Source organism: Paenibacillus sp. OK076 (assembly GCF_900110055.1).
In the GTDB taxonomy this organism is placed as follows: Bacteria; Bacillota; Bacilli; order Paenibacillales; family Paenibacillaceae; genus Paenibacillus.
This window is the reverse complement of record NZ_FOCH01000001.1, coordinates 749,729-865,071: the sequence shown is the minus strand read 5'-3', so window position 1 is coordinate 865,071 and position 115,343 is coordinate 749,729. Positions and strand designations below refer to the sequence as shown.

Below are 115,343 nucleotides of genomic sequence, written 5' to 3'. Positions count from 1 at the left end.
ACGGGATAATACTCTGCGAATAAGGGATGTATACTGACCAAATCTTTTTGAAGCTCCTGCAATTCGTTGATTTGCTCTAAAAAAGTATCCATGTCATTTACCCTCTCTTTAGTTGAATGATAAGTTAATCATATCAATAGAACAACAATAAAACACTGAGAGAAAAATGATAATTCTATTGTTGAGTGATATTTCTAAAGCTTAGAACCGTTCTCCTCGTTTCTCATATAGATAAATGTCCAACGCCTGAATCCCGCGTTTAGCAAGTTTGATAAATAAAATAAAGGCATATACACCCAAACCGAATAACACCAAGTTAAATAAAACTGCGAATGTTGAAATGAATGAAAAGCTCATCACACTTCCTCCTTTTAATCACCGTAATTCATTCATAATTCATATGATCATCATGATTTATAAATAGTCCAAATTATTAATTCACCAACCTATTTTAGCATATTTTACCTTAAGTTACTTTCTTCAAACCATTTTCACATTCTTGATAGGCTGAATTCTAATCATTGCAGTCAAAAAATCTTCCCCCGAACATCCGGCAGGAAGACTTTACTTAAGACTTATTTTATTGGATACGTTCACCGCTTACCACATGCCAGTGTTGATGCTTCGAATCCTGGTAAGTGCCCAGGTTAGTTACGATTTTGGAAGAACCCGTCTGGACAACCATGTCCGCAGCAACCTTTTTGATAACGCGCATAATTTCCAATAATAGTTCATCATTATTTTCTTCTTCCTGTGAAATGAACGATTGGATATGGATCTTTGGAATAACAACAATATGATGCTTGTAGTATGGTCGGGTATGATGATAAGCCAGCACCTTGTCACTTTCCATGACAATATTTACTTGGGTATTACCACTAAGCACTTCATCACAATAAAAATCCTGTGTCATATACGATCCCCTTTTACTACTTAGTTAATATATCCCGCTTTTTTCAGCACATATTCCGTGAACGGATTAATCTCTGGGATTGGCATACTCAGATCAAAATATCGCAGTTCCAGTCCTTCATCATCCATGACGGTTGGTTCGCCCTGAATTTCAGTAGCTTCATAGACTGCCATGACATTATACACTTCATCTCCATGCGGATACTTGTAATACATGTCCTGACCTGAGAAAACGGTAATGAGTTTATATGCACCCGCTCTCAGTCCAGCTTCCTCATATAATTCACGGGCAGCAGCTTCCTCCAAAGATTCTCCCGGTTCCAATGATCCGCCAAGGGTTCCCCAATCCAGACTATCTGTACGTCTTTGCAACAGCAGATGGCCCTGCTCATTGAAGACCAACACACATGAACCAGCCATGATTAGAGGGCGCGAACCCACCAGCTTTCTCAACTCCATGATATATCCCATAAAGATTCTCCCCTGTCTGTGATCAGATAAGTTCAACGTGTCTCTAAGACTTGGATTTAGTTAAGATTCCCTGGTCTACGGAATTTTGGATAATTTGCTGTGCGTACGTCCACAATGTCTCGGAACCGTTCTCAATCTCCCGATTTTTATTTAACACCTGTTCACTTGTAATATTGTATTTCTGCCACGTATCTCCCTCATTCTGATGATTGTGGATCAACGGCTGCAACCGATCCATCGAAGAGGCAAACTGTGCTTCGTGGGTCTCCTTTGCCTCGAACTCCAGCCACAGGTTCAACAGTTCTTCGGCCTGTTCCTCAGGTAATATCCCAAACAGTCGATGCGCAGCCTTGATCTCGCGTTCATATTTATCCGTATGACCTACTGTATCGTAGGCAAATGTATCTCCGGCATCGATCTCAACGAGGTCATGAACGAGAAGCATCTTAATAACTTTGAGAATATCCACCTCCTTGTTGGAATGGCTCTGCAAAATCAAGGCCATCATCGCCAGATGCCAGGAATGCTCTGCATCATTTTCAAGTCTGTCTCCATGGATGATTCTCGTTTTTCGTTCAATCGTTTTCAGTTTATCAATCTCAATTAGAAATTGAATCTGCTCCTGTAATGTTTCGTTCATTTAAGTCTCCTTTCAGCCTTTTTTCAAACCCATCAAGAAAGATTGTACCAGTAAACTCTGTAATCAAAGTTCAGTGACATACCTACACCCTCTGCCAAGCGTATTGAACCTACATTATCTGGGGAACAGTCCCAATACGGATGAATACCTTTAATCCTACATTCTTCTACAAATGCTCGCGCTACCCGTGCACCGTAATTCCTTCTCTTGTAGGTTTCGATAGTTTCAATATCAATTGCATGCCACTGATCTGATATAAACGCCGAAAAGCAAACACTCGCGATATCCTCGCCTTGTACTGCAATGTATCCAAAGCCATGTTCCAAGAACTCATCCATGTTATCCCAAAAGCGTGAGACTTTGTCCTTCAGAAAAGATAGATTGTTAAACTTCCCTGCTTTCAGTAATGCCTCATCTAATTCGAGAAGCCTGACAACCTCATTCTGAGAAGTATACCCTTCATGAATAACCGGTTGACTTAGATGTTCAGTCTTTCTTTGGTCTGAATCCAATGTAAATACATGCTGAATATCGCTATAGAGCTCTTTATTCGTGGCCATATAATGAAGCACATCTTCCCAGCTTTCATCCGCCACACCTACCTCGACTGTGTGGATATTTAATCTTAATAATTCAGGTTCTATATGTTCTTTCATGAACTCTTCCAAGTCGTTCAGAAAGGGTTTACTTCGGGCGTCTCCAATCAACTGGAAACCGCTTTGTCCCTTCACCCAAATTAATGCTGCTGTGATATTCGATGCATCATCAACGTAGATTCGGCCAGGATTCAACCCAGATACCACGGCCTTCACCTCAATATTGCTGTTCAAGTCCGCGAAGTGCCTTACCTTATAGAATTCATGCTTATTAAGCTCGCTAATCATCAGTTCATTCCCTCCCGAACGACACTAAGTAAATACTCACGATGATCCGGATGACAGGCAATCAGATATGGCTCTGAATTCATACCATCAAAGGGAATCCCTTCAAAATCCATAACAATGGCACCTGCTTCTTTCGCCATTAATATGCCCGAATACAGATCGTCTCCTTCCGAATTGTAGAGCACAATGCCGTCAATATCCCCCTTAGCTAACATGCACCACTGTAAGGTTGGAGCCCATAATCGCATCATTCGTTTGAAACGAACATCGAGATGTTGACGTAGCCGTACAGCCTTCTCCTCATTTTGCACCTGATGCCCCTGAATCCATCCAATGGTCCCTTTATGAATCTGCTCTTTCTTTTGGACTTTCATGGGGTTCAGATTACAACTTGCCCCATTCCCACGTGATGCCACAAACAAACGATCCACCAGAGGTTCATAAATAACCCCGAGAACAGGTTCTGAACGATACATTAATGTAATGGAAACGGAAAATATCGGTAGGCCAATGGCAAAGTTGTTTGTTCCATCTAACGGATCAATCATCCACAGCCAGTCACTCTTCTGTCCGTTATGCCCCCGCTCTTCACTATGGATCTCATGATCGGGAAAACTTATGCTAATTTCATCACATATTATCCGCTCTGCTTCATGATCTACTTCAGTAACAACATCGCCAAAGATGCCCTTCTCCTCTGCGCAGGTGATCTGATCAAAATGATCTTTGGCAACTTTTCCGGCTCTTCGAATGACTCTCTCCGCAATCTCTTGGGCTAAACGAATGGTTTGTTCGATGACCATCACTCCGTTCGGTTACTTGATCTGTATTTTCGCATTCTGGACAAAGCTCTTTTGGCATTCGTCTGTACATCGGGTGATCTGCTAGAGCATATGTTTTTCATTCTTATTGGGTATAGGTTGATCCCTAAGGATACCCTCAGTCTCTGACTCATAGTAATCGTTATTGAATCAGACCAAGTATCTATGAAACAATTCTTGAATTTTTAAATCATGCTTATGTAGCCAGTTTATATTCCGCTCAAATTGATTAAGCATAAAGTTAAAGTTTTGCTCAATCGTCACTCCCGCATAATGCTGACCAATATAAAAATGAAGCACCGCTATAAAATAGATTTGGGTAAGTAACGGTAAGTAATTGATTTCCACAGTGGAGTGTTTACGTTCATTTGAATACCCTTGAAGAAAAGCCTCAATCATATCCAATGCCCCTTCGGATTCCTGAATCATATGATTGAAGCTAATCGCCAATTCCATGAACGCAACATCCGTCCCCATAAAATCAAAATCCAGTACGCCTATGATCTCATCGTCACGAGAGAGCAAATTATATACCAACAAATCATGATGAACGAGTTGACTCGGCAGCACTTCCAAAGAAAGGTTGGATGTCTCCACATCAGTAATCATCCTTTTGTAAAAAGAGTACATTTCATCTGATAATTCAAGAGGTGAATTTTCAAAAAAAGTCTTAATTGACTGACGATTAGCTAAAGGATGAATATCATATATTTTGCTAAATGATATCCCATGATAGCCGTTTTTTTTGGTTTGAAGCTTACTCATCTCAGAAGAGAACGTTCCCACCAATCTACCAAAATGTTTAGCTTTTTTCAGATCAGACAAAGGAGGTATAGAGCCCTCTATAAAATTAGTAATAGCTGCAAGAGACCCATCGTTTAAAACGACGAAATTCTCTCCAGATAAGGTATGAAGAAAGACAGGTACCTGAAACGATAAATGTCTGCCAACAAGAAATGTCGTCACCTGAGTTTCGAGCTCAATACTATCGATCGTTTTCATGTACTTATTATAGATTCGAACGATATACTTCTGCCCATTCATTTCAAGGACTTGGGTTGTATTGGTCAGTCCAAATGGGACGGCTTTCAAGACATACTTCGCTTCACAGAAATAATGTTGAAGAACTTCATCAAATTTGATGTTCATAGATCCGAGTCTCTTCATCATCGAGCAAATATCCATTACCGATATACGCCCAGTTATTTTTTTCATAATAGTCCGTCAAATCCGTACATAAATACAACTTGTCGTAGCCCTTCGTCTTCACCTCATTAATCGCATGATTCTGTAGTTGCCCACCCAGGTTCTTGCCTCGGTATTCTGGATCAACATGAAGGCAGGCAAACCACGGGAACAGATCCTGCCGACTATTCAAATCACTTCGTAACAGAGCATATCCTCCAACAATCCTGTCTCCATCCAACAGTACATAAAATCGGGGTACATCACTCTCGGTTTCCACGGAACGCTCTATGCAATCCCGGTAAAAATGATAACTTGATTCCGAGCCCCACTGCTTCCAAAAATAATGTACAGCTGTCTGCAGCATGTCCGGCTTTTGCCGAATATCAACAATCTCAAACATCACACTCTACCTTCCTTATTATATTCTTGTATATTTTTGTGGTAATAGCTGCCCAATCGTTGTTTTAGAATAACCCTCTTCTCCCTACAAGATGACCTGTGTGTCCTTCCCATAATCACTAATCAGTTCTCTGCAAATACCGCAAGGAGATACCACTTATTTCGTTCAACATGTACTTCGCATAATCCAGAAGTAAATCATTACTTAGATTCACGCTTTCCAGCTCTCCGTTATACTTTGCGAGACATTGTGAGATGACTTCTTTGTACTTCGGTAAAATATGAATGAGTGCCCACTCGCCTGCTTCTCGCTTGGAGTATATTACTGAATCTTGCATATACAATAGAACCCGTGATAGGTTCAAAACATAGTAGACAGGATTCTCCGTTATTTCTTCCATAGCTGAACCAACGTCAGATGTAATAGAGGCCAGCATATATTCACGTTTTACGGGCTGGAATAATTCCTTAATCGGTTTGCCGACAAGCACAATTCCACGGTCAACAATAACGGCCAGATGTGCTACCAGATCCGGATCTTCGTATCCACCGCAAAGATATTGATCATCAGTTCTATACTTTTCTCGGTGATACCCCGAGTAATGAAACTCAAATGGAGTCGGAAACGTCAGTTTAGCAACCGTAGACTCCAAAACAATACTAAGTTCAAATCCTGTGACAATGTGCATTTCATCTTCTATCTGCATCAATTTCTTCGCAATACTTCGATAGGTATCAGCAGACAGCTGCTCCCGGCATACCACCAGTATATCGATATCGCTTTGATTGGGATGGAAGCACCCCATAGCCATGGACCCGTGCAAATAAATTCCCACCAGGGAATCCGAACATTCTTCTTTTAACAAATGAGTAACTGTATGTAGTACCGCCTGTTCATCCACCTAAACCCACTCCTTCATTTACGTTGTTACGTATCTAACTCCACTTTCATTTCCTCCACAAAAACAGCCGTGCCTTGTATTCTGACATCCATGTCCTGTCCATCTCTGACCACACTGACAAGAACTTTCCCATCTCTGCCAACCTCGTGTCCTTGCTCCACAACAAAAAGAGCCTGATCCATCTCAGAATTCATATACTCCAAATAATAGGCACCCATCACACCGGATGCTGTTCCCGTAACCGGATCTTCCGTAGTACCCGAAAAGGGCGAAGAAAAATGTCTGGCATGCATTAGAGCATCTGAATCGCGGGTTTCCAGCGTAAAGGGATGCAAAGAAGCTTTCGGATTTTCAACTAATATCTCAGGGAATAGAGAAGAATCCGGTTTCATTTGTTGGAAAGAAGTCAGTTTACGAATCGGTATCAATAACGTCCAGGTACCCGTAGTTCCATAGACGATGGGTGTGGATAGATCAAGATCATCCATGGTTAGATTAATCGAATTTGCCAGCTTCTCTAAGTCACCTTGGAATGGCAGGAAACGGGGCTGATCCTGCTTCATCTCAATGTTGATCTTATCGCCATCCTGCTGGAACTGAATCGGCAATATGCCTACATTAGTCTCAATGGTAATAGACTGCTTATCCTCCAGTAGCCCTCTAGTCTTTAACCCATACATGGATGCCATCGTGGCATGCCCACACAGATTAATCTCATGACCAGGTGTAAAATATCGTAATCTAACATCTGCTACCTCGGAACTTATCACGAAAACCGTTTCATTAAAGCCAACTTTATGCGCAATCTGCTGCATCGCTTCCTCACTGAGCGAATCGGCATGAAAAACGACTCCAGCCGGGTTACCTTTACCAGGAACCATCGAAAAAGCATCATAATGATATACATTGATTTCACTCATTGTAGACCCACCTTCCACTTGACAAGACCAACTTGGTCATCGGAATTTCTCCCTCTTCGTTCAATAAACTCTTTTTCTAAAATGGAGAAGAAATATTGATCCGTCCATTGGTTGTTCCACCAAAGTTCTTCCTTGAACACGGCTTCCCGTGTCATCCCCACATGCTGCATCAGCGCAGCAGATCGGACATTCTGAGCATTGCACATACCTATAACTTTATGGGCGTGTAACCCGTTGAATGCAAATTCTAATAAAAGTTTCGTAGCCTCACTGCCGTAGCCGTTCCCTACATAATTCGGAAGCAGCGCGAATCCGAGTTCCCAGCTTTTTCTATGACCTACATAGCTCCACATCTGGATAAGACCAATTGGTTCTCCCTCGGGATCTTCCAAACGACGAATAATGAAATCATAGGCATACGGTTCTTCATCCGTAGTTGAAAAATGACTACGATATTTATCACGAACTTTCTCAGTATCCGTTTCAACGTCCTCTTCAAAGCTCCATATACTTGCATCACATTCAAGTGTGCATATAAAGTCGAGGTCCTGTTCTGTGACAGGTGTTATTCTTATCTTCTGTCCCGCGAACTCCATTTCAATTTACCTCCTTTTTTTGTTTAGGCCGTCGTTTCCATAGAACTATTGCATCTGCCCATTCATATATCTTCTATGACTTGAAGATGCATCTTGAGCCCAATTGATCTTGAACTTTGACCGCTTACAAAATAAACTCTTCCTTATTCAACGTGTAGTAGAACAAGTCACCTTTCAACTCATCGGCTTTTGAAAAATGCATCTTAACTAACAGGTTCTGTGACCGAATGTTGGCCTGCTCTACTGTGGCTTCAATAAAATCAAGATTCATAACATCCCAACCAATTTTGATGATTTCGATTAAAGCTTCTTGCATTAAACCTTGCCCCCAATAGGAACGGGATAAATCAAATCCAAGCTCCGCGCTTGACGGTTCGCTTTTGGCCCAGCAGTGAAATCCGACTGTACCGAGGAAATGATTATTTACTTTATTGAACAGACCATACCTGCAACCTGAATCATCCATATGAAATTGTATGATTTCTTCTGCTTCTTTTACGTCACGGCAAGGCTCAATATCCATAAATCGAGCTATCTCTGGATCAGCAAAATGCTTGAATACAGACTCACGATCCGCCAAAGTCAGCTGTCTAATATACAATCGGTCAGTTTCTATTTCGGGAAAAGGTTTCATGTGCATATGTCCCTTCTTCTTTAAAGGTTATTGATCGTGTAATGACCCGCCTCACCGAGAAAATCACTTCGGGTTAACCCCTGCTCTCCAAGAAAAACTCTATAACTTGTTATCGTACCATCATGTGAAATGATAAAAGTACTCCCGCTCTGCTCTCTGCACCATTGAATTAGCTGTCCAGCATAAACCTCAAATAGATATTCTTCCATTCGATTAATCCCATCCAACCAGCAATCAAGTCCAAAATCCAGAATTCGGAGCTCCGCATACTGAGCATTTAATTCATCTTTCGAATAGATCTGATCACAGCGCAGAACGGGGAACTCCGGATTTTGAGGGAACATTCTCGGGCCAACGAGTGGACAGACTGTCAGTTTATCACTGGATGTTAAGAGGAATGCCGTTTCTATCGTTCGTTTTGAAGGACTCACCAAAACGAGGTCTTCCGGTAAGATTTTAATCTGCTTTCGCAATTCAGTCGCCTGCCTCTTTCCTTGTTCAGTGAGTCCGGGATGCAACTGGTTTAGCTGATGAGGATAATGAAGCAAATGTTCAGCGTGACCATGACGAATAAATGTGATATTCATAAACTCCTCCAATTTCTGAACGTAATGTTTAATGCTATCTATGTCACGCTGATGACTCCGGATCATTTTTTCAAAAACAACGGATAAACCTCCATCATTTTGAATGCATCCAGGTTTACTTTGCCGACCAACCAGAGGACAACCCCTCCACAAATCCATTAACAAACGATGGAATAAAAAGTACAATCAACAAAATCAAACTCCCTATGCCCCATCTGATTAATGTTTTGCGTTTGTTCCTTAAACCTACGATGAACAATATCGCGGTAATGACAATTAGTGTTGCCTCGAGAATTAACATGAAAATAAACCTCCATTATGTATGGTATTGCCGTGCTAAGAAATCTTGTACTTGTACTTTAGTATCTCAAAGTGAAACTTTCAGGATCTTCTCCAGTTCCTCCTGGCAAGCAACGCGGTTATATTCCGAATTGTCCAGCCAGTGTTTGTCCATCTTCAGTAACTGATAAATCTCGGTCTCCAACTCTTTTCTTGCCTGAAGAACCTTCACCGTGCCCTCAACACCATGATATCCTTCCGCCAGCCCCCATCCTTGGTTTGTGTAATATTGTACGAATCCATCTGACCATTCCTTAGGTCTTTCCTGGATTGCCTTGTCAAAGGTATGTGCAAGATCCTCCTGATGAATATAGATTAGTAGCGGATTTAATGGTTGAACGATGCGCTCCAATTCCAGAACATATTGCACGTTTTCTTCTCTGGATTGATTGTATTTCACCAAACCTATGGTCAATGGATTTTGAATAAAACAACATTCGAATATAGTGATGGAATCATCATCCGCACTTATCACGCTTTCGGTAAAACCCCGCCATTTTTCGGTGATCAGCTTCATATTTTGTTCAAAAGGTAGTTCGTAAATATCTTTGCTGAATATCTCCTGCACCACATGGTCAGGAAAATCCACTCCAAATTCCTCTTTCATTTTGCGATACGGAATCAGGAAACCATCCTCATAGACTGCAGCTCTGCTCTCCAATATATGTTTACATGCCTCGTGAGCATCCACCAAAGACCTGAACTCTTCCGCAGAATAAAAGGCTACACCATCATAATCAGCAGGGTGATCCAGATTCCCTTCCTGGATGAGTTGCACCTTTTTGCCTTGCTCAGTCAGAATCTCGGATACCATCTTGGCAATCGTCGACTTTCCTGAACCCGGTAATCCCTCAATAAGTATCAATTGTTTCGTCATGATTTCATCACCCTTTACTTCATTTCCTTCAGTTGTGTTAATCGATGTCTGCAAAAATCCACTTCGCAGCATCGCCATCCGCTTTCTTTTTCCAGAACACCATGCTAGGGCCGAACTCTTCCCCGTTCTCTCTTAATTCAGTAACCATCACAAGTGCCTCATAGAGCTTCTTTTGCTCTCGAATCTTGATCTTGCTCATAGAGATCACCTTGCGAACTTTTGAAACTGGCATGCCTGAGACTGGCGATTGCGGATCAAAAAGGCTCATATAGCCTTTCTCATCCTCTTCCCATATATAACGCATGCGAACGTTCATCAGTTTGACGATTTCCAGTTCATCACCTGTATACTTCGTTTCATCAAGGTAAACAGGAGGAATGCCCTTGTCTTTATTGGGTGCTTCTGCTTCATCGTCCTTCTGCTCAATTGCTTCATCAGTAACACTTTCCGTCACTGGAATCGTCGGTTTCTGCACAGCTTCATGGTTTGTTTTATCCTGACAGGCAATTAAGAACAGAAATAATAACGACAACACGGTTAACTTTTTCATATCCAAGCCTCCAACATATGCACAACTTCGCCAAGATCTTTGCACTCATAATCCGGTGTAATCTGTTGCGGTTGGGGTTTTCCTTTTCGATTCAACCAGATAGCCTTAATTCCCGCATTTTGCGCTCCTTGTACATCACTAACCAGAGAATCCCCTATATGGATCACCTCATTTCGCTGCAAACCGTACCTGTTGATTGCTTCATCAAACATCTCTGACCTTGGCTTATAAGATCGAACATCCTCGCTGGTAATTACTCCGGTCACTTCAATGTTATGTGCCTTCATTGCGGCTTTCACGTCATCCGTATCGATATTAGAAAGGATATATACCGGAACTTCAAGAGAATGAAGAAAGGGAATTGAATCAGCAAATATACAAGGGTTACGCCAATGTGCCAACTGTTCCTGATTAAGTGACTCAGCTTGTAGATCCGATTTGAAATGGAGAAGCGTTTCTGCCAGAGATTGCACATTCAGCATTCTTTGCGTGGTAAACTGGCTGCCGTGGCTTGCATAAAACAATGTTGAAAAAGCCTTCCACCAGTAAGCACCGATCTCATCCGTTGTACATTCCACCTGTGCTGACGCTTGAACTTGTTTATAAATCACAGGAAGAATATCATCATCTTCATGAACAACTGTCCCATAGAAATCAAGGAAAATGGCTTTCATTCTATTCCTCCCACTAGAATAATCTCAATTCGAAAAAAAACTTCCTATGTATGTTAAATTTTCTCTGTAGGTACATCATAACCCATAATGTGGAATTTGCGAATGAACCAAATAACGTAATCCTCCCCCTCTTTACGAATTCTGCTCAACACAAAAACCACGCTGCTCTGCATGTTGGCATCATACAAAAGCGTGGTATGTCGATAAATCCTTTACAACTTCCAATATCATAGAACAGAAACCATCTATCTTTTAAAAAACATGTTCATTACACCAGTGGCTTTAATGTTGATCTCATTACCCTCAGCATCCATAAAAGTCTCATTATACGTAGTAAAGATTCCCACATGCTGTATATGTCCGCTTCTGAAATTAAGACTTCTTTCCTGGCCGTTCGTGATCTGTGTATACGTTGTTTCATTGATGTCGTAGGAGACATGTATACCATACTGGCTTTCCAGCCATGTATAAAAATCGGTTCTGGTTGGATTGGTAAGAGCCAGAATCACAATTATGATAACTACAACACTAATAGCTATGGTTAATTTACTTATCCCGTTTGCTCTATAATTAGATGCTTTGTTATCGTGCACACTTGGCATTGTATGACTCCTTTCAAAGTTCTATTTTAACTCGTTGGTTGCTCTGCTTATGACCTGTTAAGCAACTGTTCGTCAAACCATACATCCTCATAATCTTCTGCAATCACAAACCGCCATCCCGGTGCAAGTCCGAGGTACTTCTTGATTTTGGGGTCCCAGTTATCGATGTGCGTGACATGTAATGGGACAAAAAAGTCATCTGCCTCCAAGTATTCATCCGCCCAAATATACCATCCGGTTGTATCTCCTTCGGGCTGAATACGCATGCCGTGGATCGGTTCTAACTTTTCCTTAACGTTCCAGGCGATTCCGATCTTATGGTGTAGTTCGCTCGGTACATAGTCGGCATTATATTTCTGACACATCTGCATCTGTTCCTGGATGGAATCAGCATTTGTCATCATTAATCATCTCATTTCTCACATGTTGGATATAACTAAGGTAGTTTGTAGTACCGTTTATAATTAGAGACCCATTCCTCTTTGGAAAAATTAACAAAATCATATAACTTACACTGTCTAAGATACTTCAGAATATTGTTTAATTCTTCCGCTTTTTTCCTGCTATCTATTCTAGCATAGAAATAGAATTGAATTGTGTGAAGTACCTGTTATGTTAGAAGAATTTCGAATTAACACAGCATAGTTTCTCCTTCAAAAAGTATGAAAAAAAGAACTACTCCATGAAGAGTAGCTCTCCTATTGACCTTTACCCATACCTGCTGCTAAAGATCAAATCATCGATCCGTTATCAGCCATGTCTTTGCCTCCTCAGGATCAGCATAAAATGATACAGATTGCCCCATCCCCAGGTTCTTCAATCTTCTTTTCAATTTCCAACGATCCATCCCTGATAGTCCTACAAATGAGAGCTTATCCACATGATCTTTGAGATTATTTATGTTGCAGATTAACTGTTCCAAGACTTCTTTGGTAATCTTCGTCTCATACATATCCACCCAAACCTTGAGCTTTTTATTGATCCCTAAGATGAAAGCCTCTTCTTGTCTCATCACATCGAAAAGCTTATCTTGGTCCTTATGCTTGCTGCCATATTTCAGACAATGGATTTCTCCACCTTTATAATAATAAGGAAAAATAGATCCACCTGGAGATTTCATGAAATGATCACTCCTCCTTATATTTTGAGATTACTTTAGGCGTTGATCTCCGTAATCTCCAGATACATCTCCTGATTACTCCGAATTATTTCATTCATGTGTAAAATAGCAGCCTGCGCCGCGGCTCGATATTTAACGTATAGTTCTTCCGTTCTTTGCAGCAGGATCGGGTCTTTCTCCAAATCCGTGGGCAGAACCTCACGCCATGTGTCTCCATCTTTATTTTTATCTGTAATCAAACGCTCGATGTCGTCCAGCAGAGTTACCATTTCATTTTGATTAAAATAGCGCATCCCGTTCCTAATTCCATTCCAGCTCTTCATGTCAATAATGTTGTACGCCGAAAACCAATAAAACTCCGCCAGGCTTTTCGTATGGTTATGATAGGAATAGAACAAAAATATCGCTTGTTGCCCTTCATGTAATTGCCGATATACCTCCACTTTTGCTGCAACATCTTTACCACGAACGGAGATCAACATCGGTTGGACACATAGCCAGCTAAGCTGCTCAGAACCCAAATCTTCTGGTTTGACATTAACTTTCAATAACATGCTCCTCTCTACTTGCGATGATTGTACATTCGAACTTCCCTTGCGTCATATGTTAAGGATTCTTTGGTGTTTTTACTGCCGGATCACTCTCTCCACCCATTCTACGTCTGGACGTTTCTTTCCTGCCTGTCGCTGGAACATGGTTAGACACTTTAGCCAATCCGAATTTGGGCATATTCGCATATATGGTCTCATATGAACCGGATTGAGCTTTGTACGTTTCATGATAAATGCCCACGCTTCCATCCGATCCAACGGATTGGTTAAATCGTTTCCAAGCCTCCAAGTGCAGACCACCGCGTGCGTATTTCTCCAGTTCATCATAAGATCTCCAATATTGCAGCAGAGTCACTCCACGCCAGCTCATAAAAAATTCCGTTCCCAGAAAACCGGTATCTGGGTTCATGTACAGTTCTTTAATCATCGGGCCCATGGATTTAAAAACAGGTAACCACTTATGTATGGCCCACAGGCGATTAACCCTCATTCCAATAATAAAAACAACAAACTCGCCTTCGATCTCAGCTGAATATCTTCCCTTGTGTATGTTCGCCACATTAGTCCCCCTTTTTATCAAATATGCCGTCTTGTTTGCCGTAATTCATCCCCTACACCATTCTGTATTGCAAAATCAGTTGAAGACCATGAATGCCCATTTTCCGCTCGCCCATATCCAGAAAACCTGCTTTTAGATACAGCTTTTGTGCTGCAATATTCCCCTCATTCACAGCTAAAATAATTTCATCGACCTTCGGATCAAGCTGCTTAACTAGTGCAGGCAGTTCCCTCATGGCAGTGAGTGCATACCCGTTCCCCTGATGTTCCAACGTAATGGATAACGCACGAACCAGTATTGTACGGGAAGTATCTCTTTCCTCTACGTATTCAGAATGTTTATGTAATATGAAGAAACCAACTGGAATCTCATCATTTAAAATCACTACCGGATATTTGTTCGGATTTTGGAAGGCTTCCTCCATCACTTCCGCAGGCATTGCAGTAAACTGAACCTGTTCATCACTTAATGAAAAATTAGCCAACTCTTGAGCGTACTTCTCATTATATAGGGCGAGGCTAATCCGTTTTTTCATTTAGAATACCTCCCACTTTGTAAACAACTGTCTAAGTCTTTGGGCCGTTGTTTGTATAAACTCTTCTATAGCTTCCATAGATAAAATGTTCAAATCATCTAAGGGCTCATTTTCAAGGTTATTTAAAAAGTCTGCTTTTTCTTTTCTATATTGATACACCTCTTGCTCCAGCAATCCACCTAAATCAAATGCTTGACCTGCTTCCAGCTTATTCAATAAATCCTGGTCATCAGACCCTTTTCTCAAAATCATAAATTCCAGCTTCGTAACATCCTGCGTATAAATACTTCGTCCATTGGCGTGTTCCTCATATGCGGGATAAATCTCGAAAGTCCAAACCCGATCCGTATATACATGGGCGATGTAGCCGCACAAATATTGCATGAACTTAGGATCACTCTGCGCGCGTTCTTTGTTGGAATTAAAAAATGCCCCGAGCTCTTCGTCTGTTGCAAATCGTCCTGTCTCTGGCATGAGATGAGTTTTTGCCTTTTCGACTTTTTCATTCGTTCTCACATGAATGGCGTCAGGAGCAAGACTTCCCACTATAAATTCAGGGGTTGGATCAGATAATAATTCAGACGTGATTGCAAAATGAACCATAGGCCAAGGCATAATAAATGCTCCTATCTCTATTAAAATGGGGGATTTTAATTTTTACTCACAAACTATATTTTCCCTATTCCCTCTCAAAATCTTCTTTATATCCTCTAGGGCTTAACGCAGAATTGTGAGTTCCCCTTGCATCAAATCTACCAATACAGGCTTCTGTACCTTGTTGATTGTGGAAATATCAATTTCATCTAGACTTTTAAAAACAAGCTCTAGCGATTCATTCTGTTCATCTTTAAATAAAAGGGTTGTTTGATCATCATCAAGTTTCCCACCCAACTCCGCGGAGACGTTGAACAGGAACATTACAAATACAACCTCGTTGCCATCCGGATATGTATATTTCATTTTCTCACCTGTGTAGATGGATGCCAGTTCATACGAACTCACGTCAAGCCCCGTTTCTTCTTTTACTTCTCTAATCATAGTTTCTTCAATACTCTCACCGGGCTCCATACCACCACCAGGTAATCCCCAATCGCCATAATCTGATCTTTTTTGCAGCAGTATTCTACCCATATGATCACGAATAATAGCTCCGCCCGTAACCACAATGCGGCTTGTCATTCATCATTCTCCTCTCTAATGGCTCGCTTCCCCTCTAGTGAATCTTTCATTCGTCATAACCCATGTATTGGTAAATGCGAATATCTAAAAGATCCTTTTTTTGACCAGAATCTCAGTTCCTTCTTCTTTGTATTTCGCAATAAATTCATTGGTCACATGATCATGATGAAGTATGCCCATATAGTCTGTGCCCGGCTTCTTCGGTCTGTAATCGGAATCAACTGTATAGATATTGAAGTGCACCTCATCTTCGTCTTCTGACACGTCCGTATGATTGAAAAGTACAATCACTTCATCTTTAGTTAGAAACTGAAAATCCCTTTGACTCTCTATAATATAAAAAGGATATTTCATCTCCTCTACATGAATTAAATTTTGGTATTCTTTCAGCTCTTCAGGAATTTGTTCCATGTAATGTAGCGCTACCTCTTCTGCTTGAAATATTCCTGAAATCCACTTGAACCTGCCTTTTGAAGCTACTATAACAAACAAATAATCATCCTTCCTAGTTACGATTCACATAAATCTAGTCCGTTCTTGCACGTACAAACGTCTGCGACAGAATCCGATGGCTGCCAGCGATGTTTTCAATTTCAATGCTATACTCCGACTCTACATATTCAATGTGATGTTGTTCATAGTATTTTTTCCAGAATGAAACAGCCGATTGGTTATTAGCCAGTTGCTCCACTTTGAATCTGCCCTGAAATTGTGCAAACACCCTATCAACCGCTTGAGCCGCTAGTCCTTGCCCACGATACTTTTTGACCAAAAATAGCTCTTGAACTGTAAAGTCGATATCCTCATCTACATAAGGAGGAGAGCAAACCAGCACAAATCCGATTACCTTTCCATCATATTGAATAAAAAACGGATGTAATTCCGCCCGTTCCAGATAGAGATAGGTATTCGTTGGATCGAATTTCCCCTCCTCTAGCAAATCCTCACCCGAGAATTCGGAAAGATCATATAAATACAAGTTGTACAGGTTAAGAAATAATTCCTTCTTTTCTGCCAAAATACTCGTGATTTGTACATTCATCATCATTGCATATCTCCCTTATCATGTGATCTACGCTCAACCTTATCGATATACACAGCGTGCTTGCTATGTCCTGCTCTCAATATATCGTTTCAACCACAGCAGATATAGGCAAAGTTTGATTTAAATCGTGAAGTATCCTGTCTTGGAGAAGATGCTTATGTATAAAAAATAGACCCTTTATAGAGTCCGTTTAAGCATATTTGTCGTTTTCCTTTTCTTCCCTAGGTATGCAACAGCAAGTGCAGCGGGATTAACAAAAGGTAGTAAAGTCAGCCAGCCTATGAACGTAAGTATGGGAGCCAGGATCGAAATCACACCGAAAAACAGCATAAGTGGAGATCCTTTCTTCAACCCCTGAACGAAAAGTACTAACCCTACTGCAATCCACATGATCAAAGCGATGCTAAGTATATTTAAAACCATCACCTCCATTTATACAGTAATCAACGATATCATATCTAGAATTAATTGACTGACACTGACACTTAATGGATTAGATAATTAACTACAGGATAAGAAATCACATTCCGGTCTCTATAGGTCGAAATCACTGCTTCAGGATGCGTACTGAGAATCCCATTTTGCAACATGACAGGTCTAAATCCTCGCTCTATCGCGCCATTATAAGTAAACAGAACACATTCCTCGGCGGCAAATCCCGATATGATCAACAGCTCAACACCATGGCTCTTCAGAATCTGCTCCAAGTCAGTCTGCCAGAAGGCATTGGAGCTCTCCTTCGTCACCGTCAGATCCTTCTCATTCACATTAACCTCAGAAATAATACGATACGCCTCAGAATTTGAATCCTCCATCCCTTCCACGTCTTGTACATGAACTACCACATGGTCGCTCGAACGAAGCACGTCTGCAACATGATTAATATATTCACAAGCGCGGTCAATTGCTTTTTGATCTAATTTATCCCGTACAATACTCTCTTGCATATCCACGATCAGAAAACCTATTTTCATATCATCTCTCCTCTAAAATCAATCTTCTACTGATCCATTTTTAATTTGCATTTTTATTCAAATATTGCAGCACAATATCCACGCGCTCCTGAACAGAATGACTCCCCTCAATCTTCAAAATCGGGCAACTTATATCTTTCATCCAATGTTCATGCAGCGCTTTACTACGCACATTCAAACCTCCATCCTCATATTGCGAGGCCCACTCCAGAAACGCCTTGGACTCCTCATACATGCTTCCACCTGGCAAAATCGCATCACCATACCTCAGGGCTTCTCTCTTTCTCAGACGCTCAAGTCTGATCTCATTGGGTACATGCAGGAAAATGACCAGATCAAAGCGCGACTTCAACTGATCCCCCCAACCACAAACCGACCCTGAGAGAATCCACTGTTGAAGTTGATCCAGATCATCTGATAACATTTTTAATCTGTCCAATGGTTTCCTCCGTGAGGTGAACTTCTTAAGCCAATAATAGTCATCCGCATCCAGATTGATATGAGGAAGCTTGGTTGTCAGTTCCTGACCCAGAGTAGAAGCTCCTGAGCCCGATGCACCAAAGATATGTATTCGATGTTTCAAGGCAATCCCTCCTTTATGATGTTAATCGCTCCTTATTTCAGTCCTTGAACAATTCGTTCAGCATTCGGTGCCGATTTTCCAGGAAACTGCGGGTAATCTGGTAATGCTCTGTATCCTCATACTCCACTTCCTGAATCCCGCCATCGTCAAAGCTCAGAATGCATGCTCCCGGATAACCCAGCAGAATCGGCGAATGCGTCGCGATAATAAATTGGGAAGTGTCTGACAAATCATGAAGAATGCGCAACAAGGAGAGTTGACGGGCTGGAGATAAGGCGGCTTCGGGCTCATCAAGCAGATAGATGCCTTTGGAATTGAATCGGTTCACGAACAGATTGAGAAAAGACTCCCCGTGGGATTGTTCATGCAACGAACGCCCGCCGTAATAATCAATGGAATCCGTCGCATCGACATGTGATGCAAACTGGTAGAAGGACTCGGAACGCATGAAGAAGCCTTTGGAGATTTTGGGCAGCCAGGATAAACGCAAATAATCCCCTAATGACGATTCTGCAGCATCAATCTCAAAGTAGTTATTCCTCCCACCCCCGGCTGTATTGAATCCACATTGATGAGCGATACCTTCGAGCAGTGTGGACTTGCCCGATCCATTTTCGCCAACAAAGAAAGTAATGTTATTGTTGAATTCCAATCGCTCCAGAGACTGTATGGACGGTATGTGAAACGGATATTGATCCGGATTCTCGACTTTAGCAGACAGTAACTCTACACTTCGAAGATACATAGACACACTCCTATTTTATAAAGTTCGACTCCTGCTGGTTTCAGTCCTGTTTATTGATCCACGGATGGATGATTTCTTTGCGGGTGATGATCTCAATGGTCCTGATAAAAAACCAGGTGAACCCGGCATAAAAACCAATATGCGGATATCGGAATGCCGCCGGTTTGTTGCCTTCGTAATAGAAGTGCCCAATCCAGGACAGGGCGTAATGGATAAGAGCCAGAACCAGCATGACTTTAATATTAATGAACAAGAAAATCCAGGCCACAAACGCCGATAAAAATGCGAAATAATGCAAGATGAGGTTGTTCCGATCCTGATGTTCCTGAAGATAATAACGCAAGTCCTTGCGAACACGGTCTAACATCCGGTCACACTCATTTCACCTAAAATGTGATCATGGCTCCTTTTTCATCAAATACGGCAGTTGGATTCCAAGTGACTTCCCAGCAGTTATTCTCCGGATCCAGGAAATAGGCGATTCTTCCACCCCAAGCAGCGTCGTAGGGCTCTTTAATTACATTGCCTCCGGCTGCGCGAATTTTCGCAATGGTATCATCAACATCTTCGGCTTTATCCACATTGATTGCCAGCAACGTTCCCTTCAACCCGTCAGATGCACTGAATGTCATACCCGTATCTTTCTCAAGCTCCTGAATGGGATATAACGATAACAATACACCTGTCGTTTCAAAGACACTGTACTGATCTGAACTGATTGCTGTCTCACTCCAGCCAAGCTTCTGATAGAACGAACGCAATTCAGACAAATGCATCGCACCGATAGTGACCAGACTCACTCGCTGTGGAACCATAATTTATTCCTCCCATGTACTTGTACTGATAGTGGTATGAATTCATCCATATAAGCTCCCAGTTCATTACATAAAATGGCTATCTCCATCGTACCCCATAACGAGGTTAACATGAAACGGTTATGAATGAAAAAAAGAGAGCAAGCGGTATGCTTACTCTCTCTGTGTTTTAATATACAAAGTTAATATTTAGAGTTAATATACAAATCTGCGCTGCGCCCAATAGCTGAACACAAAGATCGACACCTCTGTTAACAACTTGGCTGCAATCAGCGGGATAATCAATTTTTCATTGTAGAAGTACAACAATCCGTAATTTAATAGCAGAACGAGAATGACCAATGAGAAGTATTTTGGTAAAGACTGACGGACTCTGGACGTTTTTCCAGCTGAAAATACATACTTCCGATTAATCGTATAGTTGAAGATGGAACTGCACAGTCTCGCTGCAACGACAGATAGGAACAGATTATGCGTGAAGTACTGGATCACGAACAGTAAGCCAAAATCGATCAAGGCCGATAACACCGAAGACGTACTGAACATCAGAATCGGCATATAAATACGGAATGAATCTACCAATGGGCGAAAATGAGAAGATTTGTTATGATCCAGATAGACCGTATCAATAAACTCCTCCGTGATCTCATACCCTTCTTTATGCGCTGTTAGCAGCATGTTCATTTCGTATTCAAACCGTTCCCCCGCTATCTGGCACAACCAGTCCAGCATCGAGTACGGAAAACCTCGCAGGCCTGTCTGTGTATCATATACTTTCGTACCTGTCGTGAGAGAAAAGACTCCTCTTGTGACCGTGTTGCCAAAACGGCTGCGCGCTGGAATGGTTCCACTGAACCGACGGCTACCCAGTACAATTCCCGGGCTCGTTTGCTCCAATAGTACATCAAAGATGCGTTTGATATCATGCGGCAAATGCTGTCCGTCACTGTCTGCGCACACAATACCACCCTGTGGGCCATGTTCCTTGATATGTTGGAATCCTGTCTTTAGCGCACGCCCCTTGCCCAGATTAACCGTATGTGTCAGGACCGTACACCCATAAGCTTCTGCTGTCTCGAAAATCCCCCTGTAACCTGGCCCGCTACCATCATCTACAATGACAATGGGTCCTAACTGAAACGTCTGCAACTGTAACACGAGATTCAATAAACGAACATCCGGTTCGTATGATGGAATTAATATGGTCATGATCATTGTCCCTCCTTCAGATAAAGGATGTCACTTACGCCGCGTTCCTGGTTTCTACCCAGCGGATTATTAACAACCCGACCCATGAAATACATTGTGGATGAACCACCGCCGTCCAGATTGTAGGCTTCCTTTGCTCCAAGACCTTTCATGACATCGGCGAGCTCTGCGAGCGTCATGCCACGGCTGTCATCCTGTCGTCCGTCCACCACAACGAATACATAGTGATTCGGGGCGATCATGCCGATGGCAGTTCTCGGATTGGCATCCTGGATCGACCGGTTGCCAAAGTTGTTATCGATTTTCACACTGCTGAAGTCAGATACAATCTCACCGTCCTGAATCAGAATGGGCCCAAAAGATAACGTATTGGTCGCACCTTCCGCCAGCAGTTCCGATGAGGATACTGACGTCTCGTTATACGTCTTCATCGTACCGTCACTGAACAATGCCATCGCATCACGCACCGGATCATCCCGATATACCGTACCATTGCGGATAATTACGCCATCATCGCGGAAGCCGTAGTAGTCACCATTGATCGCAAAGATGGCGTTGTTAGCGGCTGCTATCTCTGAAGTGTTCTCGGTAATATTCGTGCCAAAGCTGTTATCTGCCAGAGCCGTTCGCAGGCTGCTCGCATCTGTCAGCTGTACATCTGCGACGTAATACGTGATCTGATCTGAGCCAGAGCCCGTCTGCACCTTGTCGATCTTGACCTGCATGTCATCGCTGGAATAGTTCCAGTCATCTGACGTTGCATTCACTTCAGTCGCCGGGGTTGAAGTATCGCTGGAGGTGCTGGTTGCTGATGTATTGTCATCCGCTACAACTACCTGCACATGCCGGATTAAATAGCGATCTGCCAGGCTGTATATCACGGTACCAAGGCCTAGCACAATAACAAGGGTGATCATCAGCCATTTGCGCCTTGGTTTTGCCTTTTTATATGGGTCGTTCTCGTTGGTTTTTGGATAGATCTTCATCATGTGAAGTTCACCTCTTCATCTAAGTTCTTAAGGCTCATCATAGGCTGGATAGCTTAAATGAATCTGAAACAGGCTGAACGCAAAGAAAGAAGGTCATCCATTCCCCCGAGAGGAAATCAGACAACCTTCCATATAAGTGATAATGATGGATCTCAATCTATATATGTACCCCAAATAGGGACAAGTACGATGCTAAAAAGCTTTCTATAAACGTGACTATTCACTTGCAAAGAGAGCATCGTATGCAGGGCAGGGTTTCTTTTCTAGATAATCCGTTAACGCTTGTGGCTGCTTGGTATAAATATCCTTCAAAGACGTACCCGTATATATATTACCGATCACGACTGGGTGGCATAACTCACAGATGAGAATATCTCCATTGCCGTGCAAATGCAGCTGCTTCGTCCCATCCACACAATTGGAGAAATACACACCCGATTGTTCTCGTAATCCCAATTGCTCCGCGAAACGATCCATACAGGTAAAATATAATGTCGTATCTTCTTTCTTGTGCTTGATCAGATCGTTTACGGAGTGGATGAGTGATTCTTTGGAAGCAATCTGGCTCCATTGACTATGTGGCATCACGATACTGTTCTGGATCTCATGGATGCGCACACCCAGTTCATAGACTTTATCGCTAATAGCCTGCATGTTGGCTTGGGTGCCTTCAAATAGCAGCGTCTCCAAGACGGTCTCCAGCCCTGCTTCAGTACAAAGACGAATGTTGTGCTCCAATCGCTCATACATGCGGGGATGTACACGGTAATACGCAGCATATGCATCCCGATCTGTATAGTTGAACGAAATATGAATATTGGACAAGCCTGCATCCCGCAAAGCATGAATTCGTTCTTCCGTTAGCAAGCTGGCATTGGTATTTAATTGCGTGTCGATGCCATGTTCCCCGCAATACGTCACAATCTCCAGGCAATCCTGAACTTTCAGAGTCACCTCTCCCCCGGACAAACGCACCCGCTTGAGCCGCGGAAGCTCACGGATGATTCGGATGACCTCTTGACCACTTATGCACTGCCCATCGTCCCGATTGTAGGCGCAGCAATAGTCGCATTTGTAATTGCAATTGGAGGTCACGCCGACCTCCAGTCCTTCCAGTTCATATACGCCGGGTGTTTCAAGCTCAAGTGATTTATATCTATTTTTCGCTGTCAATTCGATGTACCTCCCGATTCCTTATCCATGTTTTTTCAACTTGGAGATTATAGCGAATCTCGGTCGATGCCCGATATGACATTATGTACGTTAGGAATCATATCATCATTTGAAATCATAATCGGATCGAATAATCGCATACAAATTCAAATCCTGCATTTCGTTTTTAATTTTCATATAACTCCGTAAAAGCCCTTCGAATTTCATGCCTGTCTTTTCCATGACCTTTGCGGAACCGATGTTACCCACCAGACATTTAGCCTGAATTCGTTCCAACCCGATGTCTTCAAACCCAAATTGAATGACTCGGCTAACCGCTTCCGTCATGATTCCTTGACCCCAGTACTCATTGGATAATACATAACCTAATTCCACCCTCATACTGTTGCTGTCGCACCCCAGATAATTGCAGCTGCCAATCAACTTCTTCGTTTGTTTATCCTCAATCCCCCATGGCCCCAGCTTATCCACCTCATATCGACTCATGACAAAATCAATAAAGACTTTCGTATCCTCCTTGCTCTGATGTGCGTCCCAAGTTGTGTACTCCGATACAGCAGGAATCGCGCAATAACGGTACATGTCATCCAGATCAGCATAGGTAATCGGCCTAAGCAGCGTTCGTTCAGTTTCCAATATCGGAAATGGGTCAAAATAACTTTCAATGGACTTCATATGTATGCCTCCTCGACTTATTCAAATTGTTTTACGACCGTTATTGATAAGGAATCACACTATCCAGTTAATCTGTTTTGTTCTGGCTTCCCGCTTCTTGATCTACAGTTTCATAACTCACAAAACGCTTGAGACTTTCTCTGGTTTTGGAGCTGATTGCTTCATATTCCGCCCATACTAAATAGAACAGGCCCAGAATTAAAGCAGCTATACTCCAACTTTGCGGAGCGGTCCCAATATAATTTAGCATGCCTTGAAACAAGTCCGAATTCCACGAAGTAACTCCAGAACCAAAAATGGCAGCACTTAAATATCGAACACCGTATAGAAATGCCGCTATGACCAGCAGCAGTGTCCCTGTAGTTCTACGACTCACACATATTCCCCCCTTTATAAAATCACGGCCATAACCTCTGGCACTTCCATTGACCTTGCTGCAGAACATATTGGATTCGCACATGCTTTCGCTCCGGGTCTCCCTGCCAGAACTCAACTTCCTTTGCGTTCACGGCGTACAGTCTCCAATTCGGTGTAATGACATCAGGATCTCGGCTGATCCGTTTCGTCTGTGCCGCAATGGCGTGTTCCAATTCTTCCTCGCTCTCCAGCTCCTGACTCTGTCGTCCTGTCATCGCAACTGCGCGTGCCCCTGCCGATCTTTTCCGAAAATCCGCTGCACCTGCTTCCTCGCCCATATCCACGGCTTCTCCCCTTATGCGAATCTGTCTGCCCAATGCAGGCCAGTAAAAGGTCAGTGCCACACGCGGATTGCTCTCCAACTGCTGTCCTTTTCGACTCTCCGAGCCAGATGCAAAATAAAAAGCTTCGTCAACTACGTCTTTCAAAATCAATACTCGTGCATCTGGAAAACCGTTCGAGTCCACTGTCGAAATCGTCATCGCGTGAGGTTCTTTCACACCGTATTCTATAGCCAGTCTCAGCCATTCCAGAAAAAGATCCCCTGGTCGATCCGGTAACTTCTCGGTATTCCAAGCTGGAAAAGGTCCAGACAAGGACTTCAACCCACGCAGCAAATCACTCGGTTTATCACTCACATCGGCAACCTCCTTAGACTTCCATTTCATTCCATTGTAGCGTAATAGGCCATTTTCTCAACTATTTGTTTTGAAATGATTGATATGTTCAATCTATTTTCACTGATAAAAGAAGGATATATTAACAAAATAGCAAATAACCTACATTAGAATTTTTTCATTTCGAAAGGAGTGATGTGGTATGAAGAATAACCATGTTGCAATGATTTTTAGGAAGGATACGAAGTAACCGCAGAGGATAAATTCCTCTGCGAAGTAAAATTTGGGAGGAATTTTGTATGGTAATTGTATTAAAGCCAGTGTCTAATGAAAATTGGTATGAATGTACCCAGCTTAAAGTTAAGCCAGAACAGCTTCATATTTTTCGTGCACCTGTCGTTTATTGGATTGCTGAATCTAAATATGTTAATGATTTTGAATTACGTGCTATTTACTCGGAAGAGGTTTTAGTCGGTTTTCTCGTATTCTGTGCGAACCCAGACAAGGATGATAACTACTGGATTCCTGCCATAATGATTGACGAGAAGCATCAAGGAAAAGGTTATGGCAAGGCAGCAATGAAAACTTTGATTCAGCTTATGAGTATTTCAAATTGCACAAGAATAATGATTGGACACCGACCAGACAATCGAATTGCTGGAGAGCTGTATGAATCTTTAGGGTTTATGAAAGTGAGTGAAGAACTAATAGACGATGAAATCGTACGTCTGCTTCAAATCGGTTAAATAATGTATATAAAGACTGACGGCACCTGTCGGCAGTCTTTATTGTCACAGAAAAAATTAACCTAGATGACTCATCATATTCATGCTGCTAAACTCCCAACCATTTAATCCTTTTTCAACCGTATGAACACTGGTATTCCCGATAGAATGGAACCCCGATGTATTAGTCCAATTTTGGTTTCCTAGTAGATAATAAAGGATGTTGATTACTCCGCCGTGCGTGACCAGTAGAACATTGGATTTGATCTTTTGCTCCTCTATACTCTGGCATAAATCTCGAAAGGATGTACATATTCTGTTATAAAAATCCCGAGGACTTTCTCCTCCTGGAAACGGGGCATCCATTCCAAGAGTGTTAAAATAAACTCCTGCATATTTCACTTCAGCTTCCTTGTTTGGCATGCCAGCCAAATCTCCGTTATTCATTTCTCTCCAGTCTTTCAGGTAATCCCCTTTGATGTTAAGCCTTTTTTCAAGCTCTTTTGCAGTCTGAACTGCACGCGGAAGATCACTACTAATCACCGTGTTTATGTTATATTGCTCTAAATGATGGTGCAGGTAGTCTCCGAGTCTCTCCGATTGAGTCATACCTTCTTCAATGAGCCCTCGCTGACTCCAGCCACCTCTGTAGCCCTCCTCATCCATCCCGTGTCTTACTAAGAAAATCTTCAAGATATCTCCTCCTCTATTTAGCGGCCAATCCCTCTCTCCTAAGCAGGTTGACAATAAACAACCCTATAGCAGTTTCATCTGAACCCTCGTATGAATTGACTGAATTTATAACAAACCCCGCCTTAGATCTTTCCATCTTAGGTCGGGGTGTATGTTTTTATCTGACAAACGTATTATGGACTCGTACTGATTTGATAAAGTATGGGGTCCATATCGAGGACCTACAACGGGTGATCATAATCAAATTGAGCTGACGTTAACATTTCCTCGCATAATATTTTACATAACCGTCTTATTATACAATGCAAAGAAGCAGAACGATACCCATTTCACCAGTTCAAGTCACTTATCGATAAAAGAAAGCCTTCGCTATACTTACGCCGTGTTCGGCAGGGTATTCTTCCTGCATACTGTACTTAATTCGTGCAGATGGCACATCTGCACTAACGTTCAAGGAGGAATAATCCAATGTCCAATCCCAAGATAAAACTTCTGCCCTTTGCAGAGATTTCAGCACATTTGGAAGGCTTCGATATAGTTTCCACTCAGTGGGGCGGCGATGGTCGGGTCTATGTGCTGCTCATAAACCAAATTCCCGAAAGAAAACAAGGCATGTTTGTACAGACCAAACTAAACCAAACCTACACATACAAAGTTCTGATTGTGACGGAGCAATCCATTGAGGAAGTTGTTATTTGGGGGCAAACGTTCAATTATCATTACGTGCAACCATTACATGGTCACCTGCTGCTCGTCGGGGCGCGCTGCACGTATTATGGGAATGACAAGTATGACCTGAACGCCAAAGTGTGTGATCGGGAAGGAAACACGATTCGCGAGTTTCTGCTGGGAGACGGTATTCAGAGTGTGCAGGTGACCGAGAACGGGACCATTTGGACCAGCTACTTTGACGAGGGTGTATTCGGGAACAATGGGTGGAATAATCCGATTGGCTCACAAGGACTGTTAGCCTGGGATATGCACGGTAACAAACTATACGAAGACCATACAGCCGATATTGCCGATTGTTACGCACTCAATGTGGTGAATGAACAGCAGGTATGGTTTTATTATTATACCGATTTTATGCTTGGCTGTGTTTCCGGCGGTACCCAGCAACCTAAAGTAACATTGGTAGATCCTAACCTATCCGGCTCCTCCGGTTTCTGTACGGATGGGTATCATTTTTTGTTCGATGCCGGGTATGGTAAACACGGGACGTTTGTTCTCAAGAAAATGGAGAAGCCCGGCACACTTACAAAAGGGCAGAAGATTGAGTTCGTGAATGAACAGAATAATCCCTTCAAGCAGGCACGTCAGGATTTTCGTCAGAACCGACTGCTCCTCAGTGAGGGAAATCTGTTGTATCAGGTGACGGTTGAGGAATTGGCTTCAGGTTTGGTTTAGGGAGATTAGATTAAGAGTGAAGAGGGTTATTTATTAAAAGATAATCCCTCTTCTTCGAGTGCTTGTCGAAGTTTGGGGATCGCAGAAGGCCCAATCCCGTGCAGCTTCAGAATCTCTTTTTCTGTGTATTGCGAGAGTTTTTGCAACGTCGTAATTCCCTGATTCTCCAGTGCACGTCTAGCGGGTGCCGACAGCAATGAGAGAAATCCCTCTTTCGGTTTTCGTGCCTTCTCACAGACCGGACAGGTTGGACAATCGCTACTTTTGTAATAGGAATGCCCTTGTTCGCATGTTCTTAATGTTCCTTTATCGTTTACCATGCAGCTCACACCTTTCCGTTTTATCGGATAAAATCATCTCGGATCTCGGAGTTTAGCTACTCAACCAGTTCTCAACATCTGAGATCATATCCTCGTATTGTTTTAAAGCTTCTATAGTCCATATAACTTGTGATGTTCCCATTTGTTGTTCTTCATTGTCTGTGCATTCAATCCACAAAGAGCGTTTCAGACTGTATTCGAGCCAGTCCAATTTTCCGGCAAAGCCATTTTCGAGAACCATTCTCCAATTGGCGTTCAAATTCCCCACTCGAGACCTATATCCATCTATAAAAGCCAAGAACCTTTCTTTGTCCACGTTTCCGGTGTGATCTACTGACCAATACATCGCTGTTTCCACCAGATCATGCATCGGATTGATATAACCCGCTGATTCCCAATCAATAATGATGGGGGTGTCCTGCTGCCACATCACGTTCTTAGGTTCAAGATCTCTATGGCTAATAACTGTATTTGAAGCCAGTATTACTGATGCATTTTTTGCCTGAGCACTCCACTCATAGAGCTTTTGAATGCTGTTATCTAATAAGATCGTCCAATCCGAATTTTCTTTCTGCCCTTTGTGTAAATAATCATTCCAATCAATTTCTTTGGAATGATCCAACTGAAGGTCAGGAATATGAAGCTGTGAAAAATCAGCTTTATGAATATCCGCAAGAATCATGCCCATATGCTCACAATGGGTTTCGGTTACTTCCTGAAACTCTAGACTTTTACCGTCGATCCAGTCAAATATAAGATAACATTGATGATCTAATATCTGCATTGAAGAACCGTTTATCACTTTGGCAGGTTGAGCATGGATAAAATTTGCTGCAACGTTTGCTATTTGTTCGGATTGGATATAATTCTGCATAGCTGTAGGTCTACTCATAATTTGAGGATTCAGTGCTTTCACAGCATATTTAGCATGTGTAGTTTCGATGGCATACATGCGATGTAAAAGGCCACCCGAGATTGACTTGGGTATACTGAACAACTCACCAAGTTCTAATACAGCGACGAGTTTTTCGAATTTTAGATTATATTGAATATTATTCATACGTTATAACACCTTTTGGAAACTACCAATATCCAATCTGCGATCAAACTTATATCCCACGCCTTTAAACATCGCACATTGCTCATACCCATGCTTTTCGAATAGGGTCTTGCTGCGTGTGTTTTCCATGCATACCGTAGCAATCAAGGTGTAGAACCCTTGCTCGCGCGCAACATCCTCTATAAATCGCAGTGCCGTTCCACCGATGCCCTTCCCTACAATATCCGGTTTCAAATAAATGGTTACTTCTCCCGAGAAGTCGTAGGCTTGTTTGCTCTTGTATTGGGTAATTAGCACATACCCTTGAATTTCTTTCTCTTCTTTAATGACAAATGATTTAAAGCGCGGATTTCTGTTCATGACAGAAGCCTTGATTTCTTCCAGAGTCAATTCTTCAGTATGAAATGAGATAGTCGTGTTGGAAACGTAGTAGTTATATATTTCTCTGACTTCGGTCAAATTCTGTTCCGATATTTCTTCAAAAGAGTAGCAGGGCATTTCCATTTTCATACTGATAAATAACATGTCCTCGCCATTCACTTTGCTATAAAACTCCTTATCTCTTTTAAAGCCTGTCCGCTCATACACTTTAATTGCTCGTTCGTTGAATGTGGCAACCACCAGTCGAAAATGAGAACTATTAAATTGGTTTTGCAAGAATACTAAACTTTGTTTAAGGAATACAGATCCTTTCTTTTGCCCTGTCAGATCTGGATCTAATCCAAGGCCTATATCCAAATATCCTTCTTCTTGATACAGTCCGATTGAGGTTCCTCCCGGAACTCGAGCTGATTGCCCACAACAAATAAATCCCACTACCCTCTCCAGTTCATTCAGGACTGAAAAGTACTCCCCATTCATCAATTCTTGAATATCTTCATTGGATTCAGAGAAACTGTACATTGTATACTCATTTTCATACTTCCAGGTAACGATTTTTTCTGCATCGGCTATTTTCATTGGATGATAGGATAAAAGCATGAATAATCCCCCTTTTATACACTTAAGAGCTTAACGAAGTCGATAGAGACACCATCATTGTTTTTCATACAGACTGGCACTCCAGTTCCCCTGTTTCATTCTGCGGATGTATTGGAATCCATAATCCTTATAGTATTGATTAAGTCTCAGGTTATCTGCCATGCAATCCAGCCTGATCAAGGTTTTACCTTTATGCCTAATGTTCTCTTCTGCTGATTTTAGAAGGAGTAGCCCTATATTTTGCCCTTTAAAATCTCTATTCACTGCGAATCGGTGTATGTACCCGGAATTGGTGTTGTCGAGCTCCTCCCAAATCAGGGGATCTGACCACGTTAAGGTATACGTCCCTACGATTTCATGATTTATTTCAGCAAGATATACGTCAGATCCATCCGTCATGAATTCATTCACTTGTTCCAAATTGAAATACTCAGGACGCCATTGATATATCTCTTTGGAGTTCAGCCACCGGGCAGACTCTTGCCATAGATTCAATACAGTTGAAGCTTCCTCCGGTAATGCAAGTCTAGTTATGAGTTTAGTATTAAGTTGCTCCATCAAGATCCCTCGCTTATTCAAAAGTTAAATACCCCCATCAACCACGCTGCAAATCGTTCTTTCTCCTCGAACTGTGGGTAATGAGCGGATTCTTCAAATACAACAAAATCTTTTTCGGGTGCTCCAAGCTCATCGAAATAATCCCTTGCCGCATTCAGAGACGTCATATAATCATACTTTCCCATAACAAAATAAGTCGGTATCTCCAGCTGATCTACAATGTCTGGCAAATGGTTGGTGGACTCCTCCTTTAGGAGAATTTCCTGTGTAGCCTGCACTCCCATGGAATAGCGAATCACATCCAGTGCATTATATTCGGTTCCCAAAAGAAAGCCGAGCATATAGTCCCTGTTGTCATCAATAAGCCTAGCCGCACCGCCGTATTTGCGAACCAACTTTCTTGGTGTGTATTTCTCGCCTCGCTCAATCGGATTCCGAAGACGTTCCAGACTTTCCGCATCCGCTGTACTGTCGGCTTGTTTCGCTTGTGTGATCGTATATTCCAAACTATCCAACTCACTCTGCACAGTATCAGCTACTTGTCCAATACCTATATAAGCAACGAATTTTTCAGGTGCTTTGGCCGCCGATTTTGTCCCTATGTATGTACCAAATGAATGACCGACCAGCGTAACCTTTCTTTGCCCCAGTTCGGCAGTGACGTAATCCGTTAATGCCAGCAAATCATCTACAAGCACATCTGAAGTCACATCCGAATAATCCTCCATGAAATGATATGACTTTCCACTTCCACGTTGATCATAATGCACAATAGTAAAATGTTGCTCAAGCTCCTGCTGATACTTTCTTACATAAGGAATCTCGGAGCAACCAGGGCCACCATGTACAAAAAGAAGGATGGGATTGTTCCGATCCGCACCGCGAATCATAACCTCATGACCTGCACCATTGATCTCAACCTGTCCTAATGTGCTGATACTATTCTCTCCCTTGATCCCAGGGGTCCAAGTGGGAAAGATTAGTGCGATTATTACGAGTAAAAGAATACTAAGCATGGCGCGTCTGAATATTTTAATCGACCTCTTACGCATCAGATGGCTCCTCCGGCAGATATTCGTGTGTTTATTAAGTGGACTCCAAACTCCTCACTTGTTACTCCTTACTGCTCCTTGTTACTTCACTTTATAAAAATACGGTCCGCACATGGATTCATGGGTATGTACATACGTCCACGTGAACGCTTGGTCAAAAATATAAATGTCCTGTTCCGAATCAAAATCTTCTGCGATGACCTTATTCGCATTCTGAAATATCTGTATGAATGGTGTATGTTGATACATGACATACAATTCATTTTTATTTTCGGCATTAAAAGCATCTCGTGCTGTATTGTCTGTTAGGCAATCCTGTTTCTCATAACTGAACATATGCCACTTGTACTGGCTATAATAGATGGCCTCTTTTACCTCTTCACTGATGTTCTTGGAAATGTGTTATCCCATTTCTGTATAATTTCTTCGGATTCCTCGCACAATTCAGTCACAAGGACCCCCTTGTCCTCCAAATTTTTGTTATACATATATTTGCGATGCACAAGCTCAATTCGCGAGTACACCACATTCAGCTCATGGTCCGGTAGAGCATCCAGCAGAACATTAATTTCATCTCTAATCATCATAACCTCCGAAGTTTATTGGATTTAAGATTTAAGGATTTAGGATAAACTCGCATTCCAGCTACTCACCGTTTGCTTCTTCTCGAAGCAAATAAGCCAATCGGTACATTTCCGCGATATCATATCTATTCTGTTCTTCAAATCTCCTGATCGCTTCACCAATCTCCACAACCTCTACAGCAATTACCTGTTCCCCACCCACCGGATTCAATGGTTTACCGACCAGCTCAACTTCTCCATAGCCAATAAGTCTTACAAAATGAGGGTGAGGAATATGCGGTCTATACGGCTCAGGTGCACTCGACATGCAATGAAATTGTCCAAACAACCGGTACGTGATCAACTTGGCCCCGAGCTCCTCCATCACTTCACGTTGCAGTCCATCCATATAATTCTCTCCTACCTCCAACGTTCCTCCGGGCAGCTCCCATTTTCCGTTATCGATCTGAAAAACGACCACTTGTTCCCCCACAAACGGGATGATACTCACATTGCTTACCAGCGTTTCATCCACGATGTCATTCAGTCTAAACTCCGCTTTAACAATCCCCCAATGAATCAATGTACTGAGCGCAGGGAACTGCTCCCGATCCAAAATTTTCATCCTACATCCGATCCTCTCTATGTAAAATAAATCTTCCATTATAAGTTCTATCTCTCATTATAGATCAAAAAAGAAAAAAGAAGGTCACTTTTCCCATCGGGAATCCATGGACCTTCTAATGTTATTTCAGTTGAACTAAAGAAAGTTTACACTTTCCACTCTGAGCGCTAATGGTGTACCAGTTTCCCGTTTTCCAAAAAGAGAACCCGATCACATAACGGCAAAATACGTTCATCATGCGTAACCATGACTGCACTCTTGCCCTGCTCCTTCACGAGCCGTGCAATCATGCCCACAATATCCAGTCCGCGTTCCGCATCCAGACTGGCTGTCGGTTCGTCCGCGAGCAGGACGGCTGGATCATTCATCAAAGCTCTGGCAATGGCAACCCGCTGGCGTTCTCCGCCGGAAAGCTTCTCGGCATATGCCTTACGTCGATGCGATAAACCTACCGTATCCAGCAGCTCATCGACCCGCTTCTCTGCCTTGTTTTTGTCCGTTCCAGCGAGCTTGGCAACCACCATCAGTTGTTCTTCCACTTTCAGATACGGAATGAGGTTGGCACTTTGAAAAATAAACCCGAGCTGCTGGAGCCGTACATCGGATATGTCCTGTTTGTTTTTGCCCATAATCGATGCGCCATCCAGCATAACCTGTCCCTCCGTCGGTTCAAGCAGTGCACCTGCGATGGACAGAAATGTACTTTTGCCTGAGCCGGAAGGCCCCATGACCGCGACGAGCTCTCCTTCGGCCACCTTAAGATCCAACTTATCCAATATCGTCCGTTTGACCCCGCCATCTTCGAATGTCTGTGTAATTCCCTGCAATACCAGTCGGTTTCTCATGCTGCTGTCCTCCCAATCGCATCAAGCGCATCAATTTTGGTAACCTTCCACACCGAGAATAGCGAACCCGCCATAGACATCACCACGAATAACACGCAGGTTAGTGCCAGGGTGGACAAACCTAATTGAAACGGCATTGAAGCTGGCAAGATCGATTCAAACAGCTGAACCAGCAGCACACTGATCACCAGACTGCCGATGGACAGAAGCAATACTTGCAATGAAACACTGCCCGCCAGATACGAATTTCGCGTCCCAATGGCTTTCAAAATACCAAATTGACTCGTTTTCTGAATCGTGATGACGTAGAAGAATACCGCAAGCACAAACGCCGAGATGACAAATAAAAAGGCAATCATCATGAGCAGCGAGCCCTGTTCTTCCTTGTACCCAGGAATGGCCGATACTGCATCGGACTTCGTAATCACTTCCGTATTCGGCAAAGCAGTACTGAGTCTATCCACCTTCTCACCTGCATCTTTAACGGCAATCGCACTGTATACCGGAGCATTAGAGTCTGCTGTTCCTTGTGAAGTCCGGGAACCTTCCTGAATAGCGAGCCATTCCTGCTCGTTCATGAACACAACTGGTGAGTGACTGAAGGACTCATTTTCCACAAATCCCCCCACGGTCCACTCCGTTCCCGAGGCTTGATCGACCAGTAGCGTTCCAATCGTCACGCCAGATTCAGACAGTTTTTGATCCACCACAACCTGCCCGTCTTTCTGATCCGTAATTGGAGAGCCTTCCGTTACGATTGGAGCCAGCCAGCCTTCCGGGTTCACCATAAATAGCGTTACATCAATCTTCTTCGTGTCACCAGCTGGACTGACTGTTGTCATTTTCACACCCAGCGGTTCAGCGTTCTCTTGCCCCACAACGGAGCGTGTCTGCTCCAGTTGGTCCTGATTCACCTGGGAGCGGGTAAAACGATGATTCGAATCCTGTTCCAGAACAAAATGGGTTGCTGCCATATTTTTGATAGATGCCGCGTTATCATACGCAAGCCCCTGTGCCAGACCTGTGACAAACAAAACCAGAAATGATACAAGCACCATAATTGTAGCAATTAGTGCATATCGCCCTTTGGCAAACCTCATCTCTCTAATAGCCAAGTACATATTCTCTGACCTCCTCTTGATAACCCAAGTATAGGAGGCGAAGATGAACGGCAAATGAATAACAGATTACAACTGCGGAAGCGTCACGGTAAAGACCGTTCCTTCAGCTGAACTGGAGACCTCGATCGTACCGTCATGGATGCGGATAATTTTCTGCACAATAGCAAGCCCCAGCCCGGTCCGGCCGGAAGAACGCTCTCTTGCACGGTCAACCCGGTAGAAACGATCAAACAGGAAAGGCAAATGCTCCGCTGCAATCCCATCCCCTGTATCCCGAATATGGATTACGCACTGGGCATTGGTCTCTTCTGCTCGAATCTCGATGCTTCTCCCCTGCGGGAGATGATTCACAGCGTTACCCAGCAGATTCATCCAGACTTGCATGAGCAGAACTTCATTGCCATAGAGTTGAATGGATTCGGGTACCGAGATCCTTAGCAGCAGTTCTTTTTCTTCCAACTGCCATTGCAGCACCTGAACCGCTTGGCGGAATTGATCTCGCAGAGAAAATCTCACTTTGATCAAATCCTCATGACCTTGTTCAAGGGAGGACAGCAGCAGCAATTGTTTACTAAGCAGCGAGAGATGGCGGCTCTCCTCTTCAATAATGGAAGCGTAGTGCTCCCGCTCTTGTTCAGGCAGATCCTGATCTGCTACCAGTTGGGCAAATCCCTGAATCGAGGTCAGCGGGGATTGAATCTCATGTGATACGTTGGATACAAACTGCTGTCGTGCCTGATCCACTCGCTCCAATTCACGACTCATGGTCATGAAATGCTGGGCCAACTGTCCAATCTCATCACGACGCGTGGTGGACAATTTCAGATTATAGTTTCCTTGGGCAATTCGTTTGGTCGCCTCGGACAGACGTTCAATCGGATTCACCAGATAGCGGGTACTGATTATAAAGAGCAGGATACTAATGCCCACCGTAAACGCTCCAATCAACGCAAAAAAGATACGCAGCTCACCGAATTGCAAAATGACATCCGGGCGCATAAACAACGCATAACTTGCATTGCCCATCTGTAGATGAACACCAACGGTATTGCTCAATTGATTATCGAAGAAACCGGTAATGAAAGGTTTGCTGGGAAACTCGGCGACGCCGTGGTATATCTCACCACTGAGCACCTGATCTACAGCCTGCTTGTCCAGATCCTTCTGGCGGAATTCACGGCCATAGAATTGGTCATACCCTTTTCCATCCGTCACATATATTTCGTAGCCTAGCGCTGCGGCATTGTTCAGGTAATGCTCTACCGTAGCGGGCTCCTGTTCAACAAACTGCTTCATTTGCGTCGCGATCCCCACCAACTTCTCGTCATTGAAAGATTTCAGCTTCGCATGATAATAAATATTGGATAAAAGAAAACCCAGCATGGCGCTGACCAGAATCACCGCGATTGTAATCATGAATACCCGAAAATACAGTGATCTCAATGCGGTTTCACCTCAATCTTATAACCAATCCCCCGTACCGTCTGAATGACAAAATCATCCGCATAATCGGCAAAACGATCACGCAGCCGCTTGATATGTACATCCACGGTGCGATCATCGCCTTCATAGTCCGCTCCCCAGACCAATCGAATAAGTTCATCACGCGAGAACAAACGACCTGGAAACTGGGCAAGCTGAGAGAGCAGCTCAAACTCCTTCATTGGTAAAAAGAGAATCGATTGCCCATCGGAGACCTCGACATTGTTCCGGTCAATGACGATGCGATTCATGCGAATGATATCACTGGACGTGCGATGGTAACGACGAAATAACGCCTTGACCCGGTAGACCAGTTCCTCAGGTTCAAATGGCTTCGTCACATATTCATCTGTACCTCTCAAGTACCCATCCCGCTTGTCGGATAACTGATCCCGTGCTGTCAGCAGCATGATCGGGATGTCATAATGTTGGCGAATAAAATCACATAACTCCAGTCCGTCCATTCCTGGCATCATGACATCAAGGATCGCCAAATCGATTGGCGTTTCTTGTATTAGTTTGACCGCTTCCAATCCATCCTGCGCTTCATGAACCCGATATCCTTCCTTGGTCATGACATGCCGGAGGAGTGCTCTAATATTGGCATCGTCGTCCGCCAGAAGCAGATTCTTCATATTGTTGTCGGCCCCTTCTAGTTTCAAATTCATCTAATATGTAGCGGGAACTTCCGCGATATTGATCCTGCACAGATGGTAGCACAAAAGCAACGTAAATCGCCAGTGAACATGCAATGAAGCCCCGCGTGCATGTTTATATTTTCTCAATTCTGGTTGACACTATTATTAGGCCCACTTATAATAAAACCATAACATATGAACAATTGCTCATATGTTCATTTATAAAAACTTTATCATTGCCAAGGATCACTATAGTCACAAAAGAAATCAATTACATAACGGAGCACGGCTCCAAAGGAGAGGATCTCGTATGTCCGGACATCATCACAGCCACGACCATGGACACAATCATGGTAGTACCAATAACAAGAAAGTACTGTTGTTTTCCTTCATTATTATTACCGTTTATATGATTGTTGAAGCCGTTGGCGGTTTCATCACCAACAGCTTGGCCCTCATCTCTGATGCAGGTCATATGTTGTCTGATTCCATAGCTTTGGGGATTGCCTTGCTGGCGTTCACCTTTGGCGAAAAAGCGGTGAATACAGGCAAAACGTACGGGTACAGACGCTTTGAGATTTTGGCAGCCACGTTAAATGGGGTCACCTTAATCGCCATCTCACTTTACATCTTTTACGAAGCAATTGGTCGCTTCATCAACCCACCAGAAGTCGCAACAGTCGGTATGTTGATCATCAGCATCATTGGACTGCTCATCAATATTTTGGTGGCCTGGATCATGATGCGCGGCAGCGATACAGAGAAAAACTTGAATATGCGCGGAGCTTATCTCCATGTCATCAGCGATATGCTGGGATCGGTTGGCGCCATTGCTGCGGCTCTGCTCATGATGTTCTTCGGTTGGGGATGGGCGGATCCACTCGCGAGTGTCATTGTTGCTGTACTGGTTCTGCGCAGTGGATTCTTTGTTACCAAATCATCTTTGCATATCTTGATGGAAGGTACTCCGGCCAATGTGGATGTGAATGACCTGGTGCAGACTATTAAACAAGTCGATGGTGTCAAAGGTGTACACGATGTGCATGTCTGGTCCATTACCAGCAACCTGAACGCACTTACCGCACATATTGTGGTGGACGGAATGATGGATGTATATGCATCCGAGGTGCTTGTTCAGAAGATTGAGCACCTGTTGGAGCATAAAGAAATCAAACATGTGACCTTGCAAGTCGAGTCTGAGAAGCATCTTCACGACACCTCGGTATTATGCACCGTCAAAGGTGACGCACCGGATGCTCATGCGCATCATCATCATTGAGATTAATAGTTGTAAATAGAAACAGGACTTATTCCCGTTAGAGGAATAGTCCTGTTTTTCATTTTGCACGTAACTTTAATTCCTTTCGGGTGTTATGTAATATAGATGGCAGTATCGAAACAATAGACTACAAGTCATCATTATTAAAGGAATATATAATTAGCTTATCCATTTAAGTGGATGGCCTGGATATGTTCTCGATCAAAATCAATAATCATAATGTGACCTTGTAATACATGGTCTCCACAGGCTATCGTTGCTCCATAGTCCTCTTTACTATTAAATGTGATATCTACTTGATAAACTTCAATTTCATTAAACCAATCCTTATGTACTTGTTCACGAAGTTCGTTCTCATAGTAATTTCGAAATACTTCCTCACACTCCGTAAACCAATGCAGATATGACTCTACTACATCAGCAATTGCATCTAACTGAATAGTCGCCGATATATAGATTCGGACATCCTTTAAATCTTCATCCTTTATGGATTGCTTAAATATTTGCACTGTATTTTTCAAAACATAACATTTGTACCTCTCATCACTCTCTTCCACGAGCTCAATGAAATCACTTTGCATCTTAACCCTCCTTCCATAAAACGACCTGCATGATGCAAGGTATTGCTTCTTGAATAGGCACCTATACTATACTTTCTCGTCAATAATATATTTATTATCGCCTTGTTTATTGTTATTTTGTTTTTTAATTTCAGTTCTCAAATAATGTACTTCTTTTATTAGATCCTCAAGTCTTTTCGATGTTTTTGATGAATCTATAGCATAGCGTATAACTGCAGCAACGATAAGAAACACAATAAAACATAGGATCAACGCTATAAGAGCTCCAAAGAATTCCATCCTGATTTACAACTCCTTACTTATATTAAACTGTAATTGATTAACTGCTATGTTTACATGCATATAACGTATTGTCAAACCAAGTGCGACGGAATTACGCTGGAGGATTTGTGAATACCACTATATAGAAAGAGGTAATAATCATGACAAATAGAGCATTTTCCCCGATTCTTCTGCTCATCCTACTTCTCACAGCCTGTGCTTCAGAAGTTCCTGCTGAAAACCATGACACTGAGGTTATCCTAAGAAAAGAAGCTATACCCATAATTACGAATGTTGAGACTAACTATCCCGAAAAAGAAGGTTGGATTGTAATTCCTACAGATAGCACAGAGTTAAATGTCACAGTAGAGGCGACCAATGCGGAAACACTTCTTTTCTGGGCCGTTCCAACAGGAACTGAGACTTGGGGAGAACGAGAACTTATCGGGTATGATACCAGCGAGGACGATGGTTGGAAGATAACGTGGGATATTGCGGGTAAGTCTTTGCATCATCACGTGATTGTTCAGGCATTGGGAAGTGATGGTAAGACCATAACCGATAAAACGATAAATATTACGAATGAGTAAGGTTGATTTAAATCCTTTAATTAACGAAGATATAATTAATATTGGAGGCCTCCCCCGATAACTATTATCTTAGGTGAGCCTCCATTATTTTGTTACTTAAAGCCTATACTCTCTTTCAAACGGCTAAATCGTTTTACTTCTTTCTGGAATTCCCCACTGAAGTTCCAACAAAATGGGAGGATAATAGATGGGGTTGATCCATGAGTAGTTGTCCAGATTTGATACTGCATTCAAATATGATCGTTAAATATTCAACCTGGTGACCATTACTGTATGTAAACCGCTGCTCTTCACCACCATAGATCCCTATCACTTTCTCCGGTTCTATGATAAGTCCTGTCTCTTCCCATGCTTCTCTTACCATCGTTTGAGCAGGAGTCTCCCCGAGCTCGATTGCTCCAGCGATTAAACCCCAGTTGGTTTCATTATGTTTACGACCTAACAATATCTCTCCTTGTTTATTTCAGATAACCCCAGCCACACCCGGCATTCCAAGAGAATTTTAAGTTGTTAAGCTACACTATATCTTTCGGGCCCAATTTATAAGTTTTTTTTCTAAACTTTCTCATTAATGATATGTTTTTTGTTCTCTTACTTATGGTCACTCCTTTTTCTTATTTCAGTTTTCTAAAGAAACCTCCTAAAATTTTTCAATTTTACTGTAACATTATTTGACTTGACCCGTTGTCTAAAGAGAAGGAGGAGGAAACTTGAAATGAGGAGTGATCTATATGCAGAACTATTCAAGCAGTACCAATCCTCCCTGCATCTCTATCTATACCGTATGTGTGGATCTCAGGAGACAGCTGAGGAGTTAGTTCAAGAAACCTTTTACAGAGCCATGGTATCCATGAAAGCCGAGCATGCAAATTACGCCAGAGCCTGGCTATACAAAGTAGCTCGGCATTTATTTATTGATTGGTATCGTAAATATCGTGGAGAAATTCAAATGAATCGAGAGATGGAACAGCAAGCAACAGAAAATACATATCGTTCCCCTGAGGAAGTACTCACAGCTCGTGAACGAACCCTTCGTATTCAACAAGTGATGAAGAAACTTCCCGAACAGTATAGAACCATTTTGTTGCTACGAGAAATGAACGAGTTATCTTATAACGAACTTTGCGAGATTCTGGATATGAACATGAATCAGGTCAAGGTCACCCTTTTTCGTGCCAGAGAACGATTCAAAGTAGAAATGCTTCAAATGAAAGGAGACGTTTGAGAATGTCTAAAACACCACATGATGAGGAACGTGTATTTCAGGAAGAGGATTTTGAGTATCAGCGTCCTGAATGGGGTCATAAGCAGTTTAAACGAATGGTTTGGAAAACGAGATGGAAGTTTTTCCTAAATGCAGGAGGAGCTCTTTTTTTAATATTTATGGTCTATCACATCTATGTATCGTCACTCCATATCTACTTTGACCAATCAAAGGTACGTAATGACTTCATTCGTTCGATTGTATCTGTGGTTGAGATGCATGGTGACGGACTTCGGGTAGAGAAGACGAATTATGAACTCTTTGAAGTAACCCCACTCCTAACCCAGAAAGCTAATCTGAAAATATATCGACATGTGGGCTCATGGGAAGTAATCACAGGTGAAATTCAAGCTGAACTCAGTATAACCGGTAAATTCACCTATACGATTACTAATACAGGAGCGTATATGAATGGCAATAACCCAGGCCCTTTCTATCTCCCTTACTCCCTAGTAGATGGTATACCTACTAAAGCCTCTGATGAAAGCAGTAGCTTGAATCGGCTTCGTAAAATTGATGATGGACATGTCGCAGAGATGTCATTATCCTTGAAAAACCTAGCGCATCCCGATCAACTGATGCAGCTTCTTACAGATTATGATGTTGCAGTAACCGCCATGCCGATCTATTCTGGCGAATTAAAAGATCAAGATATCTCTTACTCTCGGTCAGGCATGTTCAACTATAATATTCCTCATTTGAGTCTTAAACCTCTTTCTGAATTTAAAGAGGATGGGGCAAATTGGTATAACTATTTCGTTCCAGAAGATTCAGGGCAGATGCAGGAGCAGGTTCAAGCGATGTTGTCTGATCTAGAATGGATGTCAAACCATCTTGAGTACAGTGGTGCTGAACTAGATAAACAACGTCTTGCCTATTTAAAAAAGAATGGCGTTCAAGTATATGGCGCGGTGGTTACTGGTCCTGTACGAGAGTTAGAGAAACTTACAAAGGTTCCGGAATTCCAACATTTCCAATTGAATCGAGTAGAGATATGGAATTGGGATTAAGATGACTTATCCAGTATCGACATTACGTTTCATATAAAAAAGAGATGATACCTGTTTAATCAGTGGTATTATCTCTTTTTTTCTGATTTCTTTTACCATAAAATCACCTTGTGTAACGTTATTGTTGCGAGAAGCTTAGTTTCTCTACCGCCGCCTCTGTCTCACTCTTCTTCTGCAAGAATATCTTCACAGCGAACAATCAATTCGGGCATATTTTCTCCGTAAAATAAAATATGAAGCTCATATCCGTTATCAATCCGGTACAGCTCTTGATACAGCCAGTAACTGCCTACAATCATACCCTCTTGCTTGATGATTTCGGTTGCAACCAGCGTAAGTTTATTTATATTGGTAAAGCCCCCACGAGTGTCAAAACGAATAACGACCTCATCACCCGTCAGCAGTTCCGTTACTGTACAATCGTGAAATTGAACCCGGCTACGAATTTCATGGGGAATATCCTGTGCTAAAATGACATCCCTGTATTCATTGGATACATGCTCCATCTCTCTCCTATTTTCTGCACTCTGTTTCTTTAGCTGTAGCATAACTTCTCTCGTGCAATAACCCAACGTAAATACACGGATATCCGCAATTTGCTCATAGATTTTCTTGGGTAATCGTTCTTTCTGGTGTTTGTAATCCCATTCCTGCATGTCTTTAAATGCAATTCTATGCTGCAGTTCGTCAAAAGGAGGCCTCACATCAAAATCCGCGATTAATTTGTCGATCCTCTCTCTTTCTTCAGCAGGCATCTGATATACTTTTTTATCATCTTCCGATATTTCATTCCCACTAAAAAACTTCTCGGCAGGTACAAAAACATGGCCATTTTGCTCCAGCAAAAAACGAGGATCTGTATTGTACATCTCACGCTGAAGCTCTATATACTCTTTTTCTTTTCTTTTATACCGTCGTAGGAAAAGTGCTTCGTTTAATTCGTAAGTTCCTCTATGTACCCTCATCCCAAAATGTAGTCCTGTCCGTTGACACAACTCGTACCATTCTTTCGTTAAATATCTCATATGCACCTCTTCTGCTGATTTTTAGAATCTACTTTGCTATTGAAGCGTAGAGCTTTTTAATTTGTGACGAGAATTTAGCTGCAACTGTAATATGTGTGCGTTTAAAATAAGCTGTTAATTGTTTAGGATGATTTTTGACAATATCATATTCTATAATCGTGTTAGCGATAACCAATCTCGTAAAACCCAGAACCTCGACAATTTCAGATCGATCTCGTTAGAAATTGCTCTATTGATTTCATCGCTACTCCTCCAAAATCTTCAGCCTCAACGATTCCTTATATTCAACAGACGTACTGGTCTACGCTAAGGTTTGAAAAAATTTGTGTTTTATTTCTTTGTCGTTTCGCTCCGCCCATTCATGCACAGCTTCTACGCCTGCGGATTCCTGACCTCGTTGAAAATAAAAACATAGATCCATCGGCACTAACCGTTTACCATAGAGTTTGATGCCAATCCGTCTGTAATTCATATAAATGCATTCAATCTCGGATGCATCGTATTTCCGATGTTTCGTAGAAATCACATGATCGCTCTCCAGCGTGATACTGGGTTTAGTGAAAAATAAACGCCAGATCAGAAAAACGATATAACCCAGAATATAGGTCAATATAATGATCAGTGAGTACTTCAGAATACCATTTTCATCGTAAATAACATTTCTGAAAAGCATAGCTTCAATGGCCAGCATGCATAGTAGGTTCAACAATGATCTTGGATAAATTGTCTTGTATGTGATGAGTTCCACCTCCTAATCATTCTCTTTATTAATCCGAAGCCACTCGGAAGGGGCTTTTCTGGCAAAATGCTTTTCAACAAAATCCAAAATATCATCAATGCCGGGCAATGCCGCATTTTCTTTGGCTTCGTCAAACGTCATCCATTGGTACTGGGTATGTTCATGATTTAACCGGACAGGCTGGCTTTCATCCACGTATCCTACGAATACGGGAGCGGTATAGATATACTCCCCCATGGGTGAATAATATTGTTCGAATTGATTGGCAGAATACAGCCGGACTTCAGTAATACCTGTTTCCTCGTGAACTTCTCTGAGTGCAGCTTCCCATGCCTTCTCACCCTTTTCTATCCCGCCGCCAACATAACACCACTCGTTATGCAACATACGACCAGCCCGCTTTAGCATCAGTACACGGTATTGATCGAGGCTCTTCTTCAACAGAACTACAGCCACTCCTTCACAACGAATGGGGACTACCTGTTTCACGTGCTCTGCACCATTCAATTTCTCGCCCCCTTCTCTTCAGAATCGAAGTCCTCCAGAACCTTAAATTTATCCCCGTGGATTTTATCCAAATGCTCTTCTCCCCAATAACATAAATGGTCCAAGGCAGGCTTGAGTCCCCAGCCGTAGTCCGTTAACTCATATTCCACTTTGGGAGGAACCTCCGAATATACCTTACGCTGTACAATCTCGTCCTTTTCCAGACCTCTGAGCTGTGTTGTCAGCATCTTCTGCGTAATGTCGGGGATTAACCGTCGAAGCTCCGACGTGCGTTTACGTCCGGTCATCAAATGATAAATAATCAAAGGCTTCCACTTCCCGCCCATCACTTCCAAGGCCGCTTCTACGCCTACTTTATATTTCTTCGGAGCGTTTGTGTCTTCATGTTCCGTCATTCTGAACCCCTCCATAATCAGGCTGTATTCAAGGTAAAACGTAATCTTCTTGCTGCTCTTTTTTCTATTATTTAAGCCCATTTCGAGGCATCCATTCAGGGTACTTTAATGTTCCTATGGCACTTCATTCTTCCTATAGAACATCAAAGTGCGTACTTCCAGATGTTTTCATACCTGTTTATAATAGCATCAGCCATTGATTCATGGCTACAAGACTGCATTGCAGAAAGGTAGTGAACGTTAAGATGAACGTACTCGTTGTAGTATCCCACCCAAGAAAAGATTCCTTGACCTTTCAGGTAGCTGATCGTTTTGTACAAGGTCTTGCCGAGGCTGGTCACGGTTATGAGATACTGGATTTGCATGGGATTGGATTCGACCCAATTCTTCGTGAGATGGACGAACCAGACTATACCCAAGAAAATCAGGTGTTCTCACCTGAGGTTGAAACCGAGATGAAGCGATTGAAGAAACACGATGCTGTCGCTTTTGTGTTTCCTCTTTGGTGGTGGCATCTGCCAGCCATGTTGAAAGGGTATGTGGATCGTGTCATGAACAACGGGTTTGCATATGGCACGAACAAACTTCCTCATCAGCAGATATTGTGGATCTCTCTTTCAGGTGTGACGGAAGAACAGATGCAGAAGCGCAACTATGGTGAATCGATTGCCAATCTGCTCAATGTAGGTATTGCCGATTACTGCGGCGTGTCCCGATCCAGGGTTGAGTTTTTATATGAAACGTTGGAATCCAAACCTGAGCATTATGAGGCACTGCTGAACCATGCGCATAACCTGGGACTGAACTACGCCAATGATCCTTCGACGCTATAAAGGTATTATAGTGCTACATTGATATGACACCTGACGTCCCAATTCCGCTTGAACACAGCAAAAAGGTCGCTCCAAAGAGCGACCCTGTTTGTTTAGATTCAATTATTTTACGGTCGAGAGAAGAAACTTCTCCAACATACTAGTATCGGTGATACTATGGTTACAAGCTGTGTTATCCATGCATACGTACTGGGCCACGGAAGAAATGTTGTCCGGCGTATAGCTCTTGGTCTTTACGTTGAAGAATCCGAGCTCCTGATGGCGATGACAGAACATACAATACCCTTTCTTGTTCGTGGCTGTAAGCCGTCCCTCAATTCCGAGGAATCTGCCTTCATACGGATACACGATGAACAAGCGATCGGTAGCAATGTCGGTCCATCTCAGATAAGTTGTACGTGCGTAATCGATGGATTCCAGATCCGGCACTTTGAGCTTCTTTACCTTGGGAAACAGCTTCTGAATTTGCTTCGCGGATACTTGCGGAAATGGAATCAGATATGCTTCCAGCTGGTTCAGATAGGTCTGCAACTCATGTGTCGTCTCATACGTGGATAACTGCTCCAGCAGTTGCTTCTGTTCCAGAGTAAGTTCATCGAAGATGCTCACCGCATTTGTGCCGACCGTATAACGGACGGTTTCCAATACTTTTGGATCCACAACCGAGCGTAGCGTTTTGAGCAGGAAATCAGCTTGTTTTTGAATATAATTAAATTGATGATTCTGAATAAATGGTGTTTGCATGGCGTTCAGCCCCTTATTTTTATTGGAAGAACAAATAAGGTGCAAAGCCTGCGGGATGAACCATTATGTTGATATTGATTTCAGGGCAACAATCTCATTTTTGTCGCGCCCTACACAAAGTCCGCCCCTATTCAGGCTTTGCGTAAGGCTTTCTAGCGAACGAGCAATCCGGCATCATCCATATTGCCACGTCATAACCCCCAATACGATAGATATATCGAAATTATAGCAGGGCAGCATAGTGTAGGCAACGAGCTTCGTTTCAATTTCCTCTTTTCAAGAAATATAATTACATCTTAGGCTTTCTTCCCATTTTCCACGAAATGATCTACTGCTGACTGCTCAATGGCCAGTCCTTCCGTGTAACGCTCCATGAACAAGGCAAATCCATTCACGTCCTCGCTATTTGGAGAAACCTCTTGTCCTTCTGCATCAATAAACACCTTGGTATTAAGGTACTCCGCCAAACCCTCGTGCTGCTGCTTATTAACCATGTAGGAAGCCAAAATAGCCATTCCCCATGCGCCACCTTCACCAGCGGTAGACATAACCGAAACGGGAATGTTCAGTGCGGATGCGCACATTTTTTGAGCGACTCGTGGGGTTTTGAACAATCCGCCATGCGCCCAAATGTGCTCAATCGTTACGTGCTCCTTCTGTGTCAAAATATCCAGCCCGAGCCTTAGTGCAGCAAACGCAGCAAATAGATGGACTCTCATAAAGTTTGCCAGATTGAAGCGGCTCTCTGGAGAACGCACAAACAACGGACGACCTTTTGCAATTCCTGTAATATTCTCGCCTGAATAGTAGCCATAGCTCAGTAAGCCACCGCCATCAGCGTCAGCTTTCAGTGCTTCATTGAACAACACACTGAATAATTGGTTCATATCGGGCTTCTGTCCCATCGCCTCATAAAACTCACGGAACATGTTTACCCAAGCATTAATATCGCTGGAGCAGTTATTCGCAAGAACCATAGCCACAGGATTGCCTTCAGGTGTAGTCACGATGTCAATCTCAGGATATACCGTAGACAGGTTTTTCTCTAATACAATCATGGCAAAAATCGATGTACCTACGGAAATGTTACCCGTACGTTTTTGGACACTATTCGTAGCGACCATGCCTGTTCCAGCATCGCCTTCCGGAGGGCACAGTGGAATATTGGATTCCAAGTTACCCGATAGATCTAACAGTCGTGCACCAGCTTCACTAAGATATCCGGCATGTTCACCGGCAGTATAGACTTTAGGTAAAATATCTTTAAGATTCCACGGGTAGCCTTTGTCAGCAATTAAATCGTCAAACTTCCTCACCATATCTTCATGATATTCCAGTGTGGATTCATCAATTGGGAACATACCTGAGGCATCCCCTATACCAATAGCTTTACTGCCAGTCAACAGCCGATGTATGTAACCTGATAGTGTCGTAATATAATTGATGTTAGTGACATGCTCTTCTCCGTTCAAAATCGCTTGATACAAATGTGCGATGCTCCAGCGCTCTGGAATTTTAAACTGGAATTTCTCGGTTAGCTCTGATGCAGCCTTACCCGTTGTGGCATTGCGCCATGTACGAAACGGAACCAATAACTCCCCTGTTTGATCGAGTGCAATGTAACCCTGCATCATAGCAGAACATCCGATTGAGCCAATTTTTTGTATCGTTACACCATAATTATTCTGAATCTCTTGCTTTAATTGATGATAGGTTTGTTGCAGCCCGTGAATCATTTCATTCATATCGTAGGTCCAATAACCGTCGATCAATTGATTTGCCCACTCATAGCTGCTGGAACAGATGGTATTGAAATGGTGATCCATGAGTACAGCTTTGATTCGTGTGGATCCAAATTCAATGCCCAGCGAAGTTTCTCCCCTGACTATTACTTGTTTCAAGTTTTGATCCATCATCGTATTCATCCTCTCTGAATTTGGAATTAGCTCGATTCGGGAAAATTTACATCCCCGTCATCGGAGTACATTGAAATGAAACCTACCCTATGATTACTCTTGTGATCACTCTTGGAAAACTGCAAATGTTTCACCTTAACAATATATTGTCCTCATTCGATGGATAGAGTGGTGGACCAGCTTCTTCATATTGCTTTGTTCTTAATATCGTTCTGTAAACCTACTCATCCACCAATCCCTCTTCATTAAATATTCAATTTTGATTGGCATAATAATGTATTCTTCCGTTACTTCAATCGGCTCATTGGGACCGTTATAGATTAAATCCACATTTAAGTGAAACGGTTTAATTTTTCTACCCACTTCATCTTCAAATTCTTGAACATAACGTATAAGGTCAGGTATCCCTTCCCAGTAATTCATTGCAGCTTGCCCGCCCGCAGGCATGTACCACCACTGCCTAAAGGATGGCCATAAATGAACCAATACCTCCCTTAATTCATGTTGTTCAACTAACTTAAAGTCGGGCCCTCCTAGCACAAATGATACATGATGATTATTTTTATGTGCCTTCTGTTGAATGCTGCGATCCCAGAACCATTTCCATTGTATTTCAAGTTTTTGATGAAGTTGATCTGATTCTACCCTTTGTTTCGATGGCCATAGATTATTCTCATTGATGTCCTCTTTAAGAAGGCCATACGTATTCGCTACATAGATCAAAAAGTTCAATTCAATATCACTGGATATACAAACAGACCATGAGTTATGGTTTTGAATCATTGATTTTTCTCCTTTCACCCAAAATGCATACATTTAACGTTAATCAAGCGATTTGAGAGATATTCTTCTTCCTATTTTGTTGCACTAATATAGCTCAATTTAAAAATATGATCATACATATATGTGTAAGAATCGTAATACTCAAGCGCCTTTTTTCTCTCTTCGTGGAAAGACTTTAATCTTTCCTTGTCCCCGGTATGAACATAGGCTATTAGCTCAATACTTGCTTTTTTATATGCCTCCAAACTATAAAACGCATCAGATAAATCAGAGGAATTATAGTCTTGTACTGGAGTAAATACCTCTGGACGGATCACGACATTGGATTCGGCTTCCTTTATTAACTGTTGTAATTTGGAGATGTCAACTTGCTCTTCTAATATCACTTTACTAAGGACATCAATCACTTCTTGCTCGATCTTGTTGAATTGGCTTGTAAATTCATAGTTGGATAGATGCATTTCTATTAAATTTTTGGTGTAATGAGAATAGCTATTCACTAAATTAAGCTTGGAGTTCTTATACTCTACCGCAAATCTTGCATCACGAAGAACACTGGCCGGGATATAAGCATGATTGTCAATTATTTTGACTTCTGTCCCTGCTCTGGTCTTTAGTTCTTTTCCATTCAAAACTATACTTATCTTCTGTGGTGCACTTGTCGCTGCAAAAGCAAGAGAAGCGCTTAATAACGACAAAACCAAGGTAACGATTATCATCTTCTTCACTTCGTACACACCCTTCGATATGAATAATAAGGAGAATTTTTAATTAGCTCTCATCGTACCATTTTATTCAAATAAAGGTAATACACTACATACGTGCAACGTTCTTTTTCCATACACAAAAAAGAAGCCACCTCCCTGGCCTTCCACCAGTTCAGCAACTCCTTTTTCACACCTATTCGTACCGCTACTCGACTCTACTCCTTCACAGCCCCAACTACAATCCCGGTTACAAAGTACCGTTGCAAGAACGGATACACGAGCAGGATCGGCAGCGCGCTGATAAAGATCTGAGAAGCCCGAATCGTCCGTTGGGACAGGTTCTTCACCGCTTCTGGATCAAGCTTCGACATGTCGGCCTGCACGATAATCGTCTGCATGAATGTTGCCAGTGGCAGCTTTTCCGCATCACGGATGTAGATGATCCCGTCAAAGTACGCGTTCCAATGCCCAACCATCATGAAGAGTGAAACCGTTGCAATAACGGGTACGGAGACGGGCAGATAGATTTTGATAAACGTCTGCAAGTGTCCTGCACCATCGATAAATGCGGCTTCTTCCAGGTCCTTCGGAACGGTACGGAAGAAATTCAGTAACAGAATGATGTTAAACACCGCAACCAACCCAGGCAAAATCAAGGCCAGCAATGTGTTCATCAGACCCAGCTTCAGAATGAGGATATACCCCGGAATGAGGCCACCGCTGAACAGCATCGTGATGACAAAATACCATAGATAGATGTTACGTGCGCGGAAAACCCGCGTCTCTTTGGAAAGCGCATAGGCTGCAAGCGTATTAACGATTAACGCAAGTCCAGTACCCAGTACCGTCCGTTCCACAGACACCCACAAGGAGGAGAGGAAGTTCGTATTGGCAAATGTCTTCGCATACGCCTCCAGTGTGAATCCAATTGGCCAGAACGTCACCAGTCCAGCATTGGCAGGAGCAGATGCGCTCAGTGATACCATGAGTAAGTGATACAAAGGCAGCAAGCAGAGCAGCGAAAGGATGGTCAGTAACACATTGTTGATTATGCTGAATATGCGGTAAGGCATCGTTTTATGATACATGAGTTCGTCATCCTTTCTAGAAAATTCGATATCCGGCGAATCGGTAAGCCAGTCGGTACGAGATCACGATCAGGATCAGGCTGATGACCGATTTGAACAGATTCACAGCGGTAGCGAAACTGAACTGCCCACTAAGCAGACCTTCTCTATACACAAACGTATCGATAATATCCCCTTGCTGGTAAATCAATGGACTATATAAGTTAAAGATCTGGTCAAAGTTGGCGTTAAGCACATTACCCAGTGCCAGGGTTGCGATTACGATCCCAATGGGAATAAGTGCCGGGATGGTAATATACATCGTTTGCTTCCAGCGTCCTGCCCCATCCACTTCAGCCGCTTCATAGAGTGCAGGGTTAATGCCGGACAGTGCCGCGAGGAAGATGATCGTATTGAATCCAAACTCTTTCCAGACATCACTCGCAATAATCGTGAATCGGAACCAGCTGCCATCCCCCAGGAAGAAGATCGGCTTAATGCCGAATACGGAGACTAGGAACTGATTGACAATACCCGTCTGCGCCAGAATGTCGATCAGGATGCCTGACAGCGTAACCCAAGACAAAAAGTGTGGCAGATACACGAGCGTTTGAATTGTTCTTTTCAGCGCCATCTTCCGTACCTCGTTAAGCAATAAGGCGAATATAAACGGAATGATTAAGTTCATGACGATCTTGGAACAGGCAAAAAACAGCGTATTCCACGTAATTTGCAAGAAGTAATCATTTTCCCACATGTATCTGAAATGCTTCAGTCCGACCCATTCGGAATCGAAAAATCCCAGTGCAGGTTTATAATCCTGAAATGCCATCAAAATCCCGGACATCGGAATGTATGAAAATATAAAGACCATAATGGCCGCCGGCAACACCATGAAGTGCAGAATCCATGGCTGCTTGTAGCGTTTTTTTCTCTTTTTTTCCAGCTTGTTCCCAACGTTTGCCTGCGGGACCCGCTTACCCTCCAATTTAGCCTCCATAGCACTGCTCCTGTTCCCAAAAAAAGTTTTTGTGTGTGATGGGGTTCTCTGATATAAATAGTATCAAGCCATACTGAGGTCTGCTATATAACATTGTTAGGCTTGATAGTGTTTTGTTAGGAACATCATCTGAAGAGGTTGTTTACACACGAATTTGAAGGAGACTTTTTATGAATATATGGAAGCGCTTTATATCATTGGGAAGAACGTCCAGATCCCGGTTTAGTCTGTTTGCCAAAATAAACTGTTTAATTGTGGTCCTCTTCATCCCCATTATTATCATGTATACCTACTCGAACAACGTCACTTATGATGTTGTAAGCAAAGAGCTACAGGTCTCCAATACGAAGCAGCTCACGTTTTTGTCCAGTCAGATCGATTCCCGAATCAATCAGATGATGGATTTCAGTCTTATTCTCTCAAGAGATCCCAATGTCAGAGCATTTAATGGCTTGAACATTTGGAATGATCGTTATGACAAGATGCAGACCCGATATGTTATTCAGGAAAAGCTGATGCTTCAATCCGGTGTTACCGATATATGGCCTACTCGATACGCTGTGCATTCACAACAGAATCAAGATGTCATTGCCAACTATAATAGAACAACGGGGTATGATGAGGATTACCTAAAAAGAAATATGAGCGGACAATGGACATACGGTGATGGTGCCGAGTCCAAAGAGGATATGAAATCCTTCTACTGGTTCTTTACGGATTCCTTGGCCCAGCCAGGCATGTTGACGGGAAGCAATCTGGTGATTGAAGCCAGCTTCAGTTATGAGAACATTCAGAACATGCTGGATACGTATAAGGAAGGTGGACAAGGCGATCCCTTCTTTTATCATAAAGGAAATGCGCCCATTCTGAACCGCAGTGCAGACAAGCAGCTGTCCGAAGAACTTATCCGTTATCTGGATGAACACTCGTCAGAGGATATCACCCAGGATGTCGTCCAGCTAAACGGGAAGAAATATCTGGTCAGCTCGGTGAAGTCCTCCTATCTGGATTGGCATTTGGTCGATGTGGTACCACTCTATCAGATTCTGCAGCCGATCTCGCTCAGTCGGAACTTGTTCTATCTGTTTATGATTCTGCTGTTTGTGGTGGGCATTTCCGCTTCAATTCTGTTATATCGAAACATTCAATATCCCATCAAAAAGCTGATCCAGGGCTTACGCCGCGTGCAGCGCGGAGATTATTCCGTACGTCTGCATAGCAAGGATCAGAATGAATTCTCGTTTTTGTTCCATCGATTCAATGATATGTCCCATCAGATTCAAGACCTGATCGAGAACGTGTTCCAGGAAAAGATCAGAGCCAAGGAAGCTACGCTGAAACAGCTACAGGCGCAGATCAATCCGCATTTTCTATATAATTGTCTTGGTTATATCATCAACATGGCCCAGATGAAGGACGAGCAAGCCGTCGTCTCCATGGCGCATAACCTCAGTGCCTACTATCGTTATACGACACGAGTGGAGCGGGAGACATCTTCTCTAAAAGAAGAAATCAATCTGCTCATCAACTATTTGGATATCCAGAAGCTGCGTAATGGCAGAATTGAATACCATATCGACATCCCTGAGGATATGCTTGCACAGTCGGTCCCACGATTAATGCTGCAACCGATTGTGGAGAATTCAGTCATTCACGGCGTCGCGAAGTCGTATTCATCTGGTGAAATCCGAATTACTGGCGAGAGCTCGAACGGGTTCTGTAAAATTTACATTGATGACGACGGACCTGGCTTGAGCCCGGATCAATTGGAGGCGTTGAATCTTAAAATGCAGCAGCCGCTGCAGGAGGAAATGGGCTGTGGCCTCTGGAACACGAATCAGCGTATCATGCACTTATTCGGCAATCAGTCCTACCTTCTATTCGGTCCATCCCCTCTCGGCGGATTCCGAACCGAGATGGTCTGGGAGATACCGAAAGATGATACAGATTCCGATAGAGGAAATACCGATACGAATTTAAGTTAAGCTACATTACACGCTAAACGGAACGGGCAGAACAAATCTCGAAAAGCGAAGCGCTCGCCTTTATCCCCGGATTTCCCCATTGATTAGAGATTCAAAAAAATCTGGGGATAACAGCGATTGAGAGATGGTTCTGACCGTGTAGTGACCACGTGAAATAAAGAGATTCTACTTTTAAGGAGTAAACACCATGCAAATGATCATCGTAGACGATGAAGCACACTGGGTTGATAATCTGTCCATGACCAAGCCCTGGCATACGCTGGGGATCGAACAGGTACACAAAGCATACTCAGCACACGAAGCACTTCAACTGATCGATACCCACCCTATAGATATTGTGATCTCGGATATTCAAATGCCTGAAATGACAGGTATTGAACTGATCGAACGGATCAGAGTCCGTGACAAAAAAATAAAGTGCATTCTTTTATCCGGACATTCCGAATTCGATTACGCCAAAAAAGCCATCCAGTTCGAGGCCGTAGATTACTTGCTGAAACCACCAACAGACGATGAATTGATGGGAGCCGTTCAAAAAGCCATCGATCAATTAAACACCGAATGGGAACTCGTAAGCTCACTAAAACGAACCCAGTTTACCCTTCGAGAGAACCTACCGCATTTGCGGGGTCGACTGCTGCTTGAGGCTTTGCAAGGACATCGAATTGCCTCCAGCGAATGGGCACGAAAACTTGCCAATTACGATTTGCCCTTCCACGCCGGCGATTGCGCGTTAATGCTTGTACGTATGGAAGAAGAATTCGGGCAATATGACAACAACGATCAAACCTTGCTTGAATATGCGGTCATCAATATGGCGGAAGAGATTATGGGTGAGTTTATGGAAGTGTGGGGCGTGAAGGAGGAGCATGGATATCTGGTGTTTCTGCTTCAACTGAAAGTGAACGACACCGACATTGGCAAAGAAACCATACTGGAGAAGCTTTCGGTACAGCTTCAGTCCAAAGTTAAACAGTTTCTGAAGGGTTCCCTCTCCATCGTCATCACCGAATGGTTCGCGTTTCCCGATCAGCTATATGATCGTTTTCGGCAGGCCTCCGCTTATTTCCGGCAAATTGTCGGGGACGAGCGTGAATTCGTCATGCGGGTCAGCGACGTGGAGACTCCGTCGGCACAAGGTCCGCTGGATGTCCTGTATACCCCACCCACTTTCATTCATCTGTTAGAGAGTGGTCAATGGGATGCGGCAGAAGAAAAAATACTAGCCGTCTGTGCGGAGCTGGATGAGAAATGGTCGGAGTCGTGGGAGCATTGTATGGAGGCTGGATTTCTAATTACGGCTTCGTTCACCAATCTCGCACACCGGAACAGGCTGACTTTAGCTAATTTAATGGGTGACGATGTCGGGTTGTTACAGAGTGGAGAAGCCTTTACTACCATCAGTAAACTGCGCAAATGGTCGCTCAGTGTACTTGGCAAACTCAAGGAAGGCACGTCCAACGAGATCAAAGACATCCGTTCCGAGTATGTGAAGAAGATTCAGGATTTTACGGATAAAAACCTGCATCTGGATGTTTCTTTGCGTGTACTGGCCGACCATGTCAATCTGCATCCGACCCATTTGTCCAAGATTTATAAGATTGAAACAGGCGAAGGCATTAGTGATTATATCTCGCGCCTGCGCATGGATCGGGCCTGTCACAAGCTCGTTACGACTACCAAAAAAGTATATGAAATCAGCATGGAGATTGGCTATATGGACCCGGCTTATTTTATTAAAGTGTTCAAGCGCCAGTTTGGCGTCACGCCGCAGGAGTACCGAGACCAACATTAATTTGCATAATTTAGAGGTTGTTCAAAAATTCCGCTTTTGATTACGAAGGATGCCTCACGACATCATCAGCATCGAATATGGGATTCAGCCGAAATAAGCGGGAGGCTTACGAAGTATGTTTCCTTTGGAAACATTGTAGTTGCTCACGTAGTTTGCCTACGCTCCGCTACTCCATTTCTAGCTTTATCCCATCTTCTCGGTACTGAAAACCGAATTTTTTGAACTTGCATAATAGAGTCCTATCGAAACTAACAAACTCATATAGATGCCCTCCCGCCCAAATTGGTACAGTTACACTGTAAAGATCATACATCGTAGGGGGATTGAACAATGATCAAATTCAAAACATGGTGGTCACTGCTCATGGTTATCGCACTCATCACGATCACTGCGTGCGGCAGTAGCGATACAGCGAGTGACAATGGTACCAAAGATGATACACCGGCGACCGTCGGTTCAGCTGAAGCAGAAGCTGCTTTTGCCAAAGGAAAATACGATCCACCCATCGAATTCAGTTCGGTATTAATGCCGAAGAAATACGTTCAAGGGGATACCAAAGAAAATAACGTTCACGATCGCTGGATGCTGGAAACGCTGGGTATGAAGCATAAAGATACCTGGTATCCGGCCAATGACGATCAATACAGACAAAAGCTTCAACTGGCTATCGCCTCTGGCGAGAAGCTGCCTGATTTCGTATCCGTACCGACCAATGCGGTATTGACCAATCAGCTGATCGACTCCGGTCAATTCATCGCCATCGATGAGTTGTTCGACAAGTACGCGAGTCAGACCCTGAAAGATCACGCAGCAGCACATCCTGAGCTGTGGTATCCGTTCACCAAGGACGGCAAGAAATATAATATGCCGATCATGGAGTATACGGATAACGACGATACGCTGCTCTGGCTCCGCGAGGACTGGATGGAGAAGCTGAACCTGGAAGCTCCGAAAACCATTGCAGACCTTGAGAACATCATGGACAAATTCAAAAACGAGAACCCGGACGGTCTGTCTCCAGACAAAGTATTCCCGCTGGCGATCTCGCTGAAAAATAACACCAACACCTGGATGGGTCAGCTCGACTGGTTGTTCGGTGCATATGGCACAATCGAGGAGCAATGGAACAAAGACGCAAACGGCAATCTGGAGTACGGCTCCGTTAACCCGGGTGCGAAACAAGCACTTGCCAAGCTGGCTGAATGGATGAACAAAGGTTATATCCACGCCGACTCCGCCCTGTGGGACGAAGGCAAATCCGCTGAAAGCTGGACGGCTGGCAAAGCGGGCATTCTGCCTGGCGCAAACTGGGTACCCGACTGGCCGGCACCGGACCTGCTGAAGAACGTACCTGGCTCAAAATATAAAGCTTACCCTGTTCCGGCTGGCCCAGACGGCAAGATCGGCACAAAGTGGCAGAACTCTGGTGTCAACGCAAGTATCATGATTAACAAGGATGCGAAGCATCCAGAAGCCATCTTCCTGTACTACAACTACCTGCTCGATAACCTGGCTAACCCGGCTGCGGGCAGTGAGTATGAATACGGCTTCGCCAAAGGTTACGACTGGGATATCATTGACGGACAACCGACCAGTGACAAAGAGAAGATCAAAGACTTCTCCAACGAATTCCCTTTCCTGACCGGCCCGGCTCGTATCCCGGATCTGTACATGAAAACACTCGTGAAGCTGGCCAACGGCGAGAAGCCTGAAACACCGTACGAGAAACAAATGGCCGAATTCCGTAAACCGGAAAACTGGTATGCAGGTAAAGTCGTTATGTCCCAGATCGACATTCGTAAACAAAACTACTTTACTGGCGCTGCAACACCAACGATGGTATCCAAATGGAACCTGCTCCGCCAATCCGAGATGGAAACCTTCAACAAAATCATCTACGGCCAACTGCCAGTTGATGCCTTTGACCAATTCGTCACCAACTGGAAGGCCAATGGCGGAGATCAGATCACGCAAGAAGTGAATGAATGGTTTAAATCGGTGAGTGGGAAGTAAGATTTCGGTTAAAAGAAACAATTAAAAATAAGCCGAAGCGTGTAATTCTATCGCTTCGGCTTGTTTTTGGTTTGTTGATTTTTATTATTATAGCAGGGATCACACTTATTAAGTTATGTTTGCCACCATACCAACTACATAAATTGTTATTAAAACGCCGTCCAAGGTATAGGTTTAACGTTTCCCTTTGTAGAGCTAAAGGAGTAATATCTATGAGCTGGGGTTGATGCTTTAATATTTATCCCCAGAGTATCACTAACAAAACCTATAGCGCCTGTAGCTCTCATTGTCCAAGTTCCACTACCATGAAAATAACCTTCAGAAATATAACCTGGGTTATTATTTGAAGTTTCACTTAAAATAAATGCGGGATTTCTATTTACATGGGCATATGATACCTGTAATGGTCTAACTGCAACAGAACCATTGTGCTCCCAGCTGACTGTCAGAGTAATTGTAGTTGTATCTACTCCAAAAACACTAAATGTAAAAGACTTACTCGCTGAAGCAGCTGTGTTAGCTGCTGCTAGAGCATTTGTAGAAGATTTTCCGCCCTGAGTCCCATTAGATGATGATTCATCAACTACCGTGACCGGAACTTCTTCTCCATTATAATTGTACGTTGTTTCCTTTTCCCCCGTTGCAATATCCTCTATGGCTTCAGCATAGTCAATAGAAGTTATAAACCGCAAGAATGTCTCCTGTTTTGATGGCTCCAACCCATTAAATTGATTCAGACTCTCACTTGCTCCCACATCTCCATTATTAATAAGTTCCGTCAAATAATCTACATACATCTCAGGTGTGTATTCATTACTTTCCCCTGAGTTATCTGCATAAGTTAATGAAGAAAACAAGGTTGTTACGAGAATTAAAGCAAGTACGCTCTTTGATATTTTCTTTAACATTGAATGATTTCCTCCCTAATGGTTATATATATTGTATTGGCATGGCGGTATATATTACGTTACCATTAATTAGGTAATTTGAAACACTTATTGAAAATACTTTAATAAAAGGTGGATAATAGAATATGAAAAACAACAAAGTTTTGTGGACGATTTTAGGAGTTATTGCAGTTTTATTAATACTTTATGCTTTTGTATCCATGTCTAAATAAATATAGGAGACGTTTTTTTTACAAAGACTTTCAGTTATATTAAATACATTCTTAATATTCCCTTTAAAGATATGGCTGAATTACGCAACCATAAAAACTGGGCCGGTGCTAAAGTGGTAATATTGCAAATGAAACTACTTCAATAGCAATGCAATGATTGGTACAAGTCGGTAAGCGGGAAGTAGAATTGAAGAATTAACACAGGTCAAAATAAAAGAATAAAAAACAAGCCGAAGCGTACATTTCCATCACTTCGGCTTGTTTTCTAAATCAATTTAATCCAGCACTTTAAAATACAGGAACTTCAACATAATCTGTACTCATAACTCTTTTTCCATCTTTCTCTTCTGATCCAACCTCAATACCAAATTTTATTGATTCAGAGAGGGACATACCCTTTTTATCCGGACTTAATTCGATCACAATCGTTCCAGTACCTCCGCCATTTGCTATATAATTTCGTTCTCTCCCAATTTCAATCATCGTGCGCCATGAAGAGTCATCAGAAGAATTCATCCAGGTGTATACATACTCAGCAGGCTTCAACTTCGATTGATGTTCAGGATAACTGCTGGTGATGCTGGAGACACTCCATTGATCAGGGATATAAAATGCAACACCACCCCAGTCAGCGGGATCAATCTCTACATGTGCTACTATTTTTATATGATAATATGCTCCTTCTCACCCTCAACAAATATCGATCCTTCTGTCATTGTCTTTAAATTCGTTGATTTGGCATCCAGATCAAAGTTTCAACTTGAATAATATTGCCATTAACAACTGGCTCATTGGCTCCTTTTTGTTGAAATTCAAGATAAACAGAACAAACACAATCGCAATAAACATAAAAAGTAAGATTAAGTATTTAGATCTTTATTTCATATAACCACACCTCACTTCTGCCTTTGTTTCTTTAAACTTAACACATACTCAACGCCCTCCTTTCCTTTATCAGCTCCTTCCAAGCCTTCGCAGAGTTAATTCATGGTGTGCAGCTGTATACATATATAACGTTACAATCTGCATCGAAGTAATAATTTGTAATTTAGAATTTGGAAAAGTAGAGCATTAAAACCGGAGCGGAAGCGCTAGATTCACGCTTCCGCTCCGGTTCTTAAATTAAGATCAAGGTAGCTTCGCCTGACTTATGGGTTCGCCTTAGTGGATCAAGCCTCTGTATCGGTCTCCTCTGGCATCGACTGACCCAGTAAGGATACTGTGAGTTGAATGCCATCTTGTAGTCCCTGCATATACAACCGCTCATTTTCTATGCCTTTGCTGACAATATAACGATTTTCCCACTCGATATATTCAGGTGTCTGCTCGATATCCTTGCCAGCAAACAATCCTTCGAACGCTTCGTCCTTTTTCTCACGTACACGACTCAATTCAGGGTCATGCTCGATTCTGGCAGATACTTCATCTAACCTTGCCTGGATCGCTTGTTGCAACCACGGCGGAAAATCCATTGCTTCCCCTCCCCAAAGCATTATGTACCTCGCTCATCCTCGTACAACTCGGTGATGTCTCGCCTTCATTTCACTCACTCGTGCTGCCACCAGTTCATCCACCCTTCGGCTCTGTTCCTGAACCTCGGGATTGTCCCACAACGGAATCGCTTGCTTCAAGGATGCCTCACCTAGCTGATTAAGTTTGCGCCGTTCCTCTTCCAATAAGTCAAGCAACTGGCTCATACATCCACCTCTCTGATGGGTCTAAACTGCACTATGTCTTGTTAAGACTAGACGTGAGCAGTCAATTTTAATGCGAATATCGGTTTATTTTATTTTAATTCGATATACGCATTAAAAAAACTATTATTTCTCATACAATTTGGTTGAAATGAGGGGTGTACATAATGAAGCATAGACAAGAACCACCTGGCGATAAAAACATAATCGGCTCCCGAGTCGTAGCTATTCGTAAAAGTAAGGGCATCAAACAACGAGAGTTCCTCGCCAGACTGCAAACATTGGGTTTGGATATCAGTCAGACAAGTCTTTCGCGTCTAGAAGGTCAATATCGTCTTGTTCAGGATTATGAAGTGGTGATGATTGCTAAGGCTTTGGAGGTTTCTGTGGGGTATTTGCTTGGGGAAGAAAAAGGTTGGGTATAGCTTGTGAGTTACTGCTATACCCATAAAAAATTTAGGAAATGAATTGCAAATAATTAATTAAATATAAACTCATATATTGTGAATGTTTATTTTATTGTTTAGCATAAAAAAATATAAACCTATATGCTAAAAAGTCAACTTATTCTGAAATGGTCTCATAGGAATCATTCAAGTTATGAGTCCTTCCCTACTTAAAATTTGTATTGCTGATTTCCTATAACATTTTTGTATTCACGAACCCTCACTGCCTTAAACGACCTAAGGGAGGAAATTAGTCGAGAATTTCAATATTACTATGATACATTCTTTTTACCTAAATATGATACGTTCCTATTGCCTAAATTAGAAAATAAATCGCTCCGTGCGATACCATGACATTCTTGGATTAGATGTACAAAAAAAAGAACTGGACTCTCCCTTTAAATGGGATGTGTCCTCTTCTTTATGTTTAACTAACTGTCCTGCCCCATTAGTTTAATGAATGGTTAAAAACCGTTTTCCTGTAACTCATCGGAGAACGATTTTCTTCTGATGATGCAATGCAAATCTGCCTGACCAAAACTTTATATCTACCACTAAGAATGATCTAAAACAAATTCAAGGAATTCACAAATGATTTCTGAAGCAGCTTCCTCTTCGGGTAACCGGATATATCTACTGATAAGTTTGATGTCTTCTTTGAATAAATCAATGAGAAGAAGAATAGATTCAGCATCTTTGTCCTTTGCTGCTCCTAAAATACTTACAAATTCACTGTCTCTGATAAATGTTTGAGCATCTTTTTCTTCCATTTGTTCACCGCCTGTTGACTTATATTCATTTGACTCGCAACTTCTTTTTCTGAATAACCTTCTATGTATAACTTAATCATCACATATTTTCCTAATTCAGGAAGATACTTTAATATCTGTTCCACTAATATTTTATTTTCCGCATGCTTAGTAAAATTAGTATTTAAAATTTGATCATTATATATAGGAAGCTCCCTCTTTCTAATATTTTTAGCACGATATTGTACTCTCCATCCAATTCGATATAGTTCTTCCTTGTAACGTTGGTAGATTGTTTGTTGTTCTCCCAGTTGTGATCCCTCCTAAAATTGTGATTATGTTCCTCAAAGATTTAAAAGGAACAAATGTTCTTTTTTTGATTATATCTCAAATCTCATTTTTAGAAGTCTAAAAAAAGGCGGTTAAAAAACGAATTTATGTTTTTTTATATTTCAGGTTGTATTTTAGGGCTACAGACTACCTTATAAGTGAAGGCACAAACAAATAGAAATGAGATGGGATTGGGGAAGAGATCCTTTTCATTTCTTTCTTCCCTTGTTATTGAGCCTATATCAAACTAAGGGAGTATAGGAATATGAAGAATGTATTGTATGTACCGTTGGATGACAGACCAGTGAATTTGGATGATGTCATCGTGCTAGGTAGATCAGCAGGAATTAACGTAATTACCCCAAATTTAAGTGATATTACAAACCGTCTGGATTCCCAAAAGACAGCTTCTGGATCCACACTGGTCTCGACATCTTCGCCGACTTACGGAAATCCGGCGAATATCCGTCAGTTCATCTTAAATAATGCTGCCTCTGTCGACGGGTTTATTATATCTTCAGATATGCTTGCCTACGGAGGTCTCATTGCTAGTAGACGATTGCGTACGAGTCCTGGGGGAGCTTACCCGGCCTACGATAGTGCCACAACGGATCTGTTGGATGTTATTCGACTAGTAAAACAATCTTATCCGAGTAAGCCAATCTATGTGTTAGATACAATTATGCGTCTAGCTACAACTGCCTTTGCAGGCGGACTGTCTTTTGCCGCTTACAATGAATCACGTACGTTTATGTTGCAGCCGAGAAGAAGTTTTTCACAGTTTGCAGATATTATTGCAGGTTACAATTTGTCGCCTACCGGTTCATATGGTAGTACTACAAACTTCAATAAAGAACAGTACTACAACACTAGACAACATAAATTTAAAAGTAATCGTTACATTCTAGAGCAATTAGCACAGGCAGGATATATTGATTTTCTAGCTGTAGGAGTTGATGATGCGAATACCCAAGGGGTGCAGATTAATGAGATTAATTTTGTTGAGGGTCGTATTAACGCCTGGCTTGGTGGTACAAACGGCCAAAATCCGGACCGAGCAATTATTCTCCCTGATGCGGATGGATTGGGTCATGCCTTGATGGCCAGAATGGCAAATCAGCTATATCTTAATGGGGTAAGACCAAGGTATACAGTTCAGTACTTCGGCCCTCATGGTTCCACAATTACTAGTCAGTATGAATATATGGATGTGCACCAAAATATTCTTCGTCACATTGATATTGTTGGCGGTCAGTCCGTGAGCAGTTCACCAACTGTCGAAATCATTGGGGTTACAGATGCTGCTCAAGTTACAGCAGCCGTCAATCGAATTGTGGCTAATAGTACAAATCGCGTTCCGACCGTGGTAATTGATTTTGTTGGAGGAGGTTCAGCAAACGCTACGGTCACAGAAGGACTGTTGGGTAGTCAACACACCGGACGTATCTTAGGTTACAGTGCTTGGAATACACCAGGAAATAAGATCGGTATAGCCTTAGGAATGGGACAAGCACGATATGCATATTTGGTCACTGAAACAGATCTCAATGCGCTTAGCACAGCAGTAAATGCACACGGTTCTCTCTTGTTCAAACGTTTCTTAAAAGACTACTATTACAAAACGGTTGCTATTGACGAAATTCGTACCTACTCTAGAGCGAATTCGCTATATACTAATGTTGCTACAATTGCGGATCAGAATATGCTTCTATTTAATAGTCCTGCAGATTATTCACATTTGCAAAGTGTATTGCGAAACAGAATGCAAACGCATCGAACGACACTTTCCGGAAAAAGTGCTTTCCTTATTAACGGTACAGGAACTTCTTATAATGTACGACAAATTACGGGAGGAACTTGGTCGTTTGCAGGATATGCCAATTCAACACTTGCATACGGAGATCCTGATTATCTCTGGAAACGGGCTTTTGAAGTTACGTTGAATCCTGTAGTAACGCTACAGTAATAACAAACAAGAATAAGACGGCTCCTATGTGGAGCCGTCTTATTCTTGTTAAGTAGTGTTACGGATTCAATACTTCTTTGATCAAAGAGAAATCTACCCCATCCACTTTCCAGCCTTTACTGGTATATACAAGCTTAGCTGTTCTGTAGAGTGTTTCATTAGGAGCATATTTAGAATCGGGACCCGAAGACTGGCTTAATTTGGCGGTATTGGTGTTGGTATAACTGATGGCCGATTGATAAACTGTTGTAAATTTAAAATCATATTTCAACCCTTTGCTACGAATGATTTCATTGATAAATTTATCCGTAAAATATGGGCTGAAGGTCGCTCGGATTTGCTTAATTGATGATAGATCCGTTGCTTCATTTAATTTGTTTACGAATACCTGTCTTTGCTTATCCGTGATTTTTTTTGCATTTGGAATTTGAACTTGTGGTTTTTGTATGGTTACTTGGAGTTGCTTCCCATCTAACGTAATCGTCGCCTGACTCGCTTGTTGATTCCAGTTTACGTCTGCTCCTAAAGTTTGACTTACAAAACGAGCAGGTACATATGTGGAATTGTAATTTAGTTCTGCTGGAACATCCAATAGAATCTCCGATTGATTAAGCATTACTTTATTTGAATTAATGGTGAGAACCATTTCTATATTTTCTTTAGTAATGGTAATGGTTTTTTGTTGTTGATTCCATTTCACGTCTGCCCCTAGGTTTTCAGAAACAGCTCTTAGCGGGATGAGTACTCGATTGTTTTTTAAAATACCACTGTCTATAGTGATTGGTGTATCAGCAGCAAAGCTAGATGAGCTGAAGTTAGGCAGGACAAGCATAGAAGCTGCCAACATTGTAAGAGATATTTTCTTGAACATTTGTAATCCTCCTAAAATTAAGCTTATTTGTAAGTTTAGACGCGATACATAGAGAAAATGTTTCTATTTGGATGATAAAACTTCAAATTAATGTAGTTTATATGAAAATTACCTCTTACAAGAACTTAACCATGTCCGCCAAAACAAATCTTTATGCAAGTAATTCAATTTTCAGGATTTCAATCGCTTAACAAGTACTACTTTTATCACGTATTTCCTCTCTTATGTAAATAATAATTTCTTTGGGTTATAGGAAGTAAGAAATTGATCAAATCCGTTCTTTAACAAAAGTATTGAGAACTGCCGCAAACATTGTCCCCGTCTCTGAGGATTAGGTAGAGGCTTTTCAGTGCTAAGAGTGATTAGCATTTCATTATTTACAAACGAAATTTTCAAGTGTTTTTTAAGACTAACTTGTTGTTTAGTTGCGCTCCGATAATAAGTGTTAAGTTGAGTGACTAATGCTTGAATCTGCTTCTGAACAGATAGATCGTTAAGCTTGGATCTATGCTGAGGATTCTTGAACGTCATAGTTAAATTGTAAATGTTCTTATACATCTTATCCATTCCCCCTTAGTTTCTGTATTTAATTTCCTTCTAGTTCTTCTTACAATGATTTCTTATAACGTTCCTGTATTCACGACCCGACGCATGTCGGGTGTCCGGCAAAGGCCGGACCAAGGACGAATGTCAGCAGCGTGAATATTATGTTATAGGATGTCAGCAGCTTCTTCGAATCACTTATACTTCTTATACCATTCCCTTTATATCAACTATATTTTTCTTTTAATATTTCTATATATTTGAGTGGAATTTCTGTGATTTTCAAAATATCTGATACTTCAAATCCCAGTTTTAAGGCGCTTCTTGTAGTCTTCAAATTATACTTTACTTTAATCATACGATCTTTAAGTAATACGTCTCCAAAATCCAGGTAATCATCAGCGATCTCACCGTTCAAAAAGAACTCTATATCATAAGTTCCTATTTGCTCTTCTATGTAAAAGATATTAATCGAGCAAAATAGCACGGCTTCTGTTGTATTAAAACTATATTTTAGGTATATAGCACGCTCTTCAAGACTTATAAATTCATCATATAACTTTCCCATAAAAGTATCATGATAATCGCTTTTGTTCTCGTCACGCCACTTCCTAAAGGTTTTCCAGTAATTTTCTTTCGTGCGTTTCATCGCACTATGCTTACTGTCCCATTCAAGTAGAATGTCTTTATTCACTCAATCACTTCTTCTCAAAAACTATGTTGAATAAAACAAGTTCTCTTCGTGTGTTTGCTGATTTCCTATAACGTTCCTGTATTCATGAACCCCAAAGGGGTTGTCTTCTGAAATTCCTCCTCGAAGTCCATCCCAGACCAAGGCTCCGAAGGAGCCGCTGCTTGAATATTATGTTATGAGATGTTATTGCCATCTTTGAAATCTCTCTCAAGTTGATTCCCATGAAATGCTTTTATCATAAACTCTCTGTCTGGAACCTGTAACTGTTCAAAAGACTCCAAAAATGCTTTATTGTCATATGTGGTTCCTATAAGTTGTATATTCATTGTTCTTTTTTGCAGTTCTACTACCGCGTATCTTGCAATCGCATGCTCATTACATCCTAAAGCTCCAGGATTCAAATAAACTCTTTGATCTGTCTTAAAGTAATGGATTGGATGATGATGACCAAAACAAACGAGATTGTATGGTGAACCTTTATACTTTGCGTCTAATGCCAATCCTGTCGGGCTCTCATCTATTACTTCTCTTTCTTCTTGATTCATATGATAATGGGTTATTAATATTTTTTGCCCTCCTACTTCAACATCTAATGTTTGAGGAAGATCTTCTATAAACTTGATATTTTCATTTTTGAGATTCTTACCTACCCACTTATGATGTCCAGCGATCATTTCATGACCCGGCAAGGTATCCTTCCCTTGCAATAGTTTTAAAACCGCTTCTTCATGATTACCTGAAACCGCCGTTACATCCTTTCGATTCATTATCTCTTCAAGCACTTCGTTAGAATTAGGACCAATGCCAATCATATCACCCAGACAATATGTATGTTCGATATCCCCGCGGGAATCAATATCAGAGAATACGGCACGCAATGCCGGATAATTACCATGAATATCAGTTAGAATTGCAATCTTCATTTAGGCTTCTCCTTCAATCATTTTTATTTATCTTTGATTTTTTTCTTGCAATAATTTCTCATAACGTTCATGTATCTACGAACCCGAAAGGCTTAAAGGAGCAAAGCGACTGGGTGGCTCCGCCACTTAGCCTTGCAGGGGTGTCTGCCTGAATCCACTTCCTCGGGCAAACCAAGGAGCGATAGCGACGCAGCGTAGATATGTTGTTATAAGATGTATCGGCCTTCTTTGAATTACCTACAAGTATTTTCTTTGCAACACTCAACTACCGTGTCCTGTTATCTTAACGCCGTCCCCATAGTGTGACTGTTTATATAGAGTACACTTCGTATTCTTTTTCCATTTTGTAACCTAATTTTTCTGCAAGAGCAACTGACTCTAAATTGGCTGCATCCCAGTTTGGGTGGATATTTCGGCTCATGCACTCAAGAATCAATCTTGATGCGCAAGCTAGTGCCAAACCTTGGCGCCTGTACAAGGGATGTGTCCCAATTGTAACTTCAATACACCCTTCATGATAAGTATAAGAAGAAGCACCAGTAATAATCTGATTATCCTTGAGAATAACAAATCCAATTCCATGTTGCATAAATTCTTCTAAGGAAGAGAAGAAACAACAACAATCTGCCATAAAGGGATCTTGCAGTACCATTGGGTAATTATGTTCATCTATGGGTACGATTTTGAAAGCAGTATCTATCATTTTTATGTTCTCTTCTAACTGTTCTACTTGGAAAATCGGTTCTTTCTTAAAGGAATACCGGTTAAACTTTTGAAATGAATCTGAGTAATGTTGAGATAAAAGGGATATCCAAGAAAACTCATTTGTAATTATGATTTTCCTCCTGCATTTCTTCAAGAACAAACCGCAATGGAACATCTACTTCTTTCAATGCTTCGACACTTCCAAGTAAGAATGCGAAATCTCCTGCAATAATTACGGAGTAAGTGGGCTTCTTCTTACTATCAATCCATGTCCTTCCTATCTTTCCTTCTATAATTTGCAAAAAGAACTGTATTACTTATACCGCTGCATAAAAAGCGAGCAGTCTCGAGCTCATTCATCGCTAATTCTAACACCAATTATCCCCTCCACATTCAAGCAAGTTGCCCTTAAAAATTACTGATAATCTACACTTTACCATACAGATAGCTCGTTGAAGTTCAAAAATGTATTAAGCTGGTTTAACTTAAAGTACATCTGAGCTTTGATGAAAGGTTTTATTCTTTGCGGCTATTTCTTATAACGTTCCTGTATTCATGAACCCCGAAGGGGTTGTCTGCTGAAATCCCTCTCCGAAATCCGCCCACAGGCCAGGGCTCCAAAGGAGCCGCAGTTTGAATATTATGTTAGCCGAGGTTATTGCCTTCTTGAAAGACTTTCAATTTATCTTGTTCTTCTAGATATCCATACAACGCTGAAATATATGTTGAGATGGTTATTTGAGCACCTTTTCCATTTTGATTCATATGTACCCCTAAGTTTTCACTGATTTTATCCTTTATTTCTTTATTTGCAATTATTTCGTTCAACTCTTCAACCCTGTCTTCAAGTCCAAAATTTTTTATTTCCTTCATTACCTCGTCTCTAAAATTCTCATACCAATTTTGCTTTTCTGTCCATATTAAGAATGCTTCTACCGATCTAGTATTCGGAGCTTTATCATGACAATCCCTGCACATTAAAAACAAATTTGAGGGTTCATCAGTACCGTCAAATTGCTTGGCAATAATATGGCATCTCTGTAACGGGACATTATCCCAATTCTTAATTATTTCTTCCCTAGTTGCATGAGGTTTCTTTAAATCATATTTATCCTCCCAAAACCTGCCACATGCCCAACAACACGGCTCTCCCCAATCAATTCCCTTCTTATCTAACCAATTCATCCAATATTCAAATATCTTTGATTTCGAAGGCATTCCCATCTTCGACTATCATTCCTTTCATTTTGATTGATTGCAATAATTTCGCCTAACGTTCCTGTATTCACGACCCAGCGTATGCTGGGTGTCCGGCGAATGCCGGACCAAGGACGAATGTCCGCAGCGTGAATATTATGTTATGTGAAGGAAATGGCTCTTGATATACCTACAATCATTCTGTTCTATTTATCAGATTTTCAATAAATTCTTCTTTGTTAATAGAAGAATGACGCATAGCAGCATTTGCTGTTATTTCTATTAATTTCGCTTTATCATAAGTTTCAAGCAAGTGAGGATGATTTTGAGTTAAGTACTGTAACAAATGCGCCAAAGTTAAAAAATAAGTGTTACTTGCCATATCAAGAATTTTTAATTCATCTTCAGTATTTGATTTTGATAAGTCTATTTTGAATACAACGTTTGCGGAGTATTCTTCTAAGATCTGTGTTCGATAAACCTCTAATGAAGTTGGATCTGAGTGCTCATACTTACTGGCTTGTCTGTACAAAGATATATAAATGCCAAACTGTAATCTATCTTCTCTCGCTAAACTTGCTACAGTAATTGGCGATAAGGTTCTCGTATTATTTAAATCATATCCATTTCTTCTTAACTCTCTTTTAATATCGTTTAATTTATTGATTCTATCTGGAAATTCACTATCTCTGTACCACCCTTTATCAATAGCTTTTTTCAGATCTTTCAAAAACTTATAATCAGATTTAAGCGGTTGCATTACAAATTCTTTATATCTTGATTTTGAGCTATCATCATGACATAAGTATTCAATCAACATATAATTATTAATTTGTGACCTAAGAAGTATATAAGATTCTTCTGTATAGTTATTCTCTAATAAGACCAGTAATCCATTAAGCAAATTTGTTTGCTTGGCGTATAATAATATAATATCACGTACATTTTCAAAACCTTCTTGAATGATCATTGGACTTTCTTCCTTGAGAAAATGAGTACTAACTTCCTCAATAAATCTTTTAATAAATGAGAGTTTTTCTTCTTTCTCCATAGTTATCACCTCAATTTAATATGTTTTTTATTTCTTTCACATAACGTTCCTGTATTCATGAACCCCGAAGGGGTTGTCTGCTGAAATTCCTCTCCGAGTTCCATCCACAGACCAAGGCTCCGAAGGAGCCGCTGCTTGAATATTATGTTATCCGATGCACCCGGCATCATGAATTGCTTTCCAAAATTCTTCAACTCTTTTCTTACACTTTCATGTAAGGGATACGCCCGAAAACCATGATTGTATTTATTGAATTACTACTTTATAGGCTTATAGGCAACAATGTTAACAGTTCCTTTTCCTTTAAATTTTGTAATTTTAAATATCGTATTTAGCCGCTCGAGTAACTCTGGTAATTTTGTAACACCGAAAGTCCTAACATCAAAATCTGGCTTGATTCTTTTAATAAATGTGCCTGCGGCACTGACATTACACCAGCCATCTTCATCTTCATACTTTTCATGGGCTTTAATTAATAATGCAACTACCTCAGTTATGGCTTCATTTTCTTCGCCCTTCTCTAATTTAATTGCTTCCCCTTCTAGCTCTTCATCCGCTTTCTCTCCTAAATTTTCTGTGAGAATAAAATCATCACAAGCATTTCTAAAAGATATCGGTGTTTTATCCTCACCAACTCCAATCACAAAAATTTCTGACTCTTTTAGCCTTGTTGCAAGTTTCGTAAAATCACTATCGCTCGAAATAATAACAAAAGCATCATACTTATTTGTATAGAGCAAGTCCATTGCATCTATTATCATTGCAGAATCAGTGGCATTTTTTCCTGTTGTATAGGCAAACTGTTGAACTGGTTGTATTGCTAGTTCGTTCAAATCGTTTTTCCAATTTTTCAGAGTTTCTTTTGACCAATCTCCATATGCTCTTTTTGTAATAATATGGCCATTTGTAGATACTTCTTCAAGTATGTATTTCATTTTCTTTCTTTGAGAATTATCAGCATCAATCAACACAGCAATTTTTTTCAGATCGTCAATATCCCTCATAGTAACCCCCTAATTTTAATCGTAAATAAAACCTTGATGTATAAATGCAAATCACTAACATTGCATATGTTAAACAAATCAAACTTCATTTTTGTTTGTAATCAATCTTCTTTTTAGGTGTTTCGGATAACGTTCTTGTAATCATGAACCCCGAAGGGGTTGGCTGCTGAAATGCCTCCCCTTGAAATCCACCTCGCAGACCAAGGCTCCAATGGAGCCGCTGCTTGAATATTTTGTTAAGTGATGTTCCTGTCTTCCTCGAATCACCACTCAATCTCTTATGTCTTTTATCTCTTATGAACGAAGTAATTTAAATTCCTTTAGATCAATATCAAATTCTCCTTCCGTCAGTACATCTAGTCCCAAAAGTCCGTTAATGTTGTGATATTTAAATGAAGTAAAGTCTATGTATACATCCTTTAAAATAAAATCTCCTACCTGTATACCGTCGATTCGCTTACTGAAAGCATGCTCTTTACCTCCAATTCCGTAGCTGGTTATAATTTCATCGTCCATACCCACTAGTATCCCAATCTCATCCACTTCATCTTGTGAAATCAAGCTATGACTGGCTCCTGTATCAATCACGATGTTCGATATCAATTTCTTCTGCTTATTAAAATGGACTGTTATTTCCGTGAATAACAGCCCATCTCTATATTCAATATTCATTTAAAGATTTCTCCTTAATCCTATATTTTTCCGAACCTTCACAACGATTTGATCTTTGGATGTATGGTAAACCAAGGTTTTGTCTCTACTGTTCAATAATTCGCGAGTCGCTTCTTCATCACTGATCGGGCCAATCACGGCCACATCATCAATGATCTCGTGATTGTCTGTTTCTTCAGAATGAAGAACTTCGAATTTTACGAATTGGTTCGGGAAAATCTGTTGAACTTCTTGCCATTTCATCATTGTCCCTCCTCTGTTTTGATGGTTATATTATACCATTTTACAAGCCTTTAGCTCTCACTGGAATTTCACTTAACATCTAATTTATGTACTTCGTAAATACCACACATCCTGTATGATATCTGAACTACGTATATGATAACCTATGCGGCGATATATGCGAAGAAAAATTTGGTGAAAAAGGGAGATAAATGAGGAAATCTCCCATGTCCATACGATCCAATGGACTCTGAATACGCTGGATATTTTTCGTACTAACATGCGTATATCGCTGAGTTGTACGTGCACTCGTATGACCAAGTAACTCCTGAATGTAGCGCAGGTCTGTCCCGTTTTCCAGCAAATGAGTGGCGAAGGAGTGTCTCAACGCATGAATACTTACCTTTTTCACAATTCCAGCACGTCGTCTAGCTTCTTCAAAAACCTTCTGCACTCTCTTCTCAGTAAGATGTCGATCAGAAGATTACCCCGGAAACAGCCAACGATTGGGTCTGTATTCATCTATGTATTTCTGCACCATATCCCAGGTAAGGCTTGAAAGAAGCGTTCTCCGATCCTTTTGACCCTTTCCCTGTCTCACAATGAGTGCCTGCCTTTCAATATCCAGATCGGTGCAACGCAGACGCGCAACTTCACCTACACAAAGCCCGGAAAAACAGGTCAGAAACAATATGGCCTTATGTTTAGGATTGGTTACGGATTTGAGTAATTGTGCAACTTCCTTTTCGGACATCACTTGTGGAAGCTTGGTCTGATTCTTGGGACGAATATACTGGATATCCGTAGGATGATGGAGCACATGTTTGCAATAGAAGCGGAACGCGCTAATGGTCTGATTCACGCTTGAATGGGAAATTCCTCGCTCCAGCAAACCTAAACAATACATCTGAACATTGGAAGTAGTGATATCCTTATTTTTAAGGCTAAGGCTGCTTAGAAAACGCTCGACCTGATTACAATACGCTTTGATCGTTTTGCGACTATATCCTCGTAACTTTAGTGCCTTCTGTAACGGTTCTTTGCTACACTGGTTGTTTCCCATATTAGCCTTCCATTGCTGCAGTTCTTCATTGTCAACCCACAACTCCGGGGTAATCTGAACTTCATCTGGATCAAACTGGCTCGTAAACTCCTGGATGGCCGCAATAGTGTAGGGTATGATCCACATTTTCTGTTTGGGTTCCCACTTTCTGCCCGTAATCTGGCGAATGCGCTGAATATATGCATGGTTATAGGGACAACGAATATGCAATGAATGAGTAGAACCTTTAGTTATGGTGATCGTCTCTTCGGTTGTAGTATCATCGTTCATAGGAAACTCTCCTTTGTTTGAGTCTATGTCTTTCTCAGCAATTTTGAAAAATAAAAAAAGAAGGATCTCTACATCCCATATAGGGAATCAGATAACCTTCCGATGCTTTCGGAACATTTATGATGTTTAAAAGTAAAGATGGGCACAGCCAGTGCAATAAAAAATTGCCACTCCATGTAGCTTCAACAAAGCATACCTACTGATCAATTTGTCCTCATCGATAACAGTAGACGATTGAACCAGCTGGTACTTCGTCTGGGGAAATCCCTTTCCCCAAACATATACCGATATTCTTCTTGCCGGATATAGAATGGTTAATTTGAGTAGAGACAACTTCAAGTATTTGCTCCTCCCCATCCGTTTTTTTGATGATAATCTGGTCACCGATCATCTCTTTGATTGTTGACGGAAGAAGTTCATCCAACTCTTCATTGGCCCCCATAACGATGATTCCGAATTCAGGTGTTTCAAAGACTAAACCAACTCCAAACAAAATTTTAGTTTCCATTCTTTGACCACCTTATCCCTAATCTATGAATAGCTCACCTTTGACATCTCGCACCCTAAGATCGGAATTACGAAGTCTAACCATGGCATCTATCAATATGCTTAAGTTATCCATTTAGCTTCTGCCCTTCTAAACATACAAATTCCATCCCAGAATAAAAGCAGCCAAGATGAAAGCCGAGATGCCAGACATGATGTACATCAGCTTTTGCTTTTTGCTGTAACTGCTCTTCCGAAGTTTGAACATAAGCAAGCCAAGATACGCCACTGCTAGAACCACATAAAGTAAATTAAACAATAAATTGATCCGTAGCGAAGAATGAGTGGGATAACTTGGGAGTCTCGTGTGTATGATGAAAAGGTTAAGAGGAAGTACCGCACCTGCAAAATTAATGGCAAGATAATATTTAACAAAATGGGTTGGATGATTTCCCCGTTTATTTCGTTTGTAAAAAAGCATCCGGATTAAATAGCCGATCAACACACTTAAACTGAAAATGATGGCTAGCGCAACAGGAATAAAAGATATTACAATCAAGTTCACCTTCAAATTCGATACAGGCAAGTAATCCATGTAAGGAGTGTAGGAAATTTTCTCAACAACCCCATTATGCTCGACAACATTATACAGACTACTTAACTCCGCTTTTGAAAATTTGGTTATATCAAGCTGCCTGAATAAATCAGTAAATCTAGAAGAAGCCCGTCGTGCGGATTGAAAATATCCCCCACCTTCAGAAGTAACGGAACTAACGTATGTACTATTACCAAAGATTTTGCTAATAAGTCCATAATAATAGATTTCCTCAAACGCAATGTTTGTCATGACCACCATCCCAAATTTGGATGCTGGATCAAAGACAACTTTACTTGAAAATCCTTTTAAATTCCCCTCATGCATCAGCGTAGGCACCACGTATTCCATCTCAACGAACCCGTGCGCAAATCGCGGAATAGAAGTCTCATCATAATATAGACTTGTTGACAACATTTCGTCTAACGTATCCCTCTTTGCAAATAATACATGGCTATCATCAACAGGCATCAGCGCTGCAAGGAATTTCCCTAAATCTTCTGCTGTCCCGATCGCTGCCCCTGTAGGATAGAACGTTACGAATACTCTGTTCTCAGGGATCCGTTTCAAATCTTTCGTATACCCTTCGATCTCATTCCTTCTTTGCACTAGGTCTGGACGATTTTGCCCCGTTGGATGAACCGTAGTGTCGTTCATATGAAGAGGTTCAAAAATATGTTGATTAACATATTCATAATAAGGTTGGCCACTTACCAATTCCACAATGTAACCGGCTAATCCAACGCTATAGTTTGAATAACCGACGACGCTATTCGGCTTATATATCTGTTTCGGCTCATTTTCACGCAACGTTTCTCCCAAATCAACATTTTCATTCTCTTCGTAATAATACACTTCGGACGCTGTTTGATCTTCCCAACCCGCATTGTGATGCATCAGGTTCATTAGGGTAATCGGTTCATCGTATTTCAGCTTTTTGAAAAATCCCTCTGGTAGATATTCTTGGATATCCGCCTCCAAATCAAGCTTTCCTTGCTCGACAAGCTGCATCACACTCGTATAGACCAACAGCTTAGAGATCGAAGCCCATTCAAAAACCGTAGATGTATCCGCCTTTCGCTGATTCTCCATATCCGCGTAACCATATGCCTTATCCACAATGGTTTTTCCGTCTTTGATAGCCACAACCGAGACAGCAGCGGTATACTTCTCATACGAGGCAACATAAGCATCAATCGTTTCCTCTAACTTGGATAAAGGAATCCTGGATGGTGTAGTCTCAACCTGTTCTTCTTCAGCGTGGACAGGTGCCGCTATTGCCATAATGATAAATATGAATGACAGAATACAAGCGATTACTTTGTTTACAGTGTGATATCCACGACTCATCTGCATTAGCTTCTCTCCTTTTATTTTAAATGATATTTACATACTCTTGTTTTCACGTATGCGTTTTCAAAAAAGTCCACATGAATCTAAATTTTTTTTAAATGCAATTACACTCCATTCAGGATAGAGGTCAAAGAATTTCATCTATTAATTTGGGCGTGATGATCTCATCGCTCCATTTCGGTGTTAATACTCTTCTGTATCCTATATATTCTTTGGTCCAGCCTTCGAATTCTTCTCCTCAGAAACGATATGTAATGTGATTATTCCTTCGTTGTTAGCATCCGGATCAACATAACATTAAAATGATCCATTGCAACGAACGACTTTACTCGCATTATTATTTTTTATAAATATCCTTCATTTATCACATATATCCATCTTCAGGTTCACCAACATCAAAACCTAATATTTTTGACGCTTTCAATTTAAATGCTTCTATCCAAGAAGTCCAATCATCATTATTCATCTGTGCATAAAATGATAATCCACTAGGCTCAACGGATGCTTCAATGAAGACATCATCCTCTTCAGTACCAAACCAATATGGAATTCCACTTTTATACCCCATCCACCCTGGCATACTCTCATATACTTTAGAAACTTTAGCCCACACCTCATCAGGCAGATCATACCTTATATTTAGGTTGCAATAATGAGAATTTATGTTGTTCATTTCCATTCTCTCCTTCTACATTGGAGTTATATGAAGATATATCCTCTATTTTTATGGAAAGTATTACACTTCTTTCATAAAAATGCCCCCTCACTGTAGCAGGTTTTCTCTATATACCTGCTACAATGAGGGGGACAAATCTTTGTCTTACATCTGCTCAAATTTAAAAGCTATAAGCTATTTCATGGTTAACCCAGCAATTTATTTATCGCTGGATTCTCTCTCAGCATGTGCATTATAACCGTTAAGGCTTCCGCCCTCGTGAGGTTAGCGTCCGGTTCAAACCGATTCTGGCCCTTCCCCTCGATAATTCCGGCCTTAGCTGCCAATTCAATGATCTCCTTAGCCCAATGCTGGGGTGCTACATCAACGAATGTTGCGGCATCGCCAGGTTGAATGTTCTGAAAAATCATGATTTTCGAAATCATGGAAACCAACTCGGCTCGAGTAATCCTGTGATCAGCGTGGAACGTTCCGTCAGAGTAACCGTTGATCACTCCATTGGAAGCAAGAATTTCTATAGAGTCTCGAGCCCAGGAAGTCTGAATATCCCGTAACTCAATCGTCCCGCTTCCTGAACGTAAGGCAAATGCTTTGACGAGAAGTGTGCTAAACTCTGCTCTCGTGATAGAAGCATCCGGTCTGAATCTGCCGTCTGGATAGCCGTTAATTATACCTAGCTTGGCAGCGGACAAAATATCTTTGGAAGCCCAATGGGACGCCGCGTCCTGGAACGTTACAGAGTTTCCGCCCAATGCATCTTGTATATAAGCTGCGAGCCGATCAATTTCAACAAGAGCGTAAAAAGTCTTGGTCTCCTGAGCAGGCGGCGTTGAAGGGTTCGATTCGGCCGGGGTGTCCGTATTGATTGAGTTGCTTGTATTGGTTGAACTGCTTGTATTGGTTGAACTACTCGAAGGAGATTCTGACCCCGAAACTGGCTTGCCGGTTACTGTTACGTTTATATCTACCGATTGGGTTCCATAGACAGCACTTACGACAGTACTGCCCGGCGTCTTACCTGTAACCCTCCCGCTGGTAACATTAGCGATTGCCGGATTCCGAACGGTCCAGGTTACCGATGAGGTCACATCTATATGCGCCTGATTTGAAAAAATAGCTGTAATCGCTACGGATGCCGTCTGCCCGGTCGGTACGCTTAACGTATTCGAAGTGGCCTTTAAACTGCTTAATGCATGCAAGGTAACGCTCTTTGTTGCGCTGCTGCTATTATTGGTACCATCGCTTACGGTGAAGCTGATCGTGCGCGTCGTCGTAATAGGAGTAATGGCTGTATTATTGTAAGTAACTGCGTGCAAAGCGGCTTGCCACTGCGCCAACGTCGCAGTTCCGCCCGCGGATGTCAGCGTCAGCACACCAGTAACTGCATTATAACTGGCTGTAATATTTCCCATGGTCAGCCCATCATTGATGAAACTGAGTACATCTTCTCCAGCATGAAAATTGCCTGTGACTGCCACTGTTGCGCTTTCAAGGGTAGTGCTGCTATCTGCGGTTACCGTTATACCGGAATCGATAGCGACCGGTGTCGAGATCACGTTATCTCCAGCCAAGAATGAAGTCGAACCGCTGCTTGTGGTCAGACTGGGAGGCACGATCACAGTTACTTCCACTGTATGTGTAGCAGCAGCGCTGGTCTTCATTCCGTCGCTTACGGCGTAGCTAATGATGCGTTGCCCTGGCGTTGCGCTCGTGCTCGAGAACGTAATTCCCCTCAACGCACTCTGCCACTGCGCCAACATTGCAGTTGCACCTGTAGACGTCAGCGTCAACACGCCAGTGAGAGCATCATAACTCGCCGTAATATTTCCCATGGTCGCCCCATCATTGGTGTAACCCAGTACATCTTTTCCCGCTTCGAAATGGCTCGTGATGCTAACCGTTGCGCTGCTCAATGTCGTATTGTCCAGGTCTGATACCGTCAGACCACCGTCAATAGCGACCGGAGTCGAAGTTGTACTATTCCCAGAAATGTAATGGGTCGACCCACCGCTCGTGGTCACAATTGGTGTCTGGTCGGTATCCGTCACCGTTACAGTTCGTGTCGCCGTACTACTTGTATTGACGCCGTCCGTCACCGTGAAGCTAACCGTACGCGTCGCCGTATTAGGCGTGATCGCTGTATTTATATAAGTTATTGATCTCAACGCGGCTTGCCACTGCGCGAACGTTGCAGTGCTGCTCGCTGATGTCAGCGTCAGCACCCCAGTAGATGAATTATAACTGGCTGTAATATCTCCCATGCTGGGCCCTTTATTAGTGAAGGACAGTACATCTTCTCCAGCATGAAAATTGCCTGTAATCGCCACTATTGCGCTTTCAAGGGTAGTGCTGCTATCCGCGGTTACCGTTATGCCGGAATCGATAGCGACCGGATTCGATATCTGGTTATCTCCAGCCACGAACGAAGCCGAACCGTTGCTTGTGGTCAGACTCAGAGGCACGATCACAGTTACTTCCACTGTATGTGTAGCAGCAGCGCTGGTCTTCATTCCGTCGCTTACAGCGTAGCTAATGATGCGTTGCCCTGGCGTTGCGCTCGTGCTCGAGAACGTAATTCCCCTCAACGCACTCTGCCACTGCGCCAACATTGCAGTTGCACCTGTAGACGTCAGCGTCAACACGCCAGTGAGAGCATCATAACTCGCCGTAATATTTCCCATGGTCGCCCCATCATTGGTGTAACCCAGTACATCTTTTCCCGCTTCGAAATGGCTCGTGATGCTAACCGTTGCGCTGCTCAATGTCGTATTGTCCAGGTCTGATACCGTCAGACCACCGTCAATAGCGACCGGAGTCGAAGTTGTACTATTCCCAGAAATGTAATGGGTCGACCCACCGCTCGTGGTCACAATTGGTGTCTGGTCGGTATCCGTCACCGTTACAGTTCGTGTCGCCGTACTACTTGTATTGACGCCGTCCGTCACCGTGAAGCTAACCGTACGCATCGCCGTAATTGGCGTGATCGCTGTATCTGTATAAGTAATTGATCTCAAAGCGGCTTGCCACTGCGCCAACGTTGCAATGGCGCCCGCGGATGTCAACGTCAGCACGCCAGTAGATGCATTATAACTGGCTGTAATATTCCCCATGGTCAGCCCGTCATTGATGTAACTCAGTACATCTTCTCCAGCATGAAAATTGCCTGTAATCGCCACTATTGCGCTTTCAAGGGTAGTGCTGCTATCCGCGGTTACCGTTATGCCGGAGTCGATAGCGACCGGAGTTGAGGACGAATTATCTCCAGCCACGAATGAAGCCGAACCTCCAGTTACAGACAATACAGGACCCGCGGCTGCAAAGGACATCGGCGTGATATAATTCCCCAGTCCCGTCTGGAAGGTTAATGCAATGGTAAGCAGGACCATCAATTTACGTAATAATTTCTTCATTGAATACTTCCCCTATCATTTAGATTTAATCCTGAATTTCTAGAGTAATATGCTCCGTGAAAAAGAGATCAGACCTTTAGATTTACTTGAAAAATCAATCTTGCCAAAGCAATACGTGGTCTATCCGGGGGAAAGCGTTAAGTTCCGTTTTTCTGCTTATTGCATCCAGCTCTATCTTCTCATCGGTTGGGTGCTCGCTGCGGACGGATCTTTCAGTTCCATAAGCTGTATAGCGATGCGTTGTCTCATCATTTCCTAGACCCTCGTCTGCCGCACCACAGCTTGCTGTACAAAGGGCTTGCACGTATGAGCCGCTGTCTTCAACTCCCCCACAAAACTGTACATTGGAATTTGAATAATCAATAATTCCGTTCCAGAACGATAGCATTTCTGCATCTTTATTCAATGTTCTCTTGCAATCATTACTATTTAAAGTTGTGCCCAATCTACTTCCATCTTCAATTTTAAATTAAACCTGATTTTGTAAATGAATAGTCAGAGTTCTGAACTTTAGACAATAACTAATTAATATGTTCTTATATTCAATGGATACTATATCTCCTTTACATGGTACATAATAACCCATTTTGTGACATTATCGAAGAGATTTCCTGTGCTTAAAGAACTATTTTTTAGAACTTTCAACCTATTTATCTATTTATAAAGTGCTATTGTTAGCATCTTGAAATCACTGTTGTAAACTCTTACTATCTCCCCTTCACCGCATCAACCGAGTGTATATGCTGTCCCTATCCTCATCATCAATAATTCAACAAAATTACTACTAAGTGTAATATATATCCATCATGCTTGTGTATGAAGATATATCCTCTGTTTTTATGTAAAATATCACACTTCTTCAATGCTAATTCAAGGATAGATCTCTTGGTCTTTATATACTATTTTCGTTATCATTTTTGAATATTTTAATCTCGTTATTTCAATCAGTTCATTTGGCTGCATCAAATTTACAATGTGACTATCATTTATTTTAATTTTGCTAATACCTCGTCCCAATCCTTTGACTATTACGATGTTATTATTCACATCTACTATTTGTCCAATTGTGTTGAACTGCTCTTGTTTCTTGAGATCAAGGTATGTTACAAGGCCAAGTATACAAAATATAATAAAGCAAAAAATTGATAACGCAGTTGTCCATGCAGGAGGATGATATGCTAAGTTATTGGTAGTTACTTGAATTACGATTATAAAAATAAATAGAACGATGAATAGAAATTGCTTTTTTAATTTGCCTTTAGCTTTTTCGTTCATAGCTTCTCCTTATTAGGTTTTGTGGTATTTCAAATAGCGTTCGTGTATCTACAAACCCTCACTACCTTAAAGATTGCAGCAACTTGCCGCGATGCGGTAAGGTAGTGCAGGGTTACCTGCTGACTCCACTTCTTCGAATACCCTCGGCAGACCAAGAAGCGAATGCAACGGCGTAGATATGTTGTTATCTAGATGTCAATTGCCTTCCGCAAACTACTACTTATAGATTGTACTTCATTTTAATTCCTTCATATAACTTAAAACCCTTATTCCTATTTACAATCTCTCCAATTAACTCTTTCCATTTGTTTTCAATCCACTTAGGACTTTGTTCTTTCAGAATATCCTCGTTAAATTGACTATCAATATACTCCAAATCTTGTTTAAGCACTCCTATATCCTGAATAAGTTGATTTCTCGATTCTTTTTCTAGCGACACCTTATTTGATAAAATGTCGTCTATGATATCTGCTCTTATATACCAATACATATCTCTAAACACATTATAGATTAAATCGGTTGATGATAATTGATCTTCTTTGAAATCGGAATCCAGAAAGATGAATGATTCTTCACCCACTTTCAAAGATACCGCCAGATTCCCTAATGTGTATATGACTGTTTCCTTCGAAGAATTGTCTTCTAAGCTCTTTATCACATAATCTAAATTCTGGATTGATTCTTTTATACCAATTTGAGTTCCATGATTTAGTTTAACCAAGTAATCAACTTCTTGATTGTCTTTGTACGCTTTGAATTGATAGTTGAAGTACATGCTTATTATCAATCCAACCATTAGTATGATTATTGCAATATTTTTTCTCATTAAATCACCTCGTAATCATGTCATTGAATTCATATAATATCTAATTTTTGTATTTCACAAATACAACATATCCCATCTACTAGTGCCTGAACTACGTATATGATAACCCATATTGTTACAATTGCGCAGGCAAATTGGCGAATAGGGGAGATTTATTAGTTTTCTTAAACCCTTATCCAGATGATCCAATAGGCTTTGAATGCTGAATATATGCAGGGTTGTACAGGATGCGAGTATGCAGTGGAACCTTTCATTATAGTAATAAAACAAAAAGGCCCTTCTTCATCCCATAGAGAATCCGACGACCTTCCGGTGCTTTTGGAACATATCAACTTTATAAAAGGGAGAGCGTATCGCGGCTTGTGCAATGGCAAGCCGCATCAAGAGGGAGGTGCTGCGCCCAATTCGGCCAGCACCTCACAAAGGATGCACCGCGTCAATGATCGCGGCGCTCACCCCAAGCCGCCCGCCCTACCTGGCAACAGCACATGTACCAGCAGCATGTAATATGCCCCGCTGCCCTTCACGCTGCTGGTGCCACGACCTGCAGCGTACGGCCTTTCGCTGCAAGCGGCTAGCGGCAGCAACCGCCTGCTTAAGCCAACAACGCCTGAGCGACCTGATCCACAATGCCATTGATGCCTGTTGGTCCATAACAACCGATCCATGTCGCGGCATCTACGGAGTGTATTTGCTGTCGCTCATCCGTATCGAGCATCCCCCAGACACGCTGCTCTGTCGCGGATATGCCCTCCTGCATGATCTCATTGCTAAGCAAAAAATAGTGGCTGGCATGTACAGCCGGTAGTCTGTCAACTGAAATATGATAAGCCGTGTCGGAGGTATCTGCCACAAATAATGGAACAGGTAAACCTAGGTCACGGTACAGCACAGCACCTGTACGATGCGAAGCAGAATGTACGCGAACCAGAGAATCAAGCGGACGAATCAGCGCCACGCTCTTACCTGCCAGCACGGGAGCAAGTTCTTCGGACAGCAATGCGGTTCGTCGATGATAATCCGCAAGTATCCGCTTTGCCTCTGCCCGCTTACCAGTTAGTTCACCGAACAAGCTTAGAATGGTCTGCCAGCTCTCATTACGCTTAAACATAAGAACCGGAGCGATCCGGCTTAGACGTTCAACGTGCTGATCATGCACCTCGGTGCAGATAATCAGATCTGGAGACAGTCGTTCCACAGCAAGCAGATCAGGGTACTCATACGTTCCGAGCAATTCGGTAGCCTGAAGTCCTGCCCTGATATATTGCGGGAAATGGAACGTTGCACTTCCTACTCCTACACTTCCCGCTGGAGACAACCCAAGCGCAAGCAAATGATCGGCATACTGGACATCAAGTACAGCGATACGCTGTGGTGACTCGGTGACAAGATATTCCCCTCGCATATGGCAGATCACAGGCCCTTGGGCCGACTCATACGAAGAAGCTACACGATTCCCCAGCAAGGAATGAACATAGTCTGCATCCGTTTTCGAAGCGGCGGCAAGCCGGTAATGCAGTGGTGGGATTCCATAATATTTCTTAAACGCCCTGCTGAAATAATACATGTCGCGATAGCCCATTTTATCAGCAATTTCGCCGATAGAAACATCCGTATGACGCAGTATTCGCGAGGCACTCTCCATGCGCAGCTGAATGACGTATTCCATTGGTCCGAGCTCTTTCTCCTGTTTGAATCGTCGCTGCAGCTGTCTTACACTGCATCCGGCAAGGGCTGCCAGCTCTTTCAGCTCCAGATTCTGACGATAATGCGATGATATATATGACACGACAACATCCACCATGTCGGACTCTGCTCCGCCTTGACCACATTCATACTCCATGATCAGTTCGTAGATCATCACCTGGAGCAACGCATTGGCATAAAAACGTTCCAGCCCTTCGCCGCGGCGCCATTTGGCAACGATTTTTTCCGCATTCTCGATCCATTCCGCTTGAGTCACAGGGTTCTGAATAAACGAAGTTTGCAGTGGGTGTTTGCGATACGAGGGTATAACATGAGAGGCTCCTTCCATGGAAGAAGCCTTGTACATGATCACGATATAATAAAGTTCGTCTGATCTGGCGGTCAGCGTGAAGGATGTGCCCTCCACCACATGACAGGCAAAAGAAGCTCCAATGTGGCAAACCTCACCATTCATTGCAAGCTCCCCTTCCCCTCCGCATGCCAGCAGCAGCACATTTGAAGTTAATTGAGTTTCGCTAAGAACACTGCCTGTCTGCAAAGTACCGCTATACCCGTCAAGCATCTTGATCGTCGTATCACTCCATAGACTTGTCTGTTCTTGCAGCGGCATTTCTCTCATCTCCTGACAATAGCAAAGGTAAAGTTGTTGCTGTTGTCATTTTAATTGAGATTTATTCTCATTGTCAATTTTCGGACATTTTCTGCAATATTCCCCTGACATTTGATAATAAAAACAACAGGTGATCCGCTCGCTTTTCGCAACGTGCACATTGTCCTTACAATCGGTGAAGCGGGTCAACGGATTCTTTCTCACACCGAACACTTGCCCGGACGCCACTTGCGTAAGATATGAAAAGTCCGCCTGGATGTGCTCACTATCCTGCTCTGTCTCGTCGGCATCAGGCGTATATAGCGGGCCAATGCGTACCATAATGTTCTCCCAGAGAATACTCATGGAAAGAGGCGCAATCGCAGCAAGCGTCTTTAACAGGGGTGTATGCTGTACCGCAAACATCTCCTCGACCACCTTTTCCCGCCACACGTTCCTGTCTCCAGTCAGTGCTTCAGCCCCAATTCCGTTCACTGCTAGAAAAGGAAATCGTGTACCGCCCTCATGTTCTTCGAGCTTCGGATGATAGAGAAAGCTGTTCTCCAGCTGAAACGAAACATGCTGGTGATGAAAAGTCATCGCGGTCATCAGCGGAGCCGTCCACAGATAGCCAATTCGCTTGGCTAACATGGAAGCGGCAACCTTCATGTCAGGGGCATCGATGTACTCCTGAAACCAGCTGATATACTCTCGGCATGCCGCTTCGTCATGCAGTTCACTTAGAGCAATGGTACGGACACTATGTTCAGGCGGCTCACCAAGCAAAATCGAATGATCCTCCACGGTCTCTTTCCATAAGTCTGTCGAGAGATATGGGTTCATATTAGTTCGATCCGAGCAGGGCTTCCGATGCCTGATCTACAATCAGATTAATCGCAAGCGGTCCGTAGTATGCAATCCACAGTGTTGAGTTTACGTCATACGTGCGGTTATTTTTCACAGCATCAAGGGACTTCCACACGGGATTACTCATCATAGCCTCTGCCTCTGCGGCAAACAGCTCATCCGACAGAACAAAATAACGATCTGCCCCAATGTCAGGAACCTTCTCCATCGAGATTTCAACGGAGGTATCATCCTTGATTCCCTCAACGAGTGCAGGCATTTTCAAGCCCAAATCCTGATAAAGAATGCCACCTGTGCGATGCTCGATACCATGAACACGAATGCCTTCTTTTCTCGGACGAATCAGCGCTACCGTTTCATCACCCAACTTCTCCGCAAGCTTGGTCTTCAATCCAGCAACTTTTTCCTCATACGCTTTACGCACCGTCTCTGCCTCGTCCTGCTTGTCTGTAATCTTAGCAACTGTGGCTAACGTATCACGCCAGTCTTCGTAAAAATCAAGTACCAGGGTAGGTGCAATTTTGCTTACACTCTCATACTGCTTCTCCTGGAAGTCCGTCATGATAATCAGATCCGGGTCCAAGGCTACAATTGCTTCCAGATTAGGCTCGTCCCGTGTACCCAGAACCTGTACATCACTCGGCTGATCTCCTAAGTATTCAGGAAAATCGGTGTTGCCTCCAGCGATGACACTGCCAGCCGGCTTCTCGCCAACAGCTAACATTTGATCGAGAAACTTAACATCAAGCACCGCAATTTTCTTAGGTTTTTCGTTTAGCGTCAGCTCACCCTTCATATGCGTGATCGTTACGGGAAAAGCTCCGTCAGTCTGAGTTTCTGCGTTCGCAGGTGTCTCCGCTGGCGTTGCCGCCGACGGTTTGCCGCTATCTGTACCTGTTCCGGCACCGCAAGCCGTCAGGACAAGAATAAGGGCTAACATCAAGCCCATGAATAATCGTGATTTGCGAGCAGCATATGCCTTGCTTCCGGCAGCCTGCCCCTTTGTTCCTTGATTCATGATGAATCCCCCTTATGTATAATACTGATAATGATTTTCATTATCGAAACATAAAGAGAGTATAAACGATCTCCGCATCGCGTTACCATGTACTTTTGCGACATTTGGGCCGGACTAATACGACATGGCGAGCGACTTATCCGCCCTTTAATTTCTCAGCGATATACGCTTGCAGTCGGTAAATGTCTGAAAGAAGCTCTTCTTCCTCCGGCGTATTTCCATACTCCCCTAGCCAGCGCGGTGTGCGGATATGCCACTCGTTAGACATGTATTGCTGTTTATCTCGATACAATAGAACATGTTCCAAGAAATACTCCAAAGAGCCGAAGGATTGTTTATGACTATCGTTGATAATGGATTGTGTTTTTTCAATGATTGCCTGTAACATGTGTTGAATATGTTGTTCTGGACTCAAAACATTACCTCCTTTGCCGATCATTTTCTAAAAACAAAAAGGAAGGCCCTTCTCTATGACACAGAGAATCAGACGACCTTCCAGTCTTTTTTTCAAAACAACATAAACACCTCTGACATAGAACTCAACATTTCTAAGCTAATCTGGATATTTCCTGAAGGTATCGCTCAACGTATCTTCTTCATCCAAAAGGTTCAGGACTCCGACAGCTCAACCTCTCTCCTACTTAATTTCTTAAATGCCGCGTATTCCTTCTCGGACTTTATATAACTTAATATCTTTTCCGCACATGCAGCCGAGCTAAACTCTTCCGTGTTCACTTCCAGATCATATTCATCATAGGCGTATATGTAGTCGAACTGGGAATGGGCGAGTCCAATCGCACGATCTCCTCTGCTCTCTTCTGGTGAGTTCTTCTTTCGAGCAGTGTACACCTACAAACAATATCGGATAATCCGATAGTAAATCATAAAAACCGTTAAACCACTTGTCATTGCTGATGACCGTATCTACGATGACATTCAAACCCATTTCCGAAAACAGTTTAATGGTTGCACAGTACAACGAATTGATAGGGTCGAACAGGATATCTGTCATCACATGGTGTTCCACTTCTCTCGTTGGTTTCATATCTGGGTATGTATTGTCGATAAACTGATCATAATTTTGGGCAAATTGATCTACAGACAGATGATGAAACGGAACCTCTCCCTGATTTTTCAATTCCATCGCGATGCTTGTCTTCCCCGCACTTGACGTTCCGTTCAAAAATATAATGAGTCCTCGTTCCATATTCATCCACCCTTATCATTAGAATTGGTGCTGCCATTCAAATCACATACCAAAAAAATTCCCAAGTCATAAGGCCTTCCCTTATAGCTTTTATACATCCTAGAACCAGAATCGAATAAAAGATTTGGTTCGAAGCTATATGTCCCATGAATCATTTTTCCAACGAAATCTTCTGCCAAGTTAATTAGATACTTCTCTTTCCTTCATAATATATTGTTTAAAATACTCCCTAAACACATCATTAATCTCCTGCATTTCAATAATTTCGTTTCGAAACTTATCTTTTATCTCTTCTCTTTGTTTATGTTCAAGCTCCATGTTGAATTCTTCAGCTTCATATTGACTTAACAGATCAAAAAAGTATTCACAAGGCTCTTTCACAGCTTCACAACTGTCAGCATACTGACCAGATTCCAGCAGAAAGCTGGCCCAGGATATTTCTCTTCTTTCGTACTTTATGTACAAACAAGCAATGTATTGATCGAAATGTTTACTATTGTAATAAGTAATACAAGGTTCTGAATGAATGTATTTGTTAACGATTTCAATAGCACTGCCTTGATAACGCACCGCAGCTAACTCGATGATCCAATACGGCGGTTTCGTGTATGCAAGGATCATGTCATCACAAAAAGGCTGAAAATGCTTGTACCAGATTAATTTACTCCCCAGCATAATGCCTAGCTTACAAGCAAACTCTTTATTAGGTTCTATTTTCATGTCGAGAACTCCTTGTCTACTAGCCTTCAGCCTAATCTCCCAGGTGACTACGCCAATAAAATTGGACGAATAGGTGAGCCTGATCCATTTTTAATTTTCAAAGGAAGTGCCATAAATATGCCTGCTGCTGGAGCCTGATTCATTCTGCTGAACCCTTCCATGATCAAGATATGGTTAGGCAAAAAATATTCTACATGACCTGGAGCGCTCAGGATTTCCCCGTTCACCATACAAATATCTACCCCTGGTGTATCTGCTCCAATAGCTTTAATGCCCGACTCGTAAAAATATTTGCACACCTCACGGGTGAGTCCAGGCTCATTTTTCCCCCACCAGTCTCTCTCCTTGCCGCTCGCATCCGGCTTATAGTATTGGTCCCAGCCAAAGTCAATCAGCACAATATCACCTGCCTGAAGAGTGAAGTTATCCCGCTTCTCTACCTCTCGGATCATGTCCAATCCAACAGGTTTGCCTGCTTCAAGAGTGAAATTTTCCAGATCATATTTCTTGTAGGGACCAATCAGGCAATCCACCGGAAGTTGATCAATCGCTGCCTGTTCTCCGTGACAATGCACTGGGGCATCCACATGTGAGCCCGTATGCTCTGATATGATTAACGTCTGTGCATAGTATCCATGATGGCAGAAGTTGCGATGATTCTCCACAATGCCGAGAGATGGATGATGATGAAATCCCGGCATATTCGTTTCAAATACGGGTGAAATATCGTATACGTTCAGTTGATTAAAACAATTCATAAATTGATGGACAAGCTCAGAAGATTGCAAAAGAAACACCTCCATACTTGAGTAAACTTACTGCTCTGCTCTACTCATCTCGCATACTTCTTTTTACATCTTTTATTCTCTCATTCTGACTAGTGCTCGTTTGGCCGCTAGTTTCCCCTTATGCATTCCGTCTTTGGAGACCTCTATCAACTTTTCTCTAGTCGGAGTGTAACGATGGAAACCAATAATCTCACATGCTCTCTCTTGTACTCTGTTAAAGAGCTCCGCAAACATATTTTGCCCCCTTCCAGAATTTATCCCACACCAGATTGATCATGAAAACAATCGCTATGTTTTATTAACGTTTGCCAATGTATAGCTTCGTTTGAGTCTCTCCATTCTTCCGTAATATCTTCGTCCTCTTCAATCTCTAATCCAGCCAGCCTAGCCGCCTTGTCGATAAAATCAGCCAATTCTTCACGTTCCATCGTCTCAATAAAATAATCATTGGCCTCATTCATTTCGTTAAAGGTAACCAACACTTCTTCTACAGCCTTCATAATACGCTCGGAATCATTCCCTCCATATTTAGCTTTTACTAACCAAACCAGAAAATCACCCGCACATCTTTGGGCTCTCCTAACGCTGACAGTTTCGGGATAGTTTCATGAATGAAATCGGAACATACGTGTTTAACATTTCTGTATTCCATGAACGTATCACAATAAAAGCGCTCGTCCCATTTGAAATGCAATAATTCCTCTACTAGAAGCCAGCTGTGGTCATAGAAGTCATCCTTATTCTCCAATGCAACTTCGCGTAATTCAGGAGACAGATCAGTCGGTAAGCCTCGCGGAGAGGATATAAATTTAAGATTGCGGTCATTTCTAGTATTAGACAAAATACCAAATAGATCATAATTTCTATTCCCTCTATAAAATTCACTTGGATCACTTAGTATGAGCTGAGAAATATCTTCTTCCGGGTACAGGTAGTGGTTAGGATTAACCTTCCAGCGATCCTCACTGACCCAGCGGGCTGTATCATTCAGTTCTTTTTCACTCTTGGGAATCTCGATCACGCTGCCATTCGTCCATTGATATTCTCTTTGGTAGTGTCTTTTTTCTACATAAAACCAAATGTCTGTCCCCATGACTCCTCCAGAAACATGTTGTGACTTGTTGTGACTTCATCAGATGATTGACTCCCATCTCCATTTAAACATTTCATTCTAATGTAAAGATTTCGCCTTTCCAGTTCACCCTTCTGATCTCTTTGTCTTTCAAAAGACACCAGTCAATAATCTCCCCAATCAAGCCTGGTGTGACAATTCATATTTAATGATCCCTTCATCATCAATATCCGGTTCCACGTACAAATACAACAATCGACTAAAACGATGATCTTGCGTTTATATTTTTTCCTTACACCCATCATTTTACCTCATCTTTTAATCTGTCCTCTCACTGTATTACTGAACATTCATCGATTCTGCAATTTGGATTAATTTCTCTGCCGACGTCTGCTGGCCGATGAGTTCATACTGCAGCGCCTTTCTGCTGCTTCCCTCTTCAATCCAAATCAAGCGATCTGTTCCGTGATTTGAAAAGTAAAATGCTTCCGCACCCCGTACATGCAATGATTTCACCTGAGACAGTTCATGGTCAGACAGTTGAATTCGGCTTTTGGTCGTTCCGAAAATGTTAAGTTTAAACGTACCGTATTCTTTGTACGTGATACGGACACCCACAAGCTTGGTGTTTGGTTTCAGGTCGCGCACCACAACATTTTGTCCAGATGTTTTGCTTTCTTCCACCATTTCATCTATCTCATCCGGTGTTAGATTATCGAACCCATAATAGACTTGAATGGTGTGCACATCAACATGAGCCGGAAACCTTGGGCGCCACAGAGATAATGTTTCCGATAACCGATCCAAGCCATGCTCCCACTCAACAGCTGCATAGTTTGTTTGCTGCGTGAATTGGTTTTCTGTGGCATCCGCAATATAAATCGCCTTCCCATCCACCCGGCCGCAGATCACGTATGATATGGTCCATGATATGATCACTTTCAAGCGATTCGATCTGAATTTTCCCAAGAAAATCACCGCTTTTATTTTTAATTTCCATACGTGCTCACTCCTTTGCTTTTGGGATATATACTCATCGTTCAAAATAGCTTCACTTTTATGTTAAAAACATGACATTTTCTCTCAGCATTGTCAATTCAGGATTATCAACCACACTTATTTTGCGCTTAGGTTGTGCTGTCTTGTTAATGTGCCTTGCTTTCCAGCCAGAACTTTCGTCAGGGAAATAGAAGGGCGATTCACTTTTTTTTGTAAAAGGTGAAGCGGGACACGGCTGTACAGTAACAAGCCGCGTAAGGGTGAGGTGCTGCTCCCATTGGGTGCAGCACCTCATGGGTAGGTTACCCCGCGATATGTGATCGCGGGGCTCATGCTGACATCACGGGTGCATGACCGTGATGTCAGCATGTGCGTGCATCACGACGGCTACTCGTGATGCCCAAAACGTGCAGCATCACGTTGGTGCAACTGTGATGCACGCCAATAAGCGCCACGATCACGTCGTCGTGGCGCTCCTCCCCGCTGCATGATACCAATCGCATGCAGCTTCTTTCAATTATCCGTATCCAGATTCCTTTCGAGCAATGCACCTATACGCTCGGCCATAACGGATGGAGGAAGTGGCTTTTCTTTTTTAAACCACCATTCTACTACGCCAACAATCGCCGCCCCCAGAAACTGAACCTCAACATTTATCCCTTCCGTTATTGCTGCAATGCTTCCACCTTCGGATACACTGTTCCCTTTCTCCAATTCTCCGATGAAAAAGGCCAGAAACTGATTTCGGAAAAAAGAACTTCCTTTACTCGCCAGCAATGCGGAGAAAAATAAAGAATGATTTTCAAAATATTCGAACCACACTAACCCCATATCGTTATAACCAGCATCATCTTCTGTAGATTCACAGATCTCGCGCAGGTTCGTAATATGTTCTTCGATGAGCTTATCGAGAAGATCGAATTTGTCCGTGTAATGAAGATAGATCGTTCTGCGGCTAACATCCGCTCTGTCGGAGATATCTTGTATCGTGATTTGATCAAAATCCTTTTCAATCATCAGTTCAATAACTGCCATTTTGATGGCTTCCTGGGATTTACGTACCCTTCGATCCACCTTTAACACTTGAAAACCCCCAGTTTTCTTCATAGTTCTTACACAATTTTAGTGAACCTGTGAACTAATGCACGAAATCCGACTTTTTAAGACTTGTAGCGTTTTTATTTCTGTATACCATTATACATACATGATAAATAATACACTATCGTGCATTTATGCATGAATGGGAATGGAGTTAATAAACATGAAAATTGCAGTTATTGGGGCTACAGGAGGAACTGGAAGGAAAGTAATGGACCGTTCGCTTGCTTTAGGACACGAGATTATCGGCGTTGCTCGTCGGCCGGAATCCCTATCGCCAAAAGAGGGACTCACCGTTAGAAAAGGAGATGTATTAGACGAACATAGCATGGTCAACGCCATTACGGGGGCAGACGTTGTGATCAGCTGCATAGGTCCTCCCAGTAATTTGTCGCCGGAGTCCGCCGCGAAGAACTTGGGAAATATCAGAGCTGGAATACATACAATCGCGGCTAATTTCTCACCAGGTACGGTCATGTCCGAAGGAATTCCAAATATCGTTTCAGCCTGTCAGCGTACAGGTGTGAAGCGCATAGTTATGCAGAGCGGCATTAATTTGAGCGATGGGAAAGAGCTTTCTCTTTTCAACGGGTTGGCGGTGTGTCTGATGCGCAGCATCTTTCGGAAGGCGATTCAGGATAAAAGTATGGCAGAGAAAGCACTCATCCAGAGTGAACTGGATTGGGTCATTGTACGTGCATCCGTGCTTCAATATGCGGAGGGTACGTTGCACTATACGGCAGGACCACTGGCTCGCATCAACCCGCTCGGGGCGCTTCCCTTTGAAGACTGTGCCGACTGCCTGGTGCGTGCGGCGACCAGTGAGCCCGAGTGGACAAGAAGGATTGTTAATGTAGGACGGTAAGATTGATAGCGATGGCATATTAATTTCATTTTCTTTGTCATTATTACAACACCACAGCACACTGCCTTGAAGAAATTCAAAAATTGCAATACGACCCAGCATGTGTTGAGGTTCTTTCTCCTACTTGGTCCAAGGACGGAAGTCTGATGTGTGAATATCGATTTTCACTTCTTCCGAAATAAAGCCCGGAACCTCGTCGAAAACCCCGGGCGGACCAAGGAACGACAGTCCATCAACTTGAATGCGTTGTTATCGGATTTTTTCCTTTTCCTCAATATACATACTCGGTGTTGGCTTGTAAGTATATCATAATTTCATCTGCTCTTATAATGACTTTATTCCCCACAGTAGCTACTCCTTCTCCAATAATGAAGCCTCTTTTGTTCTTTAAAACCTTATAGTACAAATCTAATCGATCACCTGGGTATGCCTGGCCTAGAACTTCAATACCCTTTAAAGCGGACAAGAAGCCTAGCCCGTTATTGTTTGACATTGTTGCAAATGCCCCCAATTGGGCAAGGCCCTCGATAATCAAAGTGCTTGGAACTGAATTATTATTTTCATAAAAGAACCATTCATTAATTGTTATGTTCTTGTATCCCTTAACCCACTTGTTCTGTTCAATTTCAAGAATTTGATCTACAAATAAAAAAGGATACCTGTGAGGTAAAACGTTTGGTATTTTTGTCATGTTTGGAACTCCCTTAAGTCATCTTTCAGCTCATAATACTTTTCCCGATAACGTCTTTGTATTCACGACGCGAGCTGGCCTTAGATAGCTCCTATCTTAGGTCGGCTCGTGTAAGTCCGATTATCTACCATGATTATACATCGGACGATCAAGGGGTGTAAGCCCCGCAGCGTGGATATAATGTTATCTGAAGGATCGGCCTTCATCGAATCATCTAGTACCAGTGATTGCTATTATTTGTTGAATAATTCCCACGGTATTATTGAGGTCATTAATGATAAATATATAATTTGCTTCATCTTTACTTGGTTCTATTTCTGACAAATTTTCTTGTCTCTCCAATACTTCCAAAAAGCTTGATGCACTTCTAAATATAGCTTTGCTTCTTTGGGAGCGTATAACACGTTCTTTCAGTAAATCATTGGGTAAATCAAAATAAACAATTATACTTTTAAATCCTTTATTATGAAAATATCGGAGAACTTTTGCTCTTCCTGATTTATTCAAATTAGAGTTACTTAAAATAATGTGGAAATTGCTTTGCTCCGTAGCATAGTTAACAATTGCGTCAGTTACAGAGAATTTTAAAGTGTTCGGACCTTCTATAGGACGAAGTTTCTTGTAGTGCTCATTAATAAATTCAGCATGATTATCTTGATCAATTACAATAGCTTGTTGTAATACGGATTCTAATTCTTTGGCAAAGGTGGTTTTGCCACTATGAGTTTTCCCAACCGTCATGACTACCAAGCGATCCATAAGATTCTCTCCTATTTCTTTTGGGGTGGGGTTATCTGCTTCTTAAATTCCTCTCCGAAATCCTTCCCGCAGACCTAGGCTCCAGAAGGAGCCGCTGCTTGCATACTATGTTATATGTTGTCAGGCTCTTCTTCGAAATACTAATAAATCATCATGCCTTCAATTGCTCTGATTTTTAATATCTCCTGGCGTTCCGTTGTCTTTATAAATCCTTCATTTTCGTGCCTATTGTCACTAACCATTCTTCTTGCTTTGTAATCTCTTTTATATGTGTTGTAGTTCCTCAATGAATGTTTTGCTTTTTCACTCAATTCAATTTGATCTCTTTTGACTAATATGAACTCATCACATATGGTAAATGCCAAAGATATTAATTGTTTATATGTTACTCCTGTCGGCTCTTCTAATATTTGTATCATTCAATTCCCCTTCTATAAAACGCTTTATCTTATAGCCTGATTGCAGATAACGTTCCTGTATTCATGAACCCCGAAGGGGTTGTCTATTGGAATCCCTCTTTGAGATCCTTCCCGCAGACCAAGGCTCCAAAGGAGACGCAGCGTGAATATTATGTTATAAGATGTCCCTAACTTCCTTGTAATCTCTTAAGTATGATTTTTCTCAATGTATTTTTTAATCATCATCTTAGAAATGTTTTTGCACTTCTCTAGCTCTTGAATTTCAATGATTTTGTTACTACTTCCATGAGCTACAAATTTATTTCTAAAGTTCACTATTTTTTTTGCTTCTTTGCTGTATTCACTTAAACCTAGATCCATTAAAGCTATATCAATTTTCTTTTTAAGTTCAATAAATCCCAAACTGTGTATGTCGGTACAAATTTTTTTTAACTTATCAAGATTATCTTCTTTGTGTTTTACATAATCTTCAAGATTTTTTACTAAAGATTTTAGATTCTCTTCATTAGAAATTTCTTTTTCCTTCTTTCCTTCTTCAAGATATGTATTTGCAATAACTTCTATTGCTTTGAAAAAGTTGAGAAACGCTTCATTATACCATTCTCCGACTTCAATTCCTTTCAAATATGATTGATAGATTATTGGAGTTACTGATCCCTATAAAAATATCATTGATATTTTCCAACTCAGTTTCTGGGAATGGAACTCTTACTGCAACAGCACCAGCTAAAATCGAATCACCAACTAATTGAGATTTTCCATCACCTTTTTCCTGTTGGATATCCATAACATAAAAGTTAATTCTCTTGTTTAAAGTGAATTCCATAGCACTCAAGACATCTTGCAATTTCATTTCACCTTGCTTTTCAGCTTCTTGAATGTCTTGAGCCTCAACTTTCAGTTCAGCATAATTAACCGCATCATCCCGATAAAAGCTGACGTCATTGATGGTGATTTTATTGAAGAAATTCAGATACGACTCAATCTTATATTTCAATTTCCAAAAGTTCATTTTGTATTCTCCTTGTTCATTAAATATTATTAGGGATTTCTCATAACAGCTAATTTATGTACTTCGTAAATACCAAACATTCGGTCACGTATCTGAACTACGTATATGATAACCCATGTTGTGGCATTTTCGTAGAAAAAATTAGGGAAAAAGGAATATTTAGAGAATCACTCAATCCCCATGTCCATCCGATCCAACGGGCTTTGAATACGCTGAATACTTTTCTTACTAACTGCTGAGTTGTTCTCGCTCTTGTATAACCGAGTAGCTCCTGAATGTACCGTAGTTCTGTCCCATTCTCCAGCAAATGAGTGGCGAGGGAGTGCCTCTGGGCATGAATACTTACCTTCGCGATAGCTTTGGTCGGAGAACCTGAATTAATTCTGGCCGATGAGCCGACTGGAAATCTGGAACGAAAAACCGGAGAGGAGATCATGAATCTATTGCAGCAGCTCCAACAGGAAGGAAAAACCGTCATTATCGTAACCCATGATCTGGAAGTCGCCAAAAGATGCAATCGCATCATCGAAATTGTTGATGGAAAAATAAATAAAGATCAGCTTCAATGATAAAAAATAGCACTGTAAGGGAAAAAAAGAAGGCCCCCTCATCCCTATTAGGGAATCAGACGACCTAACACACATCTTATATCATTGTCCAATCACTCTCTATGTGTCCAACATATCTTAAAGATATCAAACAAGAGGAGTTGATATTTTGGTACGTATTCTCGATAAAGCTGCCGTACAGCCGCGCCGTAGGTTCAACTTAGCAAACTCGTTTATTATCCGGCGTTCACCAGCAAGATCTCGCCTTGCAACAATCACTTTACGGATTCCAGTCAATGCTCAACCTAATCGGGTAGATTTAGTAGCAACCGTTGGGGTTCGAGGTGTCACTGGCATTGCGCAAATACTCTTTAGAGTCTTCCGCGATGGAAGAGAGATTTTCAACACCCAACAAGGTATCGAATCTAGTGGTTCTGAACAAAATTATGCAGTTACGTTCCAGGCAGAAGATAGAAATGTAAAAGCCGGTTCTCATGTTTACACAGTCACAGCAGAAAACCTTACTGCAAATACAAGAGCCGATGTTGTTGGGCCTATATCGTTTAGTGGGCTAGCCGTTAAAACGAGAACCTGATACCATTTTCCCCAATTCTCAGCACTTGAATGATAGCCTATAAAAACCTCAATTTTGAGGGAATAAGTACTCTAAGATGGAAAAAGAGATAGAAAAGTAATAAGCAGCTCGTTCTCGTCAGAGGATGGGCTGCTTTTGCTCATGCCTCATCGAAACCCATCTCGCAGGCCAAGGCTCCATCTACACTGAGGTTCCGAATCGCTGGAGCTTTATTCATACAAATGATGTTCAACCTTTTATACCGCTAAATGTAATGCCGCTAATAAACGTCTTTTGAAGGAAAAAGAACAAAACAATAATAGGTAATGTCATCAAGGTGGATACGGCCATTAATAGACCCCATTCGGATCCCTTTTGACTCTGAAATTGCTGCAATCCGAGCGAAACCGTGTAAGATGGTTCATTGGTTAAATAGAGCAAGGGGCCCATGAAATCAGTCCAGCTCCCCATAAATTGAAACAATGCCACCGCTAAAACGGCGGATTTGGCTAGTGGAAACATGATCTGTAAATATATGCGGAACTCACTAGCACCGTCTAAGCGGGCCGCTTCGCGCAGGGCATCAGGCAGTCCCATGAAAAACTGCCGTAGTAGAAAAATGTAAATGGGCACTCCAAAAAATTGGGGTACAATCAGTGGAAGAGATGTTCCTACCCAACCTAATTTAGTAAACAACAGGAATAAAGGAATCATCGTCACCTGTCCGGGAATCATCATAACAGCGAGGGTAACAAAGAAAAGTAAACCTCTCCCACGGTACTCTAACTTGGCAAAACTATAGGCAACCAAGGGACAGGATATGATCACACCAAGCGTACTAACGATTGTTATAATCGCCGTGTTTTTCAGATATGTCCAGAAAGGGATATACTCAACGGCACGGGAATAATTACTCCACAGAATTGGATGAGGAATCCACTCTGGTGGGAATGTAAAGATTTGTGTGAGTGGTTTAAGAGAAGTCGAAAGCAGCCAAATGAACGGAATCATGAAAAATGCAGAAGCAATAATTAGACATACATAGGCTAACGCACGATTGATTCTTTTGATAGCGGTAGGATTCATCCCTTACTTCCTCCTCCTTATTTCCCTTGATAATGAACCCAGCGTTTAGACGTAATAAAAATAATTCCGGTTAATGCCATGACGATAATAAATAAGATCCAGGCCATTGCGGAGGCATAACCCATTTTGAAATACCTGAATCCGTTCTCATATAAATACATGACGTAAAAAGTCATGGAATTTGCAGGAGTTCCTTGCCCTTTGGTCAACGTATAGGGAAGAGTAAACTGTTGAAATGCACCGATCATTCCCATGACAAGGTTGTAGAAAATAACGGGCGTGAGCAAAGGCAGGGTTACCTTTCTCGTTTTCTGAAACCAGTTAGCTCCATCGATTTGTGCTGCTTCATAGTACTCATCAGGGATGTCTCCTAGTCCAGCAAGGTAGATAACGACAGCTTGCCCAATACCCCAAAGCGACATCAAGATGAGCGAAGGTTTGGACCACGCCTCACCACCAAGCCAAGAAGGCCCATCGATACCGATATGCGCTAACATCCCGTTCACCAATCCGAAGTTTGGATGTAACAGCCACATCCACAGTACAGCCAGAGCCACTTGTGGCACGAGAGTAGGTAAGAAAAAGATCGTTCTGAATATAGCCATTCCCTTGACCTTCATATTCAACATCATAGCGAGTGCCACACCGAAAAATATACTTAATGGAACAAAAAATACGGTAAAATAAATCGTGTTGTATATGGATTTCCAAAACAGAGGATCATGAAATAGATCTCTATAATTATTCATTCCGACAAATTCACCAGGCTGCAGAATGCTGTAAGTAGTGAAGCTGAAGTAGATGGACATTAGCATCGGAATTGCATAAAAGCATAGCAGCCCTATAGCCCAAGGTGAAGCAAACAGCCACCCAGTCACGTTAGTTCTGTGGAGTGCTCGTTTCCTTGCCGATGGAATTGCGTTTACTTGAACTGAATCGGCCAGTTTCGCCATGTGCATTCTCCTTCCAATGGTCATTCATGAATAGGCAAGGAGAGAGAGGTACGCTCCACTCCCTGCCTACCGAGCACCCTATTTGGCGTATTTTTCTAAAGCCTTATTAACCGTCTCTGTTACTCTATCCAGGTTCTCTTTCGGAGTACCGTTACCGCGGGTAGCCTTTTCCGTTGCGGAAGCTAACTCATTCCACAACAGCTGTCCTTCAGGAATAACCGGGCGGTTGTGTGAATTGGGCAAAATATTAATAAATTCCTTCATAATCGGATCGTCCTTGTAACCGTATTTGTCGTTAACCGAATCGATAACGGAAATTTGAGAGTCAGCGTTTAATAACGTTTGCCCCTCTTCCTTCCCTAAGAATTCGAGGAATTTCCAAGCAGCAGCGACGTTCTTGGCGCCTTTAGGGATAATAGCGGACCCGCCTCCCGACCATGTCGTAAAATTAGTACCTGTTGGGGTCGGTATTGGTGCAACACCGTAATTTAAATCCGGCTTAAATTTTTCGATACCCTTCACCGTAAAGTTTCCACTTATCTTCATGCTGATTTGACCGGAAATGAACGGATCCATTTCCTCCGTGCCAGCTGCGCTTGTGAATCCGGCAATATCCTCGACATTGTATTTTTTGCCGAAGTCGGTCATCCATTGCAGCGCTTCAACGACTTTAGGATCATTGGCAGTAATTTTGCCGGTGGAAGCGTCCTGGAATTCTCCTCCAAAAGCCCATCCCCAAGTATACAGCCAGCCTTGCGAATACCATGGGATGAACCCGATCCGTTTGAAACGTTTACCTTCCTTGATGGTTAACTTTTCGGCGGCCGCTTCAAGCTCGGCAATCGTTTGTGGTGGTTTGTTGGGATCCAGCCCTACTTCTTTGAAATGATCTTTATTGTAAAATAGCAAGCGAGAGTCCGTATCCATCGGCATTGCATAAAGCTTTCCTTGATAACTGGACTCCTCCCAAGCAAATGGATAATACATTTCCTTGCGAATTCCGGATTCTGCTGCCATCGAGGATAAGTCAGTCAGAGAACCTTGCGCAGCCCAAGTACCGACCTTAAACCGGTCGAAAAGTGCAACGTCAGGAGGATTGCCGCCTGCGACTGCAGTCAGCAGCTTCTGATCGGATCCCTCGCTGGATTCGGTATAAACCAATTTCATTTTGATGGTAGGATTTTTCTCTTCAAATGCCTTCACGACTTTATTCAAATTATCTAAATCAATGGAGGTAAGACCATGCCACATCGTAACCGTTGTATTCCCCCCTCCGGCCTGATCGCTTGAGCCTCCATTCGTTGAGCAAGCGGTTACAAGTAGTGACATAGCCAGAAAGTAAACAAGAATTGGAAATGCGATTTTTTTGGATCTCCTCATTCAAAGTCCCCCTTAAGTTAAATTCATTCGTTTAACTTGAATTCCTATAGAATCCACTCCATTTTCTGATAGTTCCACAATTTATGTAAGCGCTAACAAGATTGATGATATGAACTATTAAAATCAGAAAATGATGAACGAAGTGAATTTTTTATAAGAATTCTACTGGTTATACCAGTTATACTAAGTATATTAATATGACATCATAAAGCATGTCAATTGCAATATTACGACATAAATATTTATGACGTATGGCCATAATTAGATATATAAATCGACGTTTCAAGGTTCGATAAGCTCCCAGGTCTGGGAGGTCCTCCATGCTTCAAAGTTTATATTTCTGATATCAAAAAAAGTGCCGATAAGCCCCTGGGGACTTCTCGACACCTTTAACAAAATGCTTGATTTTGTTGAGCTGCGCTTGTATTAACCCTACCTGTTATTTTTTATGACCATACGATGTTCAATAATGTTCAGCTCGGGAACTGCTGTTCCATGCAACTGAGAGATTAGCATATCCACTGCCAATTCACCCATCTGCTTCTCATCCTGCTTAATATGAGTGAAGATGGGTTGACCCAGGTGATCGTTCAGGGAGTCGAAACAAACAATCTCGAATTCCTCCAGAGATTTCCCCATGGAGTGGATGACCTGAGCCAGCATGGTAGCTATTAGAAATTCCGACGCGACAAACGCCTTTACATCAGGGTGTTGTTTCAAAAAATGCTTTACTGTTTCTTTATCACTTTCAATCGCTGTTCCGTTTATGTTCATGGGAAGGGTGCCCTTCAAGTTCGTCAATACATAATCTTTGTTCAAGTTCATTCCTTCTTGGGTGAAGGCAAACGTATATCCGAGCAGCCTTTCCTCCAATGTTGACGTGTTCTCTTCCGGCGGAGATAAAAAGGCAATTTTTTTATGACCTTTGCTAATCAGATGACGCGTAAGATCCATGGCAGCTTTCTTATTGTCTGTGTATACGGAACAAACCGGAATTCCTTTTAGATATCTATCAGCTAAAACAATTGGAAACCGATCTAATACAAGTCGAAGCAGCTCCGAATTATAGTGTTGGCCATGAATGGGGGTCACGATTAATCCTTTGATGCCTAAACCAATAAATAAGTCGATCGCGCGTTTTTCCTCATCCCGATCCCCGCAAGTTCGCTTGATAATGAGTTGATAATTATGCTCAGCACTCCGCTTTTCCATCGATCTAAGAAGTTGTAGGCCAAACTCGTCAGAAAAATTCGGTATAATAAACCCGATTAACCGCTTATCATCCTCAGGCACCAAGGTCGTTTTCACCTCTGAATAGTGCTTCGGTTCTTGTCCTCCAACTATACCATCGGCCACATATGATCCTTTTCCTTGTATTCGTTTAATAACCCCAGAATCTGCCAATTTCTCCAGAGCCTTTTTAGATGTAATACGACTGACGCCAAATTGTTCAGCCAACTCTTTTTCAGAAGAGACCCGGTCTCCTTCTTTTAATCGACCTTCTTTAATCTCTTGTACAATATAGACATATATCTGCTCGTATAAATGCAATTCCACAAAACCACCCTGACATCATAATATTAATATACTAAGTATATTACACAAGGAGTAATTCGCAAAGTTACTCAGATTACCGGCGAACTTCTGTGGCATGGCGTTTTCCAAGTCTACTGTGTCAGACCTCTGCTTACAGTTAGATCCTATGGAAGGGGCATGGAATAACCGGCCCTTAGTCGACAGCCGATTCCTGTTTATCTTAGTGGATGGGATGGTGGTGAAGATCCGTGAAGAAGGTCGAGTGCATCCTAGAGGCATGATGATTGTACAGGCGTAAAAAAGCTGTCCCTCAAAATATATTCATACCTTGAGGGGCAGCTTATCGATACACTGCTGATTATTTAGATAGCTCTTCCTTCACCATAAGCTGACGGGCATATTCATTCAGATCGATAGACTCGCCCCCGTTCAGCCGTGACTTTTCAGCTGCGAATGCGATCAGATGGCTCCGGACGGAAGCTGCAGCCGATGTCAGGCTCTCCTGGCCGTTATAGTGACGCACCTCATCCAGAAAATTCCTCACAATGCCGCTGTCTCCCCCACCATGACCACTGGTTTGAGAAGGGATTGTGATTTCTGTTTTTTGATGTGTCAAAAAGTCGTACACCGTAATTTGATCTTCCTCACCGCGAAGTTCTCCTTTCGTCCCCATGATCTGGATTCTACGTTCCTGCTCAAATGTAAAGCCGCACATACTGAACATGGCCGTAGCTCCACCTTCAAATTCCATATTCACAACCTGATGATCTACTACATTATTGTCACTCCGGTATACACACCGGCCGTAATCGGTATCACGCAAGCCCTGTATGATATTCGGCTTCGTCAGCTCCTGTGTAAAATGTCCTGCCCAACCCCTGAACGGGTCACTCAAATAAAATCTTGGTGCAGAATACGCGCAGGTTGGTTCTACAGCACAATCCAAGCATCGATCAGCGGAACCTTCCGGTGCATTGCCTTCATGAAAATGTTTAAGAGATCCGAACGAACTGACCTTGAGGCAAGGCTGATCCACGAGCCAGGATAATACGTCCATATCATGGCATGACTTGGACAGGATCATCGGGCTGGATGTGTTGGAATTGTTCCAATTTCCTCGCACGAAGCTGTGGGCAATATGCCAGTAACCCACATTCTCATTCAACTGAATGGAGACAATTTCTCCGATACGCCCTTCTTGTATCACCCTCTTGATTGTATTCCAGAACGGTGTGTACCGCAGCACATGACAGATCGTCAACAGCCGGTCATTATCTCTGGCCGCTTGTTCCATCTCAAGACATTCCTTTGGATCAGGTGACATCGGCTTCTCCAGCATGACATGATATTTCTTATCTAAAGCCTGCATCGTTGGGCCATAATGCATTCTGTCCTGTGTACAAATAACCGCAATATCAGCCAGCTTAGGTTCAGCCAACAGGGGCTCCCAAGTCTCATAACAGTGTTCCGGCGGAATCTCGTGCTTCTCAGCAAATCTTGCTCTCCTCACTGGATCGGCTTCCGCAACTGCAACGAAGGTAAGCTCATGCGGATAATCAAGTGCATAGGGTGCATAGCCACCCGCTCCCCTCGCACCCGCCCCAATCAGGACTGCTTTCAGTTGACTCATATTTGTTCACTCCTTTATGATCTGAAATTACGGATGAACCTTTTAATCCGCTTGGGTATAACGGTCTGCTGCTGACTGATAGATGGCTACATATCGTTCTACGCCCATCTTTTGGAGAGCTGCCACATACTGATCCCAATTGTCAAAGGATTCATTTCCAGTAATGAATTTGTCACGCATTTCATCTACATACGTTTCAATATCCGTCTGGAAAGTGGTCAGATCCCGTTGTTCTTCCTGTGTGAAATTAAACGGAGGCCAAATTTGATCTTGTGGTAAGATGTGAGACTCTGCTTTTTTTGCATTTTCAACCGAAGTTGGCAGACCTTCAGCACCCTTGAAGTATTTCTGCTTCACAAAACCAGGGTAGTATCCACCCGGCCAGATCAGGTATTGACCTACCGCCTGGTCCAGATTAAGGCCATCCGGGTTGTTTTTGATATTGTCGACATAGTCTACGTTACCGTCTGCGTCTTCTTTATACGTCTCATCTTTCCAGCCCATGAAGAACGTCTTGATGCCTTCATCGCTGTAGAAATAATCCATCCAACGGATCATGGCCTCTGGATTTTGGGCTTTATCTGTCAGTACGAACATCCCGATATTACCGAGTGGAGAACCATAGGCGTTGTATGTCTGATCGCCATGAGGACCCTTCAGTACGGGCATGCCAACATAACCTTGCTGATTGTATATCGCAACCGGATCGACATTATCAACGACTCCGATCAGGCCTTCCATACCTTTAGCATCCACTTCGGTACTCTTAACAGATACAATGTCCTGCTCGAGCAATCCGTCCTTGTAGAGCTTATTCACGAACTGCAGCAGCTCCTTGTATTGGGGATCGGTTGGAATAAAGCGTACTTTATCTGTCTGAGGGTCTGTATCAATGTTAATGTTGGAGGTGCCATGATTATTCAACCCAAATGAACCTCTCAGGTAGTTCACCACACCATTCGTTCCCACACCGCCCCAAGCAATCTCGTCCTTTTGCCCGTTGCCGTTCGGGTCCTTTTCTTTAAATGCTTTCAACATATTATAGAAGTCATCTAATGTCTGCGGTTCCTGCAAACCTAATTTATCAAGCCACTCTTTCTTCACCCAAGGTGTTCCGTACAGAACCGACTTGAATTCCGGATCATACAAGGTTGGCAGCCCATATATGTTACCATCCGGCATCGTAATCCCTTTGCCAATAACCGGATATTTCTTCATCAGAGCCTTAAAGTTAGGCGCGTATTGGTCGATCAGATCATTCAGAGGAATGAATGCACCTTGCTTGCCGTATTTCAGCAGATCCGATCTGGAAAACGCCGAGGCGTAGAACAGCTCCGGGTAAGCGCCGCCTGCCAGAAGGAGATTGCGTTTTTCCTTCAAATTATCCTTCTGCACCGTATCCCACTGGATATGAACATTGGACATTTTCTCATACTCTTTCCAGAGTCTGAGATCATTCCAGTCCGCATTGGCAAAAAACTTCCCGGCAAATCCGCTCACTGTAATGGTGTCATTTACGATCGGAAATCCGCTCGCATTGACTTTGCCATTGGCAGCTCCTTTATCTTTGGTACTTCCCGGATCAGTATCCGTAGAATTGCACCCGGCAAGCATCGAAACGGACATCATACAAACCAGAGCGATACTCCCCCACTTTTTGAGCGTCATTCTTATTCCTCCCTTTGTCCCATCGTTAGCCATACAAGGATTCATCCCTTAATGGCACCAATCATTACGCCTTTAACAAAATATCTTTGCAGGAAAGGATAAAGCAGGAGCACCGGTATATTGGCAACGACGAGTACAGCATATTTAATGCCCTCCACTTCCCTTTGCTGCTTAATCGCAGACTCGGTTGACATTTTGACCATATCGTTCGTCTGGCCTTGAATCAGAATCTCCCGCAAAATGAGTTGAAGTGGAAATTTGTTCTTGTCTGACAGATACAACATTGCGTTAAAGAAGGCGTTCCAGTGCCCAACAGCATAGAACAGAATCGTCACCGCTATAATAGGCATGGATAAAGGCAGGATAATCCGGGTTAACGTTTGAATATTGGAGCAGCCATCAATCGTCGCCGCCTCATGCAACTCATTTGGAATCGATTGCTGGAAGAATGTCCGCATAATGATGATGTTCCAGATCGAAACGGCATTCGGAATGATCATGACCCACAATGTGTTTAACATGCCAAGGTTTTTGATCAGCATATAGGTTGGAATTAATCCGCCACTGAAGAACATCGTGAAAACAAACAGGGCCATGATGGCATTGCGGCCTATAAAATCCTTCCGGGATAGCGGATATGCCGCCAGAATCGTCATGACGAGATTAATCAGTGTCCCCACTAACGTATAAATCAGTGTATTGGAATAACCTCTGAGGATATCTTTGTTCTGAAAAATCTTCTCGTAAGAATGGAGATTGATCCCCTTGGGCCATAGGAACATTTCACCACGCAGGACGGCCTGCGGATCACTGAACGAAGCACTTAACACAAAAACAAGCGGGTAGATTACAATGAGCGTAATGATAATTAACAAAAGGTGGTTAATCCCATTAAAAATACGATCTCCTCTCGATTCAACAAGCATGCATCAGCAACTCCCTTACCATAGGCTCGTTTCACTCATACGTTTTGAGATCTGGTTAACAGTAACTAATAAGATGAAATTGATTATGGAGTTAAACAGACCAATCGCCGCCGAGAAGCTGTATTCAGCATCTTGTATCCCGCTCCGGTAAACGTAGGTAGAGATAATGTCCGAGGTTTCTAAATTCAGTGTGTTCTGCATCAGCAGGACTTTCTCGAAACCAATACCCATGATGCTTCCGATATTTAAAATGAACAAAATGATAATTGTCGGCATAATACTCGGTATATTAATATGCCATATCCGCTGCAACCGGGTTGCCCCATCCACTCGCGCTGCTTCATGAAGCTGAGAGTCCACGCCGGCTAATGCCGCCAAATAAATAATCGAGCTCCAGCCCATGGTCTGCCATACATCCGACATCACAAATAAGGTCTTGAACCAGGATGGCTCAGACATGAAATTAATGGGATTACCGCCAAACATACCAATGAAGTGATTAATGATTCCGTATCGCGGCGATAAAAACATCATCATCATGCCTACGACCACGACGGTTGATAGGAAGTGCGGCGCATAGGTTATGGTCTGAACAAATTTTTTAAACTTTTCCGCCCTTACCTCATTCATCAGAAGCGCCAAAATGATAGGGACTGGAAAACCTACCGCCAAGCTGTACAACCCAAGTCCAAGCGTATTTTTAATTAATCTCCAGAAGAAATAACTGTGAAAAAAACGTTCAAAATGTTCAAAACCGACCCAGGGACTTCCCCAGATTCCCTTCGTTGCAATGAAATCCTTAAATGCGATTTGAATGCCATACATCGGCAAGTACTGAAAGACAAGGTAATAAGCAACAACTGGCGAGATTAACAAATAAAGCTGCCAATTTCGTAAAATCGGGTTCCACTTTTGACGTCTTCTTTTCTTCTTTTCATGTACTGCATTCATTGCAGGTTGTACAGTTGTATTGGCCATGAACATCCCCCCCTGGAATTGTCACTACAATTCTGCCTGGCAAAATGTCTTTGTGTTAAACCACCAGCGTCCTTACGCTGCCCGAAGCAGTTCACACCTTTCTTTTTTGATTTCTGATCTTCTTTGATTTCTGAGATTTGATTTAAAGCACTTATATGTTAGAAGTTATTACACAAAGTGAGTGGATAAAGTTATTAAATTGAGTTCATCATCTAACGCAAAGGGATTTGTTTTTTGGATATATATTTGGATATATATTTGGTGATAGTTTGGAATATATTTTATGTGAATTGGTAGGTATCAGTTTGGATAATAGGTTATAAGAGTTTTAGAGGATTCTTGTGTATTTTATATAAACATTGATTTAAAGGGGATAAAAGCGCAATCAAAAATGTGGTTTAAGATATAATCTTAGCTGCTGGCTAAATCCAAAAACATAGAAAATAAAGCCAAATGCTTAATTTCATACATCATAATATAGCCCACAGACGGTTGTCAAACATTTTTTTGGTTTTATTTGGATCATTTTTGGCTAAAAAGACAAGAAAAACCCACGCGGATGCATTTCTCGCAGGTTTTATATTAAAGTTATCTGGATTCATATGTAATATAATATCACACAACTAACTAGTCATTTGTACGATTTGTACGATCATAAACAGATGATTCCCTCACAATAAGGGTGCTGGGCAACAAAACTTTATGGAGAGATGAATAACGTCCTTCCAGATAATCGTTAATTAGTTGCGCTGCCACTTTGCCGATTTCATATTTTGGAACTTGCACGGACGTCAGAGGTGGTGTCGTATACTGCGCCATAGAAATATTATCCATGCCCACGAATGCTATATCTTGAGGAATACGGCCATTTTGTTCAACAACTGCCCGCATGGCAGGAATAGCGAGCATATCACTTGCACAAAAAATTGCCGTTGGCCAATCAGACTTGGGCGTCTCGGTCAGGAGATCCGTCAGTCTGCTGTAGCTGAGATTCACATTCCAGTTGGTGTTGATAATCCAATGTTCATTCAGATTCAGGTTTGCTTCCAGCATGGCAAATTTATAACCGACATACCTTTCTTCGCTCTCTATTTGTTCCGAATATGCGGGGCCACCGATAAACCCAATCCGGGTATGGCCTTGCTCGATCAAATGACGGACTGCTGTGCGGGCAGAAAATATTCGGTCACAGTCAACGACCGGTACAGTAAGCCTTTCGTCATTGAGACTTACACCCAATACAGTGATATTCTCTTGCTCAAGCATCTCAAACAATTTTTCATCGTACCAGCTGATTGCGACTATACCTTGAGTACCCGTTTCCTGAAGCATCATCTTTATCCGTTCGGCGTCACTAAGTTCTTCGCAAGTGCGGACAATTGCTGGAGGCAGCCCCAGTTCCGTCATTTTAACGTGAAAACCAGTCAGTACCTGTGAAAAGTACGGATGATCATCCATCAAAATCTGTGGCACGATACAAGCTATCCGTTTGGCTGAGGTATTCTCTTTGCCAATAGCTTTGGAGGATTCATCCAAAATGTATCCCAACTCAAGAGCAGCTTCCCTAATTTTTCGCTTTGTCCCTTCATTGACCGGTCGATTGGTATCATTGCTGATCGCACGCGAGACCGTTGATATGGATACGCCTACACGTTCTGCGATATCTTTTAATTTTGGCATTACAGCACCTCACCTCGCTCTCTTCATTTGGAGCCAAAATTTATGTTTAGCAATGATCATATCATAATATTGTAATATTTTGGCGTCAATTAAATATGACTTAGACCGATTTATTCGATGGAAATATTTTCAATAATCAATCACGTAGATCAATACTCGCACTATCCCAGAAATACGTTGTTAATACGTTCTCGATCATAATCTAGAATCCAATCGTTATATTCTTTATAGATATCCGTTAGCGCTTCTCTTGATGCTGAAATAACATCGCAACCTCTATCATCATAGATATGAAATATCGTTTTCTTACTTATATTAATGAAATACACCCTATGATAGATCATTGGCTTAATGCCAGCATCATGATTACATATCGCTTTGATTAACTGACCATATTTTAAGTCCTCAATTCTACATTTTGTCCAGTACCTGTACATGTTGTTCCTTGGATCTGGGGTTTCATCCGGTTCACAATCCAAATCTGGAAGTATCTCAAGTCTCAAGGCTCTAATCGGCTCTTTCTTCTTGATATATTTCCTGTACAGGTTCAATTTCTTCACTTTGTGTTTAGGCTTATCTGCAAAATAAGCTTGAGTTATTAATAGAACCTCATCTTCTTGATCATGAAGAGCCTTAAATAATTCAAGCGATCGATGATACACTCGTTCCATGTAATGCTCCTTATTTATTCCAAACATCAGAGGATTGCCAAGTTCGAATCGCATTGAAGTATGCCAATTATAGAAAAGAGGCGGTTCTAAGGTCAGGTTTGGGAAATGCTCTGCCAGGTACGTCTTTAGGTCCATTCTGTGGCCTCCATTTCAAACCTTGTTTGAATCTCTTTAACGAAATTCGATGTCTCTATCATTCTTAATCCCATATCCCCCCAGTAATCTGAGTAAAAGGGAGTTATATTTTGCTTGACAATGTTTTTTCCGTTATACGTACGTAACCATGATTTTGCTGCACGAAGTCTGCCTTCACGATTAAGCCTTTTATGTCTTAGTGTATTATTTTTCTTCAAATTAACCCCAGAACATTCCATTATGACCTTCGTCCACGATCTTGAGCTGTGTTTCAAAATCTTCGTTCTGTTCGATATCATCGATGAAATGCCACTTGCCTTTACTGTCCTGCCAATACACTTTCCTTGCCTTCTCATCCAATCTGAACTGTGCTACCGGCATCTGTACCCATCGATCCGCTTTGAAAGGCTTGTCATTCTTCAATCAACGTCACATGGTTACCTCTGATTTTGTAACCGATCTTTATTTTTCACATGCTCAGCCCACGCATTTTCAGTGTAATGGTCCATAATCTTTTGAATGCGTTTCTTCGTAAAATCATCCATGCTCTCTAACTCTCATGCCTTGATCCGTTTTGCTTTGATTATATCATGTTGTTTTCTCCGATTTAAATGATGCTTTACTTGTAAAAGGTAAAACGGGACGCGGCTTATGCAATGCAAGCCGTGTGAGGATGAGGTGCTGCGCCTGATGGGGCAGCTCCTCACGGGGTTGCACCGCGTGCATTAGCGCGGTGCTCATGCTGCCATCACGAGCACACTTCCGTGATGGCAGCACTTGGTGCATCACGATCGCTGCACCGTGATGCCAAAATTTGCGTGCATCCACCATTGCTACGCTGTGTGATGCATGCCAAAAAGCGCCACGATTGCATAGCCGTGGCGCTTCCTCCTGTGCATGATGTCATCTGATGCCGGCACTTCTTTTGAAACATCCCAATAAATAAGTTCTTTAATTCATCTCTTTCAAAAGGTCTTCCCACTCTTCTATTGATAATTTATTGGATATATTCTTTAAGTTTTCAGGGACACTTACAAAACACATTAATTCTAAACTGTTTCCATCTGGATCATTGAAGTAGACTGAGGCATTTCCCTGATTAGGCCTGATAAATGGATTTATTGAATCTCTTTTTCCAAATGGAACTGGCTCTATTTCAATTGTTTGAAGCCATTTCACACTGTCTCGAAGATCTTCATAACTCACTCGAAATGCTATATGCCTCAATGATGGATGATAAGAAGTCATATACTCTTCGCCTTGCCATAGACCCACCCAACTCTTGTCTTTTTCAATCCAGAAGAAAGCTGTATCTTCATCTCTCCAGGCCAGCTCTAATCCTAATTTAGAATAAAATTCGATTGATTGCTGTAAGTTGCTCACTGGTAAATGTGCTTCATACAATCCAAGTATCATGTTTTTCTCCTTTCAATCTTGCCGGTTTCAGATAACGTTGGTGTATTCCCGACGCCCCACCGACTTAAGCCACGTTAGGGGCCAACAGCGTGAATACGTTGTTATATATTGTATCCACCTTCATATTTACATTTAACTCTTGGTTGTCTATTAGCATTTCCCTTTTAATAATTAATCAATGGATTATAGCTATTCCATTTATAAAGCACTGCATATCCGCAATGATATTTGAACAAGGTTTAATCTTATTTCTGATCTGCTATTCCAACTTCGACTATCCCATTCAACACCACTTAAATCATCACCGCCATACAAGATAATACCTAATTTCACATTTCTAAATTGTGAAACAGCCATAAATGCTGCTGCTTCCATTTCTACAGTTACACACCCTTCTGCTTTCCGCAACTCAACCTTTTCTTTAGTCTCTCTGTAAAATGAATCTGTCGTCCAAGTTTTGGCCTTTATATACCTTATATTATGTATATTAAAATCGTCCTCTATGATTTTTAATACCTCTAGATTACATTCAATTTCTCTTGATGGCTTAATGTAATGGTATGATACCCCTTCATCTCTCACTGCAGAGTCTGGTACTATTACATGTCCAACAGCAATGTCTTTTTGTAATACACCTGCACCACCACACACTATAAATTTCTGAAAACCATAGGCTATCAGTTCTTCTAAGAATCCTGCTGAACCTGCAGCTCCTAAATACCCCAAAGTAATATGTACTTTTTTTCCTTGATAATATGTTTCATATATTGGCAAATCTACAGTCTCGCAATGTAGACATGCAACTTCTTTCAACTTTCCCTCCGTTTTCATCTTTTCAATTACATCTCTAAAAAATGTTATGACACAGTATTCAAATTCTTCTTTTGGATTGATAAAATTAGTTGCTTCTATTATTGCAACTCGCGATTCATCAAATTCCAATATCGGGAATTTTTTACTATCAATTTTTTTGCTCTCCATCTCAACTTACCTCCAAAGGAATTAAATTTTTTTATTATTTCTTTGCGGCTATTACATATAACGTTACTGTATTCACGACGTCCCAACCTCTACTATGAATTAGCTATAATCTTCTTTGTTAAGTTAAACTCATGACGGCATTCATAGTAATAACTTTTGAGTTTATATCCCCCAGCTTTAAATACAGACTTATGTTGATACCACACTATAATTAGCGTTCCTTCAAAAAGGATTCTACGAAGGATATAAACTATTCTGTTAAAGAGAGCGCTTCTATTTTGAGCAAATTGTTGAAGTGTTTCGGATTGAAACTGAACATGTTTCTCTTCATCACTTAAAATCTGATTACATAAATCTATTAATACTTCTGACTTTGTAGATTTTTGCAAGGCTTTATAGTACAACTTAGCAATGATCTCAGCAGTTAATAGAACAATGACTGATTGCTCTAGACTCGCATATCGACGTAATCTTCTAAATACATTGTCCACCCAATGTCTACGAAGAAGTGGGATTCCCTGTACCTTCATAAATCTGCCTAGATCTCTAGCGTGCCTCTGTTCTTCTTTAATGAATTCTATAAGTGCTTCATAGTAATCCTGATCTTGTGTCTGATGTACATATTCTTGCGCACGTTTAATTAGATATTTACCTTCAGAGTTTTCTCCTAATTGAAACTGTTGAATTGACTTAATGATTATTTCTCTTTCATTAGTTGTTAATTTATAGTTGTCATCCCAATGAATATATTTGAGATTTTGATTATTTCTTCGATAATATTGCACCCATTTCGAGAAAGTGATATTCATTATTTGCTCCTAAAATGTAATAGGTTTATGTCAGATAATCTTCGTGTGTTCACGACGTCCAACTCCCTTAAGCCCGAATGATGGCCGCGATGTGGTAGGGAGTTGGAGGTGTCCGGCTGATTCCACTTCCCTGCTGCTGCCAATTACTTCTCCGAATCCTCATCTAACTCCTGCCGGACCAAGGGCCGAATGACTCGAAGCATGAATATGGCGTTAGGTAATATCTTCCAAATTATTCATATCACTTCAAAACCTTTATCTGTTCTGTAATATAGGATCCTTCTTGGAAAATCAAACAATTTAATTGCATCCCATATGCGCATCCGCCATCGATTCCTATCTTGTCATCACTAAACCAAATATCTGATGTGCCATGGATGTCTATTGTTTTTGTATGCCCAAAAATAATTTTTTTGTTTAGATCAAAGCTAGCTCGAATAAATTCATCCTTAATATACATAAAGTCATGTTCAGGCTGGTTCTTCCAATCAATAAAATTGGGATTCAAACCGGCGTGAACATAAATGTGATCTTTGTCTTCGTGATAAAAAGGTAGTTTACTTATATAGTCAATGTGATGATAATAATGAGTTTTTATAAATTCTATCGCCTGGTTCAGGATCTCATCAGATATTTCTTCATTATTTATATCACAATAACTTTGGAGCGTTTGTTTCCCTCCGTGTTCTAGAAACTTTGATCTTACCGTTACGCTATCACTGTTTATCAAATCAACTAATCGTTGGTCATGATTACCTCGTAAGGCAATTGCGTTATGATTCATTACTAGTTGGATTACTTTATCAACTACTTCTTTACTGTTAGGCCCTCTATCTACATAATCACCTAGCAAAATCAACTTATCCTTAGTAGAGTTGTATTCGGTAAGTTGCAATATCTGATCTAACTGATCGATACATCCATGAATATCGCTAATCATAATTGTACGCTTCATAGAATCTCCTATTTTATCAATGTTTTTAGTTCTTGGGGTTTTCAGTTAACGTTCCTGTATTCATGAACCCCAAAGGAGTTGTCTGCTGAAATGCTTCTCCGAATCCCTTCTCGAAGACCAAGGCTCCATCGGAGCCGCTGCCTGAATATTATGTTATAAGATGTCGGGGGCCCCCTTGAGCTACTTACAAAATGCTCTTTTTTCGTACTCAGTTGCTTTTGTTCTTAACTATTATTCTGGTACTTCAACGTATTCCGATAGTCTAGATTTCAATATCTCTATTAATTCTTCATCCATATATTCATAATCATCCGATATATTTAAGCATACCAAACGTTTGTTTATTAGTTTATTTGAGAATTTATCTTTAAGTCTTCTTACATGTTTTTTCTCCATTACAAAAATCATTTCTGCCCATCCAACGTGTCCTTCAGTGACTCTAATTCTAGCTCCCTCTTCTGTTCCAGCAGATCGCACTTGATATCCATTGTATCCATCAAAAATCTTCTCTGCTGTTAAGCTGCGCCATTTGTTTCGACTACAAATAAATAGTAATTTAATGCTTCGTCACCTATCTCATATCTATTTTTTTGTTTTATTATAGCACCTGAATTTAAGCAATTATCCCGATTTCTTATAACGTATTGTATTGACAACGTCCTGGCCTCGCTGCTTATAGTTGTGAGGCTTGCCGAACTCCTAATGCAGTCACGTCCCGACGGGCTTAGGGGGCTGAATGTGGTCACTCGCTTCTCAAAGTGGCCTGGAGCGTCAATATGGTATTAGCCAAGGGGATTTCTGGAAGAAGCCATTGCATTTAAGGCATTCTCAAAATAGCTATATACTTCATCTGCAATTCCCAGAAACTCTTCGACAAGTACATCACTATCCAAGTAACAAGCATACAGATACTCAACTAAAGCGGAGTCAATCTCGCAATAGTTTAATATGCCATTCTTCATCTCAATCATGTCATCTTGCCATACACCTGTATCTACTAAAACCAAAGAGTATAATGCACGAATTAATCTCTTAGAGTAACCTTTAATATATCTAGTTTTCATTGTGTTATCACTAGCACTAGAAAGTAAACGATGTATACGATCTACTTCCTCCTTGGTCTCTGTATTTAAGTCTAATATGAACTCAGGAGAAATAACTATCGGGGGTACTTTTTCACCAACGTCATCACCATATATACAAACACAAATGATCTTAACCCAAAAACCCCACTCATTTGGTTTACTTAATACATCGTCAATCGAACAAATGGTCGTATCAATCTTAGTTAACACTGGATATTCTTCCAAAAGCCTGTCTTTAATATTTGACAATCTTTCGTAATCAATATCTTTGGGATTTGCACATACAATAGTAAAGTCTGCATCTGACTTAAAAGGTGTAGCAGTTCCTTTGGGAATCGAGCCACACATATAAATGCTATGAATCTTACCTTTAAATTCGCTAAGCATAAGATCTACATACTTATCAACAAAATCCTTATATTCATTTTGTATTGTAATTCTATTTATAACTTTTCTAATATCATATAGAATCCTCCTAAAATAAGAACTTCTTTCGGCTAACGTTGTGTATTCATGACGCTTGGCGAATGCCAAGTGTGTCCGGCAACCTCTGCTTCCCTGAAATACTTCTGCAGGACCGAGGGCGTATGCTCGATCCGTGAATATATTGTTATCTGATTTCAGGGTAATCTAT

132 protein-coding genes and 8 pseudogenes (1 of these 140 cut by a window edge) are annotated in these 115,343 nt (G+C 41.9%); 16 read left to right on the top strand and 124 right to left on the bottom strand.

All coding sequences use genetic code 11. The features are described 5' to 3' along the window. The 40 genes and pseudogenes from BMY78_RS04020 to BMY78_RS03830 all read right to left on the bottom strand — a co-directional run. Nucleotides 1-92 carry the start of a hypothetical protein gene (locus BMY78_RS04020; RefSeq protein WP_090894912.1) on the bottom strand. Its footprint begins 685 nt before the window's first position, so only the first 92 of its 777 coding nucleotides appear in the window; its start codon is at nt 90-92; its stop codon lies off the left edge, out of view. A 109-nt stretch (nt 93-201) separates the two neighbouring features. Further along, nucleotides 202-357 (bottom strand): hypothetical protein, encoded by a 156-nt coding sequence (locus BMY78_RS32735; protein ID WP_177185646.1) that lies wholly within the window; start codon nt 355-357, stop codon nt 202-204. A 223-nt stretch (nt 358-580) separates the two neighbouring features. Then, nucleotides 581-913, bottom strand: coding sequence for an HIT domain-containing protein (locus BMY78_RS04015; RefSeq protein WP_090894910.1), 333 nt, complete (start codon nt 911-913; stop codon nt 581-583). A gap of 20 nt (nt 914-933) precedes the next feature. Next, a complete protein-coding gene (locus tag BMY78_RS04010) occupies nt 934-1,383 on the bottom strand; it encodes an NUDIX hydrolase (RefSeq protein WP_090894908.1) in 450 nt (149 codons plus the stop codon). A 43-nt stretch (nt 1,384-1,426) separates the two neighbouring features. Beyond that, on the bottom strand, nt 1,427-2,023 hold the full coding sequence (locus BMY78_RS04005) for an HD domain-containing protein (RefSeq protein ID WP_090894906.1): 597 nt from the start codon (nt 2,021-2,023) through the stop codon (nt 1,427-1,429). A 32-nt stretch (nt 2,024-2,055) separates the two neighbouring features. Next, nucleotides 2,056-2,907, bottom strand: coding sequence for a GNAT family N-acetyltransferase (locus BMY78_RS04000; RefSeq protein WP_090894903.1), 852 nt, complete (start codon nt 2,905-2,907; stop codon nt 2,056-2,058). Continuing rightward, on the bottom strand, nt 2,907-3,704 hold the full coding sequence (locus tag BMY78_RS03995) for an inositol monophosphatase family protein (protein WP_090901997.1): 798 nt from the start codon (nt 3,702-3,704) through the stop codon (nt 2,907-2,909). The genes BMY78_RS04000 and BMY78_RS03995 overlap by 1 nt, the downstream gene beginning before the upstream one ends. A gap of 174 nt (nt 3,705-3,878) precedes the next feature. Further along, nucleotides 3,879-4,877: a phosphotransferase gene (locus BMY78_RS03990; RefSeq protein ID WP_177185645.1), complete on the bottom strand. Its 999-nt coding sequence runs from the start codon at nt 4,875-4,877 to the stop codon at nt 3,879-3,881. Then, a complete protein-coding gene (locus BMY78_RS03985) occupies nt 4,861-5,316 on the bottom strand; it encodes a GNAT family N-acetyltransferase (protein ID WP_090894898.1) in 456 nt (151 codons plus the stop codon). The genes BMY78_RS03990 and BMY78_RS03985 overlap by 17 nt, the downstream gene beginning before the upstream one ends. An 87-nt stretch (nt 5,317-5,403) precedes the next feature. Next, a pseudogene (locus BMY78_RS33180) lies at nt 5,404-5,472 on the bottom strand (cytidine deaminase); the annotation flags it as partial. Between the two features lie 19 nt (nt 5,473-5,491). After that, nucleotides 5,492-6,217: pseudogene (locus tag BMY78_RS03980) on the bottom strand (aminoglycoside adenylyltransferase domain-containing protein); the annotation flags it as partial. A 26-nt stretch (nt 6,218-6,243) separates the two neighbouring features. Continuing rightward, nucleotides 6,244-7,137, bottom strand: coding sequence for a PhzF family phenazine biosynthesis protein (locus tag BMY78_RS03975; RefSeq protein ID WP_090894893.1), 894 nt, complete (start codon nt 7,135-7,137; stop codon nt 6,244-6,246). Further along, nucleotides 7,134-7,733, bottom strand: a complete 600-nt coding sequence (locus BMY78_RS03970) for a GNAT family N-acetyltransferase (RefSeq protein WP_090894890.1) — start codon at nt 7,731-7,733, stop codon at nt 7,134-7,136. The genes BMY78_RS03975 and BMY78_RS03970 overlap by 4 nt, the downstream gene beginning before the upstream one ends. Before the next feature lie 124 nt (nt 7,734-7,857). Next, nucleotides 7,858-8,367, bottom strand: a complete 510-nt coding sequence (locus BMY78_RS03965) for a GNAT family N-acetyltransferase (protein WP_090894887.1) — start codon at nt 8,365-8,367, stop codon at nt 7,858-7,860. A gap of 20 nt (nt 8,368-8,387) precedes the next feature. Continuing rightward, nucleotides 8,388-8,954: a histidine phosphatase family protein gene (locus BMY78_RS03960; protein ID WP_090901993.1), complete on the bottom strand. Its 567-nt coding sequence runs from the start codon at nt 8,952-8,954 to the stop codon at nt 8,388-8,390. Nucleotides 8,955-9,069: 115 nt separating this feature from the next. Beyond that, on the bottom strand, nt 9,070-9,255 hold the full coding sequence (locus BMY78_RS03955; protein WP_090894885.1) for a hypothetical protein: 186 nt from the start codon (nt 9,253-9,255) through the stop codon (nt 9,070-9,072). A 66-nt stretch (nt 9,256-9,321) separates the two neighbouring features. Continuing rightward, nucleotides 9,322-10,170 (bottom strand): adenylyl-sulfate kinase, encoded by an 849-nt coding sequence (locus BMY78_RS03950; protein ID WP_090901990.1) that lies wholly within the window; start codon nt 10,168-10,170, stop codon nt 9,322-9,324. 37 nt (nt 10,171-10,207) lie between these two features. Then, nucleotides 10,208-10,720, bottom strand: coding sequence for a hypothetical protein (locus BMY78_RS03945; protein ID WP_090894883.1), 513 nt, complete (start codon nt 10,718-10,720; stop codon nt 10,208-10,210). After that, nucleotides 10,717-11,394, bottom strand: coding sequence for an HAD family hydrolase (locus BMY78_RS03940; protein WP_090894881.1), 678 nt, complete (start codon nt 11,392-11,394; stop codon nt 10,717-10,719). Before BMY78_RS03940 ends, BMY78_RS03945 begins: the two co-directional genes overlap by 4 nt. Nucleotides 11,395-11,639: 245 nt before the next feature. Next, entirely contained in the window at nt 11,640-11,996 is a 357-nt protein-coding gene (locus BMY78_RS03935) for a hypothetical protein (RefSeq protein ID WP_090894878.1), read from the bottom strand. Nucleotides 11,997-12,043: 47 nt separating this feature from the next. After that, nucleotides 12,044-12,400 (bottom strand): immunity protein Imm33 domain-containing protein, encoded by a 357-nt coding sequence (locus BMY78_RS03930; protein ID WP_256221945.1) that lies wholly within the window; start codon nt 12,398-12,400, stop codon nt 12,044-12,046. A gap of 332 nt (nt 12,401-12,732) precedes the next feature. After that, nucleotides 12,733-13,116: a hypothetical protein gene (locus BMY78_RS03925; protein ID WP_090894873.1), complete on the bottom strand. Its 384-nt coding sequence runs from the start codon at nt 13,114-13,116 to the stop codon at nt 12,733-12,735. Between the two features lie 35 nt (nt 13,117-13,151). Then, entirely contained in the window at nt 13,152-13,664 is a 513-nt protein-coding gene (locus BMY78_RS03920) for a hypothetical protein (RefSeq protein ID WP_090894872.1), read from the bottom strand. A gap of 58 nt (nt 13,665-13,722) precedes the next feature. Next, complete coding sequence (locus BMY78_RS03915) at nt 13,723-14,226, bottom strand: DUF4188 domain-containing protein (RefSeq protein WP_090894870.1); 504 nt, start codon at nt 14,224-14,226, stop codon at nt 13,723-13,725. A 52-nt stretch (nt 14,227-14,278) separates the two neighbouring features. Next, the gene (locus tag BMY78_RS03910; protein WP_090894867.1) at nt 14,279-14,761 is read right to left on the bottom strand and encodes a GNAT family N-acetyltransferase; all 483 of its coding nucleotides are present in this window, start codon (nt 14,759-14,761) and stop codon (nt 14,279-14,281) included. Next, nucleotides 14,762-15,376: a hypothetical protein gene (locus BMY78_RS03905; protein WP_090894865.1), complete on the bottom strand. Its 615-nt coding sequence runs from the start codon at nt 15,374-15,376 to the stop codon at nt 14,762-14,764. 102 nt (nt 15,377-15,478) lie between these two features. Next, a complete protein-coding gene (locus BMY78_RS03900; RefSeq protein WP_090894864.1) occupies nt 15,479-15,940 on the bottom strand; it encodes an NUDIX domain-containing protein in 462 nt (153 codons plus the stop codon). Between the two features lie 84 nt (nt 15,941-16,024). Continuing rightward, the gene (locus BMY78_RS03895; protein ID WP_090894861.1) at nt 16,025-16,432 is read right to left on the bottom strand and encodes a hypothetical protein; all 408 of its coding nucleotides are present in this window, start codon (nt 16,430-16,432) and stop codon (nt 16,025-16,027) included. Nucleotides 16,433-16,466: 34 nt separating this feature from the next. Continuing rightward, nucleotides 16,467-16,988 carry a GNAT family N-acetyltransferase gene (locus BMY78_RS03890; RefSeq protein WP_256221944.1) on the bottom strand — a complete coding sequence of 174 codons (522 nt, stop codon included), beginning with the start codon at nt 16,986-16,988 and terminating at the stop codon, nt 16,467-16,469. 482 nt (nt 16,989-17,470) lie between these two features. Further along, nucleotides 17,471-17,959 carry a cysteine hydrolase family protein gene (locus tag BMY78_RS03880; RefSeq protein WP_090894857.1) on the bottom strand — a complete coding sequence of 163 codons (489 nt, stop codon included), beginning with the start codon at nt 17,957-17,959 and terminating at the stop codon, nt 17,471-17,473. A 40-nt stretch (nt 17,960-17,999) separates the two neighbouring features. Continuing rightward, nucleotides 18,000-18,542 carry an AAA family ATPase gene (locus tag BMY78_RS03875; RefSeq protein ID WP_090894855.1) on the bottom strand — a complete coding sequence of 181 codons (543 nt, stop codon included), beginning with the start codon at nt 18,540-18,542 and terminating at the stop codon, nt 18,000-18,002. A 37-nt stretch (nt 18,543-18,579) separates the two neighbouring features. After that, nucleotides 18,580-19,287, bottom strand: coding sequence for an AAA family ATPase (locus BMY78_RS03870; RefSeq protein ID WP_090894852.1), 708 nt, complete (start codon nt 19,285-19,287; stop codon nt 18,580-18,582). Between the two features lie 40 nt (nt 19,288-19,327). Next, complete coding sequence (locus BMY78_RS03865; protein WP_090894850.1) at nt 19,328-19,654, bottom strand: DUF962 domain-containing protein; 327 nt, start codon at nt 19,652-19,654, stop codon at nt 19,328-19,330. A 19-nt stretch (nt 19,655-19,673) separates the two neighbouring features. Further along, on the bottom strand, nt 19,674-20,102 hold the full coding sequence (locus BMY78_RS03860) for a VOC family protein (protein ID WP_090894848.1): 429 nt from the start codon (nt 20,100-20,102) through the stop codon (nt 19,674-19,676). A 195-nt stretch (nt 20,103-20,297) separates the two neighbouring features. After that, the gene (locus BMY78_RS03855) at nt 20,298-21,311 is read right to left on the bottom strand and encodes a bifunctional glycosyltransferase family 2/GtrA family protein (protein ID WP_090894846.1); all 1,014 of its coding nucleotides are present in this window, start codon (nt 21,309-21,311) and stop codon (nt 20,298-20,300) included. Between the two features lie 2 nt (nt 21,312-21,313). Then, nucleotides 21,314-22,300 carry a phosphodiester glycosidase family protein gene (locus tag BMY78_RS03850; protein ID WP_218152267.1) on the bottom strand — a complete coding sequence of 329 codons (987 nt, stop codon included), beginning with the start codon at nt 22,298-22,300 and terminating at the stop codon, nt 21,314-21,316. Between the two features lie 216 nt (nt 22,301-22,516). Next, a complete protein-coding gene (locus BMY78_RS03845; RefSeq protein WP_090894844.1) occupies nt 22,517-23,473 on the bottom strand; it encodes a radical SAM protein in 957 nt (318 codons plus the stop codon). Nucleotides 23,474-23,578: 105 nt separating this feature from the next. Continuing rightward, complete coding sequence (locus tag BMY78_RS03840) at nt 23,579-24,148, bottom strand: GNAT family N-acetyltransferase (RefSeq protein ID WP_090894842.1); 570 nt, start codon at nt 24,146-24,148, stop codon at nt 23,579-23,581. A 67-nt stretch (nt 24,149-24,215) separates the two neighbouring features. Then, complete coding sequence (locus BMY78_RS03835) at nt 24,216-24,524, bottom strand: hypothetical protein (protein WP_177185644.1); 309 nt, start codon at nt 24,522-24,524, stop codon at nt 24,216-24,218. A gap of 22 nt (nt 24,525-24,546) precedes the next feature. Further along, a complete protein-coding gene (locus tag BMY78_RS03830) occupies nt 24,547-25,203 on the bottom strand; it encodes a pyridoxine/pyridoxamine 5'-phosphate oxidase (RefSeq protein ID WP_090894840.1) in 657 nt (218 codons plus the stop codon). Nucleotides 25,204-25,481: 278 nt separating this feature from the next. Here BMY78_RS03830 and BMY78_RS03825 point away from each other — a divergent pair, with 278 nt between their 5' ends. Beyond that, entirely contained in the window at nt 25,482-25,928 is a 447-nt protein-coding gene (locus BMY78_RS03825) for a GNAT family N-acetyltransferase (RefSeq protein ID WP_090894838.1), read from the top strand. Nucleotides 25,929-25,985: 57 nt separating this feature from the next. Here BMY78_RS03825 and BMY78_RS03820 read toward each other — a convergent pair whose 3' ends face one another. Next, a complete protein-coding gene (locus BMY78_RS03820; RefSeq protein ID WP_090894836.1) occupies nt 25,986-26,600 on the bottom strand; it encodes a histidine phosphatase family protein in 615 nt (204 codons plus the stop codon). A 157-nt stretch (nt 26,601-26,757) separates the two neighbouring features. Next, nucleotides 26,758-26,838, bottom strand: a complete 81-nt coding sequence (locus BMY78_RS33675; protein WP_109999424.1) for a DUF2569 family protein — start codon at nt 26,836-26,838, stop codon at nt 26,758-26,760. Between the two features lie 230 nt (nt 26,839-27,068). Between BMY78_RS33675 and BMY78_RS03815 the strand changes: the two genes are divergently transcribed. After that, nucleotides 27,069-28,007, top strand: a complete 939-nt coding sequence (locus BMY78_RS03815; protein WP_090894834.1) for a hypothetical protein — start codon at nt 27,069-27,071, stop codon at nt 28,005-28,007. 26 nt (nt 28,008-28,033) lie between these two features. Here the strand turns inward: BMY78_RS03815 and BMY78_RS03810 are convergent, their stop codons facing one another. From BMY78_RS03810 to BMY78_RS03755, 12 genes are all read right to left on the bottom strand, one after another. Then, on the bottom strand, nt 28,034-28,327 hold the full coding sequence (locus BMY78_RS03810; protein ID WP_090894831.1) for an RNA polymerase alpha subunit C-terminal domain-containing protein: 294 nt from the start codon (nt 28,325-28,327) through the stop codon (nt 28,034-28,036). 52 nt (nt 28,328-28,379) lie between these two features. After that, nucleotides 28,380-29,387: an aminoglycoside phosphotransferase family protein gene (locus BMY78_RS03805; RefSeq protein ID WP_090894829.1), complete on the bottom strand. Its 1,008-nt coding sequence runs from the start codon at nt 29,385-29,387 to the stop codon at nt 28,380-28,382. A gap of 3 nt (nt 29,388-29,390) precedes the next feature. Then, entirely contained in the window at nt 29,391-30,368 is a 978-nt protein-coding gene (locus BMY78_RS33175; RefSeq protein WP_256221943.1) for a GNAT family N-acetyltransferase, read from the bottom strand. Between the two features lie 54 nt (nt 30,369-30,422). Then, on the bottom strand, nt 30,423-30,926 hold the full coding sequence (locus BMY78_RS03790) for a GNAT family N-acetyltransferase (RefSeq protein WP_090901980.1): 504 nt from the start codon (nt 30,924-30,926) through the stop codon (nt 30,423-30,425). Nucleotides 30,927-30,943: 17 nt separating this feature from the next. After that, nucleotides 30,944-31,978 (bottom strand): alpha/beta fold hydrolase, encoded by a 1,035-nt coding sequence (locus BMY78_RS03785; RefSeq protein ID WP_090894827.1) that lies wholly within the window; start codon nt 31,976-31,978, stop codon nt 30,944-30,946. A gap of 81 nt (nt 31,979-32,059) precedes the next feature. Further along, nucleotides 32,060-32,314: a DUF4275 family protein gene (locus tag BMY78_RS33170; RefSeq protein ID WP_256221942.1), complete on the bottom strand. Its 255-nt coding sequence runs from the start codon at nt 32,312-32,314 to the stop codon at nt 32,060-32,062. 35 nt (nt 32,315-32,349) lie between these two features. Next, entirely contained in the window at nt 32,350-32,565 is a 216-nt protein-coding gene (locus BMY78_RS33165; protein ID WP_256221941.1) for a hypothetical protein, read from the bottom strand. A 58-nt stretch (nt 32,566-32,623) separates the two neighbouring features. After that, nucleotides 32,624-33,166 (bottom strand): NUDIX hydrolase, encoded by a 543-nt coding sequence (locus BMY78_RS03775; protein ID WP_090894825.1) that lies wholly within the window; start codon nt 33,164-33,166, stop codon nt 32,624-32,626. Between the two features lie 167 nt (nt 33,167-33,333). Further along, a complete protein-coding gene (locus BMY78_RS03770; RefSeq protein WP_090894823.1) occupies nt 33,334-34,011 on the bottom strand; it encodes an ABC transporter ATP-binding protein in 678 nt (225 codons plus the stop codon). After that, nucleotides 34,008-35,132, bottom strand: a complete 1,125-nt coding sequence (locus BMY78_RS03765; RefSeq protein ID WP_090894821.1) for an ABC transporter permease — start codon at nt 35,130-35,132, stop codon at nt 34,008-34,010. Before BMY78_RS03765 ends, BMY78_RS03770 begins: the two co-directional genes overlap by 4 nt. Nucleotides 35,133-35,198: 66 nt before the next feature. Then, nucleotides 35,199-36,575 (bottom strand): sensor histidine kinase, encoded by a 1,377-nt coding sequence (locus BMY78_RS03760; protein ID WP_090894819.1) that lies wholly within the window; start codon nt 36,573-36,575, stop codon nt 35,199-35,201. After that, nucleotides 36,572-37,249, bottom strand: coding sequence for a response regulator transcription factor (locus tag BMY78_RS03755; protein WP_090894816.1), 678 nt, complete (start codon nt 37,247-37,249; stop codon nt 36,572-36,574). The genes BMY78_RS03760 and BMY78_RS03755 overlap by 4 nt, the downstream gene beginning before the upstream one ends. A 313-nt stretch (nt 37,250-37,562) precedes the next feature. Between BMY78_RS03755 and BMY78_RS03750 the strand changes: the two genes are divergently transcribed. Beyond that, nucleotides 37,563-38,531, top strand: coding sequence for a cation diffusion facilitator family transporter (locus tag BMY78_RS03750; protein WP_090894814.1), 969 nt, complete (start codon nt 37,563-37,565; stop codon nt 38,529-38,531). 164 nt (nt 38,532-38,695) lie between these two features. Here BMY78_RS03750 and BMY78_RS03745 read toward each other — a convergent pair whose 3' ends face one another. Both BMY78_RS03745 and BMY78_RS03740 read right to left on the bottom strand, forming a co-directional pair. Beyond that, nucleotides 38,696-39,112, bottom strand: coding sequence for a hypothetical protein (locus BMY78_RS03745; RefSeq protein WP_090894812.1), 417 nt, complete (start codon nt 39,110-39,112; stop codon nt 38,696-38,698). Nucleotides 39,113-39,178: 66 nt separating this feature from the next. Next, the gene (locus tag BMY78_RS03740) at nt 39,179-39,391 is read right to left on the bottom strand and encodes a hypothetical protein (protein WP_090894809.1); all 213 of its coding nucleotides are present in this window, start codon (nt 39,389-39,391) and stop codon (nt 39,179-39,181) included. 143 nt (nt 39,392-39,534) lie between these two features. Here BMY78_RS03740 and BMY78_RS03735 point away from each other — a divergent pair, with 143 nt between their 5' ends. Further along, complete coding sequence (locus tag BMY78_RS03735) at nt 39,535-39,963, top strand: hypothetical protein (protein WP_090894807.1); 429 nt, start codon at nt 39,535-39,537, stop codon at nt 39,961-39,963. A 133-nt stretch (nt 39,964-40,096) separates the two neighbouring features. Here the strand turns inward: BMY78_RS03735 and BMY78_RS03730 are convergent. Continuing rightward, nucleotides 40,097-40,414: pseudogene (locus tag BMY78_RS03730) on the bottom strand (NUDIX domain-containing protein); the annotation flags it as partial. 264 nt (nt 40,415-40,678) lie between these two features. Between BMY78_RS03730 and BMY78_RS03725 the strand changes: the two are divergent. Then, a complete protein-coding gene (locus tag BMY78_RS03725; RefSeq protein WP_090894804.1) occupies nt 40,679-41,188 on the top strand; it encodes an RNA polymerase sigma factor in 510 nt (169 codons plus the stop codon). Between the two features lie 2 nt (nt 41,189-41,190). Then, nucleotides 41,191-42,237, top strand: coding sequence for an anti sigma factor C-terminal domain-containing protein (locus BMY78_RS03720; protein WP_256221939.1), 1,047 nt, complete (start codon nt 41,191-41,193; stop codon nt 42,235-42,237). Nucleotides 42,238-42,398: 161 nt separating this feature from the next. On the opposite strand, the gene BMY78_RS03715 is transcribed toward BMY78_RS03720, so the two are convergent. The 4 genes from BMY78_RS03715 to BMY78_RS03700 all read right to left on the bottom strand — a co-directional run bounded on the left by BMY78_RS03715 (nt 42,399) and on the right by BMY78_RS03700 (nt 44,903). Then, nucleotides 42,399-43,262 carry a DUF4085 family protein gene (locus tag BMY78_RS03715; RefSeq protein ID WP_090894801.1) on the bottom strand — a complete coding sequence of 288 codons (864 nt, stop codon included), beginning with the start codon at nt 43,260-43,262 and terminating at the stop codon, nt 42,399-42,401. Nucleotides 43,263-43,563: 301 nt separating this feature from the next. Then, a complete protein-coding gene (locus tag BMY78_RS03710) occupies nt 43,564-44,010 on the bottom strand; it encodes a hypothetical protein (protein WP_090894799.1) in 447 nt (148 codons plus the stop codon). A 3-nt stretch (nt 44,011-44,013) separates the two neighbouring features. Continuing rightward, on the bottom strand, nt 44,014-44,508 hold the full coding sequence (locus BMY78_RS03705) for an NUDIX hydrolase (RefSeq protein ID WP_090894797.1): 495 nt from the start codon (nt 44,506-44,508) through the stop codon (nt 44,014-44,016). Continuing rightward, a complete protein-coding gene (locus tag BMY78_RS03700) occupies nt 44,505-44,903 on the bottom strand; it encodes a winged helix-turn-helix transcriptional regulator (protein WP_090894795.1) in 399 nt (132 codons plus the stop codon). Before BMY78_RS03700 ends, BMY78_RS03705 begins: the two co-directional genes overlap by 4 nt. Nucleotides 44,904-45,148: 245 nt before the next feature. On the opposite strand from BMY78_RS03700, the gene BMY78_RS03695 reads away from it, so the two are divergent. After that, nucleotides 45,149-45,736, top strand: coding sequence for an NAD(P)H oxidoreductase (locus BMY78_RS03695; protein ID WP_090894793.1), 588 nt, complete (start codon nt 45,149-45,151; stop codon nt 45,734-45,736). Between the two features lie 102 nt (nt 45,737-45,838). Here BMY78_RS03695 and BMY78_RS03690 read toward each other — a convergent pair whose 3' ends face one another. The 6 genes from BMY78_RS03690 to BMY78_RS03665 all read right to left on the bottom strand — a co-directional run bounded on the left by BMY78_RS03690 (nt 45,839) and on the right by BMY78_RS03665 (nt 51,848). Beyond that, a complete protein-coding gene (locus tag BMY78_RS03690; RefSeq protein WP_090894791.1) occupies nt 45,839-46,480 on the bottom strand; it encodes a FusB/FusC family EF-G-binding protein in 642 nt (213 codons plus the stop codon). A gap of 296 nt (nt 46,481-46,776) precedes the next feature. After that, nucleotides 46,777-48,393, bottom strand: coding sequence for a xylulokinase (locus tag BMY78_RS03685; RefSeq protein WP_090901974.1), 1,617 nt, complete (start codon nt 48,391-48,393; stop codon nt 46,777-46,779). 204 nt (nt 48,394-48,597) lie between these two features. Further along, nucleotides 48,598-49,179 carry a hypothetical protein gene (locus BMY78_RS03680; protein ID WP_090894789.1) on the bottom strand — a complete coding sequence of 194 codons (582 nt, stop codon included), beginning with the start codon at nt 49,177-49,179 and terminating at the stop codon, nt 48,598-48,600. A 71-nt stretch (nt 49,180-49,250) separates the two neighbouring features. After that, the gene (locus BMY78_RS03675; protein ID WP_090894787.1) at nt 49,251-49,907 is read right to left on the bottom strand and encodes a hypothetical protein; all 657 of its coding nucleotides are present in this window, start codon (nt 49,905-49,907) and stop codon (nt 49,251-49,253) included. 194 nt (nt 49,908-50,101) lie between these two features. Beyond that, nucleotides 50,102-50,974: a carbohydrate ABC transporter permease gene (locus BMY78_RS03670; RefSeq protein ID WP_090894785.1), complete on the bottom strand. Its 873-nt coding sequence runs from the start codon at nt 50,972-50,974 to the stop codon at nt 50,102-50,104. 16 nt (nt 50,975-50,990) lie between these two features. Next, a complete protein-coding gene (locus BMY78_RS03665; RefSeq protein ID WP_177185780.1) occupies nt 50,991-51,848 on the bottom strand; it encodes an ABC transporter permease in 858 nt (285 codons plus the stop codon). A gap of 275 nt (nt 51,849-52,123) precedes the next feature. On the opposite strand from BMY78_RS03665, the gene BMY78_RS03660 reads away from it, so the two are divergent. The 3 genes from BMY78_RS03660 to BMY78_RS03650 all read left to right on the top strand — a co-directional run bounded on the left by BMY78_RS03660 (nt 52,124) and on the right by BMY78_RS03650 (nt 57,746). After that, complete coding sequence (locus BMY78_RS03660; RefSeq protein ID WP_090894783.1) at nt 52,124-53,938, top strand: sensor histidine kinase; 1,815 nt, start codon at nt 52,124-52,126, stop codon at nt 53,936-53,938. 187 nt (nt 53,939-54,125) lie between these two features. Beyond that, nucleotides 54,126-55,733, top strand: coding sequence for a response regulator transcription factor (locus tag BMY78_RS03655; RefSeq protein ID WP_090894782.1), 1,608 nt, complete (start codon nt 54,126-54,128; stop codon nt 55,731-55,733). Nucleotides 55,734-56,063: 330 nt separating this feature from the next. Next, nucleotides 56,064-57,746: a type 2 periplasmic-binding domain-containing protein gene (locus tag BMY78_RS03650; RefSeq protein ID WP_090894780.1), complete on the top strand. Its 1,683-nt coding sequence runs from the start codon at nt 56,064-56,066 to the stop codon at nt 57,744-57,746. Nucleotides 57,747-57,895: 149 nt separating this feature from the next. On the opposite strand, the gene BMY78_RS03645 is transcribed toward BMY78_RS03650, so the two are convergent. From BMY78_RS03645 to BMY78_RS03630, 4 genes are all read right to left on the bottom strand, one after another. Beyond that, complete coding sequence (locus tag BMY78_RS03645) at nt 57,896-58,654, bottom strand: hypothetical protein (RefSeq protein ID WP_090894778.1); 759 nt, start codon at nt 58,652-58,654, stop codon at nt 57,896-57,898. A gap of 500 nt (nt 58,655-59,154) precedes the next feature. Further along, nucleotides 59,155-59,349: a hypothetical protein gene (locus BMY78_RS03640; protein ID WP_090894776.1), complete on the bottom strand. Its 195-nt coding sequence runs from the start codon at nt 59,347-59,349 to the stop codon at nt 59,155-59,157. 686 nt (nt 59,350-60,035) lie between these two features. Then, nucleotides 60,036-60,338 carry a hypothetical protein gene (locus tag BMY78_RS03635; RefSeq protein WP_090894774.1) on the bottom strand — a complete coding sequence of 101 codons (303 nt, stop codon included), beginning with the start codon at nt 60,336-60,338 and terminating at the stop codon, nt 60,036-60,038. Nucleotides 60,339-60,371: 33 nt separating this feature from the next. After that, nucleotides 60,372-60,563 carry a hypothetical protein gene (locus BMY78_RS03630; RefSeq protein ID WP_090894772.1) on the bottom strand — a complete coding sequence of 64 codons (192 nt, stop codon included), beginning with the start codon at nt 60,561-60,563 and terminating at the stop codon, nt 60,372-60,374. Between the two features lie 164 nt (nt 60,564-60,727). On the opposite strand from BMY78_RS03630, the gene BMY78_RS03625 reads away from it, so the two are divergent. Continuing rightward, on the top strand, nt 60,728-60,985 hold the full coding sequence (locus BMY78_RS03625; protein WP_090894770.1) for a helix-turn-helix domain-containing protein: 258 nt from the start codon (nt 60,728-60,730) through the stop codon (nt 60,983-60,985). Nucleotides 60,986-61,560: 575 nt separating this feature from the next. Here BMY78_RS03625 and BMY78_RS03620 read toward each other — a convergent pair. Further along, the gene (locus tag BMY78_RS03620; RefSeq protein ID WP_090894768.1) at nt 61,561-61,776 is read right to left on the bottom strand and encodes a hypothetical protein; all 216 of its coding nucleotides are present in this window, start codon (nt 61,774-61,776) and stop codon (nt 61,561-61,563) included. Beyond that, nucleotides 61,728-61,856, bottom strand: a complete 129-nt coding sequence (locus BMY78_RS33160) for a helix-turn-helix domain-containing protein (RefSeq protein ID WP_256221938.1) — start codon at nt 61,854-61,856, stop codon at nt 61,728-61,730. The genes BMY78_RS03620 and BMY78_RS33160 overlap by 49 nt, the downstream gene beginning before the upstream one ends. Nucleotides 61,857-62,350: 494 nt before the next feature. On the opposite strand from BMY78_RS33160, the gene BMY78_RS03610 reads away from it, so the two are divergent. Continuing rightward, nucleotides 62,351-64,051 (top strand): DUF4127 family protein, encoded by a 1,701-nt coding sequence (locus tag BMY78_RS03610; protein ID WP_090894765.1) that lies wholly within the window; start codon nt 62,351-62,353, stop codon nt 64,049-64,051. 58 nt (nt 64,052-64,109) lie between these two features. Here the strand turns inward: BMY78_RS03610 and BMY78_RS03605 are convergent, their stop codons facing one another. The 28 genes and pseudogenes from BMY78_RS03605 to BMY78_RS03455 form a co-directional block, all read right to left on the bottom strand. Next, a complete protein-coding gene (locus tag BMY78_RS03605; RefSeq protein WP_090894763.1) occupies nt 64,110-64,922 on the bottom strand; it encodes a stalk domain-containing protein in 813 nt (270 codons plus the stop codon). Nucleotides 64,923-65,691: 769 nt separating this feature from the next. Next, nucleotides 65,692-66,159 carry a hypothetical protein gene (locus BMY78_RS03595; RefSeq protein ID WP_090894758.1) on the bottom strand — a complete coding sequence of 156 codons (468 nt, stop codon included), beginning with the start codon at nt 66,157-66,159 and terminating at the stop codon, nt 65,692-65,694. Between the two features lie 173 nt (nt 66,160-66,332). Next, nucleotides 66,333-67,082, bottom strand: a complete 750-nt coding sequence (locus BMY78_RS03590) for a metallophosphoesterase family protein (protein WP_090894756.1) — start codon at nt 67,080-67,082, stop codon at nt 66,333-66,335. 310 nt (nt 67,083-67,392) lie between these two features. Continuing rightward, the gene (locus BMY78_RS03585) at nt 67,393-67,962 is read right to left on the bottom strand and encodes a GNAT family N-acetyltransferase (RefSeq protein WP_090894754.1); all 570 of its coding nucleotides are present in this window, start codon (nt 67,960-67,962) and stop codon (nt 67,393-67,395) included. Between the two features lie 470 nt (nt 67,963-68,432). Then, nucleotides 68,433-69,011, bottom strand: a complete 579-nt coding sequence (locus tag BMY78_RS03580; protein ID WP_090894752.1) for an HNH endonuclease — start codon at nt 69,009-69,011, stop codon at nt 68,433-68,435. Between the two features lie 169 nt (nt 69,012-69,180). Continuing rightward, on the bottom strand, nt 69,181-70,035 hold the full coding sequence (locus tag BMY78_RS03575) for a DUF5677 domain-containing protein (protein ID WP_090894750.1): 855 nt from the start codon (nt 70,033-70,035) through the stop codon (nt 69,181-69,183). Nucleotides 70,036-70,292: 257 nt separating this feature from the next. After that, a complete protein-coding gene (locus BMY78_RS03570; protein WP_090894748.1) occupies nt 70,293-71,039 on the bottom strand; it encodes an NYN domain-containing protein in 747 nt (248 codons plus the stop codon). Between the two features lie 294 nt (nt 71,040-71,333). Then, on the bottom strand, nt 71,334-71,711 hold the full coding sequence (locus tag BMY78_RS03565; RefSeq protein WP_090894746.1) for a retropepsin-like aspartic protease: 378 nt from the start codon (nt 71,709-71,711) through the stop codon (nt 71,334-71,336). Beyond that, a complete protein-coding gene (locus BMY78_RS03560; protein WP_090894744.1) occupies nt 71,712-71,954 on the bottom strand; it encodes a hypothetical protein in 243 nt (80 codons plus the stop codon). A gap of 127 nt (nt 71,955-72,081) precedes the next feature. Beyond that, nucleotides 72,082-72,996: pseudogene (locus BMY78_RS33065) on the bottom strand (tyrosine-type recombinase/integrase). A gap of 484 nt (nt 72,997-73,480) precedes the next feature. Next, a complete protein-coding gene (locus BMY78_RS03550) occupies nt 73,481-73,774 on the bottom strand; it encodes a hypothetical protein (RefSeq protein ID WP_090894742.1) in 294 nt (97 codons plus the stop codon). A gap of 129 nt (nt 73,775-73,903) precedes the next feature. Continuing rightward, the gene (locus BMY78_RS03545; RefSeq protein ID WP_090894740.1) at nt 73,904-75,703 is read right to left on the bottom strand and encodes a serine hydrolase domain-containing protein; all 1,800 of its coding nucleotides are present in this window, start codon (nt 75,701-75,703) and stop codon (nt 73,904-73,906) included. Nucleotides 75,704-76,064: 361 nt separating this feature from the next. Further along, nucleotides 76,065-76,373 carry a hypothetical protein gene (locus tag BMY78_RS03535; protein WP_090894738.1) on the bottom strand — a complete coding sequence of 103 codons (309 nt, stop codon included), beginning with the start codon at nt 76,371-76,373 and terminating at the stop codon, nt 76,065-76,067. Between the two features lie 188 nt (nt 76,374-76,561). Then, nucleotides 76,562-79,786, bottom strand: a complete 3,225-nt coding sequence (locus tag BMY78_RS03530) for an S-layer homology domain-containing protein (protein WP_090894736.1) — start codon at nt 79,784-79,786, stop codon at nt 76,562-76,564. A gap of 94 nt (nt 79,787-79,880) precedes the next feature. Beyond that, the gene (locus BMY78_RS03525; protein ID WP_090894734.1) at nt 79,881-80,231 is read right to left on the bottom strand and encodes a hypothetical protein; all 351 of its coding nucleotides are present in this window, start codon (nt 80,229-80,231) and stop codon (nt 79,881-79,883) included. A gap of 425 nt (nt 80,232-80,656) precedes the next feature. Then, entirely contained in the window at nt 80,657-81,061 is a 405-nt protein-coding gene (locus tag BMY78_RS03520) for a hypothetical protein (RefSeq protein WP_090894731.1), read from the bottom strand. A gap of 220 nt (nt 81,062-81,281) precedes the next feature. Further along, entirely contained in the window at nt 81,282-81,887 is a 606-nt protein-coding gene (locus tag BMY78_RS03515; RefSeq protein WP_090894729.1) for an oxidoreductase, read from the bottom strand. 595 nt (nt 81,888-82,482) lie between these two features. Then, on the bottom strand, nt 82,483-84,204 hold the full coding sequence (locus BMY78_RS03510) for a helix-turn-helix domain-containing protein (protein ID WP_090894726.1): 1,722 nt from the start codon (nt 84,202-84,204) through the stop codon (nt 82,483-82,485). A gap of 45 nt (nt 84,205-84,249) precedes the next feature. Further along, nucleotides 84,250-85,026 carry a (2Fe-2S)-binding protein gene (locus tag BMY78_RS03505; RefSeq protein ID WP_090894723.1) on the bottom strand — a complete coding sequence of 259 codons (777 nt, stop codon included), beginning with the start codon at nt 85,024-85,026 and terminating at the stop codon, nt 84,250-84,252. A 1-nt stretch (nt 85,027) separates the two neighbouring features. After that, a complete protein-coding gene (locus BMY78_RS03500) occupies nt 85,028-86,068 on the bottom strand; it encodes an ABC transporter substrate-binding protein (RefSeq protein WP_090894720.1) in 1,041 nt (346 codons plus the stop codon). Nucleotides 86,069-86,204: 136 nt separating this feature from the next. Next, nucleotides 86,205-86,483, bottom strand: coding sequence for a hypothetical protein (locus BMY78_RS03495; protein WP_090894717.1), 279 nt, complete (start codon nt 86,481-86,483; stop codon nt 86,205-86,207). A gap of 194 nt (nt 86,484-86,677) precedes the next feature. Further along, nucleotides 86,678-87,212, bottom strand: a pseudogene (locus BMY78_RS03490) (chemotaxis protein). Nucleotides 87,213-87,455: 243 nt separating this feature from the next. Next, on the bottom strand, nt 87,456-87,995 hold the full coding sequence (locus tag BMY78_RS03485) for a hypothetical protein (RefSeq protein ID WP_090894715.1): 540 nt from the start codon (nt 87,993-87,995) through the stop codon (nt 87,456-87,458). 47 nt (nt 87,996-88,042) lie between these two features. Then, nucleotides 88,043-88,783: a cyclase family protein gene (locus tag BMY78_RS03480; RefSeq protein WP_177185639.1), complete on the bottom strand. Its 741-nt coding sequence runs from the start codon at nt 88,781-88,783 to the stop codon at nt 88,043-88,045. 329 nt (nt 88,784-89,112) lie between these two features. Further along, nucleotides 89,113-89,307 (bottom strand): annotated as a pseudogene (locus BMY78_RS03475) (hypothetical protein); the annotation flags it as partial. 14 nt (nt 89,308-89,321) lie between these two features. Beyond that, nucleotides 89,322-89,876 (bottom strand): hypothetical protein, encoded by a 555-nt coding sequence (locus tag BMY78_RS03470; protein WP_090894708.1) that lies wholly within the window; start codon nt 89,874-89,876, stop codon nt 89,322-89,324. A 318-nt stretch (nt 89,877-90,194) separates the two neighbouring features. After that, nucleotides 90,195-90,824 carry a DUF4367 domain-containing protein gene (locus tag BMY78_RS03460; protein ID WP_143067004.1) on the bottom strand — a complete coding sequence of 210 codons (630 nt, stop codon included), beginning with the start codon at nt 90,822-90,824 and terminating at the stop codon, nt 90,195-90,197. Between the two features lie 543 nt (nt 90,825-91,367). Then, nucleotides 91,368-91,937: a TetR/AcrR family transcriptional regulator gene (locus tag BMY78_RS03455; RefSeq protein ID WP_090894703.1), complete on the bottom strand. Its 570-nt coding sequence runs from the start codon at nt 91,935-91,937 to the stop codon at nt 91,368-91,370. Between the two features lie 178 nt (nt 91,938-92,115). Here BMY78_RS03455 and BMY78_RS03450 point away from each other — a divergent pair, with 178 nt between their 5' ends. Further along, nucleotides 92,116-92,817 (top strand): NAD(P)-dependent oxidoreductase, encoded by a 702-nt coding sequence (locus BMY78_RS03450; protein ID WP_090894701.1) that lies wholly within the window; start codon nt 92,116-92,118, stop codon nt 92,815-92,817. A 271-nt stretch (nt 92,818-93,088) separates the two neighbouring features. Here BMY78_RS03450 and BMY78_RS03445 read toward each other — a convergent pair whose 3' ends face one another. From BMY78_RS03445 to BMY78_RS03420, 6 genes are all read right to left on the bottom strand, one after another. Then, nucleotides 93,089-93,508: a 3-hydroxyacyl-ACP dehydratase FabZ family protein gene (locus tag BMY78_RS03445; protein ID WP_090894699.1), complete on the bottom strand. Its 420-nt coding sequence runs from the start codon at nt 93,506-93,508 to the stop codon at nt 93,089-93,091. A 210-nt stretch (nt 93,509-93,718) separates the two neighbouring features. Then, complete coding sequence (locus BMY78_RS03440; RefSeq protein ID WP_090894696.1) at nt 93,719-94,267, bottom strand: ATP-binding protein; 549 nt, start codon at nt 94,265-94,267, stop codon at nt 93,719-93,721. A 140-nt stretch (nt 94,268-94,407) separates the two neighbouring features. Next, nucleotides 94,408-94,686 (bottom strand): hypothetical protein, encoded by a 279-nt coding sequence (locus tag BMY78_RS03435; RefSeq protein WP_090894694.1) that lies wholly within the window; start codon nt 94,684-94,686, stop codon nt 94,408-94,410. Nucleotides 94,687-94,872: 186 nt separating this feature from the next. Continuing rightward, the gene (locus BMY78_RS03430) at nt 94,873-95,310 is read right to left on the bottom strand and encodes a hypothetical protein (RefSeq protein WP_090894691.1); all 438 of its coding nucleotides are present in this window, start codon (nt 95,308-95,310) and stop codon (nt 94,873-94,875) included. Beyond that, complete coding sequence (locus BMY78_RS03425; protein ID WP_090894689.1) at nt 95,297-95,698, bottom strand: hypothetical protein; 402 nt, start codon at nt 95,696-95,698, stop codon at nt 95,297-95,299. Before BMY78_RS03425 ends, BMY78_RS03430 begins: the two co-directional genes overlap by 14 nt. Before the next feature lie 97 nt (nt 95,699-95,795). Next, a complete protein-coding gene (locus tag BMY78_RS03420; protein ID WP_256221937.1) occupies nt 95,796-96,134 on the bottom strand; it encodes a tyrosine-type recombinase/integrase in 339 nt (112 codons plus the stop codon). On the opposite strand from BMY78_RS03420, the pseudogene BMY78_RS03415 reads away from it, so the two are divergent. Beyond that, nucleotides 96,040-96,267 (top strand): annotated as a pseudogene (locus BMY78_RS03415) (ABC transporter ATP-binding protein); the annotation flags it as partial. The gene BMY78_RS03420 and the pseudogene BMY78_RS03415 sit on opposite strands and share 95 nt — an antisense overlap. 148 nt (nt 96,268-96,415) lie before the next feature. Further along, complete coding sequence (locus BMY78_RS03410) at nt 96,416-96,841, top strand: exosporium protein C (protein ID WP_090894686.1); 426 nt, start codon at nt 96,416-96,418, stop codon at nt 96,839-96,841. Between the two features lie 228 nt (nt 96,842-97,069). Here BMY78_RS03410 and BMY78_RS03405 read toward each other — a convergent pair whose 3' ends face one another. The 4 genes from BMY78_RS03405 to BMY78_RS03390 all read right to left on the bottom strand — a co-directional run bounded on the left by BMY78_RS03405 (nt 97,070) and on the right by BMY78_RS03390 (nt 101,796). Beyond that, complete coding sequence (locus BMY78_RS03405) at nt 97,070-97,906, bottom strand: carbohydrate ABC transporter permease (RefSeq protein WP_090894683.1); 837 nt, start codon at nt 97,904-97,906, stop codon at nt 97,070-97,072. 17 nt (nt 97,907-97,923) lie between these two features. Further along, on the bottom strand, nt 97,924-98,859 hold the full coding sequence (locus BMY78_RS03400; RefSeq protein ID WP_090894681.1) for a carbohydrate ABC transporter permease: 936 nt from the start codon (nt 98,857-98,859) through the stop codon (nt 97,924-97,926). 78 nt (nt 98,860-98,937) lie between these two features. Further along, on the bottom strand, nt 98,938-100,239 hold the full coding sequence (locus BMY78_RS03395; RefSeq protein ID WP_090894680.1) for an ABC transporter substrate-binding protein: 1,302 nt from the start codon (nt 100,237-100,239) through the stop codon (nt 98,938-98,940). 432 nt (nt 100,240-100,671) lie between these two features. Next, a complete protein-coding gene (locus BMY78_RS03390; protein ID WP_090894679.1) occupies nt 100,672-101,796 on the bottom strand; it encodes a GntR family transcriptional regulator in 1,125 nt (374 codons plus the stop codon). A 57-nt stretch (nt 101,797-101,853) separates the two neighbouring features. Here BMY78_RS03390 and BMY78_RS03385 point away from each other — a divergent pair. Continuing rightward, nucleotides 101,854-102,061, top strand: a pseudogene (locus tag BMY78_RS03385) (transposase); the annotation flags it as partial. A gap of 72 nt (nt 102,062-102,133) precedes the next feature. Here the strand turns inward: BMY78_RS03385 and BMY78_RS03380 are convergent. From BMY78_RS03380 to BMY78_RS03315, 13 genes are all read right to left on the bottom strand, one after another. Then, entirely contained in the window at nt 102,134-103,405 is a 1,272-nt protein-coding gene (locus tag BMY78_RS03380) for a Gfo/Idh/MocA family protein (protein ID WP_090894677.1), read from the bottom strand. A gap of 42 nt (nt 103,406-103,447) precedes the next feature. After that, complete coding sequence (locus tag BMY78_RS03375) at nt 103,448-105,073, bottom strand: type 2 periplasmic-binding domain-containing protein (RefSeq protein WP_090894676.1); 1,626 nt, start codon at nt 105,071-105,073, stop codon at nt 103,448-103,450. Between the two features lie 41 nt (nt 105,074-105,114). Then, the gene (locus BMY78_RS03370; RefSeq protein WP_090894674.1) at nt 105,115-105,999 is read right to left on the bottom strand and encodes a carbohydrate ABC transporter permease; all 885 of its coding nucleotides are present in this window, start codon (nt 105,997-105,999) and stop codon (nt 105,115-105,117) included. A 15-nt stretch (nt 106,000-106,014) separates the two neighbouring features. Further along, entirely contained in the window at nt 106,015-106,977 is a 963-nt protein-coding gene (locus BMY78_RS03365) for an ABC transporter permease (protein WP_090894672.1), read from the bottom strand. A 627-nt stretch (nt 106,978-107,604) separates the two neighbouring features. Beyond that, nucleotides 107,605-108,657, bottom strand: coding sequence for a LacI family DNA-binding transcriptional regulator (locus BMY78_RS03360; RefSeq protein ID WP_090894670.1), 1,053 nt, complete (start codon nt 108,655-108,657; stop codon nt 107,605-107,607). A 161-nt stretch (nt 108,658-108,818) separates the two neighbouring features. After that, the gene (locus tag BMY78_RS03355; protein WP_090894667.1) at nt 108,819-109,463 is read right to left on the bottom strand and encodes a DUF3885 domain-containing protein; all 645 of its coding nucleotides are present in this window, start codon (nt 109,461-109,463) and stop codon (nt 108,819-108,821) included. 219 nt (nt 109,464-109,682) lie between these two features. Beyond that, nucleotides 109,683-109,886, bottom strand: a complete 204-nt coding sequence (locus tag BMY78_RS03345) for a DUF3024 domain-containing protein (protein ID WP_256221936.1) — start codon at nt 109,884-109,886, stop codon at nt 109,683-109,685. Nucleotides 109,887-110,414: 528 nt separating this feature from the next. Next, a complete protein-coding gene (locus BMY78_RS03340) occupies nt 110,415-110,879 on the bottom strand; it encodes a VOC family protein (protein WP_090894662.1) in 465 nt (154 codons plus the stop codon). Between the two features lie 198 nt (nt 110,880-111,077). Beyond that, complete coding sequence (locus BMY78_RS03335; RefSeq protein WP_090894660.1) at nt 111,078-111,860, bottom strand: nucleoside phosphorylase; 783 nt, start codon at nt 111,858-111,860, stop codon at nt 111,078-111,080. 92 nt (nt 111,861-111,952) lie between these two features. Continuing rightward, nucleotides 111,953-112,669, bottom strand: a complete 717-nt coding sequence (locus tag BMY78_RS03330) for a ferritin-like domain-containing protein (RefSeq protein WP_090894657.1) — start codon at nt 112,667-112,669, stop codon at nt 111,953-111,955. Nucleotides 112,670-112,910: 241 nt separating this feature from the next. Then, nucleotides 112,911-113,624 (bottom strand): metallophosphoesterase family protein, encoded by a 714-nt coding sequence (locus BMY78_RS03325; protein ID WP_090894654.1) that lies wholly within the window; start codon nt 113,622-113,624, stop codon nt 112,911-112,913. A gap of 231 nt (nt 113,625-113,855) precedes the next feature. Continuing rightward, nucleotides 113,856-114,185, bottom strand: coding sequence for a low molecular weight protein tyrosine phosphatase family protein (locus tag BMY78_RS33155; RefSeq protein WP_090894651.1), 330 nt, complete (start codon nt 114,183-114,185; stop codon nt 113,856-113,858). A 221-nt stretch (nt 114,186-114,406) separates the two neighbouring features. Continuing rightward, nucleotides 114,407-115,168 carry a nucleotidyltransferase domain-containing protein gene (locus tag BMY78_RS03315; RefSeq protein WP_090901968.1) on the bottom strand — a complete coding sequence of 254 codons (762 nt, stop codon included), beginning with the start codon at nt 115,166-115,168 and terminating at the stop codon, nt 114,407-114,409. Between the last annotated feature and the right edge of the window lie 175 nt (nt 115,169-115,343).

Bases quoted from the DNA above. Each gene is read 5' to 3' on its own strand.
- BMY78_RS32735 (WP_177185646.1), bottom strand. From the start codon at position 357: ATGAGCTTTTCATTCATTTCAACATTCGCAGTTTTATTTAACTTGGTG.
- BMY78_RS04015 (WP_090894910.1), bottom strand. From the start codon at position 913: ATGACACAGGATTTTTATTGTGATGAAGTGCTTAGTGGTAATACCCAA.
- BMY78_RS04010 (WP_090894908.1), bottom strand. From the start codon at position 1,383: ATGGGATATATCATGGAGTTGAGAAAGCTGGTGGGTTCGCGCCCTCTA.
- BMY78_RS04005 (WP_090894906.1), bottom strand. From the start codon at position 2,023: ATGAACGAAACATTACAGGAGCAGATTCAATTTCTAATTGAGATTGAT.
- BMY78_RS04000 (WP_090894903.1), bottom strand. From the start codon at position 2,907: ATGATTAGCGAGCTTAATAAGCATGAATTCTATAAGGTAAGGCACTTC.
- BMY78_RS03990 (WP_177185645.1), bottom strand. From the start codon at position 4,877: ATGAACATCAAATTTGATGAAGTTCTTCAACATTATTTCTGTGAAGCG.
- BMY78_RS03985 (WP_090894898.1), bottom strand. From the start codon at position 5,316: ATGTTTGAGATTGTTGATATTCGGCAAAAGCCGGACATGCTGCAGACA.
- BMY78_RS03975 (WP_090894893.1), bottom strand. From the start codon at position 7,137: ATGAGTGAAATCAATGTATATCATTATGATGCTTTTTCGATGGTTCCT.
- BMY78_RS03970 (WP_090894890.1), bottom strand. From the start codon at position 7,733: ATGGAGTTCGCGGGACAGAAGATAAGAATAACACCTGTCACAGAACAG.
- BMY78_RS03965 (WP_090894887.1), bottom strand. From the start codon at position 8,367: ATGAAACCTTTTCCCGAAATAGAAACTGACCGATTGTATATTAGACAG.
- BMY78_RS03960 (WP_090901993.1), bottom strand. From the start codon at position 8,954: ATGAATATCACATTTATTCGTCATGGTCACGCTGAACATTTGCTTCAT.
- BMY78_RS03955 (WP_090894885.1), bottom strand. From the start codon at position 9,255: ATGTTAATTCTCGAGGCAACACTAATTGTCATTACCGCGATATTGTTC.
- BMY78_RS03950 (WP_090901990.1), bottom strand. From the start codon at position 10,170: ATGACGAAACAATTGATACTTATTGAGGGATTACCGGGTTCAGGAAAG.
- BMY78_RS03945 (WP_090894883.1), bottom strand. From the start codon at position 10,720: ATGAAAAAGTTAACCGTGTTGTCGTTATTATTTCTGTTCTTAATTGCC.
- BMY78_RS03940 (WP_090894881.1), bottom strand. From the start codon at position 11,394: ATGAAAGCCATTTTCCTTGATTTCTATGGGACAGTTGTTCATGAAGAT.
- BMY78_RS03935 (WP_090894878.1), bottom strand. From the start codon at position 11,996: ATGCCAAGTGTGCACGATAACAAAGCATCTAATTATAGAGCAAACGGG.
- BMY78_RS03930 (WP_256221945.1), bottom strand. From the start codon at position 12,400: ATGATGACAAATGCTGATTCCATCCAGGAACAGATGCAGATGTGTCAG.
- BMY78_RS03925 (WP_090894873.1), bottom strand. From the start codon at position 13,116: ATGAAATCTCCAGGTGGATCTATTTTTCCTTATTATTATAAAGGTGGA.
- BMY78_RS03910 (WP_090894867.1), bottom strand. From the start codon at position 14,761: ATGAAAAAACGGATTAGCCTCGCCCTATATAATGAGAAGTACGCTCAA.
- BMY78_RS03905 (WP_090894865.1), bottom strand. From the start codon at position 15,376: ATGCCTTGGCCTATGGTTCATTTTGCAATCACGTCTGAATTATTATCT.
- BMY78_RS03900 (WP_090894864.1), bottom strand. From the start codon at position 15,940: ATGACAAGCCGCATTGTGGTTACGGGCGGAGCTATTATTCGTGATCAT.
- BMY78_RS03890 (WP_256221944.1), bottom strand. From the start codon at position 16,988: ATGATGATGAATGTACAAATCACGAGTATTTTGGCAGAAAAGAAGGAA.
- BMY78_RS03880 (WP_090894857.1), bottom strand. From the start codon at position 17,959: ATGAAAATAGGTTTTCTGATCGTGGATATGCAAGAGAGTATTGTACGG.
- BMY78_RS03870 (WP_090894852.1), bottom strand. From the start codon at position 19,287: ATGTATCTTCGAAGTGTAGAGTTACTGTCTGCTAAAGTCGAGAATCCG.
- BMY78_RS03865 (WP_090894850.1), bottom strand. From the start codon at position 19,654: ATGTTAGACCGTGTTCGCAAGGACTTGCGTTATTATCTTCAGGAACAT.
- BMY78_RS03860 (WP_090894848.1), bottom strand. From the start codon at position 20,102: ATGGTTCCACAGCGAGTGAGTCTGGTCACTATCGGTGCGATGCATTTG.
- BMY78_RS03855 (WP_090894846.1), bottom strand. From the start codon at position 21,311: ATGACCATATTAATTCCATCATACGAACCGGATGTTCGTTTATTGAAT.
- BMY78_RS03850 (WP_218152267.1), bottom strand. From the start codon at position 22,300: ATGATGAAGATCTATCCAAAAACCAACGAGAACGACCCATATAAAAAG.
- BMY78_RS03840 (WP_090894842.1), bottom strand. From the start codon at position 24,148: ATGAAGTCCATTGAAAGTTATTTTGACCCATTTCCGATATTGGAAACT.
- BMY78_RS03825 (WP_090894838.1), top strand. From the start codon at position 25,482: ATGGTAATTGTATTAAAGCCAGTGTCTAATGAAAATTGGTATGAATGT.
- BMY78_RS33675 (WP_109999424.1), bottom strand. From the start codon at position 26,838: ATGATCACCCGTTGTAGGTCCTCGATATGGACCCCATACTTTATCAAA.
- BMY78_RS03815 (WP_090894834.1), top strand. From the start codon at position 27,069: ATGTCCAATCCCAAGATAAAACTTCTGCCCTTTGCAGAGATTTCAGCA.
- BMY78_RS03810 (WP_090894831.1), bottom strand. From the start codon at position 28,327: ATGGTAAACGATAAAGGAACATTAAGAACATGCGAACAAGGGCATTCC.
- BMY78_RS03805 (WP_090894829.1), bottom strand. From the start codon at position 29,387: ATGAATAATATTCAATATAATCTAAAATTCGAAAAACTCGTCGCTGTA.
- BMY78_RS33175 (WP_256221943.1), bottom strand. From the start codon at position 30,368: ATGCTTTTATCCTATCATCCAATGAAAATAGCCGATGCAGAAAAAATC.
- BMY78_RS03790 (WP_090901980.1), bottom strand. From the start codon at position 30,926: ATGGAGCAACTTAATACTAAACTCATAACTAGACTTGCATTACCGGAG.
- BMY78_RS03785 (WP_090894827.1), bottom strand. From the start codon at position 31,978: ATGCGTAAGAGGTCGATTAAAATATTCAGACGCGCCATGCTTAGTATT.
- BMY78_RS33170 (WP_256221942.1), bottom strand. From the start codon at position 32,314: ATGTTCAGTTATGAGAAACAGGATTGCCTAACAGACAATACAGCACGA.
- BMY78_RS33165 (WP_256221941.1), bottom strand. From the start codon at position 32,565: ATGATGATTAGAGATGAAATTAATGTTCTGCTGGATGCTCTACCGGAC.
- BMY78_RS03775 (WP_090894825.1), bottom strand. From the start codon at position 33,166: ATGAAAATTTTGGATCGGGAGCAGTTCCCTGCGCTCAGTACATTGATT.
- BMY78_RS03770 (WP_090894823.1), bottom strand. From the start codon at position 34,011: ATGAGAAACCGACTGGTATTGCAGGGAATTACACAGACATTCGAAGAT.
- BMY78_RS03765 (WP_090894821.1), bottom strand. From the start codon at position 35,132: ATGTACTTGGCTATTAGAGAGATGAGGTTTGCCAAAGGGCGATATGCA.
- BMY78_RS03755 (WP_090894816.1), bottom strand. From the start codon at position 37,249: ATGAAGAATCTGCTTCTGGCGGACGACGATGCCAATATTAGAGCACTC.
- BMY78_RS03750 (WP_090894814.1), top strand. From the start codon at position 37,563: ATGTCCGGACATCATCACAGCCACGACCATGGACACAATCATGGTAGT.
- BMY78_RS03745 (WP_090894812.1), bottom strand. From the start codon at position 39,112: ATGCAAAGTGATTTCATTGAGCTCGTGGAAGAGAGTGATGAGAGGTAC.
- BMY78_RS03740 (WP_090894809.1), bottom strand. From the start codon at position 39,391: ATGGAATTCTTTGGAGCTCTTATAGCGTTGATCCTATGTTTTATTGTG.
- BMY78_RS03735 (WP_090894807.1), top strand. From the start codon at position 39,535: ATGACAAATAGAGCATTTTCCCCGATTCTTCTGCTCATCCTACTTCTC.
- BMY78_RS03725 (WP_090894804.1), top strand. From the start codon at position 40,679: ATGAGGAGTGATCTATATGCAGAACTATTCAAGCAGTACCAATCCTCC.
- BMY78_RS03720 (WP_256221939.1), top strand. From the start codon at position 41,191: ATGTCTAAAACACCACATGATGAGGAACGTGTATTTCAGGAAGAGGAT.
- BMY78_RS03715 (WP_090894801.1), bottom strand. From the start codon at position 43,262: ATGAGATATTTAACGAAAGAATGGTACGAGTTGTGTCAACGGACAGGA.
- BMY78_RS03700 (WP_090894795.1), bottom strand. From the start codon at position 44,903: ATGACGGAACATGAAGACACAAACGCTCCGAAGAAATATAAAGTAGGC.
- BMY78_RS03695 (WP_090894793.1), top strand. From the start codon at position 45,149: ATGAACGTACTCGTTGTAGTATCCCACCCAAGAAAAGATTCCTTGACC.
- BMY78_RS03690 (WP_090894791.1), bottom strand. From the start codon at position 46,480: ATGCAAACACCATTTATTCAGAATCATCAATTTAATTATATTCAAAAA.
- BMY78_RS03685 (WP_090901974.1), bottom strand. From the start codon at position 48,393: ATGGATCAAAACTTGAAACAAGTAATAGTCAGGGGAGAAACTTCGCTG.
- BMY78_RS03680 (WP_090894789.1), bottom strand. From the start codon at position 49,179: ATGATTCAAAACCATAACTCATGGTCTGTTTGTATATCCAGTGATATT.
- BMY78_RS03670 (WP_090894785.1), bottom strand. From the start codon at position 50,974: ATGTATCATAAAACGATGCCTTACCGCATATTCAGCATAATCAACAAT.
- BMY78_RS03665 (WP_177185780.1), bottom strand. From the start codon at position 51,848: ATGGTGTTGCCGGCGGCCATTATGGTCTTTATATTTTCATACATTCCG.
- BMY78_RS03660 (WP_090894783.1), top strand. From the start codon at position 52,124: ATGAATATATGGAAGCGCTTTATATCATTGGGAAGAACGTCCAGATCC.
- BMY78_RS03655 (WP_090894782.1), top strand. From the start codon at position 54,126: ATGCAAATGATCATCGTAGACGATGAAGCACACTGGGTTGATAATCTG.
- BMY78_RS03650 (WP_090894780.1), top strand. From the start codon at position 56,064: ATGATCAAATTCAAAACATGGTGGTCACTGCTCATGGTTATCGCACTC.
- BMY78_RS03645 (WP_090894778.1), bottom strand. From the start codon at position 58,654: ATGTTAAAGAAAATATCAAAGAGCGTACTTGCTTTAATTCTCGTAACA.
- BMY78_RS03640 (WP_090894776.1), bottom strand. From the start codon at position 59,349: ATGATTGAAATTGGGAGAGAACGAAATTATATAGCAAATGGCGGAGGT.
- BMY78_RS03635 (WP_090894774.1), bottom strand. From the start codon at position 60,338: ATGGATTTTCCGCCGTGGTTGCAACAAGCGATCCAGGCAAGGTTAGAT.
- BMY78_RS03630 (WP_090894772.1), bottom strand. From the start codon at position 60,563: ATGAGCCAGTTGCTTGACTTATTGGAAGAGGAACGGCGCAAACTTAAT.
- BMY78_RS03625 (WP_090894770.1), top strand. From the start codon at position 60,728: ATGAAGCATAGACAAGAACCACCTGGCGATAAAAACATAATCGGCTCC.
- BMY78_RS03620 (WP_090894768.1), bottom strand. From the start codon at position 61,776: ATGGAAGAAAAAGATGCTCAAACATTTATCAGAGACAGTGAATTTGTA.
- BMY78_RS33160 (WP_256221938.1), bottom strand. From the start codon at position 61,856: ATGATTAAGTTATACATAGAAGGTTATTCAGAAAAAGAAGTTGCGAGT.
- BMY78_RS03610 (WP_090894765.1), top strand. From the start codon at position 62,351: ATGAAGAATGTATTGTATGTACCGTTGGATGACAGACCAGTGAATTTG.
- BMY78_RS03605 (WP_090894763.1), bottom strand. From the start codon at position 64,922: ATGTTCAAGAAAATATCTCTTACAATGTTGGCAGCTTCTATGCTTGTC.
- BMY78_RS03590 (WP_090894756.1), bottom strand. From the start codon at position 67,082: ATGAAGATTGCAATTCTAACTGATATTCATGGTAATTATCCGGCATTG.
- BMY78_RS03585 (WP_090894754.1), bottom strand. From the start codon at position 67,962: ATGTTCCATTGCGGTTTGTTCTTGAAGAAATGCAGGAGGAAAATCATA.
- BMY78_RS03580 (WP_090894752.1), bottom strand. From the start codon at position 69,011: ATGGGAATGCCTTCGAAATCAAAGATATTTGAATATTGGATGAATTGG.
- BMY78_RS03575 (WP_090894750.1), bottom strand. From the start codon at position 70,035: ATGGAGAAAGAAGAAAAACTCTCATTTATTAAAAGATTTATTGAGGAA.
- BMY78_RS03570 (WP_090894748.1), bottom strand. From the start codon at position 71,039: ATGAGGGATATTGACGATCTGAAAAAAATTGCTGTGTTGATTGATGCT.
- BMY78_RS03565 (WP_090894746.1), bottom strand. From the start codon at position 71,711: ATGAATATTGAATATAGAGATGGGCTGTTATTCACGGAAATAACAGTC.
- BMY78_RS03560 (WP_090894744.1), bottom strand. From the start codon at position 71,954: ATGAAATGGCAAGAAGTTCAACAGATTTTCCCGAACCAATTCGTAAAA.
- BMY78_RS03550 (WP_090894742.1), bottom strand. From the start codon at position 73,774: ATGGAAACTAAAATTTTGTTTGGAGTTGGTTTAGTCTTTGAAACACCT.
- BMY78_RS03545 (WP_090894740.1), bottom strand. From the start codon at position 75,703: ATGCAGATGAGTCGTGGATATCACACTGTAAACAAAGTAATCGCTTGT.
- BMY78_RS03535 (WP_090894738.1), bottom strand. From the start codon at position 76,373: ATGAACAACATAAATTCTCATTATTGCAACCTAAATATAAGGTATGAT.
- BMY78_RS03530 (WP_090894736.1), bottom strand. From the start codon at position 79,786: ATGAAGAAATTATTACGTAAATTGATGGTCCTGCTTACCATTGCATTA.
- BMY78_RS03520 (WP_090894731.1), bottom strand. From the start codon at position 81,061: ATGAACGAAAAAGCTAAAGGCAAATTAAAAAAGCAATTTCTATTCATC.
- BMY78_RS03515 (WP_090894729.1), bottom strand. From the start codon at position 81,887: ATGAGAAAAAATATTGCAATAATCATACTAATGGTTGGATTGATAATA.
- BMY78_RS03510 (WP_090894726.1), bottom strand. From the start codon at position 84,204: ATGCCGCTGCAAGAACAGACAAGTCTATGGAGTGATACGACGATCAAG.
- BMY78_RS03505 (WP_090894723.1), bottom strand. From the start codon at position 85,026: ATGAACCCATATCTCTCGACAGACTTATGGAAAGAGACCGTGGAGGAT.
- BMY78_RS03500 (WP_090894720.1), bottom strand. From the start codon at position 86,068: ATGAATCAAGGAACAAAGGGGCAGGCTGCCGGAAGCAAGGCATATGCT.
- BMY78_RS03485 (WP_090894715.1), bottom strand. From the start codon at position 87,995: ATGAAAATAGAACCTAATAAAGAGTTTGCTTGTAAGCTAGGCATTATG.
- BMY78_RS03470 (WP_090894708.1), bottom strand. From the start codon at position 89,876: ATGGGGACAGACATTTGGTTTTATGTAGAAAAAAGACACTACCAAAGA.
- BMY78_RS03450 (WP_090894701.1), top strand. From the start codon at position 92,116: ATGAAAATTGCAGTTATTGGGGCTACAGGAGGAACTGGAAGGAAAGTA.
- BMY78_RS03445 (WP_090894699.1), bottom strand. From the start codon at position 93,508: ATGACAAAAATACCAAACGTTTTACCTCACAGGTATCCTTTTTTATTT.
- BMY78_RS03440 (WP_090894696.1), bottom strand. From the start codon at position 94,267: ATGGATCGCTTGGTAGTCATGACGGTTGGGAAAACTCATAGTGGCAAA.
- BMY78_RS03435 (WP_090894694.1), bottom strand. From the start codon at position 94,686: ATGATACAAATATTAGAAGAGCCGACAGGAGTAACATATAAACAATTA.
- BMY78_RS03425 (WP_090894689.1), bottom strand. From the start codon at position 95,698: ATGAACTTTTGGAAATTGAAATATAAGATTGAGTCGTATCTGAATTTC.
- BMY78_RS03420 (WP_256221937.1), bottom strand. From the start codon at position 96,134: ATGATCTCCTCTCCGGTTTTTCGTTCCAGATTTCCAGTCGGCTCATCG.
- BMY78_RS03405 (WP_090894683.1), bottom strand. From the start codon at position 97,906: ATGAATCCTACCGCTATCAAAAGAATCAATCGTGCGTTAGCCTATGTA.
- BMY78_RS03400 (WP_090894681.1), bottom strand. From the start codon at position 98,859: ATGGCGAAACTGGCCGATTCAGTTCAAGTAAACGCAATTCCATCGGCA.
- BMY78_RS03395 (WP_090894680.1), bottom strand. From the start codon at position 100,239: ATGAGGAGATCCAAAAAAATCGCATTTCCAATTCTTGTTTACTTTCTG.
- BMY78_RS03380 (WP_090894677.1), bottom strand. From the start codon at position 103,405: ATGAGTCAACTGAAAGCAGTCCTGATTGGGGCGGGTGCGAGGGGAGCG.
- BMY78_RS03375 (WP_090894676.1), bottom strand. From the start codon at position 105,073: ATGACGCTCAAAAAGTGGGGGAGTATCGCTCTGGTTTGTATGATGTCC.
- BMY78_RS03370 (WP_090894674.1), bottom strand. From the start codon at position 105,999: ATGCTTGTTGAATCGAGAGGAGATCGTATTTTTAATGGGATTAACCAC.
- BMY78_RS03365 (WP_090894672.1), bottom strand. From the start codon at position 106,977: ATGGCCAATACAACTGTACAACCTGCAATGAATGCAGTACATGAAAAG.
- BMY78_RS03360 (WP_090894670.1), bottom strand. From the start codon at position 108,657: ATGCCAAAATTAAAAGATATCGCAGAACGTGTAGGCGTATCCATATCA.
- BMY78_RS03355 (WP_090894667.1), bottom strand. From the start codon at position 109,463: ATGGACCTAAAGACGTACCTGGCAGAGCATTTCCCAAACCTGACCTTA.
- BMY78_RS03340 (WP_090894662.1), bottom strand. From the start codon at position 110,879: ATGATACTTGGATTGTATGAAGCACATTTACCAGTGAGCAACTTACAG.
- BMY78_RS03335 (WP_090894660.1), bottom strand. From the start codon at position 111,860: ATGGAGAGCAAAAAAATTGATAGTAAAAAATTCCCGATATTGGAATTT.
- BMY78_RS03330 (WP_090894657.1), bottom strand. From the start codon at position 112,669: ATGAATATCACTTTCTCGAAATGGGTGCAATATTATCGAAGAAATAAT.
- BMY78_RS03325 (WP_090894654.1), bottom strand. From the start codon at position 113,624: ATGAAGCGTACAATTATGATTAGCGATATTCATGGATGTATCGATCAG.